The organism is Synechococcus sp. CC9616, from assembly GCF_000515235.1.
In the GTDB taxonomy this organism is placed as follows: Bacteria; Cyanobacteriota; Cyanobacteriia; order PCC-6307; family Cyanobiaceae; genus Parasynechococcus.
In genome coordinates, this window is the sequence record NZ_KI911558.1 from 873,762 (window position 1) to 982,899 (window position 109,138).

A 109,138-nucleotide genomic window follows, 5' to 3' on the forward strand; every position below is an offset into this window, starting at 1 on the left:
CATGTATCTCTCACATCAGAGGAGGGGGGTAGACCCCTCGCAATTACAGGGTTTCTCACTAGTTGTGGGGACTAACGATGCCCTATTCTCAAGTGGAAATAATAATGAGAATCAAATAGTGGCCAGAAATCACAGCTGTCGCACTTATCCACACATCTACATCACATCACCTGTTTGATGTTTTTTATTAACTGAACTCATGACTTACTTCCTGTATTGAGGTGGATTCCACTGCTTGAGGAAGGTGGAGAACTTCATTGTGTGATTAGAGAACCAATCCCTAACACTGGTTCTTCACCCATTCAGCAGGTTCTTTCAATCCAAAATCTGCTGCTTTTCTCCAATCACGACAGGCACCTTCAAGGTCATATACCAATTCTCTGGCAACACCACGACTGAGATAGGCAACGGCATCCTTCGGATTAATCTCTATTGCCTTACTCCAATCATCAATTGCTCCTTGATAATCTCCTAATTCAATCTTAGCACCACCACGATTGTTGTAGGCATCAGCATCCTGAGGATTAATCTCTATTGCCTTGTTGAAATCATCAATTGCTCCTTGATAATTGCCTGCCTCGTATTTCTCTACTCCTTGATTGAAATACTGAGTTGCTAATGGGTTTGCATTTGCAGTGATCAACGGCGATCCAACTGCAAGCACGGACAGTGCCGCAGCAATGGCAATAGTCCGGCGTGACATTGGTTTGGTTTGAACTAACTCTATAAAGGCAGCCAGAACGCACCATCAAGGCAATTAGGAATATCTGAGGGAGAAACCAGTCAGATCTCATCTATCACTAATCAGGAAACTTGGGTTGGTAGTTCTTCTTCGCCAATTCCTTCTCCCTTACACACTTCCACTAGTAATCATTCACACGCTTATTGAGAATCAGGGCGAGTGGGTAGTTGATACTCACTCCCCTGTTATATCAACATCTCTCATCAGATCTGATGCGTTAGATGTGCCTTTAACTAACTCGCAGTTACCGTCACTAGTCTTTGAAGCTGAAGACTGACCGCATCGGCAGCGTTGGCCTGGAAGGACAACACCACCAGATCAACACCACATCCGGCAGCAGGAGACCAGACCTGCCCCGGTGCTGCTTCAAACCAGCTGTCCAGCCGGGGACCCACCATCTGAACCTGCAGCGGCAACGACTTACCCGGTAACCAGACCCGGCCTTTCAGCCGCACAATCTGCAGTTCGCGAGCCAGCTCGGGAAGACTGGTTTCCAGGAGGGCTCGATCCCAGGCCCCTTCTAGACGCACCGTGCCACCGACAATCTCCACATGGGAGTGGTCGTGATGGTCGTGGCTGTGGTCGCGGTCGTGGTCGTGGTCAGAGTGATGGCTGTTCTCCTGGTGATGGCTGTGATCGAGACCCAGAACCACCGCAGGATCAACACGACCGTCCTGGATCGGAAGCAAAGGAGTTCCTTGACGAACCTTGGAACGAAGACCATCAAGAACGCGATGCATCCCGTCGTCTGAAAGGCAATCAGCCCGGCTGATCAGCACAAGATCGGCAGCATCCAGTTGGTCCTTGAACAAATCATCAACCGCTGTGAGGTGATCAAGGCTGGGATCGTCGCGACGCTGCTGCTCGAGAGCGTCTGGATCGCCAACGGGACTTCCTTCTGCGAGTGCGGCACCATCGGTGAGAGTCACCACGCCATTGACGTGAACCCGGCTGCGAATCGCCGGCCAGTTGAGGGCCTGAAGCAACGGCTCCGGCAATGCCAGACCGCTCGTTTCAACAACAATGCCGTCCAACTGGTCAGCGCGTTCCAGCAGGCTCTCGATGGTGGGCAGGAAATCGTCCTGCACAGTGCAGCAAAGGCAGCCGTTGTTGAGCTCAACGAGACGACCCTCCAGCTCCTCTTCAGGACAGAAGCCGCAGCTGCGAATCAGATCGCCATCGAGGCCGACACTGCCGAATTCATTCACCATCACGGCCAACCGCTTGCCGCTGTTCACCAGCAAATGACGCAACACAGTGGTTTTGCCAGACCCGAGAAATCCAGTGATCACCGTCACCGGCAGGCGTTTTGACATCACTCGTGTTCAGGGACGACAGCCCAGGCTCTCACGGGTAGCCATGCCGGTGTGGGGGTTCACGCCGTTGGCGCGGGAGCAAAGCGCCCTTTGTTGGGGCAAATCAAGCACCGCATTCGTGAAGTCGGCACCATCGATCTGGGACTCGGTAAAGCGGCTCTGCATCAACATGGCGTTGGTGAACATCGCCCCCCTCAAATCGGCCCCGTCGAAACGGCTGGCGAAGCCCACGACATCGGAGAGATCGGCATCGCGCAGATCTGCGCCCTGGAGTTGAGAGGTGTTGATCACCGCGCCCCGCAGGTCACTGCCGCTGAGATCAACATCTCTGAGATCGGCCTTGAGAAACTCCTTTTCTTTCAGGTCGAGGCCATGCATGTCGGAAGTGATCTCCTGAACAGCAAACTGCCCACGCAGTTCAGGCGCCGTGATCGCTGCAGCCGAGAGGGGAATCATCAGCTGGATCGCCAAGGCACAGACCATGGCCAGTGCCAGAGATCCCAAACGTGTCAGGGAAGGCATCAGCTCCAAAAACTCCAGCCGGTAATTTGTGCGCTCACGTTATGGCAGTTGCCAGTGGAGCGAGGCCCATGGCCATGACCCTGCGGGTGGTCGTGCCACCCCACCCGTTGATCGGCCACTGGCTCTCGATGCTCAGACATCGGGAAACACCAGCCCCGGTTTACGGCACAGCGATGCAGGAACTGGGTCGCTGGCTCACCTATGAGGCCCTGCGCGATTGGCTGCCGCATCGACGCGAGTCCATACCAACCGACTCTGGACCCACCGAGGGAACGGTCTGCGAAGCGGGCGTTCCGCTTCTGGCCATGCCGTTGCTGCCTGCCGGACTTGAGATCTGGCATGGGGCCCGCAGCGTGCTGCCCAATGCAGCCCTCTGTCTCAATGGCGTTCCGGATGGCATCGAAGCCAATGCGGGGCTGATTCTGTTCGTCGACCAGATCACTGATGGCAAAAGGCTTTTAGAGCTTCTGCATCAGTTACAGCAGCAAGGCGTGAACGGACCTCGAATGCGAGTGATCGCGGCTCTCTCAGCGAATGCCGGTTTGAAATGTCTGGGAGAAGCCATCCCGGAACTCACCATCTACACCGCCTGCATTGATCCCGATCTCCGCGACAACGGTCTGATCAGTCCTGGCATTGGTGACCCGATGCAACGACTGAATCTCAGATCACCGGCCCGTGCCTAGCATGGATTTCGACGATGAACGTCGAGACGACAACAGCCATGGGTCAGCATCACGAAGCCGCTCCAGCCACCCTGGTCACTTTGATCACAGGAGCCGTCCTCGGCGCGGGGGGACTTGCCTGGTGGTTGCTGAATGAAGCCGATCGCCGCCGGCGACTTGGACATCAGCAGGCCATGCTCTACGCCCCGCGAATGCAGGATGGATCGGAAGTGTTTGATCCGGTGAGCAACGGCCGCAATCGGAGCCAGGCCCTGGAAGAACGGGTCGAACGCCTGAATGCAGCGATTGCCGATGTTCGTCGACAGCTCGAGGGACTGGGAAAGAGCGACTGAGCGATCGGTAGGTTGTCCTGATCCGTCCGAGGCCGTTCACACCATGCTTCGCTCCGACGCTGTCACCAAGGGCATCCAGCGGTCTCCGAACAGAGCCATGCTGCGGGCCGTCGGCTTCGGCGACGAGGACTTCGGCAAGCCGATCATTGGCATCGCCAACGGTTTCAGCACCATCACCCCATGCAATGTGGGACTCGATGATCTGGCCCGACGCGCCGAAGAGTCGGCACGTCACGCCGGTGGCATGCCGCAGATGTTCGGCACCATCACCGTCAGCGACGGCATTTCGATGGGAACTGAAGGGATGAAGTATTCCCTCGTCAGTCGCGAAGTGATTGCCGACGCCATCGAAACCGCCTGCAACGGACAAAGCATGGATGGCGTGCTCGCCGTGGGCGGCTGCGACAAGAACATGCCAGGGGCCATGATTGCCATGGCTCGGATGAACATTCCCTCCGTCTTTGTTTACGGCGGCACGATCAAGCCAGGCAAACTCGGGGGGTGTGACCTCACGGTGGTGAGCGCCTTCGAGGCCGTCGGACAGCTGACCAGCGGCAAGATCGATGAGGCGCAGCTGACCGCGGTTGAGAAAAATGCCTGCCCTGGCGCTGGCAGTTGCGGCGGCATGTTCACCGCCAACACGATGAGTGCCGCCATCGAAACGATGGGATTGAGCCTTCCCTTCAGCTCCACGATGGCGGCGGAAGATGAGGAGAAAGCCGACAGTGCCGCGCGGTCAGCCGAGGTGCTTGTAGACGCGGTGAACGCCAACATCCGTCCCCTCGACCTGCTGACCAAAGAAGCCTTCGAGAACGCCATCAGCGTAATCATGGCGGTGGGCGGCTCCACCAATGCTGTGCTGCATCTGCTGGCGATCGCCCGCACGGCGGGGGTGGATCTGACCATTGATGATTTCGAACGCATTCGTCAGCGCGTGCCGGTGATCTGCGATCTCAAGCCCAGCGGCCGCTACGTCACGGTGGATCTCCACAACGCCGGGGGCATTCCTCAGGTGATGAAACTGTTGCTGGATGCAGGACTTCTGCATGGAGATTGCCGCACGGTTGAAGGGAAAAGCCTGAAGGAGTTGCTTGCGGCCGTGCCATCCGAGCCGCCGGCGGGGCAAGACGTGATCCGTCCGCTCAGCAACCCGCTTTATAAGAAGGGCCATCTGGCCATCCTCAAGGGCAACCTTGCCAGGGAGGGCAGTGTGGCCAAGATCAGCGGCGTTAAAACGCCGGTGCTCACGGGCCCGGCTCGGGTGTTTGAAAGCGAGGAGGATTGCCTGGCCGCCATCCTCGAGAAGCAGATCAAGGCCGGGGACGTGGTGGTCGTTCGATACGAGGGCCCGGTCGGCGGTCCCGGCATGCGCGAAATGCTGGCTCCCACCTCTGCGATTGTTGGTCAGGGTCTTGGCGACAAGGTGGCTCTGATCACCGATGGACGCTTCAGCGGCGGCACCTATGGCCTCGTTGTGGGGCATGTGGCCCCCGAGGCAGCTGTGGGCGGAACGATCGGCCTGGTGCAGGAAGGCGACAGCATCACCGTCGATGCCGATCAGCTGCTGCTGCAGTTGAACGTGGATGATGCCGAACTGGAGCGCAGGCGGGCCACCTGGAGCAAGCCGATCCCCCGCTACCGCACCGGAATTCTGGGTAAGTACGCCCGTTTGGTGTCAACGTCCAGCCGAGGCGCGACAACAGATCACGCCGATTAATCAACTGCCGGTTGCACCATCGATCGCAGCCTTCGGCCCAGCGCTTCCAGCGTTGCAGCATCCTGCGGTGCACTGCAACGCTGGCCTGATTCGGCATCCATCCACACCGGGTGGCGGCCATGCCACAACATCGGTCGCTCGGGTTGATCCAACCAGCTGAGCATCAGGTTGACTTCATCGCCACTGCGATAGATCTCCAGCTCGATATCGCGGTCTGGATGACGTTGGCCATCACCGTCACGACATTCGATGCGCACATTCAAGTCATCCACCACCACTGGCACTGAGGGATCGATCGGCACCACGGCATGGCTCCAGGGCTTCAGGCATACGTCGGCTGCCTTGGCGATCAGCACCAGCAAATCCATGGGTTCAAGGCAGCGCGCGAATCGAACGGATCAGCAACCGAATGGCTCCAGGGCGAAAGCCTGGATTCAGCTCTCCGGCATCGCCGAACTTGGAATGCAACACCTGAATCCGGGTGATGCCACCGCGATCAAACCGCAGCGGCAAGCCCACGGGCTTGGCCCGCACGGTGGGGCGCAGATCCGCAAACGGCACCAACACCTGGGTTGTTCCGCTGGTGTTCGTGGGGACGTCGATCACCCAACGCAAACCACCCGGAATCAATTCGGTGAGCCCCAACGCTCCATCCCGGCAACCGAGGGCGATCTTGAGGGTGCGGCCCTCGCCGTCCACATCGATCCGCAGCGCCGAGTACGGCGACAAATCCAGCGGTGGCTGCAAGCGCGGGGAACGGCAGCTAACAAAGCCGCCGCCACGCTCGATCAGCTCACCTTCAAGGAGCAAACCGTCCTCGACAACACGGCAACCGGCACGGGAATTGCCGCCCATGATCGTGTCGTTGAGGCTGGCCCAGTCAGCGAACTGCTGACCCTGTACAAGCACCTGGTCTGCGGCGGGCGGCTGCATTCTGATCAGCGAGAGACAAGCCATGCCTAGCAGGCTTCAACAGAGGATCAGAGTGTCTGCCCCTTCAGTCCATCAGCTCAGGTGATGGAGAATCGCCGGCGGAATGAACCAGTACGACACCAGCTGCCAGTCGCGTCCCAAGAGGTAGGAACGGTAAAAATCCCTGACATCAAGCCAGGAATTTCGGTAATGACTGGGGTAGATCGTGGTGCTCAGAAGCGAAAAGATAACGACATGCAGGAAGTTGGCTCCGGGATGGTGTCCGAGCTGAACATGATCATGGAGATGGTCATGCAGCTCAGTGCACTCACCGATTCCAGGGATCCAGTTTTCTAGAAATTCGACAAATGGATCCGGCTGGTCAGTGGTGTCGATCGGACCAGGGGACATGGCCGACGGAACTCCTGCCATTCACCACCACCGCAAATCAGCAGAGGGATCTTATGTGAGACTCCGCCGCGACTCGACGCCGGCTCAGGGTCTCCTCCAGCCAGTGATGCCAGGCGCTGAAGCCCTCTCCCGAGCTCGCTGACAGTTCAAAAATCACAGCATCCGGATTGACGCTGAGGATGTTGTCGCGAATGGTTTGAACATCCACTGGCAGATGGGGCAGCAGATCTGTTTTGGTGATGATCACCACATCAGCCCGACGGAACATCACCGGGTACTTCAAGGGCTTGTCCTCACCTTCGGTGACGCTCAGCAGGGCGACCCCGAGATGTTCTCCCACAGCAAATTCCGCCGGGCAGACCAGATTGCCGACGTTCTCGATCCAGAGCAGATCCAACGTGGACGGGTCGAGCCTCTGCTCCAACAGCCGCAGACCGCCCTGCACCATGGCGGCATCGAGATGGCAAGCCCTGCCGGTGGTGATCGGAACAACGGGAATGCCCACAGCCTCCAAGCGCTGGGCATCCAGCTGGGTGGTCATGTCCCCCTCAAGCACCGCCATCCGCAGCGTGCGGGACAACTGCGGCAGTGATCGCTCCAGCAGGGCCGTCTTCCCCGCCCCTGGACTGCTCATCACGTTCAACGACAGCAACCGCCAGGAATCGAAATCCTCGCGGTTGTGATCAGCCTTGTGCTGGTTGGCGGCCAGAAGATTGATCTCCAGGTTGTCGCCGATGGGCATGTGCATGGCTATAGAAAGGCGTCAGATGGGTGCCGATTCGATCCGGCGGATCCTGAGTTCCCTGCCGCTGAGGATGTCCTCAAGCGGTGCAGAACAACATGGAGAGCGGTACTGCTGCATCACCGTTGGGGTGTAGGTCGAGTCGCAGCAGGGACAGCGACCAACCAGGGGAATGCTGTTGATCTTGAGGCTGGACCGCTCAAGCCAGGTCCCGCCAACGGCGGCCGCATAGGTGGTGACCAGCGCATCGGGTTCCACGCAGGTGAATTCACCGACATCGAGATGCACTGTCCTGACCTCCTGTGGAGCGGATGACTGGGAATCCCTCCATTCCGCCAACGAGAGCAGCAGGCAACGGGTCATGTCGACTTCATGCATGGCCGTCAGCGCCAGGCCTGATCAACCTGCATGTTGCAGGTTGGATCGAGCCAACTCGGCGCCTGGCGGCGGGGGAGCTGACCGCTCACCACCAGATGAGCCATGGTGTCGCAGATCACCCGGGTCGCCATCAGCGAGGTCATGTCGCTGATGTCGTAGGGAGGTGAGACCTCCACGAGTTCAAGGCCACAGACAGGCACCTGGCGAACAATCAGTTCAAGCAGCTTGAGAGCTTCCCTGGGCAGCAGACCACCTGGCTCCGGCCAGCCTGTGCCAGGAACGAAGCCGGCATCGATGCAGTCGATGTCGAAGGAGATGTAGACGCAGTCGGTGCCATCGGTGGCCCGCTCAATCGCAAACTGTGCAGCCGCTTCGAGCCCCATCTCGGTGATGTCAGTCACCGTGAGCACATTGGTGCCTCGCTCACGGCAGACCTTCACGCCCTCACGGGGCACCTGCCAGCCGCCGATGCCCAGCTGCACGAGATTCGCCGCGGGGGCGTTGGCCATGTTGGTGGCATGGAACCAGGGACAGGTATGCATCCGCTCATCCAGATCGGTCTCCTGGGTGTCGACATGCCGATCGAAATGGATGATGCCGACCTTGCGATCGCCGAGATGCCTGCAGACCCCCCGCACCGTTGGGAAGCCGATCGAATGATCTCCTCCCAGGATGATCGGGAAGGCCCCGCTGGCAAACACGTGGGCCACCCCTTTGGAAATCTGATCGAAACTCTTTTCATTGTTGGCGGGAATCGTGAAGATGTCTCCGACATCGCAGAGGCGAATCTGCTCGCGCAGATCAACGCCCATCTCGTAGTTGTACGGGGTGTACAGCGCTGAAATGCGGCGGATTCCCTGGGGACCAAAACGCGTACCAGGTCGATAGGTGGTGCCGCTGTCGTGGGGAACGCCCAGCACGGCAACGTCATAGTTGCCGACCTGATTCACATCCTCCAGATAGGGAGCCTTCATGAAGGTGTTGATGCCGGCGTAGTGAGGAAGTTCACCCCGCGAGAAGGTGGAAATCCGGCGATCCACGATGCTTGCCGCAGCATCCAGGCCCAAGTCACGGGCCCGATCCACCTCCGTTTGCCAACCGGTCAGCGGCAGCTGACGTTCCTTTTCAAGAGCCTGCATCCCCTCACTGGGATGTTGGCGCTGAAAACCAGCCGTGTCGTCTGAGGACGCAGTCATGGAATCAAGTGAAGAGGCAGCGGAAGCGATGCGCTTCCTGATTCCACCCCTACAACGTCGCAGGGGTGGCGCGCAGCTCTCAGGGAGCAGGAGCGGCGTTCTGATCCGCCAAAATCACAACCTCAGAGGCCGGCTGCACCAACTTGGCGGGGGTGCGCTCAGGCGATTCATCTGGGTCGATCAGACGCTTCAGAGCGTCCTGCTTGCCAGCCCCACTCACCAGAAAAATCACCTGGCGCGAGGCACTGAGCACCGGTGCGGTGAGGGTGATCCGATCCAGACCCTTGCCGCGACCGACCGTCGACCAGCGGTCGCTGACGGTGGGGGCTTCCGTGCCGGGGAAAAGCGACGCGGTGTGCCCGTCATCCCCAAGCCCCAGGAGCATCACATCGAAGATGGGCGGCTCCCCGGGACAGAGGCGGGACACCAGAGCCCCGAAAGCCTCAGCACTGGCATCCGCATTGGCCAACTCCACCGTCGGCACGGCATGAAACGTTGCGCGCGACCCTGGTTCCTCCGCCAGAAGGGTTTTGCGAAGCATGCGGGCATTGCTGGATTCATCATCGGCAGCAACCCAGCGCTCATCACCGAGGAACACATCCACACGATCCCAGGGGAGCCGTTCCTGCCCGAGCATCGTGTAGGCCCGGGCGGGGGTCGTTCCGCCGGACAGTGCGATTTGACAGCGATCACGCTGATCGAGAGCAAGGCTGATCTGGGCAGCGATCAACTCGGAGGCCCGGCGAGCGAGGTCCTGAGGATCGCTCGCCCGCTCGATGCGATAAGTGGCCATGTCTGATCAGCTCAGGACAGCCATTCGGTATGGAAGGTGCCTTCCTTGTCGACACGCTTGTAGGTGTGGGAGCCAAAGCAATCACGCATTGCCTGAACGAGGTTCTGAGGCAGGCGCCCGGTGCGGTAGCTGTTGATGTAATCCAGCGTGCTGCTGAAGCAGGGCACCGGAATGCCGCTCTCAGCGGCACCAGCCACCACCTTGGCCAGTCCGGGAAGACGCCGGTTCACCTGTTCAGCGAACCAAGGATCCAGCATCAGATTGGGGAGCTGCGGATCCTTGTTGAAGGCGTCCTGAATGCGCTTGAGAAGCCTGGCTCTGATAATGCAGCCGCCCTTCCAGATCTGAGCGATCGACGGCATGTGAAGGTCGTAGTCCAGATCGTTCGAGGCGATCCGCAACAGCTCCATGCCCTGGGCATAACTGGCGACGCAGCTGAGCACCGTGGCATCCATCAGCGGGGACATCGCATCGGCGGGAGTTCCGAGATCGAAGTCCTTGATCGCCGGTCCCTTGAGAACGTCCTCGGCCTTGACGCGCTGCTCCTTCATCGAGCTCATCACCCGCCCATTCAGGGAGGCGTAAATCGTGGGCACCGATGCACCCATCTGCAGAGCTGTCACGACAGTCCAGAGGCCCGTTCCCTTCTGACCGGCCTGATCCATGATTTTCTCGACGAGATCCTGCCCGTCCTGGGGATCCTTGGTGCGAAGGCAAACCTCGGTGATCTCCACCAGATAGGAGGAGAGCTCCTCCGTGGCGTTCCACTGGCCCAGAACGTCGGCCATCTGATCGCCGTTCATCCCTTTGACCCGCTTCATCAGGTCGTAACCCTCAGCAAGGATCTGTTCGATGCCGTACTCGATCCCGTTGTGGACGGTCTTCACAAGATGACCGGATCCACCGGGACCGATGTAGGTGACGCAGGGTCCATCCTCGACCTGTGCGGCCATCTTGTTGACGAGACTCTCGATCGCGTCGTACGAGGCCTTGGTTCCACCCGGCATCATACTCGGCCCTTCCAGAGCGCCTTTGGCACCACCTGACACACCCATACCGATGAACCCGAAGCTCTTGCTTTCGAGCTGCTTCACACGACGTTCGGTGTCGTGATAATCGGAATTACCGCCATCAATCAACAGATCTCCTTCCTCGAGATGTGGAGAGATCTGATCAACGACTGCATCCACCGCCGGACCAGCCTTCACCATCATCAGGATGCGGCGAGGACGCTCCAACTTGCCGACGAAGTCCTCTAGATCCGAGGCACCTTGAATGTTTTTGCCCTGACCGCGACCGTTCAGGAATTCTTCGGTTTTGGCATAGGTACGGTTGTAAACAACGCTGGAAAAACCATTGCGTTCGGCGTTAAGGACGAGGTTCTCGCCCATCACACCGAGACCGATCAGACCGAAGTGAGACTTGGACATGGTCGTAGGGACCACTGACAACTGACGTCAGTGTGAGCACGACATTCGGATCCGGCCGCAAATCAAACGACATGTGTCAGGAATGATGCATCGACACGTCGTTTGTTTTGAGAGGAACCCTTTATCCCGTGTCCTGGATGACAGTGGATCAGATCACCATTCCATCTGGAATCGTTGCATTCTTCACGACAACAACAATGCCGTTGCGGATATAAAAGCCCTGATCAGCACGATCAGCCTCTTCAACATGATCCTTATTGACGATGGTGACGTTGTTACCAATTCGGGTGTTCTTATCAAGAATGGCACCCTTCACAGTTGTTCCCTGACCCACACCAACAGCAATCCCGCCACGCTCACGAAGCATGGCTCGCTCATCGCTGGATTCGAAGAAATCCGCACCCATCACGAGGGTGTCCTGCAGCACCACATCGCTCTCAACACGGCTACGAACACCCAACACGCAGTGATGAATACTGCATGACTTCAAAATTGAGCCCTCACCAATGATTGAGTTGGTGATCTGGGCATCCACCAGTTTGCTGGGGGGCAGATAACGAGGACGGGTGTAAATGGGGAATTTTTCGTCGTAGAAACTGAACGGAGGCTTCGGCTGCTGGGTCAACGCCAGGTTGGCCTCATAGAAAGCACCGATGGTGCCGATGTCCTCCCAGTAATCATCGAACACATAACTCTGAAGCTTGTCTCCACGAGCCAGTGATTCAGGAATCACTTCCTTACCGAAATCCTTGTGGGAAAGCTTCGTGTCCAGCAGGTCAAACAGGGTTTCTCGACTGAACACATAAATGCCCATGGAAGCCAGATAGGGCCTCTCCTTGGCTGAGTCAGCACTCAGGCCGAACCGCGATGTATCCACAGCCATCTCGAGCAGGGAATCGCCCTTGGGCTTTTCACGGAATTCAAGAATCTTGCCGTTTTCGTCGGTGCGCATGAGACCAAAGGCCTCAGCCTGTTTGTGATCGACTGGCAGGGCCGCAACCGTTAAATCTGCACCCGTGCTTCGGTGATGCTCGATGAACAGACTGTAGTCCATCCGGTAGAGCTGGTCGCCGGAGAGGATCAGATATTCATCAACATCCCATTCCTGAAACAGCCATTGATATTTACGAACGGCATCAGCGGTGCCTTCAAACCATGAAGGACTGTCTGGAGTCTGCTGAGCAGCCAACACCTCAACGAAGCCCTGCCCAAACGATGCGCTGAGGTTGAAGGTCTGGCTGAGGTGACGATTCAGTGACGCACTGTTGAATTGCGTCATCACGTACATCTTGTTGATGTTCGAGTTGATGCAATTGCTGATCGGAATATCAATCAGACGATATTTACCCGCCACAGGCACGGCCGGTTTGGCTCGCATCTTGGTAAGCGGGTAGAGCCTCGTGCCGGCTCCGCCGCCGAGAATGATGGCCAGGACCCGCTTCATGCCGCTACCCGTATCGGCGTTGCCGCAAGAACTTACCGGACTTTTCCCTCTCACCAGCGGAATCCGACAAGATCCGACGAGATTGGTGGGTATCAGTTCGGGACTGGGTCCAGACCAGCTTGTTCTCAGCTATCAACCTGCGGCTCCAGGTCAAACAAACGCTCCACGGTGCGCAGGGAGTGCTGACGCTCCTGACGGCTCTGGGGAGAACGCAACTGGGTCACAGGGGTGTGCAGGATCTTGTTGATGATGCCCTTGCTGAGGGCTTCCACAACCTTGCGCTCCCGGGCAGAGAAATCGGGCCCCATCCGACTCAGGGCCTTTTGAAGTTCCTCGCCGCGGATCGTTTCCATCGATGCCCGCAATCGGTTGATGGTCGGCACGGCCTCCAGGCTGTCCCACCACTCCAGGAACTGCTGAGCCTCCCTCTGCAGCAGCTGCTCCGCCTCGCGGGCGATCGCTTGCCTGGCCTCCTGGTTGCGGGCCACCACCTCCTGAAGGTCATCCACATCGTGGGATTCGACTCCGGCAACATCGGCGGCATCCGCGGCAATGTTCCTGGGAACACCGATGTCAATCAACCGCAATCGACTGCGGCGGTTGAGTGGTTGCAGGCGAGCAGCATCGATGATCGGGTCCTCAGCTGCCGTGCTGGTGAAGACCAGTGAGCAGGTGCTGAGGTACTGATCCAGGTCCGTGATCGGGCGAGACTGGATTGGCAGGTCGGGGAAGTCCTTCGAGAGCAGCTCGGCGCGCTCGACCGTGCGATTGAGCAGAACCACCCCCGCGGCACCTTTGGCCTGCAGGTGTTGTAGGAGCAGGCGGCTCATCCGCCCAGCGCCCACCACTGCGATTTGTTCGGTTTCCAGGGTGACGAGCTGGTCAAGTCCGCGCGACTGACCGAGCTTCAGCTGAGCCAGCTCAACAGCCGCCGAGCTGATCGAAACGGCACCCGTTCCGAGATTGGTTTCACTGCGCACCCGCTTACCGGTGCTGACGGCCTGGGTGAGCAGGCGGTTGAGGATAGGGCCAAGAGACTTGTGCTCCTGCCCCAACCGCATCATCTTCTTCACCTGGGACAGGATCTGACCCTCTCCCAGGACAAGGCTGTCGAGACCGGATGCAACGCGCATCAGATGGTCGACAGCGTCCTCATGGTGATAACTAAATAGATGTGGAGAGAGATCCCCGGTGGCGAGGCCTGAGTGTCCACTCAGGAATTCACTCACCGCGGACACCCCAAGCTCGGGGTTGCGAACCAGGGTGTAGATCTCCAGACGGTTGCAGGTGCTCAGGATCGAGGCCTCAATCACCTGCTCGTTGCCCTTCAGGGACTGGAGGGAAGTCTCCATGGTCTGCTCAGGAATGCTGAGCCGTTCCCGGATCTCCACCGGTGCCGTTCGATGACTGAGGCCGACGACGGCAATGTGCATGGAGACGTTCCTCTCAACCAGAAATCAACGATCAGCTCAGAGCGATGCTTTGAGCGCCGTCCTTGATGTGCACGGTGTTGGTGAAGCGGCAGGTGTTGTCCAGGTTGCTGATCACCAGGCTGCTGGTGCGGGTGCAGTCCTTTTCGAACTTAACTCCATTGAACAGCAGGCCATCAGTGATGCCGCTGCCAGCGAAACAAACATGCTCGCCGCAGGCCAGCTCCTCTGCTTCGTAGACCTTGTCCGGATCGGCGATGCCCATCTCAGCGAGACGCGCCAGGTTGCCCTCTTTGGTCATGTCAGCCCATTCGGAAGTCTGAGCAATCGCAGGGTCGTAAACCAGTTGACCCTGGAAATGGCCACCTAGAGCGCGCATGGCAGCGGCGGAAATCACACCTTCGGGGGCAGCACCAATACCCATCAGGCAGTGGGTGCCCGTGCCAGCGAAACCGCAGGCGATGGCGGCCTGTACGTCGCCGTCTGAGATGGGCTGGATGCGAGCGCCGGTGGCACGGATCTCAGCGATCAGATCCTTGTGACGAGCACGATCCATCACCACGATGTTCAGCTCGTCGACGGGGAGACCCAGGCACTCGCTGAGGATCTTGATGTTTTCAGTGGCCGACTTGCGGATGTCCACCTTGCCCTTGGCAGCCGGAGGAGCAGCCAGCTTCTTCATGTAGAAGTCGGGGGCGTTGAACAGACCACCGCGATCAGAGGCTGCGAGAACAGCCATCGAGCCACGCTGGTTGAAGGCGCAAAGGTTGGTGCCTTCGCAAGGGTCAACAGCGAAATCCACGCCAGGGCCAGTGCCGGTGCCGACCTCTTCTCCGATGTAAAGCATCGGGGCTTCATCACGTTCCCCCTCACCAATCACGATGCGGCCCTGCATCTGGATCTGATTCATGCGCTTGCGCATGGCATCAACGGCCAACGCATCCGCTTCATCCTTCAGGCCTTTGCCGGAGAGCGAGGCGGAAGCGATGGCGGCCTGCTCGACGATCTCGAGAATTTCCTGAATGAGGGTCTGATCCACGGGACTCCGGTGATGGGGTGAAGGGGGGGTGCGTGTCGAGAATGCGGGTAAGGACAGCCTTCAGGAAGGTCAGTTTCCCCTTGCCGCAAGGGATCTCGGCGACGAAGCGCGGCTCACTGTATCAGTGCAGCCAGGAGGGCCTGCCTGCCCATCGACTTCTATAAACTTTCGCCAGTTATTTGTAGTCAATGTCGACTCAACATCGCCCTGTTCAGATTATTCCTTCGGTTCTCCCTGCGGACTGGGCAGCGATGGGAAAGTGCGTCAAAGATCTTGAAGATGCGGGGGTTGACCGAATTCAATTTGACGTGATGGACGGAAATTTCGTACCGAATCTGACCTTTGGTCCGGAGCTGATCTCGGCATGCCGCCGCTATTGCAATGTGCCTTTTGAAACACAGTTAATGGTCAGTCAATACAACTGCGAAACCATGCTTGATCAATACGTTGAAGCCACTAAAGGGCCCAACGGTGAGCCCGGAGTGGTGATCGCTCACGTTGAAGCCAATAACCATCTCCACCGGGTTCTCGGCCGAATCAGGCAGCTCGGGGGAAGCCCTTCAGTGGCGATGAACCCCCATACACCGATGGACATGGTGAAAAACGTGCTCGACATGGTCGACCATGTTTTGGTGATGACGGTCAATCCCGGATTTGGTGGCCAGGCTTATATCCCAACGATGCTTGACAAGATCTCCGAATTGCGTTCCACCATCCTTGAACGAAATCTTGATATAGATATTGAGGTTGATGGTGGAATCAAGGCGAACTGGACTCTTTCTCAGTGCTGTGCAGCAGGAGCCAACTGTTTTATTGCCGGAAGCGGGATGTTTGCTTATCCAAGCCTCAAGGAAGGTTGTGATGACCTGCGACGTGTCGCTTTAGCAGCCCAAGCCGGTGAGGTCTTACCAACTCCGGCATGAAGGCCTGTAATGGATGTAACTTTGCCCTGTACAAAATTTGGGCACCGGAATGGGCGCGAAGCCTCTTGTCATCTCTCCATCAATTCTGTCTGCCGACTTCTCCCGCCTTGGCGATGAGGTGAAAGCCGTTGACCAGGCGGGAGCTGACTGGATCCATGTGGATGTCATGGATGGACGCTTCGTCCCGAACATCACGATCGGCCCCCTGATCGTGGAAGCCCTTCGCCCGGTGACCCAGAAACCTCTGGACGTTCACCTGATGATCGTGGAACCAGAGAACTACGTTCCGGACTTCGCCAAAGCCGGCGCCGACATTATTTCGGTGCAGGTTGAAGCTTGTCCCCACCTGCACCGGAACCTTGCCCAAATCAAGGATCTAGGCAAGAAGGCCGGCGCAGTGCTGAACCCTGGCACTCCCCTCGACACCCTCGAGTACTGCCTGGAGCTGTGTGATCTGGTGCTGATCATGAGCGTGAACCCCGGCTTCGGGGGCCAGAGCTTCATTGAAAATCAGGTTCAAAAAATTCGCGATCTGCGCCGCATGTGCGACGAGCGCGGACTTGACCCCTGGATTGAAGTCGATGGCGGCATCAAAGCGGGGAACGCCTGGAAGGTGATCGAAGCTGGTGCCAACGCCATCGTGTCCGGTTCCGGGGTGTTCAATCAGCCCGACTACGCCGAAGCCATCAAGGGCATCCGCGCCAGCAGCAGCAAGCAGGCTGTTCTTGTCTGACCCTGAAATCGCGGTTGAATCTCTCCCCAAAGCGATGCCCCGGCCAACAGGCTGGGGCTTTTTTTGAAATCCAGAGGTTCAACGTTCAACAAGCTGACGAGCGATCAGGTTCCAGAGCGTCGTCGTCTGGGCTGGAGCTTTCATATCGAGCCCAATAGTTCCAACGGTTATGGAACCTTGATTTCGTCTCATCTTCGAGCAAGCCTTAAGAGCGGTTTCGGCTCACTGATCAACAACGTCAAAAGAAAGATCAATCCAGACAAATCACGATTGGATTCAAAACAGCACAATCAACCCCCAAAAAACCAGCCATAGCTGTGCAAACCAATGCCAAGCAGATTCACGCCGATGTAGCAAACAGCGATCACCACAAGACCAACCACGGCAACAAGGGCGGGGCGTCGGCCCTGCCAACCGCGGCTGAGGCGGGGATGGAGATAGGCGGCGTAAACCAGCCAACAAATCAGCGCCCAGGTTTCCTTCGGATCCCAACTCCAGTAACTCCCCCAGGCTTCATTGGCCCACACCGCGCCGCTGATGATGCCGACGGTGAGCAGCAGAAACCCGACGGTGATCGTGCGATAGCTGAGGCTATCGAGTTGCTCATTCGTCGTCAGCTCAACTGAACGGAGTTGCACCACTCCGCTGTCCGCCACAGCAGCGGCCTGGCGGAATCCACCACTACCGATCGAACTACTGCGTAATTCCAGGGCTTCGCCGCGGTCGGTGATCAACACCGCAAACGACAGCAGAGATCCCACCAGCAAAGCTGCGTAGCTGACCATGATCACGCTCACGTGCATCACCAGCCAGCTCGAGCGCAGGGCCGGCACCAATGGCGCCGACGACTGAAGCTGATCTGGCAAAGCGAAGCTGGCAAAAGCAACACAACCCAGTCCCATTGGCGTTGCTGCCGCCGGAACGATCGGTGATGGCCAGCTGCGCTCAACCAAAAGCTGGGTCAATGTGCAGGCCCAGGCCAGGAAACAGAGCGACTCGTAGAGATTGCTGATCGGGAAATGGCCGGACTGCCACCAGCGCAACACAAGCTGGGCCGTGAGCAGGAGATTCGCAATCGCGACCAGCATCCGCACGCTCGTTGAAGAGGTCTGGCTTGAGGCGGCCCAGAAGGACACCGGCAGCGCCAGCAGCAGCAGAACAAAGGCCGCGAACCCGAGGGTGGTAACCGCGTCGAATGGAGCAGCGAGCAAACGATGGATACCTGCTGACGTAATTCTGCCGGGCTAGCTCAACGGCTGGCCTGACGCAGTAACAGTCCTCCAGCGCCAAGGGAGATCAGAACCGGCAGCCAGGCTGCTGCCAGAGGGGGAATCGTTCCTTTCACCCCAAGTGAACTGAAACTGAAACTGATCACGTAGTAGACGACGATGATGCCCAGCGTCAGAACAAACGCGAAGCTGCGACTGGTTCGATAGCTCGGTTGTGCACCGAGCGTCGCACCAAACAAACCGAAGACGATGCATGCCATCGGGAACGTGAATTTTTCCTGGATCCGCACACGAATCTTGCGGGCATCCTTGTTGTTGCCGGACTCCACATACAAACGCTCCGCCTGCTTGGCCTCTGCCACGGTCATGTTGACGGCGTCCTTCTGAATCCTGGCCAGGCGCAAGGGTCCAGCCCCAAGCGGATACACATAGCGGTCAAAGTCAGCCTGGGAGGAACTACCAGTGCTGTTCAGAGTCAGGATCTGGCCGTCAAGAAAATCCCAAGAAGCCTGCTCCTGATTCCAGATGGCCTTCTTCGCCACCAGCATCTGGGTGAACCCGACCCGCGAAAAATCCAGAACTGTCACGTCCTGCATCTCGCCGTCTCTGAAGCGTCGGGCGAAGAACAGCTGGGTCAGTCCCCGCTCTGAAGAGGCGTCATCAACCGCACCCGTTCGCGGTCCGAAGCGTGGATAAATAATGTCCTGTCCCTTTTCAGTCGCCAGGGAGCGACCGAGCGCCCGTTGCAGGGTGACCTCTGCAAACCTGTTGCTGCCAGGCACCACCACGTCGTTGAGCACGAAGGTGAGGCCCGTCATCAGCACAGCCACCACCATGGCTGGAGCGATCATCCGCGCCGTCGTCACCCCAAGGCTTCTGAGGGCAGTGAGTTCGCTGTTGGCTGAGAGGCGCGTGTAAACAAAGAGCGACGCCATCAGCGTTCCCATCGGAACGGAAAACGCCAGCCATCGCGGCGTGCTGAACAGAAGAACCTGGGCAGCAATGGTGATCGGCAGGTTCTTGTCCACCATCTGGCGCACAAGCTCGAACATCACACCGCCTGTCAACAGCAGCAGGGTGAACAAGGCCACGAAGAACAACAGCGGCCCGAGAAGCTCGATCAACAACCATCGGTCCAGCAGGCTGAATCGCCGCCATGGCCCCCGACGCAACAACTGATTCACAGCTGAAAGTCCTCCCCCAGGTAGTAACGGCGCACCTGTGGATCGGCGGCTACCTGATCCGACCGACCCGACGCCAGGATCGCCCCGTCGTTGAGGATGTAAGCCCGGTTCGTGATGGCCAGCGTTTCACGCACGTTGTGATCGGTGATCAGGATCCCCATGCCACGACCACGCAGGGATTGGATCAGCGACTGCAGATCCGCCACGGCCAAAGGGTCGACACCAGCGAAGGGTTCATCCAGCAGGAGATAACTGGGACCATCCACACCAACAGCTAAAGCGCGGGCCACCTCACAGCGACGGCGTTCCCCACCGGAGAGTTGAAATCCACGGCGATCAATAAACGCCGTGAGGTGAAAGTCTTCAATCAACTGATCCCGACGATCCCGGCGCTGTGCAGGCGTCAGATCGGTTTGTTCAAGAGCCACGGCCAGGTTCTGACGAACCGTGAGCTGGCGAAACACGCTTGGTTCCTGCGGGAGGTAGCCGATCCCCAGCCGGGCTCGATGGGGCATGGACAATGTCGCCACCTCCCTTCCGTCCAGCTTGATCTGGCCGTGATCCGGTCGTAACTGTCCGATCACAAGATTGAACGTGGTTGTCTTGCCTGCCCCATTTGGACCAAGCAGGCCAACAACCTCCCCTGGAGAGAGAGTCAGGGAAACACTTTTCACCAGTTGCCTCCCACCAAGACTGATGGAGACCTGTTCCAGGGAAAGGCTCATGGAAGCAGCTGTTCCGGCTTCGATTCAGACGACTTGAGCGTCCAGCGACTGAAGACCTGATCACCTTCCAGGGGCGTTGCGATGGCGCGTTCCTCATCCAGCAAATAGGTGACGCGGTCAGCTCTCAGCAGATTGCCGTCCTTCTGAACCACATCAACATCGCCACTCAGAACGATCCTGGATTCCTTGGTGAAGTACTGCGCCTGACGACTGGTGGCCACCACACCACGCTGATCATGAACCAGTCGCACGTTGCCGCTTGCCGTGATCACGCCTGTAACACTGTCGGCGGCCTGCTGATCGGATTCGATCGTGATCAATCCTTGATCCGCCGGTTCCTCCGAAGCGGCAAGGCTTGGACCAACCAGCAGTGCAGCGCTGACGGTGAACAGACAGGTGAGGGCACGGATTCTGCTCAGCACGGACGCAACCACGGAGGCGAAGTACTCCAGATTCCAGGGACCATACCCCTCTCTCAACGCAGACGTTGCAGTTGAGGGACAGTGCATGACTCGGGGTCAGCATCCTGCTGAAGCCGTTGCAGGCGTTGTTCGACGACGCCGCACAGAGCCTCAAGATCGAGGCCCAAATCAGGCGTTCCAGGCCTCCTCAGGCGACCCAGGGCTTCGCCGAAGAGAATCGTTGCGCCACGCCGGTTGCCCCTCTGCAAATGCAACTGCGCCACAGCGACCTGAAGGATTCCCTGAAGTGAACGGCGCTCCGGATCGGCTGTTTCATGCCAGAGCTCCTCGAAGACATCGTGGGCGGCATACCACTCCTGGGTGTTGAAGAGATCAACCGCCTGACCGAAGCGCGGATCCGCCTCAGGCATCAGCGCTTGGCCTTGGCCGGCTTTTTGCCGGGAAGCTTGCGCAGGCGGATCGACTCAGGCGTGACCTCGAGCATCTCATCGGGTCCGATGTACTCCAGGGCCCGCTCCAGGGTCATCTGAATCGGTGACTGCAGCGTGTCCAGTTCATCGGCACCGGCAGAGCGCATGTTGGTGAGCTGCTTCGTCTTGCAGACGTTGATCTCCAGATCCTGAGGGCGGTTGTATTCACCGATGATCATCCCCTTGTAAACCTTGGTGCCGGGGCTGATGAAGAACTGACCTCGATCCTCGGCGTTCTTGAGGGCATAGAAGGTTGCTGTGCCCTCCTCGAAGGCGATCAGAACGCCGTTGCGACGGGTGTCGAAGTCACCGGTCATCGGGCGATATTCAAAGAAGGAGTGGCTCATGATTCCTTCGCCGCGGGTGGCCCGGATGAATTCACCCCGGAAACCGATCAGGCCGCGGGAGGGAACGATGAACTCCAGCTGGGTGCGCCCGTCGGCTGTGGTTTCCATGTTCTGCATTTCGCCCTTGCGGGTGCCCAGTTTCTCGATGCAACTGCCGACCGCTGCTTCTGGAACATCCATCACCAGCGTTTCCACAGGCTCACAGGGGGTGCCATCGATGGTGCGGAAGATCACCTGAGGCTGAGAGACCTGAAACTCATACCCTTCGCGGCGCATGGTCTCGATCAGGATGCCCAGATGCAGTTCACCGCGACCACTCACTGAGAAGCGGTCCGGTGAATCCGTGTCTTCGACACGCAGGGCGACATTGGTCATCAACTCACGCTGCAAGCGATCACGCACCTGACGGCTGGTGACGAACTTGCCTTCCTTGCCTGCAAACGGGGAGTCGTTGACGACGAACGTCATCTGAAGGGTGGGTTCATCCACCTTGATCAGGGGAAGTGCCGTGGGTTCATCCGGGCAGGCAATCGTTTCCCCGATGTTGACGTCATCAAAACCAGCCATGGCCACAAGGTCCCCGGCGAAGGCCTCGCTGATCTCGATGCGCTGCAGACCTTCAAAACCGAGCAGTTTGCTGATCCGGCCCCTCTTGATGGAACCGTCGTCCTTGATCAGAGAGGCACGCTGGCCCTGCTTGATCACGCCGTTGTGCACCCGCCCAATGATGATCCGGCCAAGGAAGTCCGAGTAATCGAGGGTGGTGATCTGAAGCTGCAACGGCTTTTCGGCATCACCAACCGGGGGCGGTACGTGGCGCAGAATCGCGTCAAACAGCGGTCGCATGTTGTCGCTGTCGGTCTTCATGTCGGGCTTGGCGAATCCACCAAGGCCGCTACCGAAGAGATAAGGAAAATCGCACTGATCATCATCAGCACCGAGCTCGATGAACAGATCCAGCACCTTGTCCACGGCTGTCTCCGGATCAACGCGAGCGCGGTCGATCTTGTTGACGAAAACGATCGGGCGAAGTCCCTGCTCAAGAGCCTTTTTGAGCACAAAACGGGTTTGGGGCATCGGCCCCTCATTGGCGTCCACGATCAGCAGACAGCCGTCCACCATGCCCAGGACCCGCTCCACCTCACCGCCGAAATCGGCGTGGCCTGGGGTATCAACAATGTTGATGCGGGTGTCGTTGTAAGTGACCGCCGTGTTCTTCGACAGGATGGTGATGCCCCGCTCACGCTCCAGGTCGTTGGAGTCCATCACGCAGGTGGGGACCGCTTCGTTATCGCGGAAGATCCCCGATTGCGTCAGCAACGCGTCGACCAGGGTCGTCTTGCCGTGGTCGACGTGGGCGATGATCGCGATATTGCGAATCGCCTTTTGCTGGGCGCTCATACGGGCAGACCATCAGGAATTGTGAAGAACGCCCAAAGGCGCAGTGCGAAAGGATATCTCAAAATGAGATTCGACTGGTTCGTTCCGGACCCTTTACGCGCAGGCTGCCGCGGGTCACACCCAGTTGGTGATGAACCCGCTCCTGTCTCCAAACCTCCTGTGATCGCAGGCGTCCGTCCAAGGCGTCGGCGTAAAGATGCAACCGTCGTTGTGTCTCATCAGCCGTCTCATCCAGCAGTTCGACCCTCAGATGGCGGACACCGGCCCGCAGCAGGGCTGGAAGTCCCTCCACTCCGGTTTGAGCGGTGCCGTTGAACAACGTGTTACGGCATCCGAGGTCTGCACGCAGGGGATGCTCAACACCGCTGCGGTCACGCAGGGACACCGAATGACTTTCACAGGGCCTGCCGCAGTCGGTGTGGTCGTGTCCATCAGAAAGGAAAGCGCAGAACAGGCAGTGCTCCATATGAAACAGAGGCATGTGCTGGTGAAGCGTCACTTCAAGCAGCGCGGGATCTACCGCCGCGGCCAGGTCGAGCAACTGCTGCAGATTGAGGTCGTAACTCGCGGTCAGTCGCAGTAATCCCCAGTGATGGCGGTACCACTGCAGGGAGAGTGGATTCGCCGTGTTCAGGGAGAAATCACCAACGCAGGGAGCCAACGGCGTTAGTGCCTCCAGCTGATCGGGATTGCGCACGAGATAACCATCGGGCCGCGCCCGGATCAATGGCTCGAGTGTCCAGCGTTCGTTGGGCCGCGTGATCCGGGCACCTGCCAGCCAGATCCCGCCAGGCCATTGATCACGGCCAAGGGCCACCGCCTCCCGAAGCTCACGGGGCTGCTCGAGATCCACAACGACCGATTCGATCGGCACAGCTCTGCGCGGCAATGCGATCAGAGCCTTCAGCTGATCCAGGCTTCTGGCCAGCACAACCAGCCCTGGAGAGGTCTTCAGCGGCTCGGCAGGCTGGGGCAACAGCGCCTGGATGATCCCTTTCCAATCGGGAGCTGACGCTGGGGATTCCGTCGTGGCTGGATCTGAATGGTGCGTCGCACCCTCAAGCCTCTGCAGCAGGTCCCGCCGCATCCTGTTGAGCTCCGCCACCGGAAGAAACATCTGATCCTCCAGATCCACATCCAGAGAACCAAGACACCAGCCACTGCCTCCAAGGCGCCCCAGCTGGGTCGCCAGACGATCGCGATCGAGGGGCCTTTGTGATGCGGCCTGCAACGGGATCTCGCTGTGAACCTGGATTGCAAAGTCCGGGCAGGAAAGCTGCAGTAACTGACCAGGCCGTCCGCTCACAACAAGATTGAGCTGCTGATCGACCATGGGCGTCAGCCGTCTCGCGGCCTGCTGCCACTGGTGGTCCCATTCCGGGTCGTTGGTCAGCCAGACGGATGCACCGGCTGGAATTCCACTGGTCTTGATCCGGCCGGGGCCAAGCCGCAGCCGCAGGCGCTCACCACCAAGTTTCTCCACAACCATGATCCGGCCACCGACCTCCTCGGGTGGCTGCAGTGGATCGTCGGACATGCGCTCCAACACAAGCCCCTGACCTGGACGGAGGAGATCGCGACTGCGGATCTGAAGCCAGCCTGCTCGATCGGTCTGCAGGAGCTGTCCCACCAGGGGACCGCGCTTCTTGCTCCAGCGACCATGCACGAGAGATCGATGGTTGATGCCCTCCAACCAGCCAGTCGACAAGCCGCGGGAAAAGGCAAGCTCCAGCTGGCGACCGGTGTCATCGGGGCAGGCTTCCGAGCTGGCATCCAACCGTTTGCGGTAGGCATCGGTGACCGCAGCGACATAACGGGCATCCTTCAACCGGCCCTCGATTTTGAGACTGGCAATCCCGATACGTTGCAGTTGGGGCAGCAGCTCCCAGGCGGCCAGATCCTGTGGCGAAAGCAGATAGCGCTGATCGTCAAGGGAGCGGGCAACCCCATCAACGATCAGTTCATAGGGAAGCCGACAGGCCTGGGCACACTCTCCCCGGTTGGCACTGCGCTGACCCAGCGATTCACTGGTGAGGCACTGCCCGGAGTAGGCGACACAGAGGGCGCCATGCACGAACACCTCGAGAGGCATTGCCAGATGGCGTTGGTGCAACTGCTGTTGCAACCGCTCCAGATCCTGCAGCGCCAGTTCGCGTGCGAGGACGACGCGCTGACACCCCAGTGCCGCGGCCTGGGCCACACCTGCGGCACTGGTGATCGACATCTGGGTCGACCCGTGCAGTGAAAGAGACGGCACCAAAGTCCTGGCCAGGCTGCAGAGTCCAACGTCCTGAACAATCAAGGCATCCACCCCGGCCCGTTCAGCGGCGATCAACAGATCGGCGGCCCGCTCCAGCTCATCGCTGAACACCAGGACATTGAAGGTCAGAAAACCGCGAACCTCTCGGCTGTGGAGCCAATCCATCAGCTCGGGCAGATCCTCGATCCGGAAATTTTCAGCCCGCTGACGGGCGTTGAAGGTCTGAACCCCGAAATAGACCGCATCCGCCCCGGCTGCAACAGCAGCACGCATCGCCTGCCAATCGCCGGCGGGAGCCAGCAGCTCCGGACGCATCAGGAGGATCGCTGAGCGAGACGACGGGCCGGCTCAAACAGACGCAGGGCGGCTGCCGTCCCCTCGTAGCGCCAGTGCCAGGGTTCGTGATTCACCCCCTGAGAATTTCCGACTGGAAAGGAAAGGATGAAGTGGTAGCGGGGGGCGTGATCCTGCAACCAGCGGAAGGCCCTGGTTTGCTCAAAATCCGGGGAAAGATAGGTCTCAGGAGCCTCTCCATCACCGAGGTCAACGGCATAGCCCGTGCTGTGTTCCGAGTAGCCGGGCGGCGCTGACACCCTCGCCCGTTCTTCAGCCGTTTGATTGCGTTCCGATGCCACATCAAAAAAGATTTCTTCCTGAAGATTGATGGAGCGGTAACCACTCAGAAGCCTCAGGTCGACGCCATCAGAAGCCGCCGCCTGTCGCATGGCCTCAAAGGCATCGGCTGCATCGGCATGCAGTTCGATTCCCGGTTGAACGACGATCAAGGACGATCCCGTGGCTTCTGAATAAGGAAAGTGTCCGAGTAGGCGGCCATCGGCATCCGGTCTTTCCCGGAACCCCTCAATCTCTTCCAGCTCAGGAGGATTGAGTCGTGCCAACAGCTGAGGGCCGAACAACACAGCTCCCACACTTCCGCCACAGACGACAACGCAGGCGAGAAACAGCCCGAATCCTGCACCCGAACGGCGTGGTGCCGGCGTGGACCGGCGGGCAACAGGGATGTCGTCCCTGATGGAGCGGCGAGCAGAGGCTGCCCTGACCACGGGGCTGATGCGTGTTGTTTCGATCGTAAGGGCGGGTGCCAGTGGGGCCATGCAATTCAGGACCGCAGTGGTAGTTTCAAAAAACAGTCCAGCGGAGATGGCTGAGATGTTGCGTGTTGCAGTGATCGGCGGTGGTCCGAGTGGATCCTGTGCAGCCGAGGTGCTCGCCAAAGCTGGGATTCAAACCTGGTTGTTTGAACGCAAGCTGGATAACGCCAAGCCATGTGGAGGAGCGATTCCGCTCTGCATGGTCGAAGAATTCGACCTGCCGGACGAGATCATCGACCGCAAGGTCCGCAACATGAAGATGATCTCCCCCTCCAACCGCGAGGTGGACATTCGTCTGGATCCGCTCGGCTACGACGACAACGCCTTCATCGGCATGTGTCGCCGCGAAGTGTTCGACGCCTTTCTGCGCAACCGGGCCGCCGATCTCGGCACAACACTTGTGAATGGCCTTGTTCAGAAGATCGACACCGGCGTGAACCGTCAGGGGCCTTACACCCTGCATTACGCCGATTACAGCGGCGGTGGTCCCACCGGGGAACAGAAAACTCTCGATGTGGATCTGATCATCGGAGCCGACGGTGCCAACTCCCGTGTCGCCAAGGCCATGGATGCGGGCGATTACAACGTCGCCATCGCCTTCCAGGAACGAATCAAGCTCCCCGCAGAGGAGATGACCTACTACGAAGATCTGGCTGAGATGTATGTCGGCACCGACGTCTCTCCTGACTTCTACGCCTGGGTCTTTCCCAAGTACGACCATGTCGCTGTCGGGACCGGCACAATGCAGCAGAACCAGAGCCTGATCAAAGGTCTGCAGAAGGGAATTCGGGAAAGGGCCAACAAACGCCTGTTCAAAGGAGAAGTGATCAAGGTTGAGGCTCACCCCATCCCAGAACATCCGCGTCCACGGCGTGTCGTTGGCCGGATGGCCCTCGTTGGCGATGCCGCTGGCTATGTCACCAAGAGTTCCGGGGAGGGGATCTACTTCGCAGCCAAGAGCGGCCGCATGTGCGCCGAAGCCATCGTGGAGATCTCAAAGAATGGCTCCCTGATCCCCACCGAGAAACAGATCAAATCCACGTATCTCAAGCGCTGGGATCGCAAGTACGGTGCGACCTACGCAGTGCTCGACATTCTCCAGAGAATTTTCTACCGCAACGATGCGGCCAGGGAAGCCTTCGTCGAAATGTGCGACGACAAGGACGTACAGAGACTGACCTTCGACAGCTACCTCTACAAACGGGTGGTGATGATGAATCCCTGGCAGCAGATCAAACTGACCCTGCGAACCCTGGGAAGCCTGCTCAGGGGCGAAGCCCTGGCACCGTCGAACTACAGCCCTGTGCCATCAGCGGTGGGGCGTTCCGATGGAGATTTCCTGGCAGATGAAGCTGCCCAGGCCGTCAAGGCCCAGGCAAAAGGAAAGACAACAGCCGACGAAGGAAAGACAACAGCCGACGTCAGTTAGATCGCGACCACTGATCAGGTCGCGATCACTGGATCGCGATCATTGCTGGCGTTGCTCGATCGCCTTGCCAACGCCTTCCTTGATGCGTTCGACGCCTTCCTGCAACGTCTTGCCGGGGGCCGTCTCTTTTTTGGTGGTCGACCAGACGTTGACGGCATAGATGGCCGCCCCCGCGACGATCAGCGCTGCCAGAACCAGTCCGATGCCGTTACCTCCCTGGCGAATCACCACGGGCTGCTGCTGAACAGGCTGCTGTTGTTGGTTCGACTCGTCGGCCATAACTGTGTTGGTTGATGCCATCTTTCGTTAGCGGTCGGCAGCTCATTTGCCAACGGATCTGATCGGACGCTCAGGCCTGAATCAGCTCGAACTGAGCCAGAACCGAGGCCTGGTTGCGCAGAACCGCCAACAGATTCAGCCGATTCCGACGTAACGCCACGTCCTCGGCCATCACCATCACGCTCTGGTCTCCGTCGAAAAAGGCCTCGAGCGCTGGAGTGGCCTGAACGAGGGCATCAGCCAGGGCGGCGTAGGAGCGTGAGACCGCCAGCGGCTGCAAGCGCTGAACCACATCGGCCATGCCTTGCTCACTGGGAGATTCGAACAAAGCCGAATCGACCACACCTTCAGCGGCAAGCTGATCGTCGCCAAGGTCCCCTTTCTCCGCCAATCGCGATGCCCGCTGCACCACAGCCTGGACCGCTGTCAGGCGCCCATCGTCCCGAAGGGCCTGGAGACGTTTGATCCGGTCCTGCACATCGATCGGGTCCCCGAGCAGGCGTTGATCGGCCACAGCCGCCCCAGCAACCGCCTGGACCAGATCAGGGGAATGCCCGTCCTCTTCAAGCTGAGAGACGATCCGCTGACGCAGCAGCAGGGACAGATCTTTTCGCAGCGCATCGGGGTTGACGTCAAAGGCCGGGAAAAGCTCAGACCAGCTGGCGGCGGCCTGTTGCAACAAGGCCAGAAGATCCAGTCGCCAGCCTCTCTCCCAGAGGATCAGCAGCACACCGTTGCCGGCGCGACGCAGGGCATAGGGGTCGGAAGAACCACTGGGTCGTTCTCCTTTGGCATAGATGCTCAGCAGCAATTCCAGGCGCTCCGCGAGAGCCACCACGGCGCCCGCGTCCGTACCGGGGAGGGCATCACCCGCCCCTCTGGGCAGATAGTGCTCCACAACCGCCAGGGACACCGCACGGGATTCCCCCTCCTCCAGAAGATATTTACCGCCCATCAATCCCTGCAGCTCAGGGAATTCACCCACCATCTGACTGACCAGATCGTGCTTGCACAGATGTGCGGCACGCAACGCAGCAGCAGCGGATTCCTCAGGGAGATTCAGCGTGATCAGGAGTTGCTCGGCGAGCCTTTCAATCCGTTCACTTCTGTCCCGCAAGCTGCCAAGGCCTTCGGCGAAGGTGACCCGCGCAAGTGCTTCACGACGTTCCTCACTGGGCTGACGCCGATCCACCGCCAGAAAGAATTCTGCATCCGCCAGACGGGCCCCCAGCACGCGTTCATTTCCTCGGGTGATCTGATCAGCGGATGTCGACAGTCCATTGCCCACCAACAGGAACTCAGGGCGCAGCACCGCATCGGCCCTGAGCCTGAGCGGATCCGGCTCCACGGATGGCACATCCAGGGGGACATAGCGCTGATGGGCCTGCATCACGGTGCTGATCACCTCCGGCGGGAGCTGGAGAAAACGATCCGCGATGCGGCCACGCAGGACCTGGGGATCCTCAACAAGATCAACAAGCTCCTCAAACAAGGACTCTGGGCAGTTGGGGATGCCCTGAATCGCAGCGGCCTCGCTGTCGATGGCCGCGCGGATCGCCGTGGCGCGCTGATGACGATCGACCACAACACCAGCGGACTTGAGGACGCTGCTGTACTGATCAGCATCCGCAACATTGAGAGGCGTCCCGCCGTAGAGACGGTGTCCCCGGGTGAAACGGTCGCTGCGAATCGCAGGATCTCCATCCGGCAAGTCCACGGGAATCAGATCACTGCCCTGCAAGGCCAGCAGCCAGCGGATCGGTCTGCTGAACCGTTGTGTTCCCGAGCCCCAACGCATGAAGCGTCTGCCCTGCAACGCACTGATCCAACGCGGGATCAGCTCCTGAAGCAGGGAACGACTGGTCTGCCCCGGCGTCATCACCGTGGCGAACACGCAGGGCCCCTTCGGCGTCTCACGCACCTCCAATGCGGTTGGATCGACGCCACAGCGCTTGGCGAAACCAACGGCCGCCGGGCCTGGCTGCCCATCCTTAAACGCCTGCGCCAGTGGAGGGCCCTTGCGCTCTTCCGTGAGGTCAGCCTGGCGTTCCTGCAGCGACTCAACCTGCACGACAAGACGTCTTGGTGTGCCCGTGACCACAAGGCTGCTGTGGTCGAGACGGCTGTCCTTGAGATCGCGGAGGACAAGATCCTCCAGTTGCGACAAAGCCAGACGGGCGAAATCTGCCGGCAGTTCCTCGGTTCCAATCTCAAGAAGAAAGGTTGAAGTCACGCCATCAACAGAGCCGTTGGCAACTGTATTGGAAGCCGCTTGGCTAGTTTCAAAAGACACAACGACCGTTTCCGTGAGCACCGGACAGATTGAAGTCACTGCTATCGGCAAGGCTTCCTCTGTGGTGGACCTTGATGGTCCATCGCCGGCGACCGAATCCATCGAAACCGCCCTGTCCAAAGCCGAACGACGCAAGTTGTTGAGCGGGCACCTGAGGGAACCCCTGCTGACGGAGCTGAGCAACGATGAAATCCGTTTCAGTGAAGATGCCGTTCAACTGCTGAAGTTCCACGGCAGTTATCAGCAGAACCACCGCGAGCTGCGCAAGACCGACAAGGTGCGCTGCTGGCAGATGATGCTGCGTCTGCGCAATCCAGGCGGTCGCGTTCCAGCCCAGCTGTTCATGGCACTGGATGATCTCTCCAACGAGATCGGCGACGGAACGCTTCGAACAACAACGCGCCAGGCGTTTCAGATGCACGGCATCCCGAAGGCCCATCTCAAACATGTGATCGGGACGATTGTCGAAAACCTGGGGTCGACCCTGGCCGCCTGTGGAGACATCAATCGCAATGTGATGGCCCCTCCGGCACCGTTTGAAAAGGGTGGCTATCCCGTGGCGCGTCAGTTGGCCGATGAAATTGCCGACCTGCTCAGTCCCGAGGCGGCGGAAGGGTCCTATCTCGATCTCTGGGTGGATGGCGATCTCAGCTATCGCTTCAAACCAACACGACCCGTGCGCAAAGCCCGCCTGCGGCAAAACGATCAGGGTGTGTTCTCCAACAGCACTGCTGAACCTCTTTACGGAGACACCTACCTTCCACGCAAATTCAAGGTGGCCGTCACGGTGCCGGGGGACAACTCCGTTGACCTGTTGACCCAGGACATCGGCCTGGTGGTGTTCACGGATCCCTCCGGCGACCTGCGCGGATGCAACGTCTACGTCGGCGGTGGCATGGGACGCACCCACAACCAGGAGGACACTTTCGCCCGCCTCGCCGAACCACTGGGATACGTCGAAGCGGCAGAGCTGTTCGATCTTCTCCAGGCGATCATGGCGGTGCAGCGCGACTTCGGCGATCGGGAAGTGCGGAAGCACGCGAGGCTCAAGTACCTGATCCACAAGCAGGGCATGGCCTGGTTCAAGCAGACGCTCAAATCGGATTATTTCAAGGGAAAACTCAAGGGATTGCGCAACGAGCCCAAGGCCAAGTTGATGGACTACCTCGGCTGGCATCGCCAACGGGCCGGGCACTGGTTCGTGGGTCTCCCTTTGACCTGCGGACGTCTCCAGGGGGAGATGAAGGCAGGACTCCGTCGCATCGTCGAGACGTATCAACTTGAAATTCGTCTGACAGCCAATCAGGACCTGCTGCTCTGCAACATCGGCACAGCCCAGCGCGCCGGCATCCGTGAGGAACTTGCCTCCATCGGCTTCGAGGTTCCCGATGCACCAGCCCCCCTGGCAAGGCACGCCATCGCCTGTCCGGCGTTACCAACCTGTGGATTGGCGATCACGGAAGCGGAACGCGTTCTCCCCTCCGTGCTGGGCCGCCTCGAGCAACAGCTTGAACGCTTGGACATCGACAAGTCAGTCCTGATCAGGATGACGGGCTGCCCCAACGGCTGTGCCCGGCCGTATATGGCCGAAATTGGCCTGGTTGGCAGCGGCGTTAATCAGTATCAGCTCTGGCTCGGTGGCACCCCCAACCTTCAACGTCTGGCGCAACCGTTCCTCCAGCGCATGCCCCTCGACGATCTCGAGAAAACGCTTGAACCGCTGCTGATCAGCTGGAAGCAGGCCGGCGGCCGCCGCAGCCTCGGCGACCATGTGCACAAGCTTGGGGATCAGGCGGTGTCCGAACTGCTGGGAGCACCGGCGTAAAACGCCCGTTCAGCTCCGCTCCGCCAGGCCCAGAGCTGATCGCCATGGCTGAAGTGCCACCACTCATTGGGGTGTTGTTCAAATCCTGCTGCGAACATCACCTGTTGAAGCAGCTCCCTGCGTTGGTGCCAGACAGCCTGCTCCGACTCGGGCCTTTGCTTTGCTGCATCGCCGTAGTGATCGGGATGGGAGATCTCACCAATCGCGTCAATCGCACCACCCATGTCGAGAGGTTGGTCGGGATTGCAGCTGGCCAGGGTCAGATCCACCGCAGCACCGGTGCTGTGGGGTGGGGGCATGGTCGGATCTGAACTGGGGGGAGCCCAGAATCGCCCCACGTCGTCCACCACGGCCTCCACCGCTGCCGCCTGAGCAGGATCCCCCTGGTTCAGACCACGACGCTCACACTCCTCGCCAATGGCGTAGGCGACCATGTAGCGCTGAACCGCGATCGGCCGCCAGGCATCAAAAATCGCCAGCTGCAGGTCGGGTTGTTGTTGCTGAAGCAGCTGCTGAGCCATCAGAAGCCGCTTGATGACGCCGCTGCGCAGCCGGAAGGGGTCGGACCCCGGTCCATAGGGAGCACCAGCTTCGACATAGGGGTGGGGCTGCAGCCTCAGCAAGGGAGGAGGCAGTGGTTGCAGTGGCTCCCGACAGTCCACGATCGGCCGGTCGTTCCAGGGTCTCACTGACAGGAGGCAACGACCCGATCTTTCCACATCCACGCCGTGGACGGCCCCGATCGTTGAACCAGGTTCAATTCAGTGGCGCGGCACCACTGAGCCGTTGCTGCTGGAGATCGAGCAGGCGAGCCAGCAACGGGTGATCATCCAGCCCGGGATCCTGTTTCAGGATCCACTGAGCACCGGCCCGTGCGTCCTCCAGCACGGCAGCATCATCAGCCAGGCTGGCCAGGGCCAGATCAGGCAGCCCCGATTGGCGGGTCCCCAGAACCTGTCCGGGCCCCCGCAGCCGCAGATCCATCTCGGCGATTTCGAAGCCATCGGTGGATCGCACCAGTACATCGAGGCGTTGTCGGGCCTGCGCATTGGAACTGCCGTTGATCAGAACGCAGTGGGACGCAGCGGCCCCACGGCCAACCCGACCTCTCAGCTGATGGAGCTGTGCCAACCCGAAGCGATCGGCATGGTCGATCACCATCACGCTCGCTTCCGGTACATCCACACCCACTTCAACCACCGTGGTGGCCACCAGAACCTGGCTGCTGCCACTTGCGAAGTCCCTCAGCACCGTCTGCTTTTCAGCACTGCTGAGTCGGCCATGGAGCAGTCCGACCTTCAGGTCTGGAAACACCTCAGAGACCAGTTCGGCATGGACATCGACGGCGGATCGCAGCTCGAGCTTTTCGGATTCCTCCACCAGGGGCAACACGACATAGGCGCGCTGCCCCTTGTTCACTTCAGAGCGGATCAACTCAAAGGCCTTCTCGCGGCGAGCTGACCCGAGCATGGTGGTGCGGATCGGGGTCCGACCTGGCGGAAGCTCATCGATCTGACTGACGTCCAGATCGCCATGCACTGACAACGCCAGCGTCCTGGGGATGGGTGTCGCCGTCATCGTCAGCAGATGGGGCTGGAGCCCCTTGTTCAGCAGCCGGTCCCGTTGATGCACCCCGAAGCGATGCTGTTCGTCGACCACCACCAGCCCCAGACGGGAAAACACCACGGGGTCCTCAAGCAGGGCATGGGTGCCAACGAGAACCTTGAGAGATCCATTCGCGAGATCATCGAGGAGCTGTCGTCGTCGCGGCCGAGGTGTTGAACCGGTCAACAGATCAACGGTGACGTTCAGCTGGGGCAGCCAGTGACAGAGATTGCGGTAGTGCTGCTCCGCCAGAACCTCGGTCGGAGCCATCAGGGCCCCCTGCCAGCCAGCCTCGATCGTGCTGAGCAGGGCGGCGATGGCCACCACCGTCTTGCCGGATCCCACATCCCCCTGCACCAGGCGTGCCATCGGCTCAGGCCGCTGCAAATCAGCCGTGATCTCCGCCGAAACCCGTCGCTGAGCGTCCGTGAAATCGAACGGCAGCAGTGCCAGAAAGCGACCGACAAGACCGTCTCTCATGGCGGAAAGATCGAGCTGGGGTGCCGGCCTGGAACGGAGTTCTTCGCGGCGGCGCAGCAGACCGAGTTGCAGCAGCAGAAATTCATCGAACACAAGCCGACGACGCGCCTGGTCCAGTTCCTCACGATCCTTGGGGCAATGCAGAGCCCGCAGAGCCTCTCCAAGGGGGAGGAGTTGATGGCTGGTCCGCTCCTGATCCGTGAGCGGATCTGGCGCTGTCTTTGCCATGGGCAAGACCTGCTCGATCAAGGCACGGAAACGATCGGCGCCCACGCCTTCCGTGAGGGGATAGACGGCCAGGAGTCGTCCGATGCTGCGGGACTTCACCGGTGCATCGGAGCTCTCCAGCACCTCGATCAACGGATCCTGGAAGGTGAGTCCATAACCACCGTCCTTCACCAGTCCGCTCACGGCCACGGTGGCACCATTCGGATAAAGCCGCTGCTGACCCTTCAGATAGGCCTGAGAGCTGAAGCGTTTACCAGCCAGAAAGCGACTGACCCGAAGCCGCCCAGTTGGATCCTGAAGATGAAGCTCCAAGATCGCCAGGTTGGGATTGCGGGGGCTGACGAAGCCACTGCAGCGTCGGACCGTCGCCACGATCGTTGCGGTTTCTCCGGCAACGAGCGCCTCGATGCGGCGGCGGGCGGAATAATCGACGTGATCCCGCGGGTAGTGACGCAGCAGATCCTGAACCACAAACAGGCCGATGGAGGCCAGACGGGCGGCGAACTTCGGTCCGACGCCATGCACGGACGTGAGGGGACTGGTTAGGGATAGGGAGCGCTGGGCCGATGGTGAGGCCGACGCTGGAGCCTGGATCCGCAGCCGGGGTGGTGCCATCGGGGCAGAGGTTTCCAGCCGACAACGCAGCTCGTGCAACCACTGGCGCGTGTCGGTGACGAGGCGGCGACGGGCCGGAGCTGCAAGGGAGGAGTAGCCCGCGTACTGATCACAGAGGGTCTGGAGTCGTTCCCGACTGCCGACGGGTAGAGGCACTGCCGGCACTTCACTCAGCTGCTGCTGAAGAAACTGATGAAAACGCTGCTGACGGCCCTGCATATCCGGGCAGTCGCGCTCCATTTCGACCCTGAGAGCCTGTTGCAGGGGCCGCATCCAGGCCAACAGCGCTTGGAGTTGGACACCGGTTAGTCCCCGGTCAGCGGGTGTGGGTTGGGACCGGTCGGGCTCTGCCAATGGGAACGGGCCTCAAGATCAAGAGATCGGCGTTGCCAATGCCGTTGCTGACGCACCATTGTGAGCAGATCACGGTGATGGGCGTGAAGGCGGCGGCGACAGCGCCTTAGGCGGTGACTATCAAATTCGAGTTCGCTTGTCCTCAGAAGCAGGCAGAGAACATCGACTCCCTGCTCCACCTCACCCATGGCCATCGGCAATCGCAGTCGCAGCAGATTCGTGGCCGTGGACTGGGTTTCAACCTGCCCTCGCAGCACTGCTTCCAGCAGATTCACCGGCAGTAGAGTTCCTGCCAGACCGCAGCGCAGCATCTGCACATTCACGGCATGGGAGAGGTTGCGCAGACGTCTGGACAGGGCCTGATCCAGACCATCCATCCACTGGAGCAGCGCATCAGGCATCTCCGGCAGCAGACCATGGTCTCCGACTTGGTGGTTGCCTCCGCTGAACTCGGCGATTTCCTCCTCGAGGCTGGTGGTGGAATGCTCAAGGGCATCGCCGGCGAGCTGGAACAGAGAGCGCAGAACATCCACCTCTGAGCCTGCTTCGCTGTTCTCCGACTGGGACAGTTGCTGGTCGAATGGTGTCTGAGCGGAGGGTGTCTGAGCAGAGGGTGGCTGAACCGAGGGTGGTGGCAGAGCGGAGTAGGCCTGCGGCTCGTTCACAGGCAAATTGAAACTGAGATGAACCGATCCGGAGGGTTCCTGGGGCAGCTCCTCAGGCGCGGGGGCCGGCGTGACACTTGATTGCTGCTGCTGCTCAGCCAGCCCACGCAACATGTCTCGACTCAACCGCGCCTGACGCCTCCGGACCTCCTCCTCCATCTGCATCATCAGATGCATCAGCTGCTCGACGGTGAGAAGAACGGAACAGCGCTGGATCAGCCCGTCGACGGCAGCATGGAAACGATGGCGTGATGATTCCGGCAGGGCCGAGAAACGACCTGGATCCACATCACTGATCAGACGAAAAAGCGCCTGGCGCGTGCTGTCCCGCAGCTCGTCCCGCAGGATCTGAAGGTAAAGCGCTTGATCCCGATAGACCTCCACCGAACGCTTACGGCACAGGCGTTGGAGCCGTGCCAGCTGTTCGGAGGGGTCATGGCCGGATCGGCCCTTTGCTTCGGGCACCGAGTTCAGCCGGCGTTCTGCATCGAGGCCACCTCGGCGGCGAAGTCGGCCTCCTCCACCTCGATGCCTTCCCCAAGGGTGTAGCGGGTGAAGCGCCGCACCTGAACGTTTTCGCCGATCTTGCCGGCTGCCTGCTTCACCAATTCCGCCACAGTGATTGCGCTGTCCTTGATGAACGGCTGCTCCAGCAAAACAAGTTCCTTTAGACGCTTGCCGATACGCCCCTCGACAATCTTCTCCTTCATCTTGTCCGGCTTGCCCTCCAGATCGTCCCGTCCCATTTCGATGGTCTTCTCCCGATCGACAATCTCCTGTGGGATCTGATCGGTTGAGACGTATTCCACGTTGGGACAGGCAGCCACCTGCATGGCCACATCACGAACCAACTCCTGGAAAAGATCGCCACGGGCGACGAAGTCGGTTTCGCAGTTCACCTCAAGCAGCACGCCAACACGTGCTCCGGTGTGGATGTAACTGCCAACGGCACCTTCGGCCGCCGTCCGCCCCGATTTTTTCTCGGCGCTGGCGATCCCTTTCTGACGAAGCCACTCAATGGCCTTGGTGGCATCCCCATCAGTCGCCGCAAGGGCCTTCTTGCAGTCCATCATTCCCGCGCCGGTCTTGTCGCGCAGGTCTTTGACAAGCTTGGCGGTTACGGCAGCCATCGAACGTCGTAAAAAAGGGTGGAAGGAGAAGAGCCGCCGGCCCGCAGGGGCAGATCGGCGGCGTGAACTTAGCGGTTCAGTGGGACTCAGCCCTCAGCGTCATCGCCGCCGCGCTGGTCTTGATGTCCGTGTCGGCCTTCGTTAATCGCATCTGCCAGGCGGCCCAGCACCAGCTGAACGGAGCGCACAGCGTCGTCGTTGCAGGGAATCGGCACTTCACAGAGGTCCGGATCGCAATTGGTGTCGAGCATCGACACCAGCGGGATATCGAGCTTGCGGGCCTCGAGCACAGCATTGGATTCACGGCGCTGGTCCACCAGAACCACAACATCCGGCAAACGACGCATCGTTTTCAAACCGCCCAGATATTTCTGAAGCCGCTCCAGTTCACGACGCAACACCGCACCTTCCTTCTTGGGGCGCATGGCGATGGCACCACTGGATTCCATCCTTTCCAGATCCTTCAGGCGATCGATCCGGGCCTTCATCGTGGTCCAGTTGGTGAGCATGCCGCCCAGCCAGCGTTGGTTCACGAAAGCCGCGCCACAACGGGCCGCCTCGAGGGCCACCACCTCGGAGGCCTGCTTCTTGGTGCCAACAAACAGAAAGCGCTTGCCGCTGCGAGCTGCGGAGCGCGTCCACTTGTACGCGTTGTTCATGCAGACGGCGGTCTGAACGAGGTCGATGATGTGGACCCCGTTGCGCGCGCAATAGATGTAGCGCGACATCTTGGGGTTCCAACGACGGGTCTGGTGCCCAAAGTGGGCACCCGCCTCCATCATTTCGGAGAGGGTGACAACAGCCATGGTTTGAGGTTTCGGGTTCGCCTCCACCTGCCAGGGACGGATCTAGGCAGCGCCTTAGGGCGTTCTCCGAGATCACATTCACCCGAAACGTGCAGGTGTGCGGGGTTGAAAGTACCCGTCGACACTATCAAATCAAGGGGCATGGGACCCCGGCAGCACTGGCTTCGCGGAAGAGAGCACGAACGCCGATGCGATTCAGGGGCAGCCGCAACAGCTCCATGGCGGTGCCTGAATAGCCCCGACGAATCAACCAGCGCAACAACGGGCGGAGGCTGCGCTCATTGAGCAGACCACCAAGGGTCAGAAGCTCCCAGAGGATGCGATGGAGCCAGGTGTACTGAATGATGAAACGCACCCGACGTGTCGGGTGCTTGCGGTAGAAAACCAGACCCATGCGGGCACGCTCACCTTCCACCTCAATCAAGCGGGGAATCTGGTCGAGGCTGAGGGCAGGATGCCAGTGATAGCCGACGGCCTCGGGACACTGGATCAGCCTGACGTCCATGCGACGCAGCCTCTCGCCAAGTTCCAGATCCTCCCAGCCATACAGCTGAAAGCCTTGATCAAACAGGCCTGATGCCTCAAGAACGCCTCGGTCGATCGCCACATTGCCGGTGGCGAAATAGGCCCATGAGAGATCACGCAGCTTGTGACGCTCCGTGGTGGGGTGATCGAAATTCGCCGTATTCACAACGGCGCCGTAGGTAAACGCCAGACGATTGCCTGTTGTGTCCCAGTGACGCTGAAGGGCCTTGGCGTGGCAAGCGAGAAAAGACGCTGTGACCACCAAATCGCTGTCGATGAAGACAATGACATCGCCCCTGGCATGGCTCACACCGCGATTGCGTCCGGCCGCAGGCCCCCCATGCTCCTGTTCGATCAGTCGCACATGGGAAAAGCGAGCCTGTTCCTGACGCAACCAAGCAGGAGTGCCGTCGGTGGATCCGTCATCCACCAGCACCACCTCGTACTGATCGAGGGCACCGCTGAGATGCTGATGCTCGAGAGCATCAAGGCACTTTTCAAGGATCGGCCTGCGGTTGTAAGTCGGTATCACGACACTGACAAACATCCCGCTGACCTCCCTTCAATCCGAATGCTCAAGCCTACGGACAGCAGAAAGGGGGGACATGCCCCCCTCCGAACCAAGCCATCGGAACAACGAGATAATCAGTCAGCAGCACCGCCGTTGTTGGCCGTACCGGTGACGCCATTACCAGCACCTTCACCGCGGCCGTCGTTGCGGAGTTTGCGCTTCTTGAACTTGCGGGCGTAAGCGCGATTCCGCTCTTGCTTCTCCTTTTTGAGATTTCTCCGCTTGGCCATGCGTTGTCAGATACAAGACACTTTTTTCACTTTACTCAACAGCTGGCTGGAGGAGGCCATCCTCCATACGCAGAAGGCGGTCGGCCACATCAAGGATGCGCGGGTCGTGGGTGACCATCAGAACAGCACTGGATTGCTCACGGGCCAGCTGATGCAGCAGCTCAACCACAGCCCGGCCGCTGACGCTGTCCAGAGACGCTGTTGGTTCATCGGCGAGCAGAAGCTTCGGCTCAGGGGCCAAGGCGCGAGCGATAGCAACGCGCTGCCTCTGACCTCCTGAGAGCTGGTCGATGCGTTTGCTCTCGTGACCTTCCAATCCCACAGCCCGTAACCAATATCGGGCCCTGTCCCGGCGGGCACGGAAGGAGGTGTTGGGGAGCAGATCAGCACCCATCTGAACGTTCTCCTCGGCCGTGAGGCACTTGAGAAGGTTGTGTCCCTGAAAGATCATCCCGATGTGGCGCCGGAGCTGCTGACGACGACTGCGACCGGCACCATTGAGCTGTTCACCGAGAACGGTGACTGAACCTTCTTCCACCTGCCGAAGCGCACCGATCAGGGTCAGAAGAGTTGTTTTGCCGCAACCCGATGGACCCGTAAGCGTGACCACCTCGCCCGCTGCGATGGTGAGTGAAATGTTTCGAAGCACTTCACGGCGCATCGAACCACGCCCGTAGGCATGAATGAGGGAATTGATATTGACAGCATCAGCAGCCATTAAAAAATCTCCGCGGGATCGGCATCCGCCAACTTGCGCATCGCCAAAACAGATGAAACCAAACACATCGAGAAAATCATCACAAGAACTGTGAGAGCCCGATTGAAATCCATGAGGACTGGCAGACGCGTGGCATCACGGACCAACCAATAGAGTCCTTCACCAGCAAGGTATGCAGGGATATAACCCATCACAGCCAGGTAGAAACCTTCGCGAACCACAACGGCCAACAGATGGGTTAAGCGATAACCCATCGCCATCAGAGTGGCGTACTCAGGCAAATGATCAGTAACATCGGAATAGAGAACTTGATAAACAATCACGCATCCAACGATAAAACCCATCGCTGCTCCCAAGGTAAAAATAAAGCCAATTGATGTACCTCTTTTCCAGTGATTCTGCTCGAAATCAACAAATTGCTGTTTGGTGAGTACACGAACATCGTCTGGTAGGACTTGCTCAAGCGACTGAAGAACCTGATTCGGATCGGCATCAGGCTGGAGGCGGATCAAGCCAACTTCAATTGAACCTGGAGATTTATTGGGCAGAAGATCCAAATAGGTTTCTGTTCCCGCCACAAGATTGCCATCCGCTCCGAAACTCGTTCCGATACGAACGAGGCCCGCAACCCGGACGCGGTTGCCATTGATCTCCGTCTGCACCGGCCGACCTTCGCGATACCATTGAGCAACCGGCCCGAATTCAGGACGAGACAGTTCGTCAAACAAAACGCGACCTTTGAGCTTGAGGGCCTCGGCCTGGTCATTAAAATCGGGTTCCAAAAACACTGGATCGTCGGGGTTGTACCCAAGAGCCATAAGCGAACGGGTTCCACGGGTCTCTGGATTGCGCCAGAGCATGAGTCCCCAGTGAACAGGAGAAATGCGCTCCACCCTCGGATCGGCAAGGGTCTGAATCAGCCGTCTGCGTGGAAACCCTTCCATCTGAACAGAGTTGACTGAACTGGGGCTGATCAAAACGAGATCAGCATCAAAGAGTCGGTGAACTGTGACGCTGGCTTCAAAGAGTCCGTCCCGGAATCCAAATTGCATAAACATCAGGATTCCAGCAAAGCTGATACCAGCAAGAGCAATCAGCAATCGAACAGGTTGCCTGGTGAGCATCAACCAAGACAGCGGAATCTGCCGAAAACGAAACAACCAAGACATCACTAAGGGGTAAAACGGGCCACGACTTTCAAGCCAGAAAGTTGACTCACTCGACTCGCATCAGCAGAGTCCAACGAAACCAGCACTTCGACAATTCTCGCATCAGCATCAGCGGTTGGATCTGTGGACAACACCTCACGCTGTTGCACAAGGGGGCTGATCAGAATGACCTTCCCTTGAAGATCGCCATCAAAGCCACCATTTTCACTAACCATAGTAACAATCTGACCCTCTTTTAATTTACTAATATCTGATTCATACACTTCGATTCGTGCCTGCATGTTGTTGCTGTCACCAACCTCCATCACTCCGTCATTGGTTGGCCGCTCCCCAACACGGGCATGGATGCTTAGAACCAGTCCATCGATGGGTGAACGAAGAATGGTCTTGGCCAGCTCCACCTTCAATCCCTGGCGCTGTGCCAATGTCTCAAGACGATCAGACTTCAATCGAATCAAAATAATGCGTTCATCCTCAACTTTTTCAAGGGACAACGCTCCAGCGGAACTGGGGTTGGCATAACGCGCTAGTTCCTGCTCCTGAAGAGTGATCTGTGCATCGAGACTGACCAAGCGCGCATCAATTTCTTCGATATCAGCCAATACACCTTGGCGGTTATCAAACTCTGCAAGGACTTGATCCTTTGTGATTAGATCACCCTCAATCACAAACAGCTTGGAGATGCGGGGTGCTCCCAGAACCCCCACCGTTGGTGCCGCCAGCCGCAAGACATCACCTTGTGGTTCAAGGGTGCCAAGTGCTGCGACCGACTCTGACAAAAGGGGGGCGGCACGTTCACTGGCATCAGACTGAGAGGTCTCTGCCGTTTGACGAAACTGCCAAAATCCAAGGCCGGCTGCTGCCAAACCGATGCAAGCCAATCCAACAAGAAGACGAGGACGCATCAAATCAGACGTCAGGTTTGATCACAGGCCGGATCGAGGGTTCGACTCAAAATGGTCAACTCTCAATTAATAACACCATAGAGGCACTAACGAGGTTTGGAGTGAACAGGACGCCTTTAATCCAATTGAGACATGACCGGGAATAGCACTGGCGAAGCAAAACTGATGTCGACTAGCTTGAGACCAGCAAGACACATTTGAATTCGACTGATATGCGTGTCTTCGATCACACACTTAAGCGTGCATTTATCAATTAATTTAAGACCCCATTGAAGCTGTCGCCGCAGCCAACCGAGAGGCAAGCATTTCGAGCGTAAAGAGTGCATTTTTTGAATCATTTTCAATGCATTCTAAAAACTGACGCCGACTTAGAATCATCACTTCCAAATCCGTTGAAGCAATCACATTTGCCGATCGTGGAACGTTCAAGAGCAACGACAGCTCTCCAAACAAATCGCCCTTCTTAAGAGAAGCAACGACCTGATCTTCAAGAGAACCATTATCATTTGAGACTGTAACTTTAGCATTACCATTTACAATAAAATACGCACAATCTCCCGGAGCACCTTGCTCAAGAATAACCTCACCTTCATCGAAATACTCACGCAGATATGGTTCCATAAAACCAACTATTTTCTGCCTTGCTACAAAATCAATAAAGCTGCCACGGATATCTTCCATGCAGATCATCATTGGTTGTATCGCAAGATTATAGTGGGACGATTGAGTGACATCACCGATACTTTCAAAACCTATTCTCGCCATCAAACGCTTCAACGCAGGATTAAAAGGAGCTACGCAATGAGTGATGCCATTTCGATGGGCCCAGTAATATGTCAGCATCATCATGCCATTTAATATTTTTAAATTACCGCGGGTGTCTGGATCCACTGCCAGCTGACTCAGCGAAGCAGTGATCGCACCAGCAGGCAGCAGGGGACGGAAGTCAAAATAATCATCCGCTGGGAACCCGATCGTCGCATCATCGCGATTCAGCCGTGCAGTGCCGACAACATTGTCACCACTGAGGGCCACCATCAAGACTGATGTTTCACAGCAATCGAAGCGATCAATCAAGCAACGGTCTGGTCTGGGCTCAAAGCGAGCATCAGCTTCAACAAACACTTTATGGCGCAACCTTAAGCACGCATTTCTCTCTGCTGGAGTTTCAGCAAGCTTAATCGTGATGCTCATGAGAGATTATTCTGAGATTCTTGCTTCGAAGCGTTCACAACATATTCACCTTTATGAAAACGTTTACGCCTGAGATTAGGCATTAACTGAGACGCAATCTGCCCATCATTGGCACTCTCATCCATGCGAAGTCCATGTTTTTCAAGAACTAAGGAAATAGAACTTTGCGGACAAAACCATGCGAGTGATTCACTTTTTGCTCGCAGGTAAAGCCTTAAAATCAATCCACAATCATTTTGTGGTGACTGCAAGGGTTCGAGGGAGGTGAATACAAATCGGCAATCGCCAACAGCCGATTCACGAATAGAAACGAGAAGATTACTCACATCATTCTCACTTAAATACATCAGAACCCCTTCGCAGACAAAGACAGAGCTCAGACCCGAATCAAAATTTGAATTGGACGACAAAGCCTCACTCAGACTCTGCTGAGAAAAATCAACAGCACTAAAATGAAGATTAGGGCGCTCAATGACTTGAGGGTCAAGGGCATTCTGTTTATCTTTACTCGTGGCAGGATGATCAATCTCTAAAAACTCAACCTCCTTAAACTCCTTTGACAACATGTATGCAAGCATGTCAAATCCAGCTCCCAAAATAATAACTTGCTTGACACCAGAAGCAATTGCCTGTCGAACAGAGTACTCAATATATGTCTTCCTAAGTACATAGTGAAATGACATCCCTGGTAGTGTTAGACGTTCGAACAATTTCAACAGCAGCCTTACAGCAGGATTGCGCAACTGCCTTAGTAGTTTTCGACCATCGGACGAGGACTCTAGAATAATCTCGCTACTCTCAAGCAACTGAACTGGAACATGTTCCCGGTCTGGAGAGTAGCGACCGCTATAGACAATTCCTTGTGCAACTGTGTACGCCGTGGAGCTGGCCTCATCAGTTTTCATGAAATTTACCCTTTAGTATTAATTTAACAAACCAGACTGGCCAAATCAAATCAATTCAGATTTACCTAAGGTTTAGATGGGAACGACATTAAAATTTTGTGGCCCGCTCAAGTCCCCGGAAGGCACCTGTGAATTATCTCAAGGCTTAGGCAGTAGCGTTGAATCTTTTTGATCTGATTGACACGTGAATAGCAAAATCTCATCATTGCAATGCTTGAAAAGCGAAGTAAAAACCAAAAAATACTTTCCCAGACAAATAATGAACAAGTGTCACGCCAACAAGATTTTTTGTGCGATTATAAATGTATCCAAATAGCAGCCCACTCAAAAATGTTGCAACGATGGGCATAAAACCGAGCGGGTAGTGCAATACGGCAAAAATAGCCGAAGCCAAGACCACTGAAAGCGTCGATCGCATAGAATTCTGAATAACATTAAAAAGGGAGCTTTGAATCGCTCCACGTACAAAAAATTCTTGCAAATAACAATGGATCAAATAAATGTAGCTTAGAGGTGACGCAAGATTCATATAGCCAACAACATCGCCAACTGATATTTGAGTAAAATTTTTCAGGCTTTGAATCAAAACAAAAAGACCAATGATCAAAGCAGCACTGCCAAAAATACCGTCCTGTATGCTTCGATTTAAATTCGAGAGTGTCACCCCAAAATTAGACAACGGCTGCCGAGTAGATGCAATAAAAATTAGTGGTGGTGGTATAACAAATAGGATAAACAACCAGCTCCACAAAGAATCTGTCGGATATTGAATGGATGCCATAAACGACAGAAAAAACATTCCAATACTGATTCCAGAAAGGCAGAGAACGATCGTGGCTGAAGCAGTTATCGCTTGCTTCAACAAGCCAATTAATTCATGATTTGTTGTTTCAAGTTTTTTTGCTGTATCCACCGCAGAGTTAATCAGTAGATGTTCGTACAATTCAGGAAATGTCTTGATTTTATCGATCGGGAAGACCAGAATTGAAGTTTTGCAACCAGCCTCTACATTCATCGAAGCTGGTCTCCTCAGCAACGATTGGCCGCCAACCAAATCACCAACCTTTGTTAATGTAGCGACAACAAATTCGTCATTCTCTGACTGGTCAAAAACTCGCAAGTTTCCATCAATCAAGACAGCTATAAAATCATGAACTTCCCCTTTTTGAATAAAGACCTCAGGATCGTCATATGCATGCTCGGACGATATTGTCATAAGGCTCGCAACCTGTGCCTCACTCAGCCCTTCAAATAGAATTGAGTGACTGATGTCATTCATCGGAGATGGAAATTGGTCAAACTATGCCGCTAACCTAACAAGATTTAGGCTTCAGGCAATGGATGGGTCTGGATGCGATGGTTCGTCAAACAACAATTCGGTGATGTAACGCTCAGCCCATTTGACATTGAATGCTTTCTCAAGCACACGTCGAGTTTTATCGTTTCTTTTCTGCTGGATGCAGTAATTCAGTTGACCTTGATATCGCTTTAGCGTTTCCAATGAATTTGCTTGTTCACCTTCCGCCTGAACAACGGCAGAAGACAGCACGTCGAGATAATCCTTCACCAGACATTGAAAGAAGCGCTCCTCGTCAGCACCGTCCGGCCGAATGAAACACACATGGGGGGAGAAGATCGTCCCCCACCCTGGTAACGCCCTCTCCTGACGAAAGCGGGGACGGTTCAATCCTGACAGGGACGACGCGAGCATGTCGGGAAGGGCCTCGCCGACTGGTGAAAGATCGACAATTGCTGCAGAGATACCTGCCGGTCCAGCGACCACATCTGCCCCGAAGATGGGGAGATCGAAGCGAGGGTCTGGAAACCAGACGCAGTGAAGAATCTGCAGACCGACACCCAGCCTGGCAATCTCCAGGTGCAACTTGCGTAGACCGCGGCATCGACGAAGTTCATTCCGTATGAACAGCTGTTCGCCATCGAGCAGACCGCTGATGGATTCAAGTTCTGGATCCACCGCCAGCGGCTGTAGATCGGGGAGGTTCCTCCAGCTGGTTCGGATGCAGTCCGCCAGGGAGTGAACCAGCGGATGCAGTCCCTCGGATCCGTCCGTCATCGGGGGCTGTCGTCCGTCGGGCACAGAATGGAACTTTGACACGCAGTTCTGAACTCCCTGCCCGCCAGTCCTCAGCTAGAACACTGGACCCTGCCCAATGGCGTTCGCATCGTTGAAGCGGAGATGCCGGATGCACCGCTGACGTGTCTTGATCTCTGGTGTCAGGCGGGAAGCAGTGCGGAACAGTGCCAGGAGGAAGGGATGGCCCACTTCCTTGAGCACATGGTGTTCAAAGGAAGCCAGGAGCTGCCGGCAGGGGCCTTTGACCGCCAGATCGAAGCGCTTGGCGGCAGCAGCAATGCCGCCACCGGATTCGATGACGTGCACTTTCACGTGATGATCCCGCCGGAGCAGGCGCCACGTGCTCTTCAGCTGCTGCTGGAGTTGGTGCTGCATCCCGCTCTGACCACCGACGATTTCGGACTCGAACGCGAGGTGGTCCTTGAGGAGATCGCCCAGTACGCCGATCAGCCCGATGAACGGGTGATTCAGAACTTGCTTTCGAGAGGATGTCCAGACCATGCCTATGGACGACCAATCCTTGGTGCAGCAGACCAGCTGCTGGCGATGACGCCGGAGGCCATGAAGAGCTTCCACCGCCGTCGCTATCGGGGCCATCACTGCTGCCTGGCCGTTGCAGGACCGATCCAGGCGTCACTTCGGCGAAGCATCGTGGAGTCTGCACTCGCGGATCTGCCAGCAACCGGCGAGATCACGACCACAACAGCTCTCAACCATCGCAGCGGACGTCATGAGATCAGGGTTCCAAGACTGGAATCCGCCCGATACCTGATGCTCTGGCCGATGGCTGCGGCCAAACAGCTCTCCATGGTGATGGGGGCTGACCTCCTCACCAGCCTGCTGGGGGAGGGGCGACGCAGCCGGATGGTGGAAAGGCTCCGCGAGCAACTGAAGATTGCCGAAACCGTCGACATGGACCTGACGGCTCTGGAGCAAGGAAGCCTCGTGACGCTTGAGGTGTGTTGTATGGAGAACCAGTTACCTGCTGTGGAGGAGGCCGTGAACGAGCAGCTGCGCAGGCTGGAAAGCGATCCCGTTGAGCCCTGGGAACTGGAAAGAGCTCTTCGATTGGTGGGCAACAGCCTCAGGTTCGCTCTGGAGTCCACTGGGCAGGTGGCGGCAATGGCCGCCAGTCAGACCTTGTGGGGACGCCAGCAGTCGTTGTTGAAGCCCTTGCAGCAACTTGAGCGCTGGACGGCGGACGAGCTGCGGCGAGAGATGTTTCCCAGGCTTCAGCCGGAGAAAGCCTGCACCCTGATCGCCCGACCCGGAAGCAAGCAGGAATGACGGCACCGAAGCTGCTGCTGGAACCATTGCGCACCCCTGATGTGATGGCAGCCAAGCTCTGGCTTCCGGGTGGAAGCAGCCAGGACCCACCTGGTCAGCGGGGAGCGCACCAGCTGCTGGGATCGGTGATGAGCAGGGGCTGTGGTCCGCTCGACCATCTCGACCTGGCGGATCTGGTGGAGGGTCGCGGTGCCGGGCTGCGCTGTGAGGCCCACGAGGACGGACTGTTGATCAGTCTCCGCTGCACCAGCGGTGATGCCGCTGATCTGATGCCCCTGCTGGCCTGGATGGTGATCGATCCTCACCTCAAGCCGGATCAGGTGATGTTGGAGCGAAGCCTCAGCCTGCAGGCACTACAGCGGCAGCGAGAGGACCCCTTTCAAATCGCCTTCGATGGATGGCGACAGCTCGTGTATGGCGACCACGGCTACGGCCACGACCCCCTCGGTCTGGCGGATGATCTGGCCGGCCTCGATTCAGCACAGCTGAGGCCTCTCAGCCAGTGGGTAAGAACCACGCCAGCCACGCTCGCCATCGCTGGTGTCTGGCCAACTGAACTGGAGCAGAACATCGACAGCTGGCCGGGCTTTCGCGACTGGCCCCTTCAGGACGACCAACCAGCGTCGCGCCTGTCTGGCACATCCCAAACATCCCAGCCAAATGGGTCCAGCGGGGTTACGGTCTGCAGCCAGCCGGCTGAAACGGAGCAGGTTGTCGTGATGCTCGGCCAGGCATCACTGCCCCATGGACATCCCGACGACCTGGCACTGCGACTTCTGAGATGCCATCTGGGGATGGGCATGTCCAGCCTGTTGTTCCGACGCCTCAGAGAGGAGCACGGTGTGGCGTACGACGTCGGTCTCCATCACCCAAACCGGCGTGGCGAAAGCCCGTTCGTGATGCATGCCTCAACAGGGGCCGATCGGGCCGACCTCACGCTCGAACTGCTGACGGAGAGCTGGTGGGAACTGGGTTCATCAGCGTTGAGCGACGACGATCTCGACCTGGCGCGTTCCAAGTTCAGAGGCCAGATGGCCCATGCGCGACAAACGAGTGCACAACGGGCCGAACGGCGTGTCGTGCTTCATGGTCTCGGATTGCCGGACGAACATGATCAACAGTGCCTGGAAAGGCTGGGGGATCTCAGCTTGGCGGATCTTCAACGGGTGGCTGCAACCCATCTCACAGAGCCGCGCCTCAGCCTTTGCGGGCCCGCATCAACACTGGCCGAGCTTGATCAGCACTGGCGAAGCCCTTAAACGGAGTCGGCCTGAACCACTGGCCCGAGACGATTAACAGCGATCAGAAAGGTTCCGCGTCTGAATCGAATCGCCACCACATCCATGGGATGAAGGGCGACGACCTCGCCAATCTCACCCGGACTGATCAGGTCCGGCGGACGCAGCATTGGCATCGGATCCGCCGTCTTCAGATATGCCTGCGGCTCAATCAGTCGCAGCTTGTCGCCAATTGCCGCCATGGAACCTTTGCAGAGAATGCATTCTCGAGCAGGATGGTGCCAGCTGAACAAGACCGGTGCGGGCTCTCGCCACCTGGAGCGGTGCACTGGCTGGGTTGCTGCTGATCCTGATCGGAGGCCTGCTGCCTGCCGCCATCATGGTGCCCCTGCCTCCCCATCTCATTTCGCTGCCAGCCACCTGGCAGGTCCCTGCGCTGTTGCTCTGCGCCCTGGTCTGCGGCCCTCGGGCAGGTGTGATTGCTTCGGTGGCCTATCTCAGCCTTGGGCTGATGGACCTTCAGGTTTTTCATGGAGGCGGAGGCGTCAACTACCTGGCGGACCCAGGATTTGGCTATCTAGCAGGATTCGTTCCTGCGGCTTGGCTGACGGGTCGTCTCAGTCAACAACCCGGCATGGGAGATCTCCCTGCCCAGACCGGTGCTGCCCTCGCCGGACTGCTCAGCCTGCAAATCTGCGGATTGCTGAATCTCGGCGTCGGGCAACTCTTCGGTCGGTGGAGCATGCCTCTTCACCAACTCGTCATGCAGTACTCGCTGGGGCCTTTGCCAGCCCAGGTGCTGCTCTGCATCACGATTGGACTGCTGGCTGTCCTGATCCGTCGTCTCCTGCTAATCGAAGGATGAGCGATCGATCGTTGGGACGTCTCGGGGTGCTCTCCCTGGCAGCGATTGTTGTTCTCGTGGACCAGCTCAGCAAACACTGGATGGCCTCAGCACTGGCCGATGGAGGCACGATCAAGGCTGTCCCGGGTCTTCTGGATTTCAGGCTGGTGTTCAACACCGGCGCCGCCTTCAGCCTGCTGACGGGATCAACCCTGCTGCTCGGTCTTCTGAGCCTGATGGTGGCGGTTGTTGTCGTGGCTTGGCTGTGGAGACAGCGGCGCCTGACCCTGTGGCAGGGAATGGCTGTGGCCTTTCTGCTTGGCGGCACCATCGGAAACGGCCTGGACCGCTGGCGGTTGGGGTACGTCGTCGACTTTCTTGCCCTCGTTCCGATCGACTTTCCGGTTTTCAATGCAGCCGACATCGCCATCAACCTGGCGGTTCTGTGTTTTGGCCTCGATTTACTGAGCACAAGGGAGAACCCGCGCCGTGGCTGACCCTGCAGCGGCTGATCGTCGATCCGAGGCCAAGGTGCCGCTGCTGGTCATCCATCAGCTGGACCATGACGACCGAAGCATCTCCCTGCATGGCGAGGGCTACAGGCTGGGGCGCGACGAGCAGCTGGAGATACCGCTCGTGCATCGCGCCATCAGTCGCTTGCATGCCGTGCTGCAGCAGCGCGGTCGTAGATGGATGCTGATCGATCAAGGGTCAACCAATGGGCTCTGGTGGCGTGGTCGACGGGTCCAGGAGCTTGAGCTGCAGGACGGGGATCGGATCGCACTGGCGCCCGCGTCTGAGCCCGGAGCACCCAGCCTCGAATTCCTGCATCCACGCCAGCGGCGATCCAGGCGGCTGGCGATCGCCACGGGCGGCCTGCTGGCGACCGCTCTCACCGCAGGCGGAATCCTGCTTTTGCTGGCGAATGTGAGCGTGCCGGTCCGGGGACGCCTGGCCACCGTGCAGGGCCCGATCGCGATCTACGACCGGAAGAATCAACCGATCAAATCCGTCGACTCACAACGCCATCGTGAACTCGCGACGCTCAATGATTTTTCTCCGAGCCTGATCAACGCCCTGCTGGCCAGCGAGGACAACCGCTTCTGGTGGCATCCAGGAATCGACGCCATCGGCACCCTGCGTGCCCTGTTCACCAACATCTCCGGCGGCGAGGTTCTCGAGGGAGGCAGCACCCTCACCCAGCAGCTGGCCAGAAGCCTGTACCCCGACCTGGTTGGTCAGGGCGACACGCTCGAACGCAAGTGGCGCGAGCTGCTGGTGGCTCTGCAGCTCGAGAGCCGCTTCAGCAAATCGGAGTTGCTGCTGAGCTACCTCAACCGGGTTTACCTCGGCGTGGGATTTGGTTTCGAGGATGCAGCCCGCTTCTATTTCGACACCTCCGCCGCCGAGCTCAATGTGGAACAGTCGGCACTCCTGGTTGGCCTGCTTCCGTCCCCCAACGGCCACGATCCCTGCCGATTCCCCCAGCGGGCCCTGGAAGCCCGCAATCTTGTGCTCAACAAGATGGCGGATGAAGGACGACTCAGCCTCGATCAAGCCCGCCAGGCCCGCAGAAGCCCGATCCAACTCGAAGCCAAGGCCTGCAGCAGGGTGAGCCGGGGAAGCGCACCCTTTTACAGCGACCAGGTCCGACGGGACCTCAAGGAACTGGTGGGGCCAGAGGTGGCCAAGGAAGGCAATTTCCTGATTGAGACCTACCTCGATCCGGTGCTGCAGGCGGTGGTGGAACGACAGCTGCGGGACCTGCTCAAATCCAGTTCAGGACTTGGTGTGACAGAGGGAGCTGCGGTGGTTCTCGACAGCCGCAACGGTGGAGTTCTGGCCATCAGCGGTGGACGGGACTACCGCTTCAGCCAGTTCAACAGGGCAACCATGGCCCTGCGCCAGCCCGGGAGCACCTTCAAGTTGATGGTTTACCTGGCAGCCCTTGAGCGTGGGATCAAGCCAGCGGCCCCGCTGAACTGCGAACGGCTGGAATGGGGTGGTCAGCGCTTCGAGAGCGACTGTCAGGGACAGCTCAGTTTGCTCAGTGCCTTTGCCTTCAGCAACAACACGGCGGCCCTGCGCCTGGCCCAGCGCGTCGGTCTGGAACAGGTGGTCCGTCAGGCCAGAGCCCTCGGCATCACCACGCCGCTGGACCCCGTGCCTGGACTGGCCCTCGGTCAGAGCGAAGTGCGACTGATTGAGCTCACCAGCGCCTACGCAGCTGTCGCCAACAACGGGCTGTGGCATCCCCCCACCACGATCCGACGGCTGGTGGACGCGGAAACCTGCAACCAAGACAAGGCCAGCAACTGCCGCAGCCTGACGGCGACAGGCAGCAACAGCCTCAACGCGGCCCGGCGCGCGATCAAGCCGGAAACCGCCAAAACGATGCAGTCCCTGATGCGCACCGTGGTGCGCAGCGGAACAGGGCGAGGGGCGTTTCTAGGGGGGCAGGAAGGTGGCAAGACAGGCACCACCAACGATGGACGTGACCTGCTGTTCATCGGATACGAACCCTCCCGTCACTGGGTGATGGGCATCTGGCTCGGCAACGACGACAACAGCGCCACAGCTAGTTCAAGCGCCCTGGCGGCTGCTCTCTGGGGCGACATCATTCGCGCAGCGGGTCGCGGCAGCGTCGAAGCCTCTTGAAACCACGCACCCGGCTGCTGATTGGCCTCGCAGGCGCTCTCCTGGCCTTGGTGGTGCTCGGAGCTGTCCTGCAGGCCATCCGAACCCTGCTCTGGGATCTCAGCTATTTCCTGCCGACCTGGCTGCTGACCCCTGTGCTGCTGCTTGGCCTCGCCCTGATCGCAGTGTTCGTTTACCAGGTGGGTTGGCCCTGGTGGCGCAGCTGGAAACGGCAACGCAGCCAGCAACGGAGCTCCGTCAGCAGCGAGGTGGAGCAACCCAAGGATCGCCGTCAGGCCGCCAGTCGCAGTCTTGAGAACATCGATCAGCTGCTGGAGCGACTCTCCGATGAGGTGAGCCGGGAGGGTCTCCGCCAGGAGCGGGAGAAGGTTGAGGAGGAACTCACCCGCGGTGACCTGGTGGTGGTGGTCTTCGGCACGGGATCGAGCGGCAAAACCTCCCTCATCCGGGCCTTGCTGAAAGAGATGGTGGGCGAGACGGGCGCTGCCATGGGAACCACCCGCAGCAGTCAGAGCTATCGCCTCCGCCTGCAGGGACTGAACCGCAGCCTCCAGTTGGTCGACACCCCCGGAATTCTGGAAGCGGGCCGCGAAGGGCTGAGCCGCGAGGAGGCTGCTCGTCGGCGTGCCATCCGGGCGGATCTGCTGGTGGTGCTGGTGGATGGCGACCTACGCGCCTCGGAACTCAGCGTGATCCGGTCGATCGCCGATCTCGGCAAACGGCTTCTGCTGGTTCTGAACAAGAAGGATCTGCGCGGCGTGGACGAGGAACGCCGTCTGCTCAATCTGCTGCGTTCGCGCTGCAACGGGCTGATCTCAGAGGACGACGTGGTGGCCTGCAGCGCAGCCCCCCAGTCGGTCCCCCGGCCGGGAATGAAGCCCTTTCAACCGGAACCTGATGTGGGTGATCTGTTGCAACGGCTGGCGATCGTTCTCCATTCGGAGGGCGAGGAGCTGATCGCCGACAACATCCTGTTGCAATGCCGCCACCTCGATGAACGAGGCAGAGATCTGCTCAATCAGCAACGTCGCATCGAGGCTCAGGCCTGCATCGACCGCTATTCCTGGATCGGCGCTGGCGTTGTGGCCGCCAATCCCCTTCCCGGTGTCGACCTGCTTGGCACTGCTGCAGTCAACGCCCAGATGGTGCTCGAGTTGGCGGGTGTCTACGGCATCGAGCTGTCGAAGCAGCGGGCACGGGAACTGGCCGTGTCCCTGGGCCGGACCCTGGCGGGTCTGGGACTGCTGAAAGGTGCCATGAGCGTGATCGGCACGGCACTCAGCCTCAGTCTTCCGACTCTTCTCGTCGGCAGGGCGATTCAGGCGGTGACCGCCGCCTGGCTCACCCGCGTGGCCGGCAGAAGTTTCGTCCTCTTCTTCGAGCAGGACCAGGACTGGGGCGATGGCGGCATGCGTGATGTGGTTCAAAAGCAGTTCGATCTGAACCGTCGAGATGCCTCCCTCAAACGCTTTCTGGAGATGGCGATGCGTCAGGTAGTGGAACCGCTTCAGCGACCGAAGGAGCGTCAGCTACCGCCTCGGCCAGGGCCTCGGGAGGGGGAGGACGCATGGGGCCACGGGCATCGAGGATCGTGATCAGCAGGAGATAAACCACACCGATCAGGATCGAAATCACGCCTGTGACGATGGCAATCCACCGGGGGCGCTGCGAACCGCTCATCGTTCCACCGAGCTGTTGATCAGATCGGAGAGCCTGGCGAGATGCTCCTCACTGGTATGTGGGTTGCCGAACACCGCCTTGAGACAGTGGCCACGCTCGTAGTGGGGTCGCGAGAGCATGAAACCCTGCTGCAACAAGGTTCGTCGGGTTGTCTCGCACCAGAGATCGCTGTCCGCCCCCTGCAGGTCGCTCGGGCGCACGGCCAGGAGATGCAGGTTCCCGCTGAGAACGTCGAACTGTTCAGCATTCAGCCGCCGACAGACGCTGTTGCGGCGGTCGAGGGCGGCCTGCAATAGCTGCTGAATCCCGGATTCACCAAGCTGGCGCAGGCCTAGCCAGAGCTTGAGGATTTCAGCGGGCCGTGTGCCCTGAAGACCGGCCTCACCGCCATGGTGATCTCCAACAGCCGTGTCCATGTAAGGCAGCCCCGTGGCAAACGTGCCCTTCAGCAAGGAGAGGTCGCTCAGCAGCAACAGGGACGACGCCTTGGTGATGCCCAGCAACTTCTGTGGATTGAGAGTGATGGAGTCGGCCAGCCCGATGCCATCCATCAAGGGAGCTGTTGTCCCCGCAAGAGCAAAAACACCACCGATGGCGGCATCAACATGCAGCCAAACGTTGTGCCGTCTGCAGACAGCCGCCATGGCCACGAGCGGATCCACAGCTCCGCGCACGGTTGTTCCGGCCGTGGCCACAACCGCGATGCAGGGACGGCCTGCCTGCTCAAGCCCCCGCAGTGCCTGCTCCAGCAACGCGGGCGGCATGCAGCCTGCGTCGTCAACGGGCAGCTGCTGCAGCCCATCGGCGGGAAGTCCCATCACCCGCGTGGATTTCAGCAGCGACACGTGGGCATCAGCACTGCAGATCACCACGCCCTGCTGTCGGTCCTGTTCAGGCAAGCGATCACGGGCCACCAGGAGACCCATCAGGTTGCTGAGGGTGCCTCCAGAGGCCAGCACACCACCTCCCGAATCGGGAAGTCCAAGCCGCAACGCGAACCAGCGGCAGAGCTGCCGCTCGAGATCACTGAGCCCCGGGGAGAGTTCCTCGGCCAGCAGGTTGTTGTTCAGCCCAGCACAGATCAGCTCAGCCGCGATCGATGCCGTCAGCGGGGGTGGATCGAGATGGGCCAGGGCACCGGGATGGGACGGCTGAAAGGCCCCCTCCATCACCAGTTGCAGATCAGACAGCAACTGCCGGCTGTCAGCGCCGATCAGGCCAGGCGCAATGTCAGGCTGCCGCCGCACCAATGGCAGGGGCGAGCGCCCGGAGGCCTCCGCAAGCCAGTGACAAAGCAGATCACTTGCCTGATGCAGAAAATCCTGAAGCCCAGGATCGAATGCCTCCGGGGAGGCGAACGGATCCAGCTCATGGGATAGGGGCAGCAGCGGCGAACCGGAGTGCAACGGCCTGGGCTGGAGTGACCCAATCCTTGCGTCCCGTGGGACCGCACGTTCGGGTGGAACCCTGTTCACGTGTGAAATGGAACGGGAGGTGTTGGCATAAGGCGATGAACGGATCTGAGCAGAAGCGCTGGATGCAGATCCTCCTGGAAAGGGCCAGAGAGGTGGGTCAGACCGGTGAGATTCCAGTCAGCGCCTTGATTCTGGACGCTGAGGGGCGATGCATCGGCCATGGCCGCAACCGCCGCCAACAGCATCAGGACCCTCTGGGACATGCCGAACTGGTGGCCCTGCGTCAGGCATCCGTGCTGCAGGGGGACTGGCGTTTCAACAGTTGCACCCTGATGGTCACGCTTGAGCCATGTCCCATGTGTGCCGGAGCACTGGTTCAGGCCCGGATGGGAACGGTGATCTTTGCGGCCCATGACCTCAAACGAGGAGCCCTTGGCGGAACAATCGATCTTTCGTCCCATCGCAGTGCACACCACCGAATGACGGTGATCGGCGGTGTTCTGGAGGAGGAGGCGCGACGGCTGCTGGAGGACTGGTTCAGGCAGCGGCGGCAAGGGAGCCGCTGAAGCGTGGCAGCTCTGTTTCGAACAGATTCAAAAGACGGTCGACATTCTCCGGTGTGGAGTTGTAGCCCATCAGGCCGATTCTCCAGATCTTGCCGGCCAGCACGCCAAGTCCTCCACCCACTTCGATGCCGTGCTGATTGAGCAGGTGCAGGCTGAAAGCCTTGCCATCCACTCCTTCAGGAATCCGCACGGTCGTGAGGGTTGGCAGACGGCGATCTTCTGGAACCAGCATTGACAACCCAAGGTTTTCAAGACCTGTCCAAAGCGCCTCGGCATTGCGCCGATGCCTCGCCCAGGCATTCTCCAGACCTTCCTCGGCCAGAAGACGCAGAGCTTCACGCATACCGAAGTTCATATTCACCGGGGCTGTGTGGTGATACACGCGATCACTTCCCCAATACTTGTTCAAGAGGGACACGTCCAGGTACCAGTTGGGGACCTTGTCCTTGCGGGCACTCATCTTTTCCTCGGCCCGGGGCCCCATGGTGAAAGGCCCAAGACCGGGAGGACAACTAAGACCTTTCTGGCTGCAGCTGTAGGCCAGATCCACCTTCCAGTCATCGATGTACAGGGGCACGCCCCCCAGTGACGTGACGGTGTCCAGGAGGAGCAGGCAATCGTGCTTACGGCAGAGATCACCCACGCCCTCCATCGGCTGGCAGACGCCGGTCGATGTTTCTGCATGCACCAGTGCCAGCATGGTGGGGCGATGCTCGATCAGTGCCGCCTCCAGTTCATCGAGGCTGAACCATTCTCCCCAGGGCTTCTCAATGGTTCTGACATCGGCGCGGTAGCGACCGGCCATGTCGGCGAGGCGCAGACCGAAGTATCCCTTGATCGCCACGAGAACCTTGTCACCGGGTTCGATTGTGTTGGCGAGGGTGGCTTCCATCGCGGCACTGCCAGTGCCGCTCATGGGAAGAGTGAGGCGGTTGTCGGTCTGCCAGGCGTAGCGGAGAAGCTCCTGCACCTCACTCATCAGGTCCACATAAAGCGGATCCAGGTGGCCGATCGGCGTGCGGGCCAGGGCTTCCAGCACGGTTGGGTGGGCATTGGATGGGCCAGGGCCCAGCAACAGCCTGTCTGGTGTAGCGATCGGCGCCAGGGCCTCCCGGTGACGGTTGTCGACTGAGAAGGAAGCGTTCGTCACCAAGACCCGGAACGAGACATCTGGCCGATGAGCCTACGCAGTCGCAACGCCATCGGAGAAGTTCGTGGCCCCTTTGAAACGCTCTGATTCAGCGGATCGGCTTCAACGCTGCCGAACGTTGGTCTCAGCCAGACCGCGAACCATGTGATCAAACGGCTGCCGAACAGGGGCAAGACGATCGGACCCTATGCCACCGGACTGCAATCGCTCGATTACAACCTCTCCGAGCAGCGCAATGCTGCGAACGGTTGGGCCGGTCGGCACTCCAAGGCTCTTGTATGTGTCATCCAAACCGTTCAGGACCCGCTCGTTGAGGATCGTGCTGTCACCCGCGATCAGGGCGTAACTCGCATACCGCAGGAAATAGTCCATGTCCCGCAAACAAGCCGCCAGCCTGCGGGTTGTGTAGGCGTTACCGCCCGGCAGAAGAAGCTCGGGTTCATCCTGAAAAAGGCGCTGACTGGCCTCACGGACGATTTCAGCAGCTTCTCGGTTGATCAGTTCGACCGCCGCAATGCGGACAACGGATTCGTCGAGGTAGGTCTCGATGCTGTCGAGTGCCTGCCGGTCGAGGTATCGGCCAAGCTGGTCATATCGACCGATCAGCCCGGTGATGGCATCACGCATTCGCTGGGGTCTCCAGACACTCCCTTCGCGGAAGGTAACACCGCTGAACAAGCGAAAAGCCTCAGTGCGGCTGAGATTCAGCGAAGTTGACAGAAACGGTTACGGATGAAACTGGAACGGATCGAACCAGGTGGATGACGGACTGGAAGGGTGCCTAGTGATACAAAGTGGACGCATCGGGATCTTTACGGTCCCGTTAAACACGCCCCATCGGCGAAAGCTTTTCCATGTCCAAAACACCTCAGGACGTCCTTCGTCAGATCAAGGACGATGGCATCGAGTTCGTTGACCTGAAATTTGCCGATCTCCACGGCAAATGGCAGCACCTGACAGTGTGCACGGACATGATCGAGGAGGAGTCCTTCACTGAAGGACTTGCTTTTGACGGCTCTTCGATCAGGGGCTGGAAGGCCATCAACGCCTCGGACATGGCGATGATCCCCGACCCTGCCTCAGCATGGGTCGACCCCTTCTACCGCCACAAAACCCTGAGCATGATCTGCTCGATCGGGGAACCACGCAGCGGCGAGCCCTATGACCGCTGCCCCCGCTCCCTGGCGCAGCGCGCTCTCGACTATCTGAACTCCACCGGACTGGCCGACACCGCCTTCTTCGGACCGGAGCCTGAATTCTTCCTGTTCGACGACGTTCGTTACAACTCCAGTGAGGGAGGCTCTTTCTACAGCGTCGACACGATCGAAGCCCCCTGGAACACGGGCCGCATCGAAGAGGGAGGAAACCTCGCCTACAAGATTCAGCTGAAGGAGGGCTATTTCCCCGTCGCCCCGAACGACACCGCCCAGGACATCCGCTCGGAGATGCTCAGCACCATGGGCGCCCTGGGAGTCCCCATCGAGAAGCACCACCATGAGGTGGCCGGTGCCGGACAACACGAACTCGGCATGAAGTTCGCTCAGCTGATCGAGGCTGCGGACAACGTCATGACGTACAAGTACGTCGTGCGCAATGTCGCCAAGAAATACGGAAAAACGGCCACATTCATGCCAAAGCCGGTCTTCAACGACAACGGCACCGGCATGCACGTTCACCAGAGTCTCTGGAAGGGTGGCCAGCCACTGTTCTTCGGAGAGGGCACCTACGCCAACCTGTCACAGACAGCTCGTTGGTACATCGGCGGCATCCTGCGCCATGCTCCCGCCTTCCTGGCTTTCACCAACCCAACCACCAACAGCTACAAGCGATTGGTGCCGGGATTCGAAGCTCCTGTGAATCTGGTTTATTCCGAGGGCAACCGCTCCGCTGCTGTCCGGATTCCACTGACTGGACCAAGCCCCAAGGCCAAACGTCTGGAGTTCCGCTCAGGCGATGCCCTCGCCAACCCCTACCTGGCCTTCAGCGCGATGATGATGGCCGGCATCGACGGCATCAAGAACCAGATGGATCCGGGAGATGGATTCGACAAGGATCTGTTCGAACTCCCCGCTGAGGAGCTGAAATCCATCTCCACAGTTCCACCATCTCTCAATGGTGCTCTTGAAGCTCTCGATCAGGACCGTCAGTTCCTGACTGAGGGCGGTGTGTTCAGCGATGACTTCATCGACAACTGGATCGACCTGAAATACGAAGAGGTTCAGCAGCTGCGCCAGCGCCCCCATCCCCACGAATTCACGATGTATTACGACGCTTGATCACGTCAAAATCGCACCGTTTCTGATCGAACAGGCCCGCTTTCCCTCCGGAGAGCGGGCTTTTTTGGTGAAATAGACCCTGGTTTCAATCGGCCATGGCGAATTCCCTGGGCAAGCTCGCGTATCAGACCCTTCAGCAGGGAAGGAGCATTGCCGGACTCGCTCACAAGGAGCTCAGCACCAAAGTGATGGAGCTGGTGGCGCCTGAAACCGTCCCCAAAACCGAAAAGGTCTCAGCCGGCATGATGAATGCCCTGAGGCAGTCGATGGCTTCGCTGCAGGAGCGGGACTGGGCGGACGCCGAGCAGGGTGTTTACCCCACGGAGTTGCTGTTTGAAGCTCCCTGGATCGACTGGGCCAGTCGTTATCCGCTGGTGTGGCTTGATTTGCCATCCACCTGGGATCGACGTCGCGAGCGCAATGTCCATGACCTCCCCGATGCAACCGATCCGGAGCTTTACCCGGACTATTACCTCCAGAACTTCCACCACCAGACCGACGGCTATCTGAGCGACCACTCAGCGGCGCTGTACGACCTGCAGGTGGAGATCCTGTTCAACGGTTCAGCCGATGCCATGCGCAGGCGTGTCCTGGCGCCTCTGAAACGGGGACTGCGCCATTTCTCCGATCGATCACCCTCCTCCCTGCGCATCCTGGATGTGGCAACCGGAACGGGACGCACGCTGCAGCAGGTTCGTCGTGCGTTGCCCCATGCGGAGCTGATCGGCCTTGATCTCTCCGCGGCGTATCTGCGCCAGGCCAATCGTTGGCTCAACAACGGCAATGAAACGCTTGCTCAACTCTTGCGGGGCAACGCCGAAACCCTGCCGTTCGCAGACGGAGGCCTTCAGGGAGTGACCTGCGTCTTCCTGCTGCATGAATTGCCTGCCAAGGCGCGTCAGAACGTCCTCAACGAGTGCTATCGGGTCCTAGAGCCAGGCGGGGTGATGGTTCTTGCCGATTCCGTTCAGCTCGCCGATTCCCCCCAGTTCGACACAGCTCTGGATAATTTCCGCCGTGTGTTCCATGAGCCCTACTACCGGGATTACATCGGCGATGACATCGACACCAGGCTGCGAGATGCCGGCTTCGATGCGGTTCAAGCCGAATCCCATTTCATGACTCGCATCTGGACGGCCAGAAAGCCGCTTCCACAAGAGCTCTGAACGGGATTCCCTGACAGCACGGCTTGCACCCTTCCCCTGGCGCCATAGGGTGAGCGCGTTCCAAGAAGGGCTTCATGACCAATCCCTTCCGGGTTCGGTGGCTGCAGGGTTGGCTCTTCCAGATCGTTTTCATGGAAGGCCACGTCCAGGTTGAAGCTCATGGTTTCGGCATTTGCCTGAGAACAGCTGTTCTTCCAGGTGAAAGTCCTCGATCAGCAGCAGATCGTCTTGTGCTTGCCGAAGATCGACGTCGACGTGCTCTCCACCACGCATGGCTGCGTGGACAGGGTCTTCCCCGGGCTCCCGAGCGCGCCTATCCACCTCTGAGCGAAGCCAGCTCCGAGCGGCCAGTCTCCCTTGTTGTTGTGGAGTAAGGCTTCCAGGTTGCAGGGTTTCAGAGCCTGGCTAACCACCAGGCCAAACCGAACCCTGCTCCTCCCCAACGCAACAGTTTCCACAATCGAGCTCCTTTGACATCGGGGAGGTCCCAACCCTTGGGTTCCATCTCAAGCAACCTTCTTCCGGTTGCACGGCGTTGTTTCCAACGTCTCTCAGCAACGGTGGAACCGCTCTTCCCACTCTGACTTTGGCGTTGCCCTTGTTGGATCAGATGGGAAACACCATGCAGCCACTTGAGAGGACGACCAGCTCGATTGCTTTGTCGATTCATCCCTGCAGCGGACCGCTGAACTGAAACTAGAAGTGTTTCGAACCGATGGAATGACTGCACGTCCAACAGAGTGGCCGGAAGAGTCCCAGGGACTCTCCAGGGACCTGCATCAGAGCCTTCGCATCGGGGACCGGCAGTGGCATCAGCTGAAAAGCAACCGTGATCGCAGGGCAGCGGAACTCCTGGCAGCGGCCCTGACCCAACTGATCAGCAATGGCGCTGGCACAGAAGTGGAACAGCTGACCCGTCAGGCGCTCGGCTGGATCGGTGGCGACCTCAAGGATCCTGGCTGCCCGCGCCACTGATCGGACGGCGACAGGCCAGCTGCAGCCGGTTGCCGCGACGGCTCCAGCGCACATCGTCGAAGCACTGATGAATCAGAAACAAACCACGACCACTGAGAGCATCCATCTGCTCCGGTAGCGCTGGTTGGCGTGCTTCATGAGGGAGGCCAGAGCCTTCATCCTGAACCTGCCAGACCAACCAGTTCGGCGTGAGGATGCGACGCACCCGCAACCGCTTCTCTGGGTCTTCACTATTGCCATGCCGCACTGCATTCACCAGGGCTTCATGCAGGCCGAGCTGAACCCGCTGACAGGTGGTCAGGCAGCCAACAGGCTCGATCAGAATCTCCAGCAGAGGAGAGAGCTGCAGGGTGGAGGGAAGGATGAAATCTGCCCAACGGAATCTGGCGATCTGGGGGACAGAAACCATCCGGTGCCACCGGGACCTTTCTCGAACTTAACGGGTCTGTTGGATCTGCACAGACGCCGTGATCATCTGGGTTCCGACCGACGCGCCACCAGAGCAGGGTGCTGGAGCAAGGCATCCATCAAACGCACGCCACGCAATTGATTCACGAGGGGCATGTGTCCCTCCGGAGCTTTGATGGACCAGGTGAAGGCCCTTGGGTAGCGGGTCCAAACGCCATTCTCTTTCCAGCCGATGCGAGGCCAGAGCTGCTCATATCGGCCATCCAGAGCTTCAAGCAATCGGGCCTGAATCGTGAAACCGAATCGTCCTTGCGAGTAGGCACACCAGAGACGATCCATGCTGGTCAGATCCAGCCCTGCCATGGCAGGAACCTCGCTGAAGTACACATATCCACGCTGCTCAGCCTGAGCACCGGCTAGCTGCCTGAGCACGGCACTGGTGAACCGATCGGCGGCTTCATAGTTCTCTTGCAGGAGATCACGCTGCAGTGGGGCGTAATCAATGCCGACGGAAGACTCGGTGATGAACCAACCATCGGGCCAGGCCGCAAGCAGTTCCGACAGCTCTCCGGGAGTGTGGCGCTGCAGCACCTGAAGAACCCAGCCGACAGACCAGTCATCCCCCTGGCGATCGAAACGTTCCAGCAGCGATCCGCCTAGAGATGCCAAATCAACAGCACGCTTCTCCACCGTGGAAATCAAACCGCGACGCTGCCGCGCAGTGCCGCTGGCGAACCGGTCCAGGAGCTGCTCGGTGCTGAGAACGGTGGAGGGTGAGGAACCGGAGAGCATGAATCGCAACCGGCCCTGACTGGCACGGCGTTCGCCCACTATGTCAGGCATGGGAGACGAGATCCGCCGACCAATCGAGCAGCTGCGGGAACTGCCCGGGGTGGTGCTCGATGTGAGGAGCCCCATGGAATATGCCAAGGGGCACTGGCCTGGCTCGATCAATCTTCCATTGTTCAGTGATGCTGAGCGTGCGGAGGTGGGCACCACCTTCAAAAAGAAAGGGCGCGAAAGCGCCGTTCATCTCGGTCTGGCCCTCACCGGACCGAAATTGAGCAGCCTGGCATCGGCGTTGGAGGAGCACCGCAACAGCGGTCCTCCAAGGATCTACTGCTGGCGCGGCGGCATGCGCTCAGCCAGCATCGCCTGGCTGGCCCAGCTTCTGGATCTCGAGCCGGTGATTCTCGAGGGTGGATACAAGGCCTATCGCCGCTGGGTCCTCGAACAGTTCGACCTGGACTGGCCCTTGAGACTGCTCGGCGGCAGAACCGGCACCGGCAAGACCGATCTGCTCCTGGCGCTGCGGGATCGAGGCATCGCCGTCGTGGACCTCGAAGGACTCGCCAACCACCGTGGCAGCAGTTTCGGAGGACTGGGACAACCGCCTCAGCCGAGCACGGAGCACTACGAGAACCTGCTGGCGGAAGCGCTTCATCAGCTGCGGCGGCGGGGTGCCCAAACCATCTGGCTTGAGGCAGAAAGCGTGCAGGTGGGCTGCTGCCGCATACCGGCGAGCCTGTTCCGCCAGATGAAACGTGCTCCCGTCTTTGAAATTCGCCGAAGGCTGGAGGAACGGGTGCAACAACTTGTCGAGGTGTACGGACAGCAGGGCGGAGAAGCACTGGCCGCCGCAACCCAGAGAATCAGCCGACGACTTGGGCCCCAGCGAACCGATCAGGCCCTCAGGGCGATCGCCGAGGAGGACTGGGCCACAGCCTGCCGGGCAACCCTCGATTACTACGACCGCTGTTACGACCGAGAGCTGGAACGCGCGCCGGAGCGCCAGAACCTGGACGTCAGCGGACTCAGCGCCGAACAGGCGGCGGACCGGATGATCAGCAGCCGATTCTCGGAACTCTGTGATTAAGATCCCGCTTCTTGCACGAGGCTGATGAGCGATTCATCCAGCGCTGCCTCCATCCAGTTCTTCCGGGGCATCGATGAGCCTGTGGTTCCGGACATTCGACTCACCCGCAGCCGGGACGGACGGACCGGCCAGGCCACATTCGTGTTCGAGAAGCCCCAGGCCCTCGCTCCCGAAACATTCGGAGACATCGGCGGCATGTGGATGGTGGATGAAGAGGGAGAAATGGTGACCCGTGAGGTGAACGGCAAGTTCGTGAACGGCGTGCCCAGCGCCCTCGAGGCCACTTACACGTGGAAGACCGAAGACGATTTCGAGCGGTTTATGCGCTTCGCCCAGCGCTATGCCGCCGCTAACGGTCTTGGCTACTCCCAGAACCAAAATCAGGATCAGACTGGCGAGACCTCTGACGCCGACGGTTGACCCTGCCGAACTGGCTCTCGCTGGCAGCACTTGCTGCTGCCACAGCTCTGCTCTGGAGCCTGCGCCAGGTCGTCTTGTTGATGTTCGCCGGTGTGGTCCTGGCGATGGCCATCTGCACGCTCGTCGGCATCTTGCGTGAACGCCGTCCGATGCCGAGGCCGACAGCGCTGCTGGTTTGTCTTCTCGGCCTGCTCGCTCTGATCTCACTCGGTTCCGCCGTTGTTGTTCCTCCGTTCATCGAGGAATTCAGCGTGCTGCTTCAAAAATTGCCGGAGGCAGCACGCACCCTGATGACGATGGCCATCGGGAGCGTTGATTGGATCAGTGATTCCATTTACGGCGACGACGCGCTGCCAGATCTGCAACAGCTGATTCCCGACAACCAGTCCCTGATTCCGGACGGCTCAACCCTTGCCAACGGGGTGAGCACCGGACTCATCGGCTTGCTCGGACTGGCCGGCAACGTTGGCAATGCCGCACTGCGGCTGCTGTTCACCGTGGCGGTCGCCCTGATGGTGAGCGTTCAACCGCATGCCTACAAAGATGCCTGCATCCAGCTGGTGCCGTCCTTCTACCGCCGCCGAGCCCATCAGATCCTTCTGCAGTGCGGCGAAGCATTGAGCAGCTGGATGGTGGGTGTGCTGATCAGCTCGCTGGCCGTCTCCGTTCTCTGCGGTTTGGCCCTGTCACTGCTGGGGGTCAAACTTGTGCTGGCCAACGCATTGCTGGCGGGACTGTTGAACGTGATCCCGAATGTCGGGCCAACGATCAGCACTGTGTTCCCGATGGCCGTCGCCATCCTTGACGCTCCCTGGAAAGCTGCTGCCGTTCTTGGTGCCTACATCCTGATCCAGAACCTGGAGAGCTACCTGATCACACCTTCGGTGATGCATCACCAGGTGAAACTGCTCCCCGGTCTCACCCTGGGTGCCCAGTTCATTTTCACCGTGGTGTTCGGGCCGATCGGCTTGCTGATGGCTCTGCCGCTGGCAGTGGTGTTCCAGGTGCTCATCCGAGAAGTTCTGATCCACGACGTGCTGGACCGGTGGAAGACCAAGAGACTGGTCGCATGAACGCACGCACGTTGCTGGCTGCACTGAGCTTCGTGGTTCTGGGTCTGCTGATCTGGCATCTGCGATGGGTTCTGCTGGTGTTCTTCGGCGCCATCGTTCTCGCGGTGGCGATGGATGTGCTGATCCATCAACTGCAGAAGCGCAGCCGCTTGAATCGTCCCCAGGCACTGGTGCTGGTGTTGCTGGGTTCTGCACTGGCGGGAGCCTTTGTGGCCACGCTGCTTTTGCCGGAACTGGTGGTGCAGATTCAGCAGCTTGGCGAGGACCTGCCCCAGCTGGTCGAAAAGCTCACCTCACTGCTGAGCGCCGCCCCCCGCTTATCGGAGCTGGAGGGCAGCCTCAGCGGCGACGTCAATCTCAGCAGACTTCAACCGATCGGAGCACAGCTGCTCGGTGTTGCCGGCGGTGCGGCGAATTCGATGGTGCAGGCGTTTCTGATGGCTCTTCTCGCCGTGCTGCTGGCGCTTGATCCCACAGCCCACAGGGAGATGCTGATCGCCGTGTCTCCTCGCCCTGCCAGGCAACAGGTGGTCAGTCTTCTGGACGACTGCCGTGAGGCACTGGGCGGCTGGTTGAGCGGGATGACCCTGTCTGCCCTCACGGTGTTTCTTCTCACCTGGGCTGGATTGGTGCTGCTCCAGGCCCCTCTGGCTCTTCTCAGTGCACTGGTGTGCGGTCTGCTCACCTTTGTTCCAACCATCGGACCCACCGCCGCAACCCTCCTGCCAACGGGACTCGCTCTGTTGCAGTCCCCCCAGCTGATGGTGAGCGTTCTGGTCTTCCGCCTTGTTCTGCAAAACCTGGAGGCTTTTCTGCTGACGCCTCTGCTGCTCAGAAAAACAGTGAACCTGCTGCCGACAGTGGCTCTGATGGCCCAGTTGAGTCTTGGGGCCCTGCTGGGACTTCCCGGAGTCCTGCTGGCACTGCCGCTGGTGGTGGTGCTTCAGGTTCTGATGCAGAAGGTGGTAGTTGAGCAATTGATGGATCACTGGAGCTGACAGCTGTTCCTGACTGGAGACGCGCAGGCACAGCTCAGGGCATGAACCGGTGCTCCAATACGGTGGGTTCGGTTGAGGGCAGGACGATTCATCGATGGAAGTCATCTTCAACTTCTCGCGTTACGAGGAGCTTCGGCAGGCTGTGATCCAGCTGCTTCAGGAAAATATTGATTCAGAACTGCTGTATGAAGAAGCAGAGGATTTGTTTGATTCCTGGTGGAACTCCAACAATCACAGTGGAATACTCAATGAAGATGAGAAACAACGGGTCTGGCAGGTGCTGACCAACGAGTTCGGCCATAAGTTGGTCAAAGCAGGGGGATAGAGCACTCTCAGGACGCAAAAAAGCTCATTCATGGAAACATCCAGCTCAATCAACATCCTGCTCTTGTCAACAGGCTTTGCAGCAACCTTCAGCGTGCTTTGGTTTGGATTCAGGAGGACAGACCAGATCGAAAAGAATCGATCCCAACGCAACAGAATGCGAGCACGGTTAATGAAGATGTTGAGACAATCATCGAAATAACTGGTTGGTTATCAAAAAAACCCTGCTTCGGTCTCTGATTCAGAACCTGATCAGCGATAGCGACGCCACAACGATGCCGATCCCAACAGCACCATCACCGCCAGCAGGTGATAGCGCATGGCAAAGCTGAGGCTCGTGAAGGTGAAGTGATCAATCAGCAGCGCCAGATCGGTTCTGAGGTCCCAGAACGCCAGAAGCACCAGCAGCAGCGGAAACCATCGAGCCGACCGTCGCCGAGAAGAAGACGATGAAGACTCAGTCACTGCTGGGCTCCCAGAGAGTGAGCAGAGATGGAGCCAGGGCAATGCTGGACCAGCTGCCCACAATCACACCAAGAGCCAGAGCAATCGCGAACCAATACAGGGTGGAACCACCGAAGAAGATCAAGGCCAGAAGAGGCATCAAGGTTGTTCCGCTGGTGTAGAGCGTGCGCGTGAGGGTGGCTGAGACAGCCAGGTCCACCTGTTGGCGCAGGGTCAGCTCAACATCCTGACGGCTGCGCTCCCGGATCCGATCAAACACCACCACCGTGTCGTTCACGGAGTAACCGGCGATGGTGAGCAGGGCAACGGCAAACAGGCTGTCCACCTCAAGCTGCAGCAGCAGCCCCAGCCAGGCGAACACACCGCAGACGATGATCACATCGTGGGCCAGGGCCACCAGGGCCAGAAAGGCATAACGACGGTCGTAGCGGATCGTGATGTAGGTGGCGATTCCAGCGAAGGCCACCAGCAGGGAGATCAGGCTGCTGCGCAAAAGCTGCCCACCAAGGCTGGGACCGATGGTTTCAACAGACTGTCCGCCAGCGATGAAAGGACCTGCGACGGAGGTGACGGCTTCAATCACCGCCTGCCCCTGGGCCGCCGAAAGCGTGGGCAGACGCAGCAGCAACGAGGTACCACCGTCAAGCAACTGCACCCGCGGTGCGCTGAGGTTGGGCAGTGGCTCGCCAGGCTCCTCCGGCAACTCCAGACCACGCAACAACTCAGACACCTGAATCGCTCGCAGGTCAGCGCAGCTCTCGCCGCAGTCGCGCTCCAGCTGAATCTGGGTGCCACCGGTGAAATCAAGACCAGGGCGCAGGGGGGCCCCGATCGAGGCATCACGCCAGCTCAGTCCAAGCCCGATCAGGCTGACGAGGACAACGACACCCGAGACAATCCAGACCCGCGCGCGCATGCTGCTTAGAGGCCAGACGGGCCTCTGCCCCGAAGGCGTTTCGCTTGCGGACGTAGAAACAGCCATCAATTCAGACGGATGGGGAAGGAAGCTGCCGCGATGGCAGGAAATTGAGCGGCTTGCGCAAAGCGGCGTAGCTCATCAGAAAGCGCAACAGGGTTCGGGTACAGGTGAGCGCTGTGAACAGGCTGAGCAGAACACCGATGCCGAGGGTGGCTGCAAAACCCTTCACCAGTCCAGTTCCAAGGAAAAAGAGCGCGGCACAACTGATCAAGGTGGTGAGATGACCATCAACGATCGAGGAAAAGGCTTCAGAAAAGCCCGTATCAATCGATCGAATCAGGGTGTTACCGCTTCTCAGCTCATCCTTGATGCGCTCGAAGATCAGCACATTGGCGTCCACGGCCATGCCAATGCTGAGGATGAAACCAGCAATGCCCGGCAACGTCAGCGTGACCGGAATCAGGGCGTAAACCGCCAAATTGAACAGGGAATACAAGCTCAGAGCCATCACCGCCACGACCCCTGGAAGGCGATAGGCAAGCACCATGAATACCGCCACCAGAGCCAGGCCGGACAGGGCAGCCACCAGGCTGCGGCGGATGTTCTCGGCGCCGAGGGTGGGACCGATGGTGCGGACTTCCAGCACCTTCACCGGCAGTGGCAGCGAACCACCCCGGAGTTGCACCTCGAGCTCCCGAGCCTCTTCGGCCGTGAAGTTGCCACTGATGCTTGCGGAGCCACCTGAGATGCCGGCGGCTTTGAACTGGGGTCCAACGCTGGCCTCGCTGATCGAGCGACCATCAAGAACAATTCCCAGAAGCCTTCCAGTGCCGGCGATCGACTTCGTGAGCTCGGCGAAGGCCTCAGCTCCAGCGCTGTTGAAGCCGAGCGTCACCTCCCAGCTGTTGGGATTGCTCTGCAGGGGCTGACGGCCCGCTGTCACCAGATCCTTGCCGGTGAGAGCCGCTGGCTCATAGAGCTCCACGATCGCATCGTTGACCTTGGCGAGCAGCTGCTCGAGCTGCTCGGTTTCCGTTCCGGAGGCTCCCTCCAGACCAAACAGCTTCTGAGCTTCCGCCAGCTCCTCAAGATCAAGGCCTGATTGATCGGAGAGCTCTCCTCGTTTGGCCTGATCCGCGCGCAGGCGAAGGATGGCTTTTGTCTGAGCACGCAGTTGCCGCAGACTCTTGAAGTCCTGTTCAGCGCCAAGCTTGAGAGCACGGAATTCCAGCAGAGCTGTGCTTCCGAGAATGCGGGCAGCGCGACTAGGATCCTGCTCGCCGGGGAGCTGCAGCACCAGTTGGTTTTCACCAACCGTCTGAAGCGTCGATTCCGCCACACCGAGACCATTCACCCGCCGATCCAGCACCAGCTTCACGGCCTCCATCTGCTCGGGGACAACCCGCTTGATCTCCCCGGCCGGTTGAACCTCAACGGTGATCTGACTGCCGCCCCGAAGATCCAGGCCGAGCTGGAGGGGAGAGGTGAACAGCAGCGCCGCCGCCGCGATGGCGAGAGCGAGTACAAGGGCGAACCAGCCCTGCTGACGAGCCATCGCTTCAGAGTCCCTTGTTCACGATTTGCTGAGCCGCTTCAACGATTTGATGGGGCTGAATGATCGTCAGATTTTCGAGTTTGCCGTTGTAGGGCGTTGGAATGTCCTGGCTGGACAAACGAATGGGTCGGGCATCGAGGTCGTCGAAGCATTGCTCGGTGATCAAGGCGATCAGTTCGGCACCGATCCCGCCGGTTTTCATGCATTCCTCCACAACAATCACCCGATGGGTCTTGCGAATCGAGCGGGCAATGGTCTCCATGTCGAAAGGCTTGAGGCTGATCAGATCGATCAGCTCAACGCTGATGCCGTCGGCCTCCAACTGCTCCACTGCCTTGAGGCAGTGATGGCGCATGCGTGAGTAGGTGAGGATCGTCACATCACGGCCCTCCTGGACAAGATCCGCTTGATCGAGGGCGCAGGTGTAATCCCCTCCCGGCAGTTCCTCGCTGAGGTTGTAGAGCAGCACATGCTCAAAGAACAGCACAGGGTTGTTGTCCCTGATGGCGGCTTTCATCAACCCCTTGGCATTGGTAGGGGTGCTGCAGGCAACGATCTTGATGCCGGGAACGGCATGGAAATAGGCCTCAAGCCGCTGGCTGTGCTCAGCACCGAGCTGCCGGCCCACACCACCGGGGCCACGCACGACGGTGGGAATCGTGAAGTTGCCGCCACTCGTGTAGCGCAGCATCCCCATGTTGTTGGAGATCTGATTGAAGGCGAGCAGCAGAAACCCCATGTTCATTCCCTCAACGATCGGTCTGAGACCGGTCATGGCTGCGCCGACGGCCATTCCTGTGAAGGCGTTCTCAGCGATCGGCGTATCGAGGACCCGAAGTTCGCCGTACTTGTCGTACAGATCCTTGGTGACCTTGTAGCTGCCGCCGTAGTGACCGACGTCCTCCCCCATCACACAGACATGGGGGTCGCGGGCCATCTCCTCGTCGATGGCTTCCCGCAGGGCGTTGAAGAGAAGTGTTCCTGCCACGGCGTCGCTGCGATCCCGGCCAGCCCGGGGTGAGCGGCCAAGCTATCTCAGTCGCCGCAGAGTCACCCCCCGGCCGCGAAGGTGAACAGCAACAGAACCGACAGCAGCATCGCTGGAGAAAGAAGCAGTGCCAGCTGTCCGAGATCGTGGGGAGTCATGAGGGGGCATCCGACCACGAGCAGACGCTAGGCAGATTCTTCAGTTCTCCTTGTGAAGAGACTGCGAAGAAACAGCAACGTCAAACCAAGGGCGACAAAGCCACTGCTGAAGGTGGCAAGAAACGTCAATCCCACTAGCAGGGTCTTCAGGGTGACGGCAATGTTCTGCGCGATCGGCGAACTGAAGTGAGGCGGACGCATCGCGAAATACACCACCATGCGCTTGCTGAAACCGAACACCATCCAGGAGATCAGTCCGGCGGTGAGCGCTCCTGACAGATAACTCAGGGGTCCTTTGCGTGGATCCTTAGGTTCTGGGGTGATCTTGGCGTCGTCGGTGGTCATGGTTCGATCCTCACCCCGGACAGCCGCAGCGGGCAGCACCAGGCACTGAGTCCAGCGATCTCCAGATGTGTCTTCAACGCATCCCTGGCCTGCTGACTCGATGGCAAGTCGGGGAACAGGGCGAAACAGCTGGGTCCTGAGCCGCTCATCGCCACCGCCAGGGTCCCGGGCAGGGAGCGCAACAGCTGCAACGCCTTCTGAACCGCGGGCGTTTCCGGTTCCACCACCGCTTGCAGATCGTTGCGAAGGGGTGGCGGCAGTTCCGTCTGGATCGGCCGGGTCCAGGCCGCTTCTCTCAGGGCCTGGCGTCGCTCCTCAAAGGCGCTCTCCCCCTGCAGGTAGCTCTCGCCATGAAGGTCGCGGCAGCGCTGATAGGCCCAGGGGGTCGAGACGCTCACATCAGGATCCTTCAACAACAACACCGCCATTAGATCCGTGGGGGAAGGCAGAACTTCCAGCAGCTCGCCGCGCCCAAAGCAAAGCTGACTGCCGCCGCGGATGCAGAACGGCATGTCGGAGCCGAGCTCCGCCGCCAACTCCTCAAGTTCGACATGGCTGCGCCCCAGTCCCCAGAGATGGTTGAGGCCAACGAGAGCCGCCGCACCGTCGCTCGAACCCCCGGCCAAGCCAGCACCGATGGGGATGTGTTTCTCAAGGTGGATCGAGGCCCCGAGCTCGTTGAACCCAGAGCGCTCTCGCAGCAGGTGAGCCGCCTTCAGCACGAGGTTGTCGTTGCCAATGCTGAGGCTGGGCTCATTGCAGCGGAGGCTGAGCTGGGCATCAGCCGTGTTCTGGAATTCGAGACAGTCCGCCAGATCGATGCTCTGCATCACCATGGCCAACTCGTGAAAGCCATCGGAGCGAAGCCCCAGAACTTCCAGATGCAGGTTCACCTTGGCTGGAGCCGTCACTGTGATCGCGCTCATGACCATGGTGCTGATGCATCGCTGTGATTCAAACCCGTCGCCAGCGCCACCCAAGCCTGTGGAGCAACCTCCTGGGGCCGCTGTTTCAGATCAACACCTGCAGCAGCGGCCAGATTTTCGAGATCGATCGTCTCCGCCAGAGTCGCCAGGCTGTTGCGCAGCATTTTTCTGCGGCTGAGAAAGGCCATCTTCAGCAAAGACTCCACCCGCTGCGCCAGCGCTGGGGCAAGCCGCTGTTCTGCGGTGAATGGATCGATGGTGATCACCTCAGACTGCACCTGGGGAGGCGGCTGAAAGCAACGCGGGGGGACAGGGCAGACGCTGCGACAGGTCGCCAGCAACTGCATACGGACCGATAAGGCGCTGAAACTGCTCTGACCGGGCCTGGCACGAATGCGTTCCGCCACCTCTTTCTGCAGCAACAGCACCAGGCGCTGATAGGGCTGAACCGCTGGCCGGTCCAGACGACCAACCAAACGCTCCAACAGGGGTCCCGTGATGTTGTAAGGGATGTTGGCGACAACCTTGTCGGCAGGTCGCTGATCCGGCAGGTCCAGAGGCTGCTTCAGTACATCCCCCTGCGACAGGGAAAAGCGTGGATCGTCCGCGAATTGCTCACGCAGACCGGCCACGAGATCTCGATCGAGCTCCACGGCATGAACCGCTGCCGCCGGGGACCGGAGCAGGCGCATGGTGAGCGCTCCACGACCAGGTCCTACCTCCAGCACCCGATCCTGGGGATGCAGATCCGCCGCCTCAAGGATGCGATCAAGCACCGCAGCATCCCGAAGCCAGTGCTGACCGAAACGCTTGCGGGCGGTATGGCCGGAGAAGCTCATGCCTCAACTGTGCATCAGCTTCAGGCCTCAGCCGTGCTCCTCAGCCAAGGTGATCCACCGCCAGCCAACGAACAGGTGCCATACGCCGATTGAGCGGTACCAGCGCCAACACCACCTGCAACATCTGATGCGCATGCTCGGGATGATCGGCACGCCAGCAACTGATGGCGCGAGCCAGTTTGCGGCGTTTGTACGCGCCAAAAGCGTCCAGCCCACCTCTGTCTCGATCACGGGCGGAGCGGCCCTTCACCTCCACCACCAACAGCCTGGAGCCTTTGAGGAGCACCAGATCCAACTCGCCCCATCGGCAGCGCCAGTTGCGATTCAGAACCATCCAACCCCGCTGATGCAGCAGCGCAGCGGCATGGCGTTCCGCCTGCTGGCCAAGTTGGTACGTGTGGGTCATCGCACAAAGCGAAGGCAACTGGACGACAGCGTTCCCCTGACTTGTCGGAGCGCGCCATCGTGAGCTCAGCCATGACCGTCAGATGGCTCGACGATCACTGCCCACCTGGATCAACGCACCGCTACAAACCGCCGTAGCGGCCGTGCTTTCGCTGACCCTGGCCAGGTTGTTGCAGCTGCCGGAGGCGTTCTGGGCACCGATTTCAGCCATCGTCTGCTCTCTCGACGCTTTTGACGGCGCGGCTGTCGTCGCCCGTCGCCGCTTGCTGGGGACCTTTTTCGGAGTCACGATCGCCGCGATTCAAATCTCCCTGACACCCCACGGTCTGATCAGTTACGCCCTGGTCGTTGCCGTACTGGGACTGATCTGCAGCCTGATACGCCTGCATCCCAGTGCCTTCCGCTTTGGAGCCATCGCACTCACGGTGGTGGTCACATCACCGGATCAAGGCGCGGTTTGGATGACGGCTGCCACACGCTTCGTGGATGTGTCCCTCGGCATCCTGGTTGCCCTGGCTGTGGTGCGGGTCTGGCCGGCCCAGGACGATGCCGACAACGCTTGAGGGATTGAATGTTTGCTGAATCCTCTCTGCAGCAACGCAGTGCGCTGGGCTTCTGCTTCAAGATGATTCGATAACCGGTTTGCAGGTTGATGAAAGGGTTTCTGGCAATGCTGTTCGCCCTGGCTCTCGCCATCACGGGCAACGCCATTCCCGTCCATGCCGAGGTGATCAGCCTACACAGCATCAGTCCAGAAGGTGTCGGCCAGAGCATCGGCACCGTGACGGCTCTGGACAGCGATGACGGCTTGGTGATCGAAGCGAACCTCACCGGTCTCAAACCCGGTGAATACGGTTTCCACCTTCACGAAAACGGCAGCTGCCAACCCGGTTTGCAACAAGGGGTGTCGGTGGCAGGCCTGGGTGCTGGCGGTCACTGGGATCCCGACAACACCGGACGCCATCTCGGACCCTTCGGCGATGGCCATCGCGGGGACCTCAGCCGCTTGATCGTCTCCCCTGACGGGCGGACGACGGAACCAGTGGTGGCACCACGCCTGAACCTTTCAGACCTTCAAGGCCATGCTCTGATCCTTCACAGCGGAGGTGACACCTACAGCGATGAGCCACCCCTCGGCGGCGGTGGAGCCCGAATGGCCTGCGGCCTCCCGGAAGCTTTGATCCAATCCGCCTAGGGTCCAGTTGACTCTGATCGTCCCCATGAGACGTACCGCGCTGTCTCTTCTTACCGCTTTGGTGCTGATCATTCCCTTAATGCTCAGCGCCGCATCAACTGTTGATGCCGCCATGGATGTGGCCAAGCAGGTGTTGATCGGAGCGGACTATTCCGACCGTGATCTACGCGGGGCGACCTTCAATCTCAGCAACCTGCGCGAAGCAAACCTGTCCGGGTCTGATCTGAGAGGGGCCAGCCTCTACGGAGCCAAGCTTCAGGATGCCGATCTCAGCGGTACCGATTTACGCGAGGCCACCCTGGATGCGGCAGTTCTCACCGGAACTGATCTCTCCGACGCCATTCTGGAAGGGGCCTTTGCGTTCAACACGCGTTTCAAGGACGTCACCATCAGCGGAGCCGACTTCACCGATGTGCCGATGCGAGGTGATCAACTGAAAAGTCTCTGCGCTGTGGCCTCAGGAACCAACCCAATCACTGGCCGAGAGACCCGTACCAGCCTCGGCTGCAGTTGAACGCAGAGTCATGAGTTTTGACCAAAACAGCCTTGACCGTCTTCGGGAACTGGGACGACAGCTCCCCCAGAAGCTGCCGGATCCTGAGCCGGCAACGAGCAAGTCCAGCGGCAATCGCAGAGGTGCAAAAGGGTGGGACCATCAGGGGCCACAACTCCACAAGGTGGAAACCGAACAGGATCCGGACGTCCTGTTCCGGGAACTGATGAGCGCCAGCGAAGATGGCACCGTTCCCGATCACCTGATGTCGCGTTTGAGGCGACTGGAAGCCCAGCGTCAGCCAGCGGCCCGTCAGGCGCTTCAGGAACCGATCAGCTCCACCGACCTTCCGGCTCCACCTCGTGTCAGCGGAAAAAGCAACGTGAAGAACACGCGTCCCAGTCGCCCAAACGTGTCGCCAGGAAGTGAAGAGGAAAGTCTCTATGTGGCATTTGGGCAGCTGTTGCTGGAGGACGACGAGGACAACGCTTGAATCCCTCGCGTCTCCGAATCCTTGCGGTGGGGAAAGTTCGCCGACGCTGGGTCCAAGAGGGGATTGATCTCTACCGAAAACGCCTGCCTGGACTCCAGATTCAGGAACTGCGTGACGGCACACGCGAGAAGGAGGCCGATGCGATTCGTGCCGCGCGACGACCCGACGAACAACTCGTGGTGCTGACCGAGGAGGGAGACAACTTTGGATCAGTGTCCTTCGCCCAGAAGATCGAGCAGGCCAGTCACGAACGTATCGCTTTTGTGATCGGCGGCGCTGATGGCATAACCGATGCGCTCAAGGCCGAGGCACGTTGGCAACTGAGCTTGTCCCCAATGACCTTCCCCCATGAACTGGCCAGACTGCTTCTGATTGAACAGTTGTTTCGGGCCCAGGCAATCCTGCAGGGAAGTCCGTATCACCGCGCCTGAGCCGATGCTGCACATCGTCGACCAGTTGGTTCCAGACCAGGACCTGACAGCCCTGCGTGAACTCTGCAATGCCCACGGAGAGCTGCGACAACAATTCGATGGGAACAGTCTGTTCAGCTGGATTCCAACCTCAGAGAACAGTCCCCCGACACGATCTCCCCACAGCTCAGAGAACCAGGCCCTGATCGAAAGCTATCTGAATCAGCATCTGAATCCACTGATCCAACGCTTCGCCCCGGATGCGATTGGGGTCGAGTGGTGGTGCAACACCAACAACGATCTGGACTGGCATGTCGACAAGGACGAGGCCTATGCCGCCGCATGCGGTCGTCACCAGCTTCCGATCCTGTCAACGGTGTTTTATCCCCACAGCCGCTGCGCCGGAGGAGAGCTGCTGATCGCCGACAGTCACGACATCCAACCCAACAGCCCGATCGGGATCCCCGACTTCCGCTCGGTGATCTCAGTTCCCCCCATTGTCAATCGCCTGGTGATTTTTTCAGCGGGAGTACTGCATCGCATCAATCCTTTTGAAGGCGAGAGATACTCCATCGCAGTGAATTTTTGGGGACAAGCACTCAGTCAAGACAGTCCCTGAACCATGCGGTTCGGCATCAGGCAGCTGAAACCGAATCGCGGCTTGCGGCATGGATCCGATGCATTGCTTGGCGAGCGAACAACCTCCCAGCCTGATGCGCGTCAGACAACGATCGATAGTTCCCAACAAAATCGTAGTCAGCACCATTCGAGGTGGCCGCAACCGCGTAGAGACGCGGGGAAACACGGATAACGGTCCAGCTCAAATGGCAGGCTGGAGCTTGATTTTGGACACTCATTCCCATCTCCAGAAGCGAATAGAAGCAAACTAAATCACGAACACGGAGCGACTTCTGGAACTTATTATTTCTCAAATAAGTATTGCCCCCAAAGAACGCATATACCAATCATAAGAAAAATCCTACGTTCAATAAGTAATTCGTCCTAGGCACTTTTTATACCTTCATGATTCATTTTGGAATTCTCATTAACGGTGATAAATAGCATCAACACACACCCTCTTGAGCATGGCAAAGCGCAACGCCGAACAAGCCCTGCCCAGCACTGACGAACGCTGGGCCTCGGTCGACAGCTACCTGATCTGCATCTCCGAATGCGACTTGAACGACGGTCGCTGCATGACCCGCTGCCTGGAGGTCCACCTGAAGGAGGAGGAACCTGCAGCCGATTTATGAACGCAATTGAGAATCACTTGCATTCTCTCGACTCCTCCTGTTGACTTGCGAGAAGTTCGCAACAAGAGATCGTGATTCGCGTCTTCGGGCATCGCGATGCCCTGCTGTCAGCTTTGGTCGCCAACTGGGCCAACGAGCGCCTCGGGCTCACCAAAGCGGCATCAACGAAATCGGCTGAAACTTCGCCACGGAGATGGTCCAGGCCCGCTCGCTGATCGACCGCAATCCAACTTTGAACGCCGCGAAATCTCCAGAGGTCAACCAGGCAGCCTTCAGAACAGGCAGATCCTCGGGAAGCCGCTCCATCGCCAATTCCACCAACAACAAACTTTCAGTGCCAGCAGCACGACTGAGTACCCCGTCATCGCTGCGCTGCCAAACACGAAGCAATAACTCCAGAGCAAGCGCATGTCCTAACTCTTGAGGTGCATTGCCTTCCCCAGCAAGCTGTTTCTGAGAGCGACCGGCAAGGGGAAGTGCCCGCCCACCCCCCTGCTCCATCAGCGCCAACGCAACGAGATAGGGACTGTCGGCCATGCTGGAAATAAATACGTCTACATAAATACTCCACTTTCAACACAACCGAGTTATCTTGCCGAAAGATTGCGCATTATCGATGCTCCGCCTGAAAGACTCCCTGATTAGCAATAACAAAAGCCTGAAGAAATCATTTGTCTACGAAGGACGCGCCTCAAGAGAAGAATACTTTCTTTTTATCTACTTCCAAATTGTTTTCGTTATCTTCAACCTTATTTTAATCACGCTCACTTCTCCAATCCTTAATCTCTTGCCTCCAAATGTCAAGAATATCATTCTGATCATCCTTTCACTTCCGTTGGTTGTTTATTACGTGGGCCTTCCATTCGCCTATGCCTCGTTGTGTGTTCGCCGTCTTCACGACCTCGGCATGGGCCTGAAGAGCTGGTACATGCTTCCGTTCGTCTCTCACAAAATGGGCAGCAAAGAACCCAATGCATGGGGGGAATCACCCCGCGCTTAAGGCCTTGGGCGGATTGAAGCCTTTAAGGGTTCGTTGACTGGAGCAGAGATATCACTTCACCTCATCTCGTGAGCTGACGGGATGGCCTAGATGACCTCAATCATCTGAACGAGATCATCAGCGGTCAGGCTATCGCCTGTGAAATACGCAATGGCTTCATCAGCGAGCGAAATCAGCAGAGATTCACCAACGGCCTCGAGGGTTTCCAAGGTGACCGTGACGGGTAAATCATCCTTGTTGCCAGTTGCCTTGATCTGAATACGATCATTTTGATCCAGATTTTTAATCCGGTCAGGATTTTGATCCTGCTTCACCTTGATCACGTCATTTTCACCATCCTGCTCATCGCCAAAGGTATTCTGTCCACCCCCACCAACGAGAACATCAGCGCCGGGGCCACCCGTTAAAACATCATTACCATGACCGCCTTTGAGCGTGTCATCACCGTTGTTTCCGTAAAGAAAGTCGTCACCCTTTTTGCCGACAACCAAGTCTTTACCTCCAGCACCATGCAGATCATTGCTGAGTTTGTTGCCTTTTAAAACACCATCCTCATCGTTGTTCCAAGAGGGCATCCCATCAATCAACATGGCCGGCAGCTTGCCTTTTTCCGACCATTCCGATTGATAATAAAGGATGCTCTGATGATCGGAAACAGCATTATATTTAAGTTCTGATTCTGAATCTTCACTGCCAGTCGCCGGATCGAGAACAAAATCTTCGTCGAATTCTCTGTAAGACTTTGACCAACCGTCAGGCAGAACTGATGAACTGAAAAGCTCTGCCAAAGCCTCGGCTGAACCTGGAGCAGCTGAATTCACATCACTTGTGTTCGCCCCCTGCGCGATATATTCATTACCCCATGGATCCTCAATAAAATAGTAGGTAATTTTCTCTCCTTGCTCATTCACAGCAGGAAATACCTCATTCTGATTCTTATCATTCACCAACATGCTCAACTGCCCTGCCTGCAACGACTCACTGGCTGCCGCGACGAAGGGATCTTCACCTGGAAACAGACCATCAGGAATCATGGCCTGCTGAAAAATCGTTCCATAGAACCAGGTGAAACCCTGATGATCCTTCATAAACATGTACGATTTTTCAGCCCCTTCCACCTGATTCGGACTCGCACCGAAGGTCTTCAACGACGTATCAAAAAAGGCATTTTTAAGTTCAATCTTCGCAAATCCGGGATCCGGCTCAAAACTGTCCCAATCATCCTCCGGGACAGGATTGTTTCCTCCCGCATAGGGATAGGAAGGATTCCTCCTGTTGTCAACCAAACCTGCTTGTATCCACGAGAGTCAGCACCGGCCGTCGATTCGCTAAGTATGTGGTAAATGTCTGGATCATCATTCAAATCACCAACAAAGGGAATTGTTGAGTCCTTAGCCATAGCGACAGGCTTGCCGAAGCGTTGATATCAATCTCGTATTAGCCAAAAAAGGGGTGATCTGCCGTCAGCCGCACTGCGCGCCCGGATCGACAGCAGCCTCAAACCACGGCTGGGGAATTATGGCCACGGATCGTCCACATCGTCGGCCGTCTCTCAAAAGCTGGTAGCTGCGACCGTTTGTCTCACGCACAATGAGCAGCAAGGAGCCCAGGGCCTGGATTGAATCGCCGCGAGCATCATCTCAACAATCCGTTGGCATTCAGAACTCAGATCAGCGTTGCAACGTTCTTGATGGCAAGTGGAAATCATTCACCAACCGCAATGACGGGCTGTCTGTGATCAAGGTTGTTCTTACATCAAAAAAGCGAATGCTTTGTAAAAAAAGAACCATCCTGAAAAAGACAACCTAGCATTTATAAAAATCGAATCAATCAAATGGCTGAACACGCTATCCCATTATATCCAAGCTTCGGTGCGTCCAGGATTGGGCTTAAAACCAATAAAAAAGGCGTGGTGACATTTGTCATCAATAAAGATGATTTCTCAAAAGTAACAGCTTTCACAGAACATCCCGACCGCTTAACGGGAGAATCGAGCATCAAATCATTCAAGAAAAACTACGATTCGATGTATGACGATATCCATCCGAATACAACATTAACGCACTGGAGCGACGGAGAACATTACACCGGTGTATTTGAAATTAAATCGTTCAAAAAGAAAGGCAATCAATATCATTTAAAGACAGACACATTGCTCAGCGAACATTCCGATGGTCTGTTGGCTCATGATTCTCAGTATTCCGAACTTGCTGCATTCTTCGACAGCTCTGCGGCCACTGATGTCATCCGAGAAGGAAGTTTTTTCCTAGAGGGCTCCAACGAAGTGGACAAAGAAGATTTTTGTAGCTGGTTCAGCGACATCACGCTGGATGGCGAATCCATCACCTGCTAATCAGCTGGCAACACCCTCAGCGTCAGGCCTTAGACGGATTGAACGGGTGTTCACCACCTCCCGACGCAAAGGATATTGCATACAATCAACAAGCTACTAACATTCAACACCAATCAAATATTGACCATTGAATTTTAATTTCCAAGACTCCTAACGCTTACTAGACAATAGTCACTCGCCGATCAGAAGATCTGGTGACTGCTAATCATGCCTTCATCAAGATGAAACAGTCACGCTCAAAACAGGTTCAAAAGCGAATCGATGCCAACATTGCAACAGAAGAGCTGACGCCCTGAATCAATACACCCGAATGTTAATCAGCAGATCAAGCGGTCCCCCAGGACGCACCGTCAGCAATTTTGAGAATTGCCATCTCGCACCCACCAATAACGGCGAGGCATGAACCGGGCAGAAGCGTTATAGTTCATATGTACTATCCCAGATTGAGGAATGGACGACGGGCAGTGCCAACCACTGCTGCCCTTGCAGCCCAGGGGCTCTCGAGGTCTTCCCCCCCTGGCTGGTGAACGGATCGCCGCAGGATTTCCCTCCCCCGCCGATGACTACGTCGAAGTGGGGATCGACCTGAACGAACAGCTCATCCGCCATCCCACCAGCACCTTCTTTCTGCGCGTCAGTGGCCAGTCGATGATCGATGCCGGCATTCATGACGGCGATCTGCTTGTGGTGGATCGCAGCCTCGAACCACGGCCGGGGCGTGTGGTGGTGGCCGTCCTCGACGGAGCCTTCACCCTCAAACGTCTCGCCCGCCATCGCGGTCGGCTGCGGCTGGAAGCGGCCAATCCCGATTACCCAGCCCTGGAACTCCATCGCTGCGGTGAGGTGCAGATCTGGGGTGTGGCCATTCATGTGATCCACCCGCTCTGAATCGCCGCCCCATGCCCCAGGCCACAGCCCTGATCGATGGCAACAATTTCTATGCCTCATGTGAACAGAGCCTGGACCCGAGCCTGATCGGCCGACCCGTCGTCGTGCTCTCCAACAACGACGGCTGCATCGTTGCCCGCAGCGCCGAGGCCCGCGCCCTGGGCATCGCCATGGGCACCCCCTATTTCAAGGCACGCCGGGAACTGCAGCGGCAGAACGTCGTGGTGCGCAGCTCCAACTACGCCCTCTATGCCGACATGAGCCAGCGGATGATGGCCGTGTTCGAAGCACACTGTGAAGACCTGGAGATCTATTCGATCGATGAAGCCTTCGGGCGCATGAGCCGGCCACACGATGGAGATCTCCAGAGCTGGGCACGCGGCCTGCGCGCACGGGTGCGGCGCGATCTGGGGCTACCGATTGCAATTGGTTTGGGAGCCAGTAAAGGCCAGGCAAAACTGGCCAATCGGCTGGCCAAACGAGTGCCGGGACATGCCGGAATATTCGATCTGATCCGCTGTGACGACGCGGATGGCTGGCTGGAGTCGGTCGAGATTGAGGACGTCTGGGGCATCGGACGCAAGCTCGCCCGTTGGTGCCGACTGCGGGGGATCAGCAATGCCCGACTGCTGCGGGACATGCCAAGCGGCGAACTGCGCGCAAAGTGCGGCGTGGTGGGGCTGCGCCTGCAACGGGAGCTACGCGGCCATGCCTGCCTGCCGCTCGACCTGGCCCCGTCCCCGAAACAGGAGACCTGCGTGAGCAGAAGTTTCAGTCGACCAATCACCAGCCTGGAGGAACTGCGCCAGGCGGTGGCGACCTATGTGGTGCGAGCCGCTGAGAAATTGCGGAAGCAACGTCAACGAGCGGCAGCCCTCACGGTGTACACGCGCACCAGTCCATTCATTCCAGCTTTTTACAGCCAGGCCGCCAGCACAACACTGGATCTCCCCAGCAACGACACAGCTGCACTGCTTGAGACTGCCCTGCCACTGGTGAACCATATTTTCCGGCCCCATCGGCAATTGGCCAAAGCCGGCGTCCTGATGCAGCACCTGCAGGGCACAGACATCCTGCAATCCCATCTACTGGTTCCCATGAGCGATGAGGAGCAGGCAAAGCGGGAACGACTCATGCAAACCATCGACCGCATCAACCACAAATATGGCCGTAATAGCCTGCAGTACGCGGCTTGTGGCCTGTCACAGCCCTGGTTGATGAAACGCGAGCAGCTTGGGGCGAACAGCACAACACGACTCGATCAAATCCCGATTGTTCATGCTCGCTAAAAGAGTCCCAACTGTCTCAAAAGCCATCTCATACCCCGCGAAATCACGCTGAATCACGGATAGACCGCGAAAGTGACCGCAGAAGGGTTGGCGGCGGCTAAGACTGCGGTCTGATTTGGAGCTGCCAGGGCAAACGTTGCTGAGAATCCCCTCTGAAACTGACCGTGTCCGTAAAGCGGGACAGGGTGCCATTCAGCGAACCGGTATATGTTCCCTAGGGATGCGTAGCACGTAACCACCGCAATATTTATTCGTATCCATAGCCTCGCTTGATGCCATAACGGCAAACAACTCTTGGGTTTGAATAGTTGAACTTGCAGAGCACTTGCAGATCAAACCGAGAGCCGTTGAGGAATTAAAAAGCGAGGGCGTCTTTCGGCCTGGAAAAATTTATTACAGCTCTGGTGTTCGGTCGCTGAGAGGCGCTCACGTTTACGGCACCGAGCTGTGCAGGCACCGCCTGTTGGAACATTCAGCAAAGCTGGCAGAAAGCGACCAGCAGGACAGAGAAGCTCAACCCTCTGAATGAGACCTTGGCATGGTGGCTTCAGGCAGACGGATCAGGACTCGACGTTGCTAAGAAAGAACTGGTTGCGGAATATGGCGGTTGCAATGGTTGCCGCAGATAACTCATTTCACTAAAATGACAACAGAAGACCCTGAGCGCCTGCCATCACCCCGCAGGTGCTTTTTATTGCCTAATTAGAATCTCTAGCCTAAAGGTACTTGACGCTACAAAGTGTCAGTTTCAGGAAGAAATATCGCAGCAGTGGAGTCAGAACATGTTGCACCATCAGTTGACTGGGGATCACGTTGGGAAGCGCTCAGAGTACATTACTGGCGACAACAAGGGCAAGAACAGTATGCGCAAGAATGTCAGGCGCTGGCCGATTAATTCTCCAAATAAAAAAAGCGACCGTTAAGGCCGCTTAGATGAAACATGTTCTCGATTGAAAGGGTCAATCTTTCGTTTGCGTTGGTATTGCGCAAGGCAACCAGCTGATGTCCATGCCTTACCCCTACTTCCATTCTGACTGGGTCAGCAGTTTCGAGAAGCTGTTACCTAAACGGAGGAGTCGACTCCGTATGAATTAGTTCCAATGGGTGATGTGATCTGAAGCCAGCGCGGCGATAGTGTCTTGAGAAGAGCTGAAACCAATCCGACACTGACAATGGCAGATCACACACTAATACACCAAAGAGTTGAACGAAATCGGACAATTAAAGGATAAATAGCAGTCCTGTCTTTGAATGCTTCACTGCGAGAGTGAAGCGCGTATCAAAGCATAGATAAATGCAAGTGCAAAGGAGGGGATTAGAGCTGCAATAGAATATATCACAGAAAGCACAATTGATGTAACCTTGGGAAGCTCTTCTACACCATCCTTAACCGCCATATAGCGATAATATGGAAACATGTTGGCATATAAAAAAGACAACAAAAGGCCGCCTACAGATATCTCTATATTAAATAAAATTGACGCTACAGTCTCAATCAATGCTAACACACAAAGTAAATTAAAAAAAGATTTTTCTTTGATTTGTGCACAGACTATAGGAGCGAAGAAAAATGCTATCCACGAGAAGCCTGCCGGACCTGAAAAAGAGAGAAACCCACCAAAAATGTTGACATCTTTACCATGAGAATTTTTTAAAGAGATAAATCCTCGTGACTTAGAAAGTGTATAGCCGTCCTTCACTAGTGCATCAATCTTGTCAAGCTTAGTCTGCATTTGCGGTGAGACGGCCATAGAATCGAAGGAGAAATCGTTTGATTAGTTGATTGAGTATTTTAATTAAGCACTCAAATATACTTTTTTGCCTTTGGAATTGAGTCGGTATTTACCACCCTTCGGTCCTGTAAAGACTGTAGATGTATCAATAGCTTTAGCTGTAGTGGGCTGAACACTTTTCAAAGTCGGTGGTTCAGCACTCATGGTCACCTTGGTCTGTTGATCAGGGCGTGCATTTCGCTGAAAGAGGCTCGTGAACCACTTTGGAAAGTCCATTGTGAACATGACATAAGGAGATACGTTGAAGTTAACAATTCACTGGCAGATGTCAATCTCATCATATCCTGACAGCCAACTAATTTGCTCTATATGGTGCCTGCGTGGTTCTATATGAGGCATAAGGTAGGTTTAGGTATCTGAGTCAAATGATATTCTAGACAGCCACAAAGACTGATTCGTTCACACAAGCCAGGCACGCCTGGTTTCAACAACTTGTGCCTGCTTGTTTAGGCCTAAGATGAGCTTATGAAAAATCAATCGAAGAAGGCCCTTCTCTTGTTAAGCGGTCTTTTGCTAGCGGCCGCCTCTGCCAAGGCTGAGGGTCAATACGATGGAAGTTCGTTTTGGTATGGATTTATTGTTGGAGGAGGTAGCACACTTTGTCAGTTAGCCGAAGGAGGAGTGATTTCCAACAACGATGCAGCAAATTTTATGAAAGGGATGATAAATACTGGAAAAACAGACCCAGACTTAACCGATTACAAACAAGATTTCCTCAATGCTTATCAAGAGTTGAAAGATATTCAAGGTTGCAACGGCATTTTCAAATAAATCCTTCGGGCTTTTAAGGCCTAGTAGTACACAGAGATACCTTGATGCTTGCTCTTCAAATCCATTGCGCTGCAGTAGGTCTTACGGTGGCGGAAGTAGGGGCAGAGAATGGCATTTTCCAACCCTAGAAGCTGCGTAAGGGACAGCTATGGGGAAAGGGTGGTAAGCAATAAATAACCTGTTTTACCACCTATAAATCCTCTTATGCTGGAACCTACAACTTAGGTTTAAGTGAACATTCTGGATAATCTTTTAATGTCATCATTACTACTTCATTCGACAGTGGTCTCGGACTCGAATGGTCATACAATTCATTCCAAGTCAAATCTAAATTCTTTTTTGTAAGCCTGCCCTTTTCTTCTAAGTGACAAAGCATAGTCACCGTAATCATTCCAACACCGAGTTGAGCAACACCATCGCACAAATTACCGTTTTCATATGAAGCATTACAAGCTTCCTTTAACTCCTCAAATGTATCAAAAGCCTGAACTGGAGCAGCTGATATGAGGAGTGAACCAGTGAACCGATGAGTGGGAGGAGTTTCATAGGATTAGCCTGAAAGAAGTGATGACGACAACTAGGGTATAGGTTTAATTTGGTTATCAGCTTAATCCTTCCAATTCACTTGAAAGTTTTCTGGCGTGGGCATAAGTATACATTCATGCGTCGTTGATTCAAGCTCTTCCCCGCTCTTTGAAAATAGTGGAGTATATACTTCGGTCAAGGTGTTCATATTAAACTCATATGAACTTTTTGCTATCAAAGAATTATCAACAATTTTATATGTCGAAATAATGAGCTTGAAAGTATTATTCACTAGGCTTGTATCGAATGTCAATAATTCACTCTCAAATTTAACCGACTTTACGTGTGTGAAAGAATTTTCTAAATTAGCCTCAAAGTCATATTCATAATAATCGCCATTGCTTTTGTCAAACGTTGTTTCTGTATACGAAACACTAGCTACATGCCAGTCTTCATTAAAGTCTGCAATGATTTCTTCAGCAGTCTTACCTTCATAGCTATAGTCGCATACGTAACTTACTAATTTGCGCTTACCTTCCTCACTTGTTTGAAAAGCCTGAACTGGTGCTGCTGAAAGAAGCAGTGCACCGATGAGTGGAAGGAGTTTCATTGGTTAAAGCCCTTCTCAAACACTGATGGTTCAATCTCTACACACTCTCCCTTTGCTTTACCTACTCTCAATACTTTTGGAATTCTTGCCTGCCAATCAGAATAGCTGGGACCTGGAGGGTTGAGTGGAATTACGTTTGTCCCCTGAAAAGAAGAACCATCATCCCTGGTCTTAATATCATAAATAATCTGATTATTTCTGACACTTATATCGTCCCATGTTGGATTCCTTTTTAACCTTATCCTCTTATTCGTCAAGTCAACTTTGAAGAACATTATATCCTCTAGGTCTTGTTCATCAATAATCTCTTTGGAAGGAAGCCTCATATACCGTATATTCACTTCATACTTACAAGCCATATAAAGGAATTCATCCGCAATTGCAGGTGCTGTTGAAAGAAGCAGTGCTCCGATGATTGGAAGAAGTTTCATGGTTAAGACAAATCCTCTATTGATAAACCTCAGGGCATTCGTCTTTGGCACTATTGGAACCTTGGCGTACTGCTCGAATATATGTAAAGCTTGGATCGTCTGAGTATTCTTCAACTATTCCTGCCAATAAAGCCCTTGCATAACTTTTCTCTATCTTGCCAGTCTTTGCTAGGCTACATAATAGATTACCAAGGGTATAACCAACCCCATTCCAATAATAAAATTGTTCTCCATATGATGGGGCTTGAGCTTTTGCAGGTGCAGTCGAAATTAATAATGCAGCAATTGCTGGAATAATGCCAAGTAATGTCCTCATAAAAAATGACAGAATTTTGTGAGGCCTATTATCGAGTGTATTGGGGCGCAGAACAACCCTATGATGGGGTTTCTATGTTTTTAGATCAGATACAGACAGGGATCGTCAATAAGGGCTAAAGATGGACTATCCATGCACTGCAAAGGATGCCTCGCGTTACAACTGCGTTTGCTGCTGCCTTAGCCCTGTTCTTGCCAATAGGACGCCCGCTGCTGATTGGGCTGACGCCTGCCGTTGGAATTGGCGCAGGATTGCTGACGACACAGGCAGCCTATTCAATGACTGCTGAGGATTGGTTCGATTCAGGTGTCGCAAAATTTGAACGTGGAGATTTACAAGGAGCTATTGCGGATTGGACTAAGGCAATCGAGATTTATCCTCGATATGCACCCGCCTATTACAGCCGTGGACTTGCCAAAAGTTTATCAGGAGATTTTAAAAGCGCTATTCCTAATTACACCAAGGCAATTGAAATCAATCCTAACGACGCGGGTTTATACAACTCTCGCGGGTCTGCAAAGAGTCGATTAGAGGAATACAAAGGAGCTATTGAGGACTATACAAAGGCAATTAAAATCAATCCAAACGATGCGGGTCTATACGGGTTTCGCGGGTTTGTAAAGAGTCAATTAGAGTATTACAAAGGGGCAATTGATGACTATACAAAGGCGATAGAAATTGATCCTTTGAATAAATATTTTTATAGCAATCGTGCCTTAAGTACAGAATTCATGGGTGATCCACAAGGCGCTTGCTCTGATTGGAGAAAAGCAGCCGATCTCGGACATACCTATGCCATTGAATGGGTAAGAAATGAGTGCTGACATCTGACGCTGTCTGATTTCAACTCTTCCAAAGCTTTTCCCGTCAGCAATAGCGGGGTTTCTGCACTTGTAGATCAGATACAGACAGGGAACGTCAATAAGAGCTAGAGATGGAGTAGCCATGCAGCCACAAGGATGACTCGCGTTACAACTGCCTTTGCTGCTGCGTTGGCCCTGATCCTGCCAATAGGACGCCCGTTGCTGATTGGGCTGACTCCTGCCATTGGAATTGGCGCAGGGTTGCTGACGACGCATGCAGCCTATGCACAGAATGCTATAGATCTGTACAATTCAGGGATTGATAAATCAGAAAGTGGAAATTTAGAAGGGGCTATTGCTGATTTTACAAAGGCAATACAAATCAATCCCAATTATGCGGACGCCTATAACATTCGTGGCAATACCAAATATGACTTAGAAGATTATCAAGGAGCTATTGCTGATTACACAACAGCAATACAAATCAATCCCAATGATGCGGACGCCTATAGCAATCGTGGCACTGCCAAATATGACTTAGAAGATTTACAAGGAGCTATTGCTGATTGGACTAAGGCAATCGAGATTTATCCTCGATATGCACTCGCCTATTACAATCGTGGGCTTGCGAAAGACAATTTAAAAGATTATCGAGGTGCAATCGCTGATTACACAAAAGCGATAGAGTACAACCCTAACTATGCGTACGCCTATAGCAATCGTGGCAATATCAAGTACGAATTGAAAGATCATCTTGGAGCTATTAATGACTATACAAAGGCAATAGAAATCGATCCTGATGATGCAGAGTATTACATCAACCGCGGCATTGCTTTAGAAATAGTTGGTGGCCTAAGGAGCGCCTGCAGAGATTGGAAAAAAGCGGTAGATCTAGGGGATACCAGGCCGATTGAATGGGTAAGAAATCAGTGCTGACATTTGTAGCTGTCTGATTTCGCTTTTTCAATGCTTTCCCCGTCAGCAATGGCGGGGTTTTTCATTACTTGAACAGTGCGGGGAACACTCATGGCAGTCACGTCTGAACCATGACCCTCGAAACCCGCATTTCCCTGTTCTTGCTGAATGAACTCGTTTCAGCGCTGAGGGCTAATGACCCTGACACCTTCAAGCGTTGGCTACGTGGCGGAGTAGAGGACTTGGGTAAGCCAGCAGTGGAAGAGATGCTTCTGGACTGGCTTGCCCCTTTTCTGACGGAGGCTGAGAAGGACAGGTTGATTGCTTGGCGCCAAGACTGGATTCTGTAAATCTAATTGGCTATCGAGGTTGCAAAAATAGGGGAAATCTTTAAAGTAGAATGGTTATAATTCTTATATGAATTCTCTGTCAATTGTTGTCAATCGTCTCTGCTTCAGGTCTCTTTGGATGTTGAACTGCATTGTCGTCTCGGTAGGAATGATGCTTATAGGATTGCTTGTCGGAATTTACGCATGGATCTCGGGGGCTGATATTGTCTCTATTAACGATCAATACGTATATGGACCGACTGCGTTGATAAATGCGATTATACTTACTTTCTTTCTCAGTTTTATCTTCGGAACATTTTGGACAATAGTTCAATGGTTTGGTTTCATAATTTACTCGCGCTTTAGACCTATTCGCTTGCGTTATTACGAGATCAATCAATCCTAAAAACGCTTTTAGGATCGCTTTTTTATTTTTTTAGAGTGCTAGTAACGGTTTCGCCCAACAATTGCACCCAAAAACCTTTAGAAGAATGCGGCTAAAAGTTATACAAAACCCGTAAGGGAAAGACAGGGCAGTTTGATTGTGCTGATCGATCTCCCGACAAAACCTTAAATGCTCGCCCATAGACCTTGGCGGGCTTTTTTGTTGCTTTCTTCTAGAATTGCATCATTGATTAATAGCCCGATGTTGAAAGCTATCGGAACGAGATATGCGGGGCGAAGTTTTTGCAGTTGAAGAGAAACAAGGTCAATCCTCTTTAATAATTGCAGAGATCAGGTGAGGACGTTGCTTTAATTCAGTATTGAGTTTCATGGCTATATCTTGAGCTTTAATCACATCATGCGCATAAACATTGGCTTCATGCGACTTTCCTTCAAGGTCTTTGTATCGAACAACATATTTACTTGTTGACTGAGTCGAAGTAGTCATGTCTTTGATTGAATGGGTGAGCCTCACAGATGTGAGGCTGTGATTTGCAGTGATCAGCCAGCTACCGCTGAAATGCTGTACGGAGCTTCAGGAAAGCTGGTGGGCATCGGGTCGAGCTTGCCAAGTGCCAATGCTTTGGCGCGTACATACATCTGACTTGATGTGTCACCAGCTGCTTCCAGTGCCTTGGCGACGACATCCCAGTTGCGGATTTCAGTGGACATGTGAAATGACTTGAAGTTGGAATAACTATCGCCAGCCAGCTGACCTGCCCGTGACGGTGAAACCCGTCAATGGACCGAACATGCGAAATGAGACTTTCCCCGCTATGTCCAACCCGATCAATCGGGGTCACCCGCTTCGAACTGGGTCAGCTTGAGGAGCCTCTCTGCTGGCGAGGTCGACACCTAGCTGCGTACTTCGAAAATCGAACGCTTGATGGCCGGTTTTCACCCTGTTTGGGCCTGAAACAAGAGCTACAAAAGCTGGAGATTTTGTCTTAGACCTAGTCAAACACAAGTAGGAAAGATGCTGAACGAATTGATTCTCACCACCACCCTTTGTTTGACCGTTGTTGGGGCTATGGCTCTCTTCTATGGCGAGATGAAGCTGCTTAAAAACAGCCACTAGTCAGTCAGCAACATCGTTCCAGGTGGCTGATGTCGATATTGGCGTCATCAACTTGATCAACGCTGACCTTGTGACACACGTTGTTCCAAGGGCCTGAAGCTGAGTAGTGCTGGTTTAGAAGTCGGTTAATCGGATTAATCGCTGTAAGTGACCTTGCACCGCCAGCGTGCTTGGAATACGTAGTTGAGCTTCTTACAAGAGGTATTAGTTGCGTCGCCCCTTTGACCGTTCGCTGAGCCATGAACCGTTGTGCGCGTCTTCGCCGGCATTCATCAGTTCCAAGTCGGCTGAGCTTGGTGCTGTATTTGATGAAATGAATGATGCAGGTGCATTAAGCAACGTGGAAACGAATGCTTCAGCCTTAACAACACTGATGGGAATGGGTAGCCAACAGGAGAGTAAAACTAGTAGTGGATTTTAAATGAAATGCACTGCTCCGCTCGCTTGGCGGGGTTATTTATTTGTGAATCAGCTACAGACAGGGACCGTCAATAAGGGCTAGAGATGGACTAGCCATGCAGCACCAAGGATGACTCGCACCACGACTGCCTTTGCTGCTGCGTTGGCCCTGTTCTTGCCAATAGGACGCCCGTTGCTTGTTGGGCTGACTCCTGCTGTTGGAATTGGAGCGGCTCTGCTATCGACTAAGGCAGCCTATGCACAGAGCGCCAGCGATTTGTTGAATTCAGGGGTTGACAAAGCACAAAGCGGAAATCTGCAGGGTGCAATTGCCGACTGGACCAAGGCGATAGAAATTAACCCTATGTTTGCAAAAGCATATTTCAATCGCGGGGTTGCGAAAAAAAATTTAAAGGATTATCAAGCATCAATTGCCGATTACACCAAAGCAATTGAAATAGACTCAGAATATTACCATGCTTATACCAATAGAGGCATTGTTTTAGAAATAGAGGGTGATCTTAAGGGCGCTTGCAAAGACTGGAAAAAAGCGGCAGCACTGGGAGATACCTTGCCAATTAAATGGATTAGAAATCAGTGCTGACATCTGCCGATGTCAGATTTCAACCCTTTCGAGGCATTCCCCCGTCACAACTAACGGGATCTGATACTTGGCTTTGTTGATGCTGAATTTGGGTGGGTTGATTTGCTCACAATCAAAACTAACCGTTCAATGGCCTCTGAGAGCGGTTGCGCAGGAGCCGTCCTCGACGTGTGTTGAGAGTTGATGGAAGTGACGACCATGGCAGAGGCCGTCCTGTGGCCACCGAGTAGGTGGTCTCAGTGATTCTGTTGCCGGGTCCGTTGATCTCGAGCAGCGTGAACGTTTGTTGTGGTGCAGAGCCTCCTTGCAGTAAACGCCGAGGTCCACTACCAAGCGCTCCAAGTTGAATGAGATCGAGTTGGCCACGGCGTCCCGAAAACCAGGCGTGGTGATGACCACTTATGTACGCGTTCACGTTGGCGGTCTCCATCAGGTTCTGGAGAACGTCCTCTTGGTTCAAGATTTCACCAGCACGATCTTTGTTTTGCCCAACGCCGACCAATGGCAAATGGCCTACGACAAAACGTGCCGTAGCACGTGTTGATGCCGACGAGGCCAATTGATGTTTTGCCCAGATCAACTGGTTGTCTGGGATGTGGGCGGAGCTGGCATCCCAGATCAGCCAAAACAGCCCTTGTTGAGACACGGTGTAATGAAATGGGAATTGGGAGGCATCAATGAAGTCAAGGCCTATTTGTGAGCGGATTGGCATCCAAAATCGACGTACAGCGTCCCGATCAGCCTTGAATCCCGGTGAGCCATCGTGATTGCCGATGGTGGGAAGCAAAGAAATGCCAGCAATTCGCAGCGGGTGAAGCACAGTGGCTTCGAAGCTGCTCCACATCGCGTCAAGCTGTTGACGTGTGAGGCCGTGTTTCTGGCCAGCAACCATGTCTCCGGCACAGACAACGAGGTTTGGTTGAAGAGCGATGAGCTGATGCAACCCCTGATGGACGGCGGGGATATAGCTCGTTGATCCATAGCCGCTGTTGAGGTCGCTGATCAGTCCGATACGCAGTGGAGCCTGCGGTTTGGCGAGCGATGGCATGGCTGCAGCACCGAGGCCGGTTCCAAGCAGCAGCTGCAACATTTGGCGACGGTGCAGCAGCACAACAGCAATCGAAGCAAGATGGATTGCATCACCTTGCACCTGTTGAGACTGGGCGGCAAGTGTGCATTAAGTATCGACCGTTCGAAGGAGATGATCGCGGAGGTGATGAAGACGTGGACGGGACGCTCCTGAGAATGTTGCGATGCGGTTTGGATGCGAAAACTGGTGCTGCGCACGATCGATTACAACAACATCCAGCGCAATATTTGCTTGACAGCGCTGATGGTTATAAGTCGCCTGAGATAGTGGAGCTGTGCATCAGGAGCATGCCAAGAGATACGGCTGTAACGAAAACGGGCAGGCCTGGAAATTGTCAAAGCCGTGAAGCATGTTTTCGGCTGAACCGAAGCTCATGGCCGGACTGTTTTGGCGGAACCGAGATTCCAGTTACAGCGACAGCGGGGAACACTTCAGAAAGTCACGTCTGACCCATGACCCATGACCAGCAATACACGCACTTCCACACGATGGTGGGCTGAATGCTCAGACAGAAGCAGCTGCAACAGCGGCAGTACCTGAAGAAGCGCTGCAAGCTATGGGCGCCGACTGGGCAAAAGCAAGTGGGCTGGGCGCCTGAGGCTGGCAAAAAACAGGGCAACTTCAGCGCACCCATGGCACAACCTCCTGCTGGTTCATCCCTGGTTTTCGCTGCTCTTGCACTGCTTCTCTCTGTAGTGCCCGCTGTTTCAACGCCGAGGACCGTTGAGTATCAGGGCAGAGAGTATCCCTTGGCGGACCAAGTCAAAATTGGTGGGGTTTGGATCTCAATCCTTGACAATAAAGAAACCGACGAAGATCACCTTGTCTTTGAAGGCTTCACTGGTCAGAATGAGTATGTTGTTGTGACTTGTGGCCCCGATCAACATACAACTTATTTTACTTCAACACTGTCTCCACGAGGCTATATAGCATCGCTAATCAATAGTTATTGCGGTAATAGCTACAAGCCCTGACTGTCGCTATTCATCTCCCGATAAAACCTCACACACACCACCCCGTCAGCAATGACGGGTTTTCTGTATTTGTAGATCAGATACAGACAGGGATCGTCAATTAGGGCTAGAGATGGAGTAGCCATGCAGCCACAAGGATGCCTCGTGTCACGACTGCCTTTGCTGCTGCCTTGGCCCTGTTCATGCCATTAGGACGCCCGATGCTGGTTGGGGTGACTCCTGCCGTTGGAATTGGCGCAGGGTTGCTGACGACGCAGGCAGCCTACGCAAAGACAGCGGATCCTTGGTTGGAGGCAGGAGATCAAAAATACGACAGTGGTGATTACCAAGGTGCCATTTCTGATTACACAAGCGCGATACAGATCAATCCCAATTATGCGGACGCCTATAACAATCGTGGTAACGCCAAGGGATAATTAAAGGATGACCAAGGAGCTATTGCTGATTACACAAAGGCAATTCAAATCAATCCCAACGATTCAGATTTCTACTACAATCGTGGAATTTCCAAGGGAGAATTGAAAGATTATCAAGGAGCTATTTCTGATTATTCAGAGGCAATTGAAATTAATCCCGAAAATTATCAGGCTTACACCAACCGCGGCGTCATTTTAGAAATAGTGGGTGATCTCAAGAGCGCCTGCGAGGACTGGAAAAAAGCAGAAGCACTAGGGGACGTCTTGCCGATTGAATGGGTAAGAAATCAGTGCTGACATCTGACGCTGTCTGATTTCAGCGCTTCCAAAGCATTCCCCCATCAGCAATGACGGGGTTTTTGTTGCAAAGCGGAGTTTGTCGAATGGAACATCACTTGAAGCTGACCTTGGCCACAATCAATGCTTATATTAATGTGTTGCCAGTTCGGAGGAAGTCATTCAGGTTTTTATCGATTAGAATCGGTTGTGATGCAATTGACTATGAATCGATTTTTACTTCTCCTGCCGTTGACAATTTCTTGGATTAGTTGTTCTTTTCCAAACCCTGCCAATGCCGAGCCAACGCTTAAAGAGCGATTGGCGGTTTCAACTGCTGTTGGACAGCACGGACTGCTGTGTCAAATGATTGCTGAGACGATCATTACCCCTGAGCAAGCTGAGAAAGCTGTCGATCTTATTATTAGTGTCAACCTAGAAAGCTTTAAATCTTTAAGTTCGAATGATGTTTCGTTAATGAAAAAAGCCCTCAACTGGGGTTGGGACTTCGCCGGGAAGCTCGGGAAGGATCTACATCCGGCTTGTCCTCTGGGTCCATCGCCTCTCTTTCCATAGCTATTTGCTTCTGTTCCTTATTCTCACGTCCCCGCTAGTAATGGCGAGGTTTTTCTTTGCCCGAGCAGAGAGGGGAACACTTCAGGCAGTCACGTCTGCCCCATGACTCTCGAAGCCCGCATTGCACTGTTCCTGCTGAATAAACTCATCTAAGCACTGCGCGCCAACGATCCTGACGCCTTCAAGAGTTGGCTTTGTGGCGGGGGGTGCAGGACCTTGGTAAGCCTGAAGTGGAAGAACTGCTGCTGAACTGGCTTGCCCCGTTTCTGTCTGAAGAGGAGAAGGACAGGCTGGTGGGTTGGGTTACCTGATTAATGCAATGAAGCAGCCAGATATTTACTCACACAATTAATCAGCGGGGCATTTTTTTGTAAATCGCTTTGTAGGCTTCCGGGAAAATCTCAGGCATCCGTCTGATTTCTTTCTTGATTGATTTCCAGCATTGCTCTGATCCGTCACTGTACTCATCCTCAACAACAGCACGTATGGCTGATTGCAAATCCATTCCCTCACCGATATAGACATCAACGTTATACGCCGCCTCGTAGCTCTGGCAGATCCCTGCTTTGGAAATCGTACCCATCAACAATAAAGTCGCCGAAGCGGTGATCATTAACCCATATTTCATATCCGCTTGATCACCTGTTTTCGTTGAGAATAGCATCGACCGCAAGTTCAAGACAAAACAACTAATTGCTAGGGAACGTCTCGATCTGAGTTTCCGTCATGTCGTTAACTTCTTGGTAATATTCTAAGATATCGCTCTTGTGATCAGCAAGGCAAGATATTAAAGGCGCTAATCTTTTCTTCATTTGTTGATAAAATCTCAATCGATTGCGTTCTGCTTCTAGCCCTGGATAGGTTAATGCCATTCCATTAAATCTTTTCAATTGATCCACCACGCCATGAAATGATCTTGCGTATGAAGCGCATGGTGTCGGAACAAGCGGTATCGATATCGCATGATTAGCAATTGATAGGAAAGTAATTACGAACAGGATGTTGTTCATTCTTGATCTTGATGCTGGGGGGTGACTAACGCACTGGTGGTGAACAGCGTCCCAGCCCATCTTGAGCATCGTCTCCCAGGCTTCGATGGTGTTGTGGCGCAGCATCCTCCGCCTCGTCTGCGGGATTGGGTGGTCGGGTGGTCGCCAGTGAAACGTCCGCAAGATCACCCACTGCGCATGAGCCGTTGGAGTATCGGGTTTGAACTGAACAACCTTGAGCTGATCAGCATTCACCAGCCAACCTTCGCCTGCTGCCTTCACAGGGTGATCGTTCAGATCGGGTCGATACCGGGGCATTGGTGAAGTCTGGCCAGCCATCTCGGATGGCATGGGAAACATGCAGCCAGCAAATCAGTAACAGAAGAGACAGATCTGCCACTGTTTCAGCAGTGAGATCAATCAAGCCCCTTTTCAGTCTCCCCCACATCCATGGGAAATCGCGTGGTGAACTCCTCGTCAATTCAGCGAATCTTGGAGGATGTTTATGCACGCTTTAGAGATCTTCGCGAAGGTCGGCCAGCTGACTACATCCCTGAGTTAGCCAAGGCCAATCCCGACGATTTCGGCATTGTCATCGCCACCACCGATGGTCGCCTTTACGAAGTGGGGGATACAGCGAAGGACTTCACGATTCAGTCGATCTCCAAACCATTCGCGTTTGGGCTGGCCCTGAAGCTCCTCTCCTCAGATCACATGCTCGCGAAGGTGGGAGTTGAGCCCTCTGGCGATGCCTTCAACGCCATCAGCCTTCATCCGGTCACGGGAATTCCCCGTAACCCGATGATCAACGCCGGCGCCATTGCCACCACTGCCCTGATCTGGGCCCACGATCCCGAACGAGCGGAATCGCTTTTGCTGGATTTCCTCTCCGATATGGCTGGCACACGCAAACGCCTCTCTGTTGACGAAGACGTATTCCGTTCCGAGCGGGACACCGGACACCGCAACCGGGCGATCGGATACCTGCTGCGCAACTCTGATGTGATCACATCCTCACCTGAGCAAGCGCTGGAGCTGTATTTCCGACAGTGCGCCGTGTCTGTGAGCTGCCGCGATCTTGCTGTCATGGCGGCCACTCTTGCCTGCCAAGGGCGAAATCCCATCACGAACGTGGTGGGGCTCGATGCCATGTGCAACACCGATGTCCTCGCGGTGATGGGCAGCTGCGGCATGTACGACTACACAGGCCAGTGGCTCTACAACGTGGGCATGCCTGCGAAGAGCGGTGTCGGCGGTGGCGTGATGGCCGTCGTGCCAGGGCGCCTTGGCATCGCTGTGTACTCACCGCCCCTGGATACCTACGGCAACTCCTGCCGGGGCATCGCTGTTTGTGAGGAGCTGTCGAAACGACTCGAGCTGCACCTCTTTGACCAGCCCAATCGTGCTGGAACGGTCATTCGTTCCTCCACCAGTGGCCAAAAGCGCTACTCGCGCCGCTGGCGAAGCAAAGTCGATTTCGATCTCCTGAAAGAACACGGCGAGCGGATCAAGGTGCTGCAGGTGCAAGGGGTTCTTGACTTTGCAGCCGTGGAAGAACTGCTGGCCCACCTCGAAGGCAGCACGACGAATGAGTCGTTCGTCGTGCTCGACCTGGCTCAGGTGTTGGCGTTACCGGAAGTCAGTGTCCAATTGCTGCGCGATGCCCTCAGCAATCTGCAGAAGCAAGGAATTTGTTGTCTGGCATGTCGAGGAGAACACCTCAAAAATTTCTGGCCAACGGAGGAAAGCGAAGCCGCGGGCTGGTTCGAAAGCCTCGATAGGGCACTTGAAACGGTCGAGAACCGCCTCCTGGAGCAATTGCACTGCACTCAGGTTGCCGAACGACTCCCCCAAAACTCCATCACCCTGTTGGCAGACCTCGGCGAGCAAAACAGGACTCGTTTGATGCCGCTGCTGGAGCGACGCCACTACAGCACCAACGATCTGCTGTGCCGCAAAGGTGATGCAGGGTCCGAACTCTTTTTGGTGGAGACGGGCCTTATCAGTGCAGGAATCGAGAGTTCGACAACAAGCAAACGGATCCGCTTCGCCACGTTCAGCTCAGGTGTATGCATCGGTGAAATTGCCTTCCTCAACAACCTGCCCCGCACCGCCGACCTCGTGGCGGATGAGGACAGCACCTGCCTTGTGCTACACCGCGACACCTTCGAACAGCTTCAGCACGAGGAGCCGGAAGTTGCGATCGACATCATCTTGGCCCTCCACCGCGACCTGGCACGCAAGGTGGATCGCGCCAATCAACAGCTCAGCCTTCTAGAGCAGCGATGAGCTTGGGCGGGCCAATGTCCGAGATTGATCCCATGACAGTTTCACCGTTAACGAAACCACTGCCTGGAGCCCCAGCAGCTTCCTCTAACCGTGGCAGTTACTAGATCACCACTTTCGGCTGCCAGATGAACAAGGCGGATTCCGAGCGGATGGCGGGGATTTTTATTACCTGAGCAGAGCGGGGAACACTTCAGATAGTCACGTTTGACCCATGACCTTCGACACCGGTATTGCCCTGTTCCTGCTGAATGAACTCGTCTCAGCGCTTCAAGCCAATGACCCTGACACCTTCAAGCTGTGGCAGGCACAACAACAGCAGGCGCAGCAATGAACGACTACAAAACGGCTGTGACGGCGGCTGCAGACTCCTCACCCACCTGCAAGGCACCGTGGATATAACCAGGCCACGCAGTACTGACTTCGGTTCCTGCCCAGAAAATGCGACCCACCGGTTGGCGCAAATGCTTGCCGAACTGGGTCCAAGTACCGGGGGTGTAAAAGGTTGAGTAGGCCCCGCCGACCCAGGGGTTGGCAGGCCAGTTGCCCTCGTGATATTCGAGAACGCCACTACGGGCCTCGGGCCCGAGGAGGGTGGCCAGATCAGCCAGCACGGCAGCTTGACGCTCAGACACAGGAGCAGAGCCATACCGCGTCGCCGCCTCGCCGGTCAAAAAGGTGGCCAACACGCCAGGGCTTCCTGGCCGTGGGTTGGTCGAATCGGCAACCAGCTCAATGGCGTCAAGATTTCCAATGGCGTTGCCAGAGAGGTTGCTTGCACGCCACCAGGGCGAGTCGTAAACGACAAGCGCCTTGATGATGGCCCCCATGGGGGAGCGCTGGGTCAGCTGGTCACGGGCCGCCGGCAGCGGCGGGTCGTAATGAATACGCCCAGTGAGATGCGGCGGCATCGCGACAATGACGGCTCGACCGCGGTATGTCCCCTTAGGCGTGGTCACCGTCACACCTGAGCTGGTGTGCTGGATGAACAACACCGGCTCGTTCGTACGAATCGCCTCAGGGGGCAACGCTGCTGCAAGCCGCGACGGGAACTGCCCTGCCCCACCGTCGAACAGCAACGCTTCGGGAGTTTGACTCTGCGGCGACACGCGCTGCGCCCAGGCGAAATGCAGCATTGACGCTGAGCCCGATTCAAAAGCGCCGTTACCGCCCCAGTTGCGCGCAACGACATCTACCCACCAGGCTGCCATCGGCGTGAGGGCATTGCGCTCCAGCCATGTGGTGATCGTCATCGTGTCGAGAGCTCGCGCTTCTGGATGGGTCCATGGCGCGGCGGGGTCAATCGTTGCCGCCAGGGCCTCGATCTTTTGCCAAGTGGCAACGACGTCATCACGCTGTTCTCTCGGTACGTCGAGGTCGGGCCAGTCGCTCTTCAGCGCTTTGGCGTTGTACGGAGTCGATGGCCAAGCGTGGTTGTGCCGACTCAGGCGACCGTCATAGAGGAACGTGTCCTTGCCACCAACCGGCACCGGAAAGGTGGGAATCTTCAGCTCGCGCGCGTAGTCAATTGTCTTGGTTTGGGTGAAGCCCGCCCACTGACCTCCGAGATCAACCCATCCGGGCGCGGCACCAAGGGCCCCGCGCCCTTTTTGCCCGACCTCGACTCGCTGGAGGCGCCCGCCGATCCGTTCTTGGGCCTCAAGCACCAGAACTTGGCGACCGTCTTGAGCTAAGCGGCGCGCTGCCGTAAGTCCTGAAACACCAGCGCCGACAACGATCACGTCAACGATGTCACGGCCTGTGCCAGCAGGGTCAGATTTGCGTTCAGCAGAAGCTGGATTCGGACTTGAGACACTGCCAGCGATCACCCCGCCGATTGCAAGACCGGTGGACGACAGAATGTCACGACGTTTCACCAGCCCTTAACAGTTAAAGTAATTAAGGTCGTATAGCGAAAAGAAGCAACAATTAAAAATTTATCTTCCAGCCATCTATTCCTCTAATGAAGAACATTATACCTTTTGCTAAAATCAGTTCAAGATCCGCAAGGGGAGCTCAATCAAAACGCACATCAATTACAAGTATCTTTCGCCCGATAATCAGCATTTGAATTTGGGATGATTTTCTCCCATCCACCAGTGAATGACGTTCTCATCCAGGTTTTGCAGTTAACCTGCCAAAGATCTGGTTCATCGGTTCCAAAACGCATCAGGACACTGCATATGGAGCCTTCACAACCAAGTTTTTGAATATAAACAGGACCGATGTCTGATTCACCCTCATAAGCCCAACAATTTCTGTCCTGTGCATGAACCGTGCCAGCTGCAAGGAGCAACGAACTCAAGACTGAAACCATCTTCATTGGCTTATCACAGCTGGAAAAAGGCTAGCGCGAACATCGACAAATCAACAACATTAAGCGGTTGTTACTGAACGGCTCAAAAAATGGATCGGAAGCTATTCGAAATGTAGTCGATGGAACCACCGAAATATCAGAGATAACGCAGGTTGGATCAAAAGCACATGCGTCATGACACAACCAGCCATTCGGTATCAATTAGCACTCGATCTGTTCTTGGAGTCAGTCATCAAGCCTGATCAGGAGTTAAGGCATGACGCAGCAACCAAGGGCGTTTATGCAGAACTGATGGAAATCAGACAACACGTCCTCACCTATCTGAATACTCTCAAGGAGGTTCACATCATCGAGATGGGTGATGAAAGCGACGATATCGAAACGTCGAAGACATTGCTGACAAAACAGGCATCACAACAAGCATGAAGGCACAAACGAATCAGCCGGCAAAACTGTCTCAATGAATCGTCAACAACCTAAACATCGTATTTCTCCTGGGAACAGGCTAGAAGAGCACAAGCGAGCAGAAAGCAAATAATTGCGCAGAGATGCAAAATCGGATAAAAATTGATAACATTCAGCTAGTTCGACAGCAAAAAGTTCATGACCTCAGACAATCTCAAGATATGGCTTTTGCTGGTCACTCTTTTTCCTTTCTTCGACGTTGCTGCAGCTCAGGTTGTACAGCCGATCCCCAAAACTCTGATCAATACCCCCTCGAAAAAGGTTGAGGTTTTTTCAATCGGCTATGGGGCTGGCGTTGCCAATTACATGTGCTTCGAATCGCTCAAACAAAATCTGAGCCAATCCGCAGGAAATCAGATTCTGGGCAACTACAAGAGATGGATCAATCAGCAAAATACGGTCAAGATGAGTTATTTCAAGCAAGGCTTCAATCTGGAGGTTTTGCAATTCAATCAGGCCTTCCCGAGCAATCCCTGCCGATACAAGCTCTGAACAGAAGCACGTTCAACCCAACAGACTGACGGTCATCCATTGTTCTCTACTTGATCGAGCGCACGGCTGAGGGGTTGTACTGCAGGGCAGCCGACGCCTGGGTCGATCCATGGCGTCCTGTATCGCGGGCACTCATCACCCATGCCCATGCCGACCATGCCCGTCCTGGCTGCGGTGAGTACTGGGCTGTGGCAACAAGCGAAGGCGTCCTGCGTCAGCGACTCGGTCAGGACATCACGCTGCATCCTGTCTCCTACGGGGAGACGTTCTGGCTGAATCAGTGCAGGGTGTCGTTCCACAGTGCCGGCCATGTGCTCGGCTCCGCTCAGATCCGTCTGGAAGCTGAGGGAACGGTCTGGGTGGTGAGCGGCGATTACAAACGCGATGACGATCCCAGCTGCGCGCCCTTCGAACCGGTGCCTTGCGATGTGCTGATCACAGAAGCCACCTTCGGCATGCCGATCTACCGATGGAAGAGCGGCGCTGAGGTGGCTCGGCAGATCCGTGACTGGTGGCAAGGAGATCAAAGTCGACCGTCACTGCTGTTCTGCTACGCATTCGGCAAAGCCCAACGCCTTCTGGCAGAACTCAAGGCGATCGGTGTCGACGACGAAGTCCTGCTCCATGGAGCCGTTGAGACAGTCACCCGCCACTACCGCGATGCCGAGGTGGCGATGACGCCGAGTCGTCCCGTCAGTGAGCTTCCCCGGAACGAGTCTCTGGCCGGACGCCTGGTGCTGGCACCTCCATCGGCGCACCGATCGAGTTGGATGCGTCGTTTCAAGCATCCCCAAACCGCCTTCGCCTCAGGCTGGATGGCCGTGCGTGGAGCGCGCAGACGACGGGGATACGAACGAGGTTTCGTGCTGAGTGATCATGCCGACTGGCCGGGCCTGATCCGCACCGTGAAGCAGAGCGGAGCACAAAAGGTGTACGTCACCCACGGCCAGAGCGACGTTCTGGCGCGCTATCTCCGTGAGACGGAGGGCATCGATGCTGAGCCACTGGACACCCTGTTCGAGGGTGAAAGCGACTGACCGCAGACAGCCTGGACAGATCCTCTGGTGCCGATCACCAGGTGCGGTAGACGAGGCGACCGAGATACTCCCGCAACGCCACCGAGCTGTCTTCAAGGCTGGCCGCGCGCGGAACCCACTGCATGGGATTCCGCCAGACACCTCCGGACCAGGGACCACTGGTTTTGAAATCCACAGGGAAGGGCACAACCTCAAAGCCCTGACGCTCAAACAATCGCTGCGCGCGCCTCATGTGAAACACCCTGGTCACCAGCAAGACCCGGTTCTGTGGTCGAGGCATCAAGGTTCGAACGGCGACCGCTTCTTCGGCAGTGTTCACAACAGGACCTGTCGAGGCCATCGCGGACTCCGGAATCCCCAGACCTTTGGCTTCTTTGAGATACAGCGTCCCCTCGGGTAGAAGGCCTGGATGAAACGGACTCTGTCCGCCGGTGAACAACAAGCGGGGGGCACGGCCAACCTTGAAAAGATCAACACCGGCAAGGAAGCGATCGGGATCGTGCCATTCGATGATCCGTGCATCGCCAGGCGCTGCATGGCGTCCGCCACTGAGAACAACGATGGCATCAGCTCGCGGCGCTGAGGCTGCGCTCCGGCGGATCTGAGTGCCCTCGATCCCTCGCCACAACAGCTGGGACACCGCACCGGTACTGAACACCCAGAGCAGCCCAACAGCAACCATCAGCGGCCAGCGCCAGCGGAACACCAGAGCCAACGCCAAACAGACGAGGCTGAGGCCGAGGGGAAGAACCAGGAGCGGCAGCAGCTTCGAGAGCAGGTATCCCATGGCAACGGAAGGACGGCGCGCCTCGTCAGGATGACGTCGTTCGGCAACGGTGCATGCAAGCCTTTCAGGCCCTGTTCGACCGGCTGGACCAGCTGACGGGAACCAACGCCAAGGTGAGCGCACTCGCAGAGCATTTCAGCTCAGTCCCAGCTGAAGATGCCGCCTGGGCCCTGACCTTGCTGCTGGGCAAGCGACGGCGACGGTTGATCACGGGACGCCGCCTGCGGGAGGTGTTGCAGGAACGCACCGGCCTGCCGGAGTGGTTGATCGCCGACTGTCACGGCCAGGTTGGTGATTCCGCTGAAACACTCAGCCTGCTCTGGCCGGAGGTCAGGGATCGCCTGGCACCGATCAAGTGCGACCTGCCGACAACGGCCACGACCCAACCACTCCACTGGTGGATGACCACACTTCTGCCCCACATCAGCAGTCTGCAGGGAGAGGAGCAGGCCGATGCGGTTCTGGCGCTGTGGCAACGGCTGCCGGAGGACCTGCACTTCATCGTCAACAAGCTGCTCACCGGTGGCTTCCGCGTCGGTGTGTCCACCGGACTGATCAGCCGCAGCGTGGCTCAGGCCTTCGAGCTGGAGGAAAGCCTGATCGTGCAGCGATTGATGGGAGGTTTTGACCCGTCCGCCGATGCATTTCATCGTCTCACCGCCCTCGCCGATGCACAGGAACAACGCAGCAGTGGGACGCCCTATCCCTTTTTTCTGGCCAGTCCGCTGGAACCGGATCGGCTCCGTGAGGATCCCCCAGAACACTGGCAGCTGGAATGGAAATGGGATGGCATCCGTGGTCAGCTGATCCACCGCGGGACTGGGGTCTATCTGTGGAGTCGGGGGGAGGAACTCGTCAACGACAGCTTTCCGGAACTGGTGGACGTTGGTGCAGCTCTGCCCGATGGCTCGGTGCTCGACGGTGAAATCATCTGCTGGGCCGAACAGGAGGATGCACCTCTGGGATTTGACGTGCTGCAACGACGTCTCGGGCGCAAGCAGGTGGGAGCAACATTGCGGCGTGAATGCCCGACGCGCTTCATTGCCTACGACCTGCTGGAGAACCAGGGCAGGGACGTTCGATCAGAACCGCTGAGACAACGTCGACAACAGCTCGACATCCTGCTGAAGCAAATCGATCACCCGGAAAAGTGGCGGTTGTCGGCGAGTCCATGTTGGCCACTGGGCAGCTGGCAAGATCTCGATCAGGAGCGAGAGAGCGCGCGCCTGCGGCGGGCCGAGGGACTGATGTTGAAACGGGTCGAGTCCCCCTACCTCGCCGGTCGCAAACGGGGGCATTGGTGGAAGCACAAGCTGGAGCCGATGACCCTGGATGCGGTTCTGCTGTACGCCCAGGCAGGCAGTGGCCGTCGCGCCAATCTGTTCACCGACTACACCTTTGGGCTATGGAGTGAAGCCGAAGAGCCTCAACTGGTGACGTTCGCCAAGGCCTATTCAGGCCTCAATGACGCAGAGATCCTGGAGCTGGATCGCTGGATTCGGCGCAACACGGTGCAGCGTTTTGGACCGGCCAGGTCGGTGAAGGCGGAGCTGGTTTTTGAAATCGGCTTCGAAGGAATTCATCCCTCCAAACGCCACAAATCAGGTCTGGCTGTTCGATTCCCAAGAATTCTGCGTTGGAGACGCGATAAACCAGTCGAGGAAGCTGACTGCCTCAGTGCGGCGCAGAATCTGATTGATCAGCGATAACCAATCAACGGCTGCCAGGGAAGATCGATCAGTTGGGTGTATTCCAAAAACAATTGATTGCGATCCGGCCATTCTGAGGAAGCACCGTCTTGCGATTGATCAGATATTCCACGATCGGTTCTCCATTGGCCTGAAGAACAATGAACTTGAAGTTGAGCACAGACGCCTCAGGCCGATCAAAGCCAACGGTGGCAGTCCAGGTGTTGTCATTGACGTACTCCATGCCATAGGCCTTGGCATGGTCCCAATCACCTAATTCATCACAGTCACCAATGATGGCGAGTGACTGGCCAGGCTGGGTTTCAAATCCATTGATCTGGAAAACAGCAACAAGAGGAGCCTGGACAGGCACCCCCTCAGCACTGATCACCATGGCCGAATTGCCATGAACGCTGTAACTCTGCAAGCGCCCATCGGCGATCGTGACCGGATAACCGGTAATCAAACAGGTGTAATCACCATTTGGCATCTGAATATTTTCGGCGTTAACAACATGGTCTTGATCACTCTTGTTCACCATCACCATGACGGCGGAATCGCGGAAGTTTCTGGTATACAAAAAGAAATCGTCATTGATCCAGGCGGTGTGATGAGCACCCATGGCCAAAGCCTGATTTTGATTCCGAAGCGTGAGCAGAGTTTGCACCAACTTATAGGAGTGACTGTTGGTATCCCAAGACTCCATCATCGGACGGTTATAGGGATCCTGACCTCCACTGGTGCTGTTGTTGAGGTATTGCTCAGTGCCATAGAACAAACAAGGAACACCTCGGAGCGTCATTAACATGACAAGGGCAAGATCGAGCTTGCGAGAGTCAGGAACAATCGACAGGAACCGCGGCATGTCGTGGTTGTCAATAAATGTCACCAACTCATTGGCTCGGTGATAAACACGGTCGTAAAACAACACTCTCTCAACCTGATGGAAACCTCCAGGCTCCTGTCCGGAGAAGCAGAAGCGGATACCATCACATAAACCAAAATCGAGAATAGACATCCCGATATTGTTTACATAGTCAACCGAACGCTGCTCCCAAGGCTTACTGAATCCATATTCCCCAAACATGAACAAACCAGGCTTGTGAGCCTTCATCGCCGTCGTGAATTCCTGCCAAAACCAAATCGGCATATGCTTGAGTGTATCCACCCTCAAGGCATCAATACCTGCATCCAACCACTTCTGAACTGCAGACTTAATATACTTTCGATATTCAATATTTTTCTCATTGAACGTCGCCAGACCCATCATTTCCTGGTGGATCAGCTGATACTCATCTTCCCAGTCGGTGATCTCACCCTCGTGATAATAAAAAGCATTTTGATCATTGTTGAAATCGGCCAAAAGCACACCATCATCAAGCACAACACCCTTGCTTCCGTTAATCTCAGGGGAACTATGGTTACAGACAATATCCAGAACAACTTTGATCCCAGCAGCATGGCATGCATCCACCAAACGCTTCAGCGTTGGCGATTCAGCAATACTATTTGACTCCCCTACTTTGACAAATCGAGGATTGATTCGTTTGAAATCACGCGTCCAGTAACCATGCATTGGTGCGCGACTGAACTGGAGATCACTCACTTGCTCAAACAAAGGTGACAACCAAAGGGCAGTGACTCCCAGCTCCTTAAGATAATCAATCTTGTTAATAACTCCCTGCAGGTTGCCGCCCCAATACTTTCCCCAGTCCTGACGTGATCGATCAAACAGTCCCTTGGAATCCTCTTGTTCTGAGCCCTCAACATCACCAGCAGCGTCGTGACCATCATGAAAACGATCAACGATCAGGAAATAAATCACCTCTGACCGGAAGTCGACCGGTGAATCAAACAGGTGGTGCTTGAGATCGGATACAAGATTGGAGGAGAGAGTGGGCACTGCAACAACGTCTGTACTTCTCGCATACTGGCAACGGCGTGCTTTGGAAACCGTCAGACAGGAAACTCGCTCCCAGACTGTTGTCCTGACGACATCAACGATGGCTCAAGCGCTGGATCAGCAATCAACTACAGCAACGACGATCGAGCGGATCTCACTTGAGCCGATCCAGACCTGGTTCGATCAAAAAGGCTGGACGCCGCTGCCATTCCAACAAAACACCTGGCAGGCCTACCTGGCGGGAGCCAGTGGTCTGATCCAGGTGCCCACAGGCTCGGGCAAGACCCTCGCAGCCGTGATGGGCCCGATCGCGCGAATGCTCGCTGATGAACCCGGGCGGAAAGGAATTCGACTGTTGTACCTCCCCCCCCTGCGCGCCCTCAGCCGTGATCTAACCCTGGCGATCCAGGAGCCGATCCAGGCAATGCAATGGCCATTGCGGGTCGGCACCCGCAATGGCGACAGCTCCAGTAGTGAACGCAGCAAGCAACTCCGCTCGCCGCCGCAGATCCTGGTGACGACTCCGGAATCCCTGACCCTGCTGCTGAGCAATCCCAAGGGCGAAGCCCTGTTTGAGTCGCTCGACACGGTGGTGCTCGACGAATGGCACGAATTGATGGGCAGCAAGCGTGGCAGTCAGACAGAGCTCTGCCTCAGCTGGCTGCGGCAACAACGTCCTCAGCTGCAAACCTGGGCGATCAGCGCCACGATCGGCAATCTCGAGCAGGCGGCGCGCCATGCCCTTGGCGTGGACACCGAGCCGGTGATCATCACCGGTGCGCCAGCGCGCGCCACTGAAATTCGCAGCCTGCTGCCGGACTCCATCGATGGATTTCCCTGGGCGGGTCACCTGGGGCTGCGCATGTACGAACAGCTCGTTGGAGCGATGAACCCAGGCATCAGCACACTGTTGTTCACCAACACGCGCAACCAGTCGGAGCGATGGTTTCAGTGCCTGCGTTTTGCCTGTCCAGAAATGGACGGTGCCCTGGCACTGCACCACAGCGCCATCGATCGCAGTGAACGGGAAGCGATCGAGGCCTCGGTGAAAGCGGGAGACATCCGCTGGGTGGTTTGCACGAGCTCCCTGGATCTTGGTGTGGACTTCCAGCCTGTGGAGCAGGTGGTGCAGATCGGCAGCCCAAAGAATCTGGCGCGCCTGCTGCAACGGGCCGGCCGCTCGGCCCATCTTCCAGGTGGCACGTCCCAGGTGTTGTTCATGCCCACCAATGCCCTGGAACTCCTGGAACTGAGTGCCGTCCGGCGAGGCCTCCAGGAAGGTCTGGTGGAACAACGCAAACCACCCATCGCACCGTTGGATGTGCTGCTGCAACACCTCACCGGACTCGCCTGCGGTTCAGGATTCAACCCTGAAAACACCCTCCAGACGATCCGCACTGCAGCCGCCTTCGAAGGGCTTAGCGATGAACAATGGCAATGGTGTTTGCGCTTCTTGAAAGACGGAGGCGAATGTCTGGCGGCCTACCCCCGTTACAGGAAGCTGGAATGGGATAACGAGTCGAAGCGGTTTCGGATTCGAGAGTCCGCGATCGCAAGGTTGCATCGGCTCAACATCGGCACGATCACGGCAGCGCCAGCGATCACAGTGCGCTTCGTGCGTGGCGCCGTCCTCGGCCACGTGGAGGAAACCTTCATCGGCCAGCTGAAACCCAAAGATGTGTTCTTTTTCTCCGGCCGACAACTCGAGTTCGTACGGCTACGGGATATGACGGCCTACGTGAAAGTGAGCACGAAAAAAAGCCGAACCGTGCCGGCCTGGGCTGGCGGCCAGATGGCCCTCTCCGATCTGCTTACGCATCACCTGCGCGCTGAAGTGGATCGGGCGGGACGTGGTGAACTCGACACCCCGGAGCTGCAGGCTCTTCAACCGTTGCTGGAGCGTCAGCAGGATCTGTCTGTTTTGCCAAGAGCCGATCAACTGCTGGTGGAAACATGCACCACGAGGGAAGGTAGCCATCTCTACGCCTACCCATTCGAAGGCCGTTTCGTCCACGAAGGAATCGGCTTTCTCTGGGCTGCGCGGCTTACCCAGCTGGAACGCGGCACGATCACCGTTTCGGTGAACGACTACGGCTTCGAGCTGTTGGCTCCAAAGGGCTACCCAATGGCCGAACTGCTCGAGGATCATCACGACGAACTGCTGAATGCCGATCACCTTGAAAAGGATCTAGAGAAAGCCCTCAACCTCTCCGAACTACGGCGGCGACGGTTCAGGGCAATCGCTCAGATTGCAGGACTGATGAATCGCGGATTTCCAGGATCCAGCAAAAGCACCGGACAACTGCAGATCAGCGCATCACTGTTGTTTGACGTGTTCGAACGTCATGAGACCGGCAATCTGCTGCTGGAACAGGCTCGCCGTGAAGTTCTGGACGAGCAGCTCGAACTCTCGAGGCTAAAGACGGCCCTCGAGCGTGCAAAAGCCCAGGAGTTTCTCCACGCTGAAACGCCAAGACCAGGCCCGTTGGCCTTCCCTTTACTCGTGGAACGACTCAACAACCGCATGAGCAACGAATCAGTTCTTGAGCGGGTTCAGCGGATGAAAGACGAAGCATTCC

At 56.8% G+C, this 109,138-nt stretch carries 117 protein-coding genes and 3 pseudogenes (1 of these 120 running past the window's edge); 51 read left to right on the forward strand and 69 right to left on the reverse strand.

The window, feature by feature from the left end:
- Window positions 1–280: 280 nt before the first annotated feature.
- From SYN9616_RS15225 to SYN9616_RS0105005, 3 genes are all read right to left on the reverse strand, one after another.
- A complete protein-coding gene (locus SYN9616_RS15225; RefSeq protein ID WP_051410946.1) occupies window positions 281–703 on the reverse strand; it encodes a tetratricopeptide repeat protein in 423 nt (140 codons plus the stop codon).
- Between the two features lie 272 nt (window positions 704–975).
- Complete coding sequence (gene cobW / locus SYN9616_RS0105000; protein WP_028952139.1) at window positions 976–2,058, reverse strand: cobalamin biosynthesis protein CobW; 1,083 nt, start codon at window positions 2,056–2,058, stop codon at window positions 976–978.
- A 9-nt stretch (window positions 2,059–2,067) separates the two neighbouring features.
- Complete coding sequence (locus tag SYN9616_RS0105005) at window positions 2,068–2,541, reverse strand: pentapeptide repeat-containing protein (RefSeq protein WP_232200641.1); 474 nt, start codon at window positions 2,539–2,541, stop codon at window positions 2,068–2,070.
- A 107-nt stretch (window positions 2,542–2,648) separates the two neighbouring features.
- On the opposite strand from SYN9616_RS0105005, the gene SYN9616_RS0105010 reads away from it, so the two are divergent.
- From SYN9616_RS0105010 to ilvD, 3 genes are read left to right on the forward strand one after another with little or no spacing between them, the layout of a single operon-like run.
- Window positions 2,649–3,266 (forward strand): uracil phosphoribosyltransferase, encoded by a 618-nt coding sequence (locus SYN9616_RS0105010; protein WP_028952141.1) that lies wholly within the window; start codon window positions 2,649–2,651, stop codon window positions 3,264–3,266.
- 38 nt (window positions 3,267–3,304) lie between these two features.
- Entirely contained in the window at window positions 3,305–3,598 is a 294-nt protein-coding gene (locus SYN9616_RS0105015; protein ID WP_028952142.1) for a hypothetical protein, read from the forward strand.
- 43 nt (window positions 3,599–3,641) lie between these two features.
- Window positions 3,642–5,315, forward strand: a complete 1,674-nt coding sequence (gene ilvD / locus SYN9616_RS0105020) for a dihydroxy-acid dehydratase (protein ID WP_028952143.1) — start codon at window positions 3,642–3,644, stop codon at window positions 5,313–5,315.
- Here the strand turns inward: ilvD and SYN9616_RS0105025 are convergent.
- From SYN9616_RS0105025 to glpX, 11 genes are all read right to left on the reverse strand, one after another.
- Window positions 5,312–5,683, reverse strand: a complete 372-nt coding sequence (locus tag SYN9616_RS0105025) for a hypothetical protein (protein ID WP_028952144.1) — start codon at window positions 5,681–5,683, stop codon at window positions 5,312–5,314. The two genes, ilvD and SYN9616_RS0105025, sit on opposite strands and share 4 nt — an antisense overlap.
- Window positions 5,684–5,687: 4 nt before the next feature.
- Window positions 5,688–6,248, reverse strand: coding sequence for a CIA30 family protein (locus SYN9616_RS0105030; RefSeq protein WP_028952145.1), 561 nt, complete (start codon window positions 6,246–6,248; stop codon window positions 5,688–5,690).
- 72 nt (window positions 6,249–6,320) lie between these two features.
- Window positions 6,321–6,659, reverse strand: a complete 339-nt coding sequence (locus tag SYN9616_RS0105035) for a hypothetical protein (protein WP_232200047.1) — start codon at window positions 6,657–6,659, stop codon at window positions 6,321–6,323.
- 16 nt (window positions 6,660–6,675) lie between these two features.
- Window positions 6,676–7,386 carry a hydrogenase nickel incorporation protein HypB gene (gene hypB, locus SYN9616_RS15230; protein WP_084218304.1) on the reverse strand — a complete coding sequence of 237 codons (711 nt, stop codon included), beginning with the start codon at window positions 7,384–7,386 and terminating at the stop codon, window positions 6,676–6,678.
- A gap of 15 nt (window positions 7,387–7,401) precedes the next feature.
- The gene (locus SYN9616_RS0105045) at window positions 7,402–7,758 is read right to left on the reverse strand and encodes a hydrogenase maturation nickel metallochaperone HypA (RefSeq protein ID WP_028952147.1); all 357 of its coding nucleotides are present in this window, start codon (window positions 7,756–7,758) and stop codon (window positions 7,402–7,404) included.
- Window positions 7,759–7,763: 5 nt separating this feature from the next.
- A complete protein-coding gene (gene speB / locus SYN9616_RS0105050; RefSeq protein ID WP_028952148.1) occupies window positions 7,764–8,954 on the reverse strand; it encodes an agmatinase in 1,191 nt (396 codons plus the stop codon).
- A 79-nt stretch (window positions 8,955–9,033) separates the two neighbouring features.
- The gene (gene pgl / locus SYN9616_RS0105055) at window positions 9,034–9,747 is read right to left on the reverse strand and encodes a 6-phosphogluconolactonase (protein ID WP_028952149.1); all 714 of its coding nucleotides are present in this window, start codon (window positions 9,745–9,747) and stop codon (window positions 9,034–9,036) included.
- Between the two features lie 11 nt (window positions 9,748–9,758).
- Entirely contained in the window at window positions 9,759–11,177 is a 1,419-nt protein-coding gene (gene gndA, locus SYN9616_RS0105060; RefSeq protein WP_028952150.1) for an NADP-dependent phosphogluconate dehydrogenase, read from the reverse strand.
- A gap of 148 nt (window positions 11,178–11,325) precedes the next feature.
- On the reverse strand, window positions 11,326–12,621 hold the full coding sequence (locus SYN9616_RS0105065; RefSeq protein WP_028952151.1) for a glucose-1-phosphate adenylyltransferase: 1,296 nt from the start codon (window positions 12,619–12,621) through the stop codon (window positions 11,326–11,328).
- A gap of 125 nt (window positions 12,622–12,746) precedes the next feature.
- Complete coding sequence (locus tag SYN9616_RS0105070; RefSeq protein WP_028952152.1) at window positions 12,747–14,054, reverse strand: glutamyl-tRNA reductase; 1,308 nt, start codon at window positions 14,052–14,054, stop codon at window positions 12,747–12,749.
- Window positions 14,055–14,085: 31 nt separating this feature from the next.
- Window positions 14,086–15,090 carry a class II fructose-bisphosphatase gene (glpX, locus tag SYN9616_RS0105075; RefSeq protein WP_007097794.1) on the reverse strand — a complete coding sequence of 335 codons (1,005 nt, stop codon included), beginning with the start codon at window positions 15,088–15,090 and terminating at the stop codon, window positions 14,086–14,088.
- 188 nt (window positions 15,091–15,278) lie between these two features.
- Here glpX and rpe (SYN9616_RS0105080) point away from each other — a divergent pair, with 188 nt between their 5' ends.
- Window positions 15,279–16,013 carry a ribulose-phosphate 3-epimerase gene (gene rpe, locus SYN9616_RS0105080; RefSeq protein WP_028952153.1) on the forward strand — a complete coding sequence of 245 codons (735 nt, stop codon included), beginning with the start codon at window positions 15,279–15,281 and terminating at the stop codon, window positions 16,011–16,013.
- 49 nt (window positions 16,014–16,062) lie between these two features.
- The gene (rpe, locus tag SYN9616_RS0105085) at window positions 16,063–16,746 is read left to right on the forward strand and encodes a ribulose-phosphate 3-epimerase (protein WP_028952154.1); all 684 of its coding nucleotides are present in this window, start codon (window positions 16,063–16,065) and stop codon (window positions 16,744–16,746) included.
- 290 nt (window positions 16,747–17,036) lie between these two features.
- Here the strand turns inward: rpe (SYN9616_RS0105085) and ccsB are convergent, their stop codons facing one another.
- The 8 genes from ccsB to SYN9616_RS0105130 are packed head-to-tail and all read right to left on the reverse strand — an operon-like array spanning window position 17,037 to window position 25,899.
- Window positions 17,037–17,957 (reverse strand): c-type cytochrome biogenesis protein CcsB, encoded by a 921-nt coding sequence (gene ccsB / locus SYN9616_RS0105095; RefSeq protein ID WP_028952156.1) that lies wholly within the window; start codon window positions 17,955–17,957, stop codon window positions 17,037–17,039.
- A 38-nt stretch (window positions 17,958–17,995) separates the two neighbouring features.
- Window positions 17,996–19,159, reverse strand: coding sequence for an LptF/LptG family permease (locus tag SYN9616_RS0105100; RefSeq protein ID WP_084218305.1), 1,164 nt, complete (start codon window positions 19,157–19,159; stop codon window positions 17,996–17,998).
- Window positions 19,156–19,884 carry an LPS export ABC transporter ATP-binding protein gene (gene lptB / locus SYN9616_RS0105105; RefSeq protein WP_028952158.1) on the reverse strand — a complete coding sequence of 243 codons (729 nt, stop codon included), beginning with the start codon at window positions 19,882–19,884 and terminating at the stop codon, window positions 19,156–19,158. The genes SYN9616_RS0105100 and lptB overlap by 4 nt, the downstream gene beginning before the upstream one ends.
- Window positions 19,881–20,393 carry an LptA/OstA family protein gene (locus tag SYN9616_RS0105110; RefSeq protein ID WP_369791923.1) on the reverse strand — a complete coding sequence of 171 codons (513 nt, stop codon included), beginning with the start codon at window positions 20,391–20,393 and terminating at the stop codon, window positions 19,881–19,883. The genes lptB and SYN9616_RS0105110 overlap by 4 nt, the downstream gene beginning before the upstream one ends.
- A complete protein-coding gene (locus tag SYN9616_RS0105115) occupies window positions 20,360–20,716 on the reverse strand; it encodes a DUF309 domain-containing protein (RefSeq protein WP_028952160.1) in 357 nt (118 codons plus the stop codon). Before SYN9616_RS0105115 ends, SYN9616_RS0105110 begins: the two co-directional genes overlap by 34 nt.
- Window positions 20,716–22,524, reverse strand: coding sequence for a translational GTPase TypA (typA, locus tag SYN9616_RS0105120; protein WP_028952161.1), 1,809 nt, complete (start codon window positions 22,522–22,524; stop codon window positions 20,716–20,718). The genes SYN9616_RS0105115 and typA overlap by 1 nt, the downstream gene beginning before the upstream one ends.
- Window positions 22,525–22,582: 58 nt before the next feature.
- Entirely contained in the window at window positions 22,583–25,099 is a 2,517-nt protein-coding gene (locus SYN9616_RS0105125) for a U32 family peptidase (RefSeq protein WP_028952162.1), read from the reverse strand.
- On the reverse strand, window positions 25,099–25,899 hold the full coding sequence (locus tag SYN9616_RS0105130; RefSeq protein ID WP_051410948.1) for a D-alanyl-D-alanine carboxypeptidase family protein: 801 nt from the start codon (window positions 25,897–25,899) through the stop codon (window positions 25,099–25,101). Before SYN9616_RS0105130 ends, SYN9616_RS0105125 begins: the two co-directional genes overlap by 1 nt.
- Before the next feature lie 55 nt (window positions 25,900–25,954).
- Here SYN9616_RS0105130 and chlP point away from each other — a divergent pair, with 55 nt between their 5' ends.
- Window positions 25,955–27,325 (forward strand): geranylgeranyl reductase, encoded by a 1,371-nt coding sequence (gene chlP, locus SYN9616_RS0105135; RefSeq protein ID WP_028952164.1) that lies wholly within the window; start codon window positions 25,955–25,957, stop codon window positions 27,323–27,325.
- A gap of 39 nt (window positions 27,326–27,364) precedes the next feature.
- On the opposite strand, the gene SYN9616_RS0105140 is transcribed toward chlP, so the two are convergent.
- Both SYN9616_RS0105140 and glyS read right to left on the reverse strand, forming a co-directional pair.
- Complete coding sequence (locus SYN9616_RS0105140; RefSeq protein ID WP_051410949.1) at window positions 27,365–27,604, reverse strand: hypothetical protein; 240 nt, start codon at window positions 27,602–27,604, stop codon at window positions 27,365–27,367.
- 70 nt (window positions 27,605–27,674) lie between these two features.
- Window positions 27,675–29,837: a glycine--tRNA ligase subunit beta gene (glyS, locus tag SYN9616_RS0105145; RefSeq protein WP_028952166.1), complete on the reverse strand. Its 2,163-nt coding sequence runs from the start codon at window positions 29,835–29,837 to the stop codon at window positions 27,675–27,677.
- Between the two features lie 124 nt (window positions 29,838–29,961).
- Between glyS and SYN9616_RS0105150 the strand changes: the two genes are divergently transcribed.
- Window positions 29,962–31,722: an NADPH-dependent assimilatory sulfite reductase hemoprotein subunit gene (locus SYN9616_RS0105150; protein ID WP_051411083.1), complete on the forward strand. Its 1,761-nt coding sequence runs from the start codon at window positions 29,962–29,964 to the stop codon at window positions 31,720–31,722.
- Here the strand turns inward: SYN9616_RS0105150 and SYN9616_RS0105155 are convergent.
- From SYN9616_RS0105155 to SYN9616_RS0105225, 14 genes are all read right to left on the reverse strand, one after another.
- Window positions 31,686–32,411, reverse strand: coding sequence for a M15 family metallopeptidase (locus SYN9616_RS0105155; protein WP_028952168.1), 726 nt, complete (start codon window positions 32,409–32,411; stop codon window positions 31,686–31,688). The two genes, SYN9616_RS0105150 and SYN9616_RS0105155, sit on opposite strands and share 37 nt — an antisense overlap.
- Window positions 32,412–32,478: 67 nt before the next feature.
- Window positions 32,479–34,923: an ATP-dependent DNA helicase RecG gene (gene recG, locus SYN9616_RS0105160; protein WP_084218387.1), complete on the reverse strand. Its 2,445-nt coding sequence runs from the start codon at window positions 34,921–34,923 to the stop codon at window positions 32,479–32,481.
- Between the two features lie 32 nt (window positions 34,924–34,955).
- Window positions 34,956–36,134 (reverse strand): hypothetical protein, encoded by a 1,179-nt coding sequence (locus tag SYN9616_RS0105165; RefSeq protein WP_028952170.1) that lies wholly within the window; start codon window positions 36,132–36,134, stop codon window positions 34,956–34,958.
- A gap of 5 nt (window positions 36,135–36,139) precedes the next feature.
- Window positions 36,140–36,799: a translation elongation factor Ts gene (tsf, locus tag SYN9616_RS0105170; RefSeq protein ID WP_028952171.1), complete on the reverse strand. Its 660-nt coding sequence runs from the start codon at window positions 36,797–36,799 to the stop codon at window positions 36,140–36,142.
- Between the two features lie 86 nt (window positions 36,800–36,885).
- Entirely contained in the window at window positions 36,886–37,605 is a 720-nt protein-coding gene (gene rpsB, locus SYN9616_RS0105175; RefSeq protein WP_028952172.1) for a 30S ribosomal protein S2, read from the reverse strand.
- 127 nt (window positions 37,606–37,732) lie between these two features.
- Window positions 37,733–38,677, reverse strand: coding sequence for a glycosyltransferase family 2 protein (locus tag SYN9616_RS0105180; RefSeq protein ID WP_028952173.1), 945 nt, complete (start codon window positions 38,675–38,677; stop codon window positions 37,733–37,735).
- 98 nt (window positions 38,678–38,775) lie between these two features.
- Window positions 38,776–38,931 carry a hypothetical protein gene (locus tag SYN9616_RS17115; protein ID WP_006171625.1) on the reverse strand — a complete coding sequence of 52 codons (156 nt, stop codon included), beginning with the start codon at window positions 38,929–38,931 and terminating at the stop codon, window positions 38,776–38,778.
- 31 nt (window positions 38,932–38,962) lie between these two features.
- Window positions 38,963–39,649 (reverse strand): ATP-binding cassette domain-containing protein, encoded by a 687-nt coding sequence (locus tag SYN9616_RS0105190; protein WP_028952174.1) that lies wholly within the window; start codon window positions 39,647–39,649, stop codon window positions 38,963–38,965.
- The gene (devC, locus tag SYN9616_RS0105195) at window positions 39,649–40,818 is read right to left on the reverse strand and encodes an ABC transporter permease DevC (protein ID WP_028952175.1); all 1,170 of its coding nucleotides are present in this window, start codon (window positions 40,816–40,818) and stop codon (window positions 39,649–39,651) included. Before devC ends, SYN9616_RS0105190 begins: the two co-directional genes overlap by 1 nt.
- Window positions 40,819–40,820: 2 nt before the next feature.
- Window positions 40,821–41,684, reverse strand: a complete 864-nt coding sequence (locus tag SYN9616_RS0105200; RefSeq protein WP_232200050.1) for an efflux RND transporter periplasmic adaptor subunit — start codon at window positions 41,682–41,684, stop codon at window positions 40,821–40,823.
- A gap of 297 nt (window positions 41,685–41,981) precedes the next feature.
- Window positions 41,982–42,917 (reverse strand): cyclic nucleotide-binding domain-containing protein, encoded by a 936-nt coding sequence (locus SYN9616_RS0105205; RefSeq protein WP_071991419.1) that lies wholly within the window; start codon window positions 42,915–42,917, stop codon window positions 41,982–41,984.
- Complete coding sequence (locus SYN9616_RS16070) at window positions 42,914–43,822, reverse strand: class I SAM-dependent methyltransferase (protein WP_084218306.1); 909 nt, start codon at window positions 43,820–43,822, stop codon at window positions 42,914–42,916. Before SYN9616_RS16070 ends, SYN9616_RS0105205 begins: the two co-directional genes overlap by 4 nt.
- Before the next feature lie 202 nt (window positions 43,823–44,024).
- Window positions 44,025–45,101, reverse strand: a complete 1,077-nt coding sequence (locus tag SYN9616_RS0105220; RefSeq protein ID WP_028952179.1) for a type II CAAX prenyl endopeptidase Rce1 family protein — start codon at window positions 45,099–45,101, stop codon at window positions 44,025–44,027.
- A gap of 51 nt (window positions 45,102–45,152) precedes the next feature.
- Entirely contained in the window at window positions 45,153–45,896 is a 744-nt protein-coding gene (locus SYN9616_RS0105225) for a phycocyanobilin:ferredoxin oxidoreductase (protein WP_028952180.1), read from the reverse strand.
- A 123-nt stretch (window positions 45,897–46,019) separates the two neighbouring features.
- On the opposite strand from SYN9616_RS0105225, the gene SYN9616_RS0105230 reads away from it, so the two are divergent.
- Both SYN9616_RS0105230 and SYN9616_RS0105235 read left to right on the forward strand, forming a co-directional pair.
- A complete protein-coding gene (locus tag SYN9616_RS0105230; RefSeq protein WP_051410950.1) occupies window positions 46,020–47,204 on the forward strand; it encodes a pitrilysin family protein in 1,185 nt (394 codons plus the stop codon).
- Window positions 47,201–48,463: a pitrilysin family protein gene (locus SYN9616_RS0105235; RefSeq protein WP_028952182.1), complete on the forward strand. Its 1,263-nt coding sequence runs from the start codon at window positions 47,201–47,203 to the stop codon at window positions 48,461–48,463. The genes SYN9616_RS0105230 and SYN9616_RS0105235 overlap by 4 nt, the downstream gene beginning before the upstream one ends.
- Here the strand turns inward: SYN9616_RS0105235 and SYN9616_RS0105240 are convergent.
- Window positions 48,460–48,684, reverse strand: coding sequence for a DUF3148 domain-containing protein (locus SYN9616_RS0105240; RefSeq protein ID WP_037990696.1), 225 nt, complete (start codon window positions 48,682–48,684; stop codon window positions 48,460–48,462). The genes SYN9616_RS0105235 and SYN9616_RS0105240 overlap by 4 nt on opposite strands.
- Window positions 48,685–48,740: 56 nt before the next feature.
- On the opposite strand from SYN9616_RS0105240, the gene SYN9616_RS0105245 reads away from it, so the two are divergent.
- From SYN9616_RS0105245 to SYN9616_RS0105260, 4 genes are read left to right on the forward strand one after another with little or no spacing between them, the layout of a single operon-like run.
- Window positions 48,741–49,307, forward strand: a complete 567-nt coding sequence (locus tag SYN9616_RS0105245; protein ID WP_028952184.1) for a biotin transporter BioY — start codon at window positions 48,741–48,743, stop codon at window positions 49,305–49,307.
- Window positions 49,304–49,783 carry a signal peptidase II gene (gene lspA, locus SYN9616_RS0105250; protein WP_028952185.1) on the forward strand — a complete coding sequence of 160 codons (480 nt, stop codon included), beginning with the start codon at window positions 49,304–49,306 and terminating at the stop codon, window positions 49,781–49,783. Before SYN9616_RS0105245 ends, lspA begins: the two co-directional genes overlap by 4 nt.
- A complete protein-coding gene (locus SYN9616_RS0105255) occupies window positions 49,776–51,944 on the forward strand; it encodes a transglycosylase domain-containing protein (RefSeq protein ID WP_028952186.1) in 2,169 nt (722 codons plus the stop codon). Before lspA ends, SYN9616_RS0105255 begins: the two co-directional genes overlap by 8 nt.
- Complete coding sequence (locus SYN9616_RS0105260) at window positions 51,941–53,539, forward strand: YcjF family protein (RefSeq protein WP_028952187.1); 1,599 nt, start codon at window positions 51,941–51,943, stop codon at window positions 53,537–53,539. The genes SYN9616_RS0105255 and SYN9616_RS0105260 overlap by 4 nt, the downstream gene beginning before the upstream one ends.
- 81 nt (window positions 53,540–53,620) lie before the next feature.
- Here the strand turns inward: SYN9616_RS0105260 and SYN9616_RS0105265 are convergent, their stop codons facing one another.
- Entirely contained in the window at window positions 53,621–55,030 is a 1,410-nt protein-coding gene (locus SYN9616_RS0105265; protein ID WP_037990699.1) for a pyridoxal-dependent decarboxylase, read from the reverse strand.
- 104 nt (window positions 55,031–55,134) lie between these two features.
- Between SYN9616_RS0105265 and SYN9616_RS0105270 the strand changes: the two genes are divergently transcribed.
- On the forward strand, window positions 55,135–55,605 hold the full coding sequence (locus SYN9616_RS0105270) for a nucleoside deaminase (RefSeq protein ID WP_028952189.1): 471 nt from the start codon (window positions 55,135–55,137) through the stop codon (window positions 55,603–55,605).
- On the opposite strand, the gene SYN9616_RS0105275 is transcribed toward SYN9616_RS0105270, so the two are convergent.
- Together SYN9616_RS0105275 and SYN9616_RS0105280 are read right to left on the reverse strand one after the other, a co-directional pair.
- The gene (locus tag SYN9616_RS0105275; RefSeq protein ID WP_028952190.1) at window positions 55,577–56,755 is read right to left on the reverse strand and encodes an alanine--glyoxylate aminotransferase family protein; all 1,179 of its coding nucleotides are present in this window, start codon (window positions 56,753–56,755) and stop codon (window positions 55,577–55,579) included. The genes SYN9616_RS0105270 and SYN9616_RS0105275 overlap by 29 nt on opposite strands.
- Before the next feature lie 102 nt (window positions 56,756–56,857).
- A complete protein-coding gene (locus SYN9616_RS0105280; RefSeq protein ID WP_028952191.1) occupies window positions 56,858–57,382 on the reverse strand; it encodes an allophycocyanin subunit beta in 525 nt (174 codons plus the stop codon).
- 227 nt (window positions 57,383–57,609) lie between these two features.
- On the opposite strand from SYN9616_RS0105280, the gene glnA reads away from it, so the two are divergent.
- From glnA to SYN9616_RS0105295, 3 genes are all read left to right on the forward strand, one after another.
- Window positions 57,610–59,031 carry a type I glutamate--ammonia ligase gene (gene glnA / locus SYN9616_RS0105285; RefSeq protein WP_028952192.1) on the forward strand — a complete coding sequence of 474 codons (1,422 nt, stop codon included), beginning with the start codon at window positions 57,610–57,612 and terminating at the stop codon, window positions 59,029–59,031.
- Between the two features lie 95 nt (window positions 59,032–59,126).
- Window positions 59,127–60,197: a class I SAM-dependent methyltransferase gene (locus SYN9616_RS0105290; protein ID WP_028952193.1), complete on the forward strand. Its 1,071-nt coding sequence runs from the start codon at window positions 59,127–59,129 to the stop codon at window positions 60,195–60,197.
- A gap of 74 nt (window positions 60,198–60,271) precedes the next feature.
- The gene (locus SYN9616_RS0105295; protein ID WP_028952194.1) at window positions 60,272–60,571 is read left to right on the forward strand and encodes a hypothetical protein; all 300 of its coding nucleotides are present in this window, start codon (window positions 60,272–60,274) and stop codon (window positions 60,569–60,571) included.
- Between the two features lie 20 nt (window positions 60,572–60,591).
- Here the strand turns inward: SYN9616_RS0105295 and SYN9616_RS0105300 are convergent, their stop codons facing one another.
- Window positions 60,592–60,867: a hypothetical protein gene (locus SYN9616_RS0105300; RefSeq protein WP_028952195.1), complete on the reverse strand. Its 276-nt coding sequence runs from the start codon at window positions 60,865–60,867 to the stop codon at window positions 60,592–60,594.
- A gap of 50 nt (window positions 60,868–60,917) precedes the next feature.
- Between SYN9616_RS0105300 and SYN9616_RS0105305 the strand changes: the two genes are divergently transcribed.
- The gene (locus SYN9616_RS0105305; protein WP_028952196.1) at window positions 60,918–61,172 is read left to right on the forward strand and encodes a DUF6439 family protein; all 255 of its coding nucleotides are present in this window, start codon (window positions 60,918–60,920) and stop codon (window positions 61,170–61,172) included.
- Here SYN9616_RS0105305 and SYN9616_RS0105310 read toward each other — a convergent pair.
- Together SYN9616_RS0105310 and SYN9616_RS0105315 are read right to left on the reverse strand one after the other, a co-directional pair.
- Entirely contained in the window at window positions 61,144–61,581 is a 438-nt protein-coding gene (locus SYN9616_RS0105310; RefSeq protein ID WP_028952197.1) for an ATP-binding protein, read from the reverse strand. The two genes, SYN9616_RS0105305 and SYN9616_RS0105310, sit on opposite strands and share 29 nt — an antisense overlap.
- Window positions 61,582–61,643: 62 nt before the next feature.
- Window positions 61,644–62,372, reverse strand: coding sequence for a GUN4 domain-containing protein (locus tag SYN9616_RS0105315; protein WP_028952198.1), 729 nt, complete (start codon window positions 62,370–62,372; stop codon window positions 61,644–61,646).
- Between the two features lie 40 nt (window positions 62,373–62,412).
- Between SYN9616_RS0105315 and mnmH the strand changes: the two genes are divergently transcribed.
- From mnmH to SYN9616_RS0105340, 5 genes are all read left to right on the forward strand, one after another.
- The gene (gene mnmH / locus SYN9616_RS0105320) at window positions 62,413–63,456 is read left to right on the forward strand and encodes a tRNA 2-selenouridine(34) synthase MnmH (RefSeq protein ID WP_028952199.1); all 1,044 of its coding nucleotides are present in this window, start codon (window positions 62,413–62,415) and stop codon (window positions 63,454–63,456) included.
- 24 nt (window positions 63,457–63,480) lie between these two features.
- Entirely contained in the window at window positions 63,481–63,876 is a 396-nt protein-coding gene (psb28, locus tag SYN9616_RS0105325; protein ID WP_028952200.1) for a photosystem II reaction center protein Psb28, read from the forward strand.
- Complete coding sequence (locus SYN9616_RS0105330; protein WP_028952201.1) at window positions 63,873–64,949, forward strand: AI-2E family transporter; 1,077 nt, start codon at window positions 63,873–63,875, stop codon at window positions 64,947–64,949. Before psb28 ends, SYN9616_RS0105330 begins: the two co-directional genes overlap by 4 nt.
- Complete coding sequence (locus tag SYN9616_RS0105335; RefSeq protein ID WP_028952202.1) at window positions 64,946–65,947, forward strand: AI-2E family transporter; 1,002 nt, start codon at window positions 64,946–64,948, stop codon at window positions 65,945–65,947. Before SYN9616_RS0105330 ends, SYN9616_RS0105335 begins: the two co-directional genes overlap by 4 nt.
- 94 nt (window positions 65,948–66,041) lie before the next feature.
- On the forward strand, window positions 66,042–66,272 hold the full coding sequence (locus SYN9616_RS0105340; protein WP_028952203.1) for a hypothetical protein: 231 nt from the start codon (window positions 66,042–66,044) through the stop codon (window positions 66,270–66,272).
- Window positions 66,273–66,523: 251 nt separating this feature from the next.
- Here SYN9616_RS0105340 and SYN9616_RS0105345 read toward each other — a convergent pair whose 3' ends face one another.
- From SYN9616_RS0105345 to SYN9616_RS0105385, 8 genes are all read right to left on the reverse strand, one after another.
- Entirely contained in the window at window positions 66,524–66,736 is a 213-nt protein-coding gene (locus tag SYN9616_RS0105345) for a hypothetical protein (RefSeq protein WP_028952204.1), read from the reverse strand.
- A complete protein-coding gene (gene secF / locus SYN9616_RS0105350; RefSeq protein WP_028952205.1) occupies window positions 66,729–67,718 on the reverse strand; it encodes a protein translocase subunit SecF in 990 nt (329 codons plus the stop codon). Before secF ends, SYN9616_RS0105345 begins: the two co-directional genes overlap by 8 nt.
- Before the next feature lie 4 nt (window positions 67,719–67,722).
- Window positions 67,723–69,210 carry a protein translocase subunit SecD gene (gene secD / locus SYN9616_RS0105355; RefSeq protein WP_028952206.1) on the reverse strand — a complete coding sequence of 496 codons (1,488 nt, stop codon included), beginning with the start codon at window positions 69,208–69,210 and terminating at the stop codon, window positions 67,723–67,725.
- Between the two features lie 4 nt (window positions 69,211–69,214).
- Window positions 69,215–70,198: a pyruvate dehydrogenase complex E1 component subunit beta gene (locus tag SYN9616_RS0105360; RefSeq protein WP_028952207.1), complete on the reverse strand. Its 984-nt coding sequence runs from the start codon at window positions 70,196–70,198 to the stop codon at window positions 69,215–69,217.
- Between the two features lie 185 nt (window positions 70,199–70,383).
- Window positions 70,384–70,701 (reverse strand): DUF3082 domain-containing protein, encoded by a 318-nt coding sequence (locus SYN9616_RS0105370; RefSeq protein ID WP_028952208.1) that lies wholly within the window; start codon window positions 70,699–70,701, stop codon window positions 70,384–70,386.
- Window positions 70,698–71,627, reverse strand: coding sequence for a 4-(cytidine 5'-diphospho)-2-C-methyl-D-erythritol kinase (gene ispE / locus SYN9616_RS0105375; RefSeq protein ID WP_028952209.1), 930 nt, complete (start codon window positions 71,625–71,627; stop codon window positions 70,698–70,700). The genes SYN9616_RS0105370 and ispE overlap by 4 nt, the downstream gene beginning before the upstream one ends.
- The gene (gene rsmA, locus SYN9616_RS0105380; RefSeq protein ID WP_028952210.1) at window positions 71,624–72,466 is read right to left on the reverse strand and encodes a 16S rRNA (adenine(1518)-N(6)/adenine(1519)-N(6))-dimethyltransferase RsmA; all 843 of its coding nucleotides are present in this window, start codon (window positions 72,464–72,466) and stop codon (window positions 71,624–71,626) included. The genes ispE and rsmA overlap by 4 nt, the downstream gene beginning before the upstream one ends.
- Window positions 72,467–72,506: 40 nt before the next feature.
- Window positions 72,507–72,872, reverse strand: coding sequence for a YraN family protein (locus SYN9616_RS0105385; RefSeq protein ID WP_028952211.1), 366 nt, complete (start codon window positions 72,870–72,872; stop codon window positions 72,507–72,509).
- An 82-nt stretch (window positions 72,873–72,954) separates the two neighbouring features.
- Here SYN9616_RS0105385 and SYN9616_RS0105390 point away from each other — a divergent pair, with 82 nt between their 5' ends.
- From SYN9616_RS0105390 to SYN9616_RS17610, 7 genes are all read left to right on the forward strand, one after another.
- Window positions 72,955–73,434 carry an aromatic acid exporter family protein gene (locus SYN9616_RS0105390; RefSeq protein WP_071991420.1) on the forward strand — a complete coding sequence of 160 codons (480 nt, stop codon included), beginning with the start codon at window positions 72,955–72,957 and terminating at the stop codon, window positions 73,432–73,434.
- An 89-nt stretch (window positions 73,435–73,523) separates the two neighbouring features.
- Window positions 73,524–74,066 (forward strand): superoxide dismutase family protein, encoded by a 543-nt coding sequence (gene sodC / locus SYN9616_RS0105395; RefSeq protein WP_028952213.1) that lies wholly within the window; start codon window positions 73,524–73,526, stop codon window positions 74,064–74,066.
- 25 nt (window positions 74,067–74,091) lie between these two features.
- Complete coding sequence (locus SYN9616_RS0105400) at window positions 74,092–74,580, forward strand: pentapeptide repeat-containing protein (protein ID WP_028952214.1); 489 nt, start codon at window positions 74,092–74,094, stop codon at window positions 74,578–74,580.
- Window positions 74,581–74,590: 10 nt separating this feature from the next.
- The gene (locus tag SYN9616_RS0105405; protein ID WP_028952215.1) at window positions 74,591–75,052 is read left to right on the forward strand and encodes a hypothetical protein; all 462 of its coding nucleotides are present in this window, start codon (window positions 74,591–74,593) and stop codon (window positions 75,050–75,052) included.
- Window positions 75,049–75,483, forward strand: coding sequence for a 23S rRNA (pseudouridine(1915)-N(3))-methyltransferase RlmH (locus SYN9616_RS0105410; protein WP_028952216.1), 435 nt, complete (start codon window positions 75,049–75,051; stop codon window positions 75,481–75,483). The genes SYN9616_RS0105405 and SYN9616_RS0105410 overlap by 4 nt, the downstream gene beginning before the upstream one ends.
- A gap of 4 nt (window positions 75,484–75,487) precedes the next feature.
- Window positions 75,488–76,081, forward strand: coding sequence for a 2OG-Fe(II) oxygenase (locus SYN9616_RS0105415; protein ID WP_028952217.1), 594 nt, complete (start codon window positions 75,488–75,490; stop codon window positions 76,079–76,081).
- Between the two features lie 466 nt (window positions 76,082–76,547).
- The gene (locus SYN9616_RS17610; protein WP_198015142.1) at window positions 76,548–76,715 is read left to right on the forward strand and encodes a hypothetical protein; all 168 of its coding nucleotides are present in this window, start codon (window positions 76,548–76,550) and stop codon (window positions 76,713–76,715) included.
- Window positions 76,716–76,862: 147 nt separating this feature from the next.
- Here the strand turns inward: SYN9616_RS17610 and SYN9616_RS0105425 are convergent, their stop codons facing one another.
- The gene (locus tag SYN9616_RS0105425; RefSeq protein WP_028952218.1) at window positions 76,863–77,252 is read right to left on the reverse strand and encodes a hypothetical protein; all 390 of its coding nucleotides are present in this window, start codon (window positions 77,250–77,252) and stop codon (window positions 76,863–76,865) included.
- A gap of 79 nt (window positions 77,253–77,331) precedes the next feature.
- Here SYN9616_RS0105425 and SYN9616_RS0105430 point away from each other — a divergent pair, with 79 nt between their 5' ends.
- Window positions 77,332–77,715 carry a DUF805 domain-containing protein gene (locus tag SYN9616_RS0105430; protein ID WP_028952219.1) on the forward strand — a complete coding sequence of 128 codons (384 nt, stop codon included), beginning with the start codon at window positions 77,332–77,334 and terminating at the stop codon, window positions 77,713–77,715.
- 86 nt (window positions 77,716–77,801) lie between these two features.
- On the opposite strand, the gene SYN9616_RS16075 is transcribed toward SYN9616_RS0105430, so the two are convergent.
- A complete protein-coding gene (locus SYN9616_RS16075; protein ID WP_028952220.1) occupies window positions 77,802–79,001 on the reverse strand; it encodes a calcium-binding protein in 1,200 nt (399 codons plus the stop codon).
- Between the two features lie 548 nt (window positions 79,002–79,549).
- Between SYN9616_RS16075 and SYN9616_RS0105445 the strand changes: the two genes are divergently transcribed.
- From SYN9616_RS0105445 to SYN9616_RS0105455, 3 genes are all read left to right on the forward strand, one after another.
- Window positions 79,550–80,068 (forward strand): hypothetical protein, encoded by a 519-nt coding sequence (locus SYN9616_RS0105445; protein WP_028952222.1) that lies wholly within the window; start codon window positions 79,550–79,552, stop codon window positions 80,066–80,068.
- 450 nt (window positions 80,069–80,518) lie between these two features.
- Window positions 80,519–80,956, forward strand: coding sequence for a LexA family transcriptional regulator (locus SYN9616_RS0105450; protein WP_037990704.1), 438 nt, complete (start codon window positions 80,519–80,521; stop codon window positions 80,954–80,956).
- An 11-nt stretch (window positions 80,957–80,967) separates the two neighbouring features.
- Window positions 80,968–82,245 (forward strand): Y-family DNA polymerase, encoded by a 1,278-nt coding sequence (locus SYN9616_RS0105455; protein ID WP_028952224.1) that lies wholly within the window; start codon window positions 80,968–80,970, stop codon window positions 82,243–82,245.
- Window positions 82,246–83,501: 1,256 nt separating this feature from the next.
- On the opposite strand, the gene SYN9616_RS0105465 is transcribed toward SYN9616_RS0105455, so the two are convergent.
- On the reverse strand, window positions 83,502–83,996 hold the full coding sequence (locus SYN9616_RS0105465; RefSeq protein WP_028952226.1) for a hypothetical protein: 495 nt from the start codon (window positions 83,994–83,996) through the stop codon (window positions 83,502–83,504).
- A gap of 507 nt (window positions 83,997–84,503) precedes the next feature.
- On the opposite strand from SYN9616_RS0105465, the gene SYN9616_RS0105470 reads away from it, so the two are divergent.
- Window positions 84,504–84,809 (forward strand): hypothetical protein, encoded by a 306-nt coding sequence (locus tag SYN9616_RS0105470; protein WP_028952227.1) that lies wholly within the window; start codon window positions 84,504–84,506, stop codon window positions 84,807–84,809.
- 607 nt (window positions 84,810–85,416) lie between these two features.
- On the opposite strand, the gene SYN9616_RS0105475 is transcribed toward SYN9616_RS0105470, so the two are convergent.
- The 3 genes from SYN9616_RS0105475 to SYN9616_RS17120 are packed head-to-tail and all read right to left on the reverse strand — an operon-like array spanning window position 85,417 to window position 86,691.
- Window positions 85,417–85,944 carry a hypothetical protein gene (locus SYN9616_RS0105475; protein WP_028952228.1) on the reverse strand — a complete coding sequence of 176 codons (528 nt, stop codon included), beginning with the start codon at window positions 85,942–85,944 and terminating at the stop codon, window positions 85,417–85,419.
- Window positions 85,941–86,375 (reverse strand): hypothetical protein, encoded by a 435-nt coding sequence (locus tag SYN9616_RS0105480; protein ID WP_156918680.1) that lies wholly within the window; start codon window positions 86,373–86,375, stop codon window positions 85,941–85,943. Before SYN9616_RS0105480 ends, SYN9616_RS0105475 begins: the two co-directional genes overlap by 4 nt.
- Before the next feature lie 16 nt (window positions 86,376–86,391).
- Window positions 86,392–86,691, reverse strand: coding sequence for a hypothetical protein (locus SYN9616_RS17120; protein ID WP_156918681.1), 300 nt, complete (start codon window positions 86,689–86,691; stop codon window positions 86,392–86,394).
- A 146-nt stretch (window positions 86,692–86,837) separates the two neighbouring features.
- On the opposite strand from SYN9616_RS17120, the gene SYN9616_RS15245 reads away from it, so the two are divergent.
- The 3 genes from SYN9616_RS15245 (at window position 86,838) to SYN9616_RS0105495 (ending at window position 88,759) form a co-directional block, all read left to right on the forward strand.
- Window positions 86,838–87,515 (forward strand): tetratricopeptide repeat protein, encoded by a 678-nt coding sequence (locus SYN9616_RS15245; RefSeq protein WP_051410951.1) that lies wholly within the window; start codon window positions 86,838–86,840, stop codon window positions 87,513–87,515.
- A 135-nt stretch (window positions 87,516–87,650) separates the two neighbouring features.
- Window positions 87,651–88,430 (forward strand): tetratricopeptide repeat protein, encoded by a 780-nt coding sequence (locus SYN9616_RS15250; RefSeq protein WP_051410952.1) that lies wholly within the window; start codon window positions 87,651–87,653, stop codon window positions 88,428–88,430.
- Between the two features lie 110 nt (window positions 88,431–88,540).
- On the forward strand, window positions 88,541–88,759 hold the full coding sequence (locus tag SYN9616_RS0105495; RefSeq protein WP_028952230.1) for a hypothetical protein: 219 nt from the start codon (window positions 88,541–88,543) through the stop codon (window positions 88,757–88,759).
- Between the two features lie 688 nt (window positions 88,760–89,447).
- Here SYN9616_RS0105495 and SYN9616_RS0105505 read toward each other — a convergent pair.
- Window positions 89,448–89,630, reverse strand: a complete 183-nt coding sequence (locus tag SYN9616_RS0105505) for a hypothetical protein (RefSeq protein WP_028952232.1) — start codon at window positions 89,628–89,630, stop codon at window positions 89,448–89,450.
- Window positions 89,631–89,683: 53 nt separating this feature from the next.
- Complete coding sequence (locus SYN9616_RS17615) at window positions 89,684–89,854, reverse strand: hypothetical protein (RefSeq protein WP_186491051.1); 171 nt, start codon at window positions 89,852–89,854, stop codon at window positions 89,684–89,686.
- Between the two features lie 407 nt (window positions 89,855–90,261).
- Here SYN9616_RS17615 and SYN9616_RS17125 point away from each other — a divergent pair.
- The 3 genes and pseudogenes from SYN9616_RS17125 to SYN9616_RS0105520 all read left to right on the forward strand — a co-directional run.
- A pseudogene (locus SYN9616_RS17125) lies at window positions 90,262–90,357 on the forward strand (DUF3104 domain-containing protein); the annotation flags it as partial.
- A gap of 111 nt (window positions 90,358–90,468) precedes the next feature.
- Window positions 90,469–90,681, forward strand: coding sequence for a hypothetical protein (locus SYN9616_RS17860; protein WP_156918682.1), 213 nt, complete (start codon window positions 90,469–90,471; stop codon window positions 90,679–90,681).
- Between the two features lie 108 nt (window positions 90,682–90,789).
- Window positions 90,790–91,263 (forward strand): tetratricopeptide repeat protein, encoded by a 474-nt coding sequence (locus tag SYN9616_RS0105520; RefSeq protein WP_051410953.1) that lies wholly within the window; start codon window positions 90,790–90,792, stop codon window positions 91,261–91,263.
- Between the two features lie 118 nt (window positions 91,264–91,381).
- On the opposite strand, the gene SYN9616_RS0105525 is transcribed toward SYN9616_RS0105520, so the two are convergent.
- A complete protein-coding gene (locus SYN9616_RS0105525; RefSeq protein ID WP_232200055.1) occupies window positions 91,382–92,413 on the reverse strand; it encodes a metallophosphoesterase in 1,032 nt (343 codons plus the stop codon).
- Between the two features lie 440 nt (window positions 92,414–92,853).
- Here SYN9616_RS0105525 and SYN9616_RS17620 point away from each other — a divergent pair, with 440 nt between their 5' ends.
- The 4 genes and pseudogenes from SYN9616_RS17620 (at window position 92,854) to SYN9616_RS18080 (ending at window position 94,906) form a co-directional block, all read left to right on the forward strand.
- Window positions 92,854–93,327 (forward strand): hypothetical protein, encoded by a 474-nt coding sequence (locus tag SYN9616_RS17620; RefSeq protein ID WP_198015219.1) that lies wholly within the window; start codon window positions 92,854–92,856, stop codon window positions 93,325–93,327.
- 200 nt (window positions 93,328–93,527) lie between these two features.
- Window positions 93,528–94,040, forward strand: a pseudogene (locus SYN9616_RS18075) (tetratricopeptide repeat protein).
- Window positions 94,041–94,244: 204 nt separating this feature from the next.
- The gene (locus tag SYN9616_RS17140) at window positions 94,245–94,595 is read left to right on the forward strand and encodes a hypothetical protein (protein WP_232200060.1); all 351 of its coding nucleotides are present in this window, start codon (window positions 94,245–94,247) and stop codon (window positions 94,593–94,595) included.
- Between the two features lie 188 nt (window positions 94,596–94,783).
- A complete protein-coding gene (locus SYN9616_RS18080; RefSeq protein WP_255326789.1) occupies window positions 94,784–94,906 on the forward strand; it encodes a hypothetical protein in 123 nt (40 codons plus the stop codon).
- Between the two features lie 41 nt (window positions 94,907–94,947).
- Here SYN9616_RS18080 and SYN9616_RS0105550 read toward each other — a convergent pair whose 3' ends face one another.
- From SYN9616_RS0105550 to SYN9616_RS17145, 3 genes and pseudogenes are all read right to left on the reverse strand, one after another.
- Window positions 94,948–95,259, reverse strand: a complete 312-nt coding sequence (locus tag SYN9616_RS0105550) for a hypothetical protein (RefSeq protein WP_028952237.1) — start codon at window positions 95,257–95,259, stop codon at window positions 94,948–94,950.
- Window positions 95,260–95,284: 25 nt separating this feature from the next.
- Complete coding sequence (locus SYN9616_RS17880; protein WP_232200063.1) at window positions 95,285–95,605, reverse strand: hypothetical protein; 321 nt, start codon at window positions 95,603–95,605, stop codon at window positions 95,285–95,287.
- Between the two features lie 90 nt (window positions 95,606–95,695).
- A pseudogene (locus tag SYN9616_RS17145) lies at window positions 95,696–95,944 on the reverse strand (hypothetical protein); the annotation flags it as partial.
- A gap of 105 nt (window positions 95,945–96,049) precedes the next feature.
- Here SYN9616_RS17145 and glsA point away from each other — a divergent pair.
- On the forward strand, window positions 96,050–97,873 hold the full coding sequence (gene glsA / locus SYN9616_RS0105565; protein ID WP_232200067.1) for a glutaminase A: 1,824 nt from the start codon (window positions 96,050–96,052) through the stop codon (window positions 97,871–97,873).
- Between the two features lie 335 nt (window positions 97,874–98,208).
- Here glsA and SYN9616_RS0105575 read toward each other — a convergent pair whose 3' ends face one another.
- Both SYN9616_RS0105575 and SYN9616_RS17155 read right to left on the reverse strand, forming a co-directional pair.
- The gene (locus SYN9616_RS0105575) at window positions 98,209–99,747 is read right to left on the reverse strand and encodes an FAD-dependent oxidoreductase (protein WP_051410955.1); all 1,539 of its coding nucleotides are present in this window, start codon (window positions 99,745–99,747) and stop codon (window positions 98,209–98,211) included.
- Between the two features lie 155 nt (window positions 99,748–99,902).
- The gene (locus SYN9616_RS17155) at window positions 99,903–100,193 is read right to left on the reverse strand and encodes a hypothetical protein (RefSeq protein WP_156918684.1); all 291 of its coding nucleotides are present in this window, start codon (window positions 100,191–100,193) and stop codon (window positions 99,903–99,905) included.
- Between the two features lie 168 nt (window positions 100,194–100,361).
- Here SYN9616_RS17155 and SYN9616_RS0105580 point away from each other — a divergent pair, with 168 nt between their 5' ends.
- From SYN9616_RS0105580 to SYN9616_RS0105590, 3 genes are all read left to right on the forward strand, one after another.
- Window positions 100,362–100,613 (forward strand): hypothetical protein, encoded by a 252-nt coding sequence (locus SYN9616_RS0105580; protein ID WP_028952241.1) that lies wholly within the window; start codon window positions 100,362–100,364, stop codon window positions 100,611–100,613.
- A 177-nt stretch (window positions 100,614–100,790) separates the two neighbouring features.
- On the forward strand, window positions 100,791–101,144 hold the full coding sequence (locus SYN9616_RS0105585) for a hypothetical protein (protein WP_028952242.1): 354 nt from the start codon (window positions 100,791–100,793) through the stop codon (window positions 101,142–101,144).
- 50 nt (window positions 101,145–101,194) lie between these two features.
- Window positions 101,195–102,181, forward strand: coding sequence for a ligase-associated DNA damage response exonuclease (locus SYN9616_RS0105590; RefSeq protein ID WP_028952243.1), 987 nt, complete (start codon window positions 101,195–101,197; stop codon window positions 102,179–102,181).
- Window positions 102,182–102,215: 34 nt separating this feature from the next.
- On the opposite strand, the gene SYN9616_RS0105595 is transcribed toward SYN9616_RS0105590, so the two are convergent.
- On the reverse strand, window positions 102,216–102,968 hold the full coding sequence (locus SYN9616_RS0105595) for a YdcF family protein (protein WP_028952244.1): 753 nt from the start codon (window positions 102,966–102,968) through the stop codon (window positions 102,216–102,218).
- 53 nt (window positions 102,969–103,021) lie between these two features.
- Between SYN9616_RS0105595 and SYN9616_RS0105600 the strand changes: the two genes are divergently transcribed.
- Window positions 103,022–104,677, forward strand: coding sequence for an ATP-dependent DNA ligase (locus SYN9616_RS0105600; RefSeq protein ID WP_028952245.1), 1,656 nt, complete (start codon window positions 103,022–103,024; stop codon window positions 104,675–104,677).
- Window positions 104,678–104,705: 28 nt separating this feature from the next.
- On the opposite strand, the gene SYN9616_RS15265 is transcribed toward SYN9616_RS0105600, so the two are convergent.
- The gene (locus SYN9616_RS15265) at window positions 104,706–106,559 is read right to left on the reverse strand and encodes an alpha-amylase family glycosyl hydrolase (protein WP_084218309.1); all 1,854 of its coding nucleotides are present in this window, start codon (window positions 106,557–106,559) and stop codon (window positions 104,706–104,708) included.
- Between the two features lie 100 nt (window positions 106,560–106,659).
- Between SYN9616_RS15265 and SYN9616_RS0105610 the strand changes: the two genes are divergently transcribed.
- Window positions 106,660–109,138, forward strand: the 5' portion of a protein-coding gene (locus SYN9616_RS0105610; RefSeq protein WP_051410957.1) for a ligase-associated DNA damage response DEXH box helicase. 14 nt of this gene lie beyond the right edge of the window; only the first 2,479 of its 2,493 coding nucleotides appear in the window; its start codon is at window positions 106,660–106,662; the stop codon falls past the right edge of the window.

What these genes read in the sequence shown, in the direction of transcription:
- SYN9616_RS15225 (WP_051410946.1), bottom strand. Translation starts at nt 703, where the DNA reads ATGTCACGCCGGACTATTGCCATTGCTGCGGCACTGTCCGTGCTTGCA.
- cobW (WP_028952139.1), bottom strand. Translation starts at nt 2,058, where the DNA reads ATGTCAAAACGCCTGCCGGTGACGGTGATCACTGGATTTCTCGGGTCT.
- SYN9616_RS0105005 (WP_232200641.1), bottom strand. Translation starts at nt 2,541, where the DNA reads ATGGTCTGTGCCTTGGCGATCCAGCTGATGATTCCCCTCTCGGCTGCA.
- SYN9616_RS0105010 (WP_028952141.1), top strand. Translation starts at nt 2,649, where the DNA reads ATGGCCATGACCCTGCGGGTGGTCGTGCCACCCCACCCGTTGATCGGC.
- SYN9616_RS0105015 (WP_028952142.1), top strand. Translation starts at nt 3,305, where the DNA reads ATGGGTCAGCATCACGAAGCCGCTCCAGCCACCCTGGTCACTTTGATC.
- ilvD (WP_028952143.1), top strand. Translation starts at nt 3,642, where the DNA reads ATGCTTCGCTCCGACGCTGTCACCAAGGGCATCCAGCGGTCTCCGAAC.
- SYN9616_RS0105025 (WP_028952144.1), bottom strand. Translation starts at nt 5,683, where the DNA reads ATGGATTTGCTGGTGCTGATCGCCAAGGCAGCCGACGTATGCCTGAAG.
- SYN9616_RS0105030 (WP_028952145.1), bottom strand. Translation starts at nt 6,248, where the DNA reads ATGCAGCCGCCCGCCGCAGACCAGGTGCTTGTACAGGGTCAGCAGTTC.
- SYN9616_RS0105035 (WP_232200047.1), bottom strand. Translation starts at nt 6,659, where the DNA reads ATGGCAGGAGTTCCGTCGGCCATGTCCCCTGGTCCGATCGACACCACT.
- hypB (WP_084218304.1), bottom strand. Translation starts at nt 7,386, where the DNA reads ATGCACATGCCCATCGGCGACAACCTGGAGATCAATCTTCTGGCCGCC.
- SYN9616_RS0105045 (WP_028952147.1), bottom strand. Translation starts at nt 7,758, where the DNA reads ATGCATGAAGTCGACATGACCCGTTGCCTGCTGCTCTCGTTGGCGGAA.
- speB (WP_028952148.1), bottom strand. Translation starts at nt 8,954, where the DNA reads ATGACTGCGTCCTCAGACGACACGGCTGGTTTTCAGCGCCAACATCCC.
- pgl (WP_028952149.1), bottom strand. Translation starts at nt 9,747, where the DNA reads ATGGCCACTTATCGCATCGAGCGGGCGAGCGATCCTCAGGACCTCGCT.
- gndA (WP_028952150.1), bottom strand. Translation starts at nt 11,177, where the DNA reads ATGTCCAAGTCTCACTTCGGTCTGATCGGTCTCGGTGTGATGGGCGAG.
- SYN9616_RS0105065 (WP_028952151.1), bottom strand. Translation starts at nt 12,621, where the DNA reads ATGAAGCGGGTCCTGGCCATCATTCTCGGCGGCGGAGCCGGCACGAGG.
- SYN9616_RS0105070 (WP_028952152.1), bottom strand. Translation starts at nt 14,054, where the DNA reads ATGCACATTGCCGTCGTCGGCCTCAGTCATCGAACGGCACCGGTGGAG.
- rpe (WP_028952153.1), top strand. Translation starts at nt 15,279, where the DNA reads ATGTCGACTCAACATCGCCCTGTTCAGATTATTCCTTCGGTTCTCCCT.
- rpe (WP_028952154.1), top strand. Translation starts at nt 16,063, where the DNA reads ATGGGCGCGAAGCCTCTTGTCATCTCTCCATCAATTCTGTCTGCCGAC.
- lptB (WP_028952158.1), bottom strand. Translation starts at nt 19,884, where the DNA reads ATGAGCCTTTCCCTGGAACAGGTCTCCATCAGTCTTGGTGGGAGGCAA.
- SYN9616_RS0105110 (WP_369791923.1), bottom strand. Translation starts at nt 20,393, where the DNA reads ATGCACTGTCCCTCAACTGCAACGTCTGCGTTGAGAGAGGGGTATGGT.
- SYN9616_RS0105115 (WP_028952160.1), bottom strand. Translation starts at nt 20,716, where the DNA reads ATGCCTGAGGCGGATCCGCGCTTCGGTCAGGCGGTTGATCTCTTCAAC.
- typA (WP_028952161.1), bottom strand. Translation starts at nt 22,524, where the DNA reads ATGAGCGCCCAGCAAAAGGCGATTCGCAATATCGCGATCATCGCCCAC.
- SYN9616_RS0105125 (WP_028952162.1), bottom strand. Translation starts at nt 25,099, where the DNA reads ATGCGTCCGGAGCTGCTGGCTCCCGCCGGCGATTGGCAGGCGATGCGT.
- SYN9616_RS0105130 (WP_051410948.1), bottom strand. Translation starts at nt 25,899, where the DNA reads ATGGCCCCACTGGCACCCGCCCTTACGATCGAAACAACACGCATCAGC.
- chlP (WP_028952164.1), top strand. Translation starts at nt 25,955, where the DNA reads ATGTTGCGTGTTGCAGTGATCGGCGGTGGTCCGAGTGGATCCTGTGCA.
- SYN9616_RS0105140 (WP_051410949.1), bottom strand. Translation starts at nt 27,604, where the DNA reads ATGGCCGACGAGTCGAACCAACAACAGCAGCCTGTTCAGCAGCAGCCC.
- recG (WP_084218387.1), bottom strand. Translation starts at nt 34,923, where the DNA reads ATGCGGCCCCTGCAACAGGCTCTCAGGGTCGAAATGGAGCGCGACTGC.
- tsf (WP_028952171.1), bottom strand. Translation starts at nt 36,799, where the DNA reads ATGGCTGCCGTAACCGCCAAGCTTGTCAAAGACCTGCGCGACAAGACC.
- rpsB (WP_028952172.1), bottom strand. Translation starts at nt 37,605, where the DNA reads ATGGCTGTTGTCACCCTCTCCGAAATGATGGAGGCGGGTGCCCACTTT.
- SYN9616_RS0105180 (WP_028952173.1), bottom strand. Translation starts at nt 38,677, where the DNA reads ATGTTTGTCAGTGTCGTGATACCGACTTACAACCGCAGGCCGATCCTT.
- SYN9616_RS17115 (WP_006171625.1), bottom strand. Translation starts at nt 38,931, where the DNA reads ATGGCCAAGCGGAGAAATCTCAAAAAGGAGAAGCAAGAGCGGAATCGC.
- SYN9616_RS0105190 (WP_028952174.1), bottom strand. Translation starts at nt 39,649, where the DNA reads ATGGCTGCTGATGCTGTCAATATCAATTCCCTCATTCATGCCTACGGG.
- devC (WP_028952175.1), bottom strand. Translation starts at nt 40,818, where the DNA reads ATGTCTTGGTTGTTTCGTTTTCGGCAGATTCCGCTGTCTTGGTTGATG.
- SYN9616_RS0105205 (WP_071991419.1), bottom strand. Translation starts at nt 42,917, where the DNA reads ATGAGCATCACGATTAAGCTTGCTGAAACTCCAGCAGAGAGAAATGCG.
- SYN9616_RS16070 (WP_084218306.1), bottom strand. Translation starts at nt 43,822, where the DNA reads ATGAAAACTGATGAGGCCAGCTCCACGGCGTACACAGTTGCACAAGGA.
- SYN9616_RS0105220 (WP_028952179.1), bottom strand. Translation starts at nt 45,101, where the DNA reads ATGAATGACATCAGTCACTCAATTCTATTTGAAGGGCTGAGTGAGGCA.
- SYN9616_RS0105225 (WP_028952180.1), bottom strand. Translation starts at nt 45,896, where the DNA reads ATGACGGACGGATCCGAGGGACTGCATCCGCTGGTTCACTCCCTGGCG.
- SYN9616_RS0105230 (WP_051410950.1), top strand. Translation starts at nt 46,020, where the DNA reads ATGCCGGATGCACCGCTGACGTGTCTTGATCTCTGGTGTCAGGCGGGA.
- SYN9616_RS0105235 (WP_028952182.1), top strand. Translation starts at nt 47,201, where the DNA reads ATGACGGCACCGAAGCTGCTGCTGGAACCATTGCGCACCCCTGATGTG.
- SYN9616_RS0105240 (WP_037990696.1), bottom strand. Translation starts at nt 48,684, where the DNA reads ATGGCGGCAATTGGCGACAAGCTGCGACTGATTGAGCCGCAGGCATAT.
- lspA (WP_028952185.1), top strand. Translation starts at nt 49,304, where the DNA reads ATGAGCGATCGATCGTTGGGACGTCTCGGGGTGCTCTCCCTGGCAGCG.
- SYN9616_RS0105270 (WP_028952189.1), top strand. Translation starts at nt 55,135, where the DNA reads ATGAACGGATCTGAGCAGAAGCGCTGGATGCAGATCCTCCTGGAAAGG.
- SYN9616_RS0105280 (WP_028952191.1), bottom strand. Translation starts at nt 57,382, where the DNA reads ATGCGTGATGCCATCACCGGGCTGATCGGTCGATATGACCAGCTTGGC.
- glnA (WP_028952192.1), top strand. Translation starts at nt 57,610, where the DNA reads ATGTCCAAAACACCTCAGGACGTCCTTCGTCAGATCAAGGACGATGGC.
- SYN9616_RS0105290 (WP_028952193.1), top strand. Translation starts at nt 59,127, where the DNA reads ATGGCGAATTCCCTGGGCAAGCTCGCGTATCAGACCCTTCAGCAGGGA.
- SYN9616_RS0105295 (WP_028952194.1), top strand. Translation starts at nt 60,272, where the DNA reads ATGACCAATCCCTTCCGGGTTCGGTGGCTGCAGGGTTGGCTCTTCCAG.
- SYN9616_RS0105300 (WP_028952195.1), bottom strand. Translation starts at nt 60,867, where the DNA reads ATGAATCGACAAAGCAATCGAGCTGGTCGTCCTCTCAAGTGGCTGCAT.
- SYN9616_RS0105305 (WP_028952196.1), top strand. Translation starts at nt 60,918, where the DNA reads ATGACTGCACGTCCAACAGAGTGGCCGGAAGAGTCCCAGGGACTCTCC.
- SYN9616_RS0105310 (WP_028952197.1), bottom strand. Translation starts at nt 61,581, where the DNA reads ATGGTTTCTGTCCCCCAGATCGCCAGATTCCGTTGGGCAGATTTCATC.
- SYN9616_RS0105315 (WP_028952198.1), bottom strand. Translation starts at nt 62,372, where the DNA reads ATGCTCTCCGGTTCCTCACCCTCCACCGTTCTCAGCACCGAGCAGCTC.
- mnmH (WP_028952199.1), top strand. Translation starts at nt 62,413, where the DNA reads ATGTCAGGCATGGGAGACGAGATCCGCCGACCAATCGAGCAGCTGCGG.
- psb28 (WP_028952200.1), top strand. Translation starts at nt 63,481, where the DNA reads ATGAGCGATTCATCCAGCGCTGCCTCCATCCAGTTCTTCCGGGGCATC.
- SYN9616_RS0105335 (WP_028952202.1), top strand. Translation starts at nt 64,946, where the DNA reads ATGAACGCACGCACGTTGCTGGCTGCACTGAGCTTCGTGGTTCTGGGT.
- SYN9616_RS0105340 (WP_028952203.1), top strand. Translation starts at nt 66,042, where the DNA reads ATGGAAGTCATCTTCAACTTCTCGCGTTACGAGGAGCTTCGGCAGGCT.
- secF (WP_028952205.1), bottom strand. Translation starts at nt 67,718, where the DNA reads ATGGCTGTTTCTACGTCCGCAAGCGAAACGCCTTCGGGGCAGAGGCCC.
- secD (WP_028952206.1), bottom strand. Translation starts at nt 69,210, where the DNA reads ATGGCTCGTCAGCAGGGCTGGTTCGCCCTTGTACTCGCTCTCGCCATC.
- SYN9616_RS0105370 (WP_028952208.1), bottom strand. Translation starts at nt 70,701, where the DNA reads ATGACCACCGACGACGCCAAGATCACCCCAGAACCTAAGGATCCACGC.
- ispE (WP_028952209.1), bottom strand. Translation starts at nt 71,627, where the DNA reads ATGAGCGCGATCACAGTGACGGCTCCAGCCAAGGTGAACCTGCATCTG.
- rsmA (WP_028952210.1), bottom strand. Translation starts at nt 72,466, where the DNA reads ATGAGCTTCTCCGGCCATACCGCCCGCAAGCGTTTCGGTCAGCACTGG.
- SYN9616_RS0105385 (WP_028952211.1), bottom strand. Translation starts at nt 72,872, where the DNA reads ATGACCCACACGTACCAACTTGGCCAGCAGGCGGAACGCCATGCCGCT.
- SYN9616_RS0105390 (WP_071991420.1), top strand. Translation starts at nt 72,955, where the DNA reads ATGGCTCGACGATCACTGCCCACCTGGATCAACGCACCGCTACAAACC.
- sodC (WP_028952213.1), top strand. Translation starts at nt 73,524, where the DNA reads ATGAAAGGGTTTCTGGCAATGCTGTTCGCCCTGGCTCTCGCCATCACG.
- SYN9616_RS0105400 (WP_028952214.1), top strand. Translation starts at nt 74,092, where the DNA reads ATGAGACGTACCGCGCTGTCTCTTCTTACCGCTTTGGTGCTGATCATT.
- SYN9616_RS0105405 (WP_028952215.1), top strand. Translation starts at nt 74,591, where the DNA reads ATGAGTTTTGACCAAAACAGCCTTGACCGTCTTCGGGAACTGGGACGA.
- SYN9616_RS0105415 (WP_028952217.1), top strand. Translation starts at nt 75,488, where the DNA reads ATGCTGCACATCGTCGACCAGTTGGTTCCAGACCAGGACCTGACAGCC.
- SYN9616_RS17610 (WP_198015142.1), top strand. Translation starts at nt 76,548, where the DNA reads ATGGCAAAGCGCAACGCCGAACAAGCCCTGCCCAGCACTGACGAACGC.
- SYN9616_RS0105425 (WP_028952218.1), bottom strand. Translation starts at nt 77,252, where the DNA reads ATGGCCGACAGTCCCTATCTCGTTGCGTTGGCGCTGATGGAGCAGGGG.
- SYN9616_RS0105430 (WP_028952219.1), top strand. Translation starts at nt 77,332, where the DNA reads ATGCTCCGCCTGAAAGACTCCCTGATTAGCAATAACAAAAGCCTGAAG.
- SYN9616_RS0105445 (WP_028952222.1), top strand. Translation starts at nt 79,550, where the DNA reads ATGGCTGAACACGCTATCCCATTATATCCAAGCTTCGGTGCGTCCAGG.
- SYN9616_RS0105450 (WP_037990704.1), top strand. Translation starts at nt 80,519, where the DNA reads ATGGACGACGGGCAGTGCCAACCACTGCTGCCCTTGCAGCCCAGGGGC.
- SYN9616_RS0105455 (WP_028952224.1), top strand. Translation starts at nt 80,968, where the DNA reads ATGCCCCAGGCCACAGCCCTGATCGATGGCAACAATTTCTATGCCTCA.
- SYN9616_RS0105465 (WP_028952226.1), bottom strand. Translation starts at nt 83,996, where the DNA reads ATGGCCGTCTCACCGCAAATGCAGACTAAGCTTGACAAGATTGATGCA.
- SYN9616_RS0105470 (WP_028952227.1), top strand. Translation starts at nt 84,504, where the DNA reads ATGAAAAATCAATCGAAGAAGGCCCTTCTCTTGTTAAGCGGTCTTTTG.
- SYN9616_RS0105475 (WP_028952228.1), bottom strand. Translation starts at nt 85,944, where the DNA reads ATGAAACTCCTTCCACTCATCGGTGCACTGCTTCTTTCAGCAGCACCA.
- SYN9616_RS0105480 (WP_156918680.1), bottom strand. Translation starts at nt 86,375, where the DNA reads ATGAAACTTCTTCCAATCATCGGAGCACTGCTTCTTTCAACAGCACCT.
- SYN9616_RS17120 (WP_156918681.1), bottom strand. Translation starts at nt 86,691, where the DNA reads ATGAGGACATTACTTGGCATTATTCCAGCAATTGCTGCATTATTAATT.
- SYN9616_RS15245 (WP_051410951.1), top strand. Translation starts at nt 86,838, where the DNA reads ATGCCTCGCGTTACAACTGCGTTTGCTGCTGCCTTAGCCCTGTTCTTG.
- SYN9616_RS15250 (WP_051410952.1), top strand. Translation starts at nt 87,651, where the DNA reads ATGACTCGCGTTACAACTGCCTTTGCTGCTGCGTTGGCCCTGATCCTG.
- SYN9616_RS0105495 (WP_028952230.1), top strand. Translation starts at nt 88,541, where the DNA reads ATGACCCTCGAAACCCGCATTTCCCTGTTCTTGCTGAATGAACTCGTT.
- SYN9616_RS0105505 (WP_028952232.1), bottom strand. Translation starts at nt 89,630, where the DNA reads ATGACTACTTCGACTCAGTCAACAAGTAAATATGTTGTTCGATACAAA.
- SYN9616_RS17615 (WP_186491051.1), bottom strand. Translation starts at nt 89,854, where the DNA reads ATGTCCACTGAAATCCGCAACTGGGATGTCGTCGCCAAGGCACTGGAA.
- SYN9616_RS0105520 (WP_051410953.1), top strand. Translation starts at nt 90,790, where the DNA reads ATGACTCGCACCACGACTGCCTTTGCTGCTGCGTTGGCCCTGTTCTTG.
- SYN9616_RS17620 (WP_198015219.1), top strand. Translation starts at nt 92,854, where the DNA reads ATGCTCAGACAGAAGCAGCTGCAACAGCGGCAGTACCTGAAGAAGCGC.
- SYN9616_RS17140 (WP_232200060.1), top strand. Translation starts at nt 94,245, where the DNA reads ATGAATCGATTTTTACTTCTCCTGCCGTTGACAATTTCTTGGATTAGT.
- SYN9616_RS0105550 (WP_028952237.1), bottom strand. Translation starts at nt 95,259, where the DNA reads ATGCTATTCTCAACGAAAACAGGTGATCAAGCGGATATGAAATATGGG.
- SYN9616_RS17880 (WP_232200063.1), bottom strand. Translation starts at nt 95,605, where the DNA reads ATGAACAACATCCTGTTCGTAATTACTTTCCTATCAATTGCTAATCAT.
- SYN9616_RS17155 (WP_156918684.1), bottom strand. Translation starts at nt 100,193, where the DNA reads ATGAAGATGGTTTCAGTCTTGAGTTCGTTGCTCCTTGCAGCTGGCACG.
- SYN9616_RS0105580 (WP_028952241.1), top strand. Translation starts at nt 100,362, where the DNA reads ATGACACAACCAGCCATTCGGTATCAATTAGCACTCGATCTGTTCTTG.
- SYN9616_RS0105585 (WP_028952242.1), top strand. Translation starts at nt 100,791, where the DNA reads ATGACCTCAGACAATCTCAAGATATGGCTTTTGCTGGTCACTCTTTTT.
- SYN9616_RS0105595 (WP_028952244.1), bottom strand. Translation starts at nt 102,968, where the DNA reads ATGGGATACCTGCTCTCGAAGCTGCTGCCGCTCCTGGTTCTTCCCCTC.
- SYN9616_RS0105600 (WP_028952245.1), top strand. Translation starts at nt 103,022, where the DNA reads ATGCAAGCCTTTCAGGCCCTGTTCGACCGGCTGGACCAGCTGACGGGA.